This window comes from Proteus sp. PR00224, assembly GCF_016238105.1.
Lineage (GTDB): Bacteria > Pseudomonadota > Gammaproteobacteria > Enterobacterales > Enterobacteriaceae > Proteus.
Map to the genome: position 1 here is coordinate 1 of NZ_JAEHQU010000003.1, position 115343 is coordinate 115343.

General features: G+C 39.6%; 112 protein-coding genes (1 of these 112 running past the window's edge). 55 read left to right on the forward strand and 57 right to left on the reverse strand.

The window, feature by feature from the left end:
• Nucleotides 1–139: 139 nt before the first annotated feature.
• Nucleotides 140–799, reverse strand: coding sequence for a GntR family transcriptional regulator (locus JEP71_RS06025; protein ID WP_198619228.1), 660 nt, complete (start codon nucleotides 797–799; stop codon nucleotides 140–142).
• A gap of 468 nt (nucleotides 800–1267) precedes the next feature.
• Here JEP71_RS06025 and JEP71_RS06030 point away from each other — a divergent pair, with 468 nt between their 5' ends.
• From JEP71_RS06030 to JEP71_RS06060, 7 genes are all read left to right on the forward strand, one after another.
• Nucleotides 1268–2518, forward strand: a complete 1251-nt coding sequence (locus tag JEP71_RS06030) for an NRAMP family divalent metal transporter (RefSeq protein WP_160229930.1) — start codon at nucleotides 1268–1270, stop codon at nucleotides 2516–2518.
• Nucleotides 2519–2531: 13 nt separating this feature from the next.
• Nucleotides 2532–3317 (forward strand): LamB/YcsF family protein, encoded by a 786-nt coding sequence (locus JEP71_RS06035; RefSeq protein ID WP_198619229.1) that lies wholly within the window; start codon nucleotides 2532–2534, stop codon nucleotides 3315–3317.
• A gap of 2 nt (nucleotides 3318–3319) precedes the next feature.
• Nucleotides 3320–4126 (forward strand): putative hydro-lyase, encoded by an 807-nt coding sequence (locus JEP71_RS06040; protein WP_198619230.1) that lies wholly within the window; start codon nucleotides 3320–3322, stop codon nucleotides 4124–4126.
• A 14-nt stretch (nucleotides 4127–4140) separates the two neighbouring features.
• Nucleotides 4141–5718, forward strand: a complete 1578-nt coding sequence (locus JEP71_RS06045) for a 5-oxoprolinase/urea amidolyase family protein (RefSeq protein ID WP_198619231.1) — start codon at nucleotides 4141–4143, stop codon at nucleotides 5716–5718.
• A 16-nt stretch (nucleotides 5719–5734) separates the two neighbouring features.
• Nucleotides 5735–7480, forward strand: a complete 1746-nt coding sequence (locus JEP71_RS06050; RefSeq protein ID WP_198625921.1) for an acetyl/propionyl/methylcrotonyl-CoA carboxylase subunit alpha — start codon at nucleotides 5735–5737, stop codon at nucleotides 7478–7480.
• Between the two features lie 183 nt (nucleotides 7481–7663).
• Nucleotides 7664–8461, forward strand: a complete 798-nt coding sequence (locus JEP71_RS06055) for a sulfite exporter TauE/SafE family protein (protein ID WP_160229933.1) — start codon at nucleotides 7664–7666, stop codon at nucleotides 8459–8461.
• Nucleotides 8462–8565: 104 nt separating this feature from the next.
• Nucleotides 8566–8796 carry a hypothetical protein gene (locus JEP71_RS06060; RefSeq protein ID WP_100159878.1) on the forward strand — a complete coding sequence of 77 codons (231 nt, stop codon included), beginning with the start codon at nucleotides 8566–8568 and terminating at the stop codon, nucleotides 8794–8796.
• A gap of 38 nt (nucleotides 8797–8834) precedes the next feature.
• Here the strand turns inward: JEP71_RS06060 and JEP71_RS06065 are convergent, their stop codons facing one another.
• On the reverse strand, nucleotides 8835–9275 hold the full coding sequence (locus tag JEP71_RS06065) for a PACE efflux transporter (protein ID WP_193017046.1): 441 nt from the start codon (nucleotides 9273–9275) through the stop codon (nucleotides 8835–8837).
• A 110-nt stretch (nucleotides 9276–9385) separates the two neighbouring features.
• On the opposite strand from JEP71_RS06065, the gene JEP71_RS06070 reads away from it, so the two are divergent.
• The gene (locus tag JEP71_RS06070; protein WP_198619233.1) at nucleotides 9386–10288 is read left to right on the forward strand and encodes a LysR family transcriptional regulator; all 903 of its coding nucleotides are present in this window, start codon (nucleotides 9386–9388) and stop codon (nucleotides 10286–10288) included.
• Here JEP71_RS06070 and narL read toward each other — a convergent pair.
• Both narL and narX read right to left on the reverse strand, forming a co-directional pair.
• On the reverse strand, nucleotides 10285–10938 hold the full coding sequence (gene narL / locus JEP71_RS06075) for a two-component system response regulator NarL (RefSeq protein ID WP_109374313.1): 654 nt from the start codon (nucleotides 10936–10938) through the stop codon (nucleotides 10285–10287). The genes JEP71_RS06070 and narL overlap by 4 nt on opposite strands.
• 25 nt (nucleotides 10939–10963) lie before the next feature.
• Nucleotides 10964–12769 (reverse strand): nitrate/nitrite two-component system sensor histidine kinase NarX, encoded by a 1806-nt coding sequence (gene narX / locus JEP71_RS06080; RefSeq protein WP_198625922.1) that lies wholly within the window; start codon nucleotides 12767–12769, stop codon nucleotides 10964–10966.
• Between the two features lie 297 nt (nucleotides 12770–13066).
• Here narX and JEP71_RS06085 point away from each other — a divergent pair, with 297 nt between their 5' ends.
• The 7 genes from JEP71_RS06085 (at nucleotide 13067) to JEP71_RS06115 (ending at nucleotide 23532) form a co-directional block, all read left to right on the forward strand.
• Nucleotides 13067–14461: a NarK family nitrate/nitrite MFS transporter gene (locus JEP71_RS06085; RefSeq protein WP_198625923.1), complete on the forward strand. Its 1395-nt coding sequence runs from the start codon at nucleotides 13067–13069 to the stop codon at nucleotides 14459–14461.
• A 52-nt stretch (nucleotides 14462–14513) separates the two neighbouring features.
• Nucleotides 14514–18275, forward strand: coding sequence for a nitrate reductase subunit alpha (locus JEP71_RS06090; RefSeq protein ID WP_198625924.1), 3762 nt, complete (start codon nucleotides 14514–14516; stop codon nucleotides 18273–18275).
• Nucleotides 18275–19828 carry a nitrate reductase subunit beta gene (narH, locus tag JEP71_RS06095; RefSeq protein WP_198625925.1) on the forward strand — a complete coding sequence of 518 codons (1554 nt, stop codon included), beginning with the start codon at nucleotides 18275–18277 and terminating at the stop codon, nucleotides 19826–19828. Before JEP71_RS06090 ends, narH begins: the two co-directional genes overlap by 1 nt.
• Nucleotides 19828–20553: a nitrate reductase molybdenum cofactor assembly chaperone gene (gene narJ, locus JEP71_RS06100; RefSeq protein ID WP_167392502.1), complete on the forward strand. Its 726-nt coding sequence runs from the start codon at nucleotides 19828–19830 to the stop codon at nucleotides 20551–20553. Before narH ends, narJ begins: the two co-directional genes overlap by 1 nt.
• Nucleotides 20550–21227, forward strand: a complete 678-nt coding sequence (gene narI, locus JEP71_RS06105; RefSeq protein WP_196532428.1) for a respiratory nitrate reductase subunit gamma — start codon at nucleotides 20550–20552, stop codon at nucleotides 21225–21227. The genes narJ and narI overlap by 4 nt, the downstream gene beginning before the upstream one ends.
• A 363-nt stretch (nucleotides 21228–21590) precedes the next feature.
• Entirely contained in the window at nucleotides 21591–22214 is a 624-nt protein-coding gene (gene ycaC, locus JEP71_RS06110; protein WP_023583682.1) for an isochorismate family cysteine hydrolase YcaC, read from the forward strand.
• Nucleotides 22215–22335: 121 nt separating this feature from the next.
• Nucleotides 22336–23532 (forward strand): lactate oxidase, encoded by a 1197-nt coding sequence (locus tag JEP71_RS06115; protein WP_196569896.1) that lies wholly within the window; start codon nucleotides 22336–22338, stop codon nucleotides 23530–23532.
• Nucleotides 23533–23643: 111 nt separating this feature from the next.
• Here the strand turns inward: JEP71_RS06115 and eptB are convergent, their stop codons facing one another.
• Nucleotides 23644–25335, reverse strand: a complete 1692-nt coding sequence (gene eptB / locus JEP71_RS06120) for a kdo(2)-lipid A phosphoethanolamine 7''-transferase (protein ID WP_198625926.1) — start codon at nucleotides 25333–25335, stop codon at nucleotides 23644–23646.
• Between the two features lie 531 nt (nucleotides 25336–25866).
• On the opposite strand from eptB, the gene fdhF reads away from it, so the two are divergent.
• Nucleotides 25867–28011: a formate dehydrogenase subunit alpha gene (gene fdhF / locus JEP71_RS06125; RefSeq protein WP_198619238.1), complete on the forward strand. Its 2145-nt coding sequence runs from the start codon at nucleotides 25867–25869 to the stop codon at nucleotides 28009–28011.
• Nucleotides 28012–28111: 100 nt separating this feature from the next.
• On the opposite strand, the gene JEP71_RS06130 is transcribed toward fdhF, so the two are convergent.
• Both JEP71_RS06130 and JEP71_RS06135 read right to left on the reverse strand, forming a co-directional pair.
• Complete coding sequence (locus JEP71_RS06130) at nucleotides 28112–28999, reverse strand: 2OG-Fe dioxygenase family protein (RefSeq protein WP_198619239.1); 888 nt, start codon at nucleotides 28997–28999, stop codon at nucleotides 28112–28114.
• 170 nt (nucleotides 29000–29169) lie between these two features.
• Entirely contained in the window at nucleotides 29170–30783 is a 1614-nt protein-coding gene (locus JEP71_RS06135) for a sigma 54-interacting transcriptional regulator (protein WP_198625927.1), read from the reverse strand.
• A 404-nt stretch (nucleotides 30784–31187) separates the two neighbouring features.
• On the opposite strand from JEP71_RS06135, the gene hydN reads away from it, so the two are divergent.
• From hydN to JEP71_RS06165, 6 genes are all read left to right on the forward strand, one after another.
• Nucleotides 31188–31745: an electron transport protein HydN gene (gene hydN, locus JEP71_RS06140; protein WP_198619240.1), complete on the forward strand. Its 558-nt coding sequence runs from the start codon at nucleotides 31188–31190 to the stop codon at nucleotides 31743–31745.
• A 72-nt stretch (nucleotides 31746–31817) separates the two neighbouring features.
• Complete coding sequence (gene hypA, locus JEP71_RS06145; RefSeq protein WP_198619241.1) at nucleotides 31818–32159, forward strand: hydrogenase maturation nickel metallochaperone HypA; 342 nt, start codon at nucleotides 31818–31820, stop codon at nucleotides 32157–32159.
• Between the two features lie 8 nt (nucleotides 32160–32167).
• A complete protein-coding gene (gene hybG / locus JEP71_RS06150) occupies nucleotides 32168–32458 on the forward strand; it encodes a hydrogenase maturation factor HybG (protein ID WP_198619242.1) in 291 nt (96 codons plus the stop codon).
• A gap of 137 nt (nucleotides 32459–32595) precedes the next feature.
• Nucleotides 32596–32910, forward strand: coding sequence for a quaternary ammonium compound efflux SMR transporter SugE (gene sugE / locus JEP71_RS06155; protein ID WP_064718792.1), 315 nt, complete (start codon nucleotides 32596–32598; stop codon nucleotides 32908–32910).
• 400 nt (nucleotides 32911–33310) lie between these two features.
• Nucleotides 33311–33697 (forward strand): type II toxin-antitoxin system RelE/ParE family toxin, encoded by a 387-nt coding sequence (locus tag JEP71_RS06160; protein WP_198619243.1) that lies wholly within the window; start codon nucleotides 33311–33313, stop codon nucleotides 33695–33697.
• Complete coding sequence (locus JEP71_RS06165) at nucleotides 33690–34019, forward strand: helix-turn-helix domain-containing protein (RefSeq protein ID WP_198619244.1); 330 nt, start codon at nucleotides 33690–33692, stop codon at nucleotides 34017–34019. Before JEP71_RS06160 ends, JEP71_RS06165 begins: the two co-directional genes overlap by 8 nt.
• 138 nt (nucleotides 34020–34157) lie before the next feature.
• Here the strand turns inward: JEP71_RS06165 and frdD are convergent, their stop codons facing one another.
• The 4 genes from frdD to frdA are packed head-to-tail and all read right to left on the reverse strand — an operon-like array spanning nucleotide 34158 to nucleotide 37465.
• Nucleotides 34158–34517, reverse strand: a complete 360-nt coding sequence (frdD, locus tag JEP71_RS06170; protein WP_006535438.1) for a fumarate reductase subunit FrdD — start codon at nucleotides 34515–34517, stop codon at nucleotides 34158–34160.
• 14 nt (nucleotides 34518–34531) lie between these two features.
• Nucleotides 34532–34924, reverse strand: a complete 393-nt coding sequence (gene frdC, locus JEP71_RS06175; protein WP_088493866.1) for a fumarate reductase subunit FrdC — start codon at nucleotides 34922–34924, stop codon at nucleotides 34532–34534.
• A gap of 14 nt (nucleotides 34925–34938) precedes the next feature.
• The gene (locus JEP71_RS06180) at nucleotides 34939–35676 is read right to left on the reverse strand and encodes a succinate dehydrogenase/fumarate reductase iron-sulfur subunit (RefSeq protein ID WP_023583701.1); all 738 of its coding nucleotides are present in this window, start codon (nucleotides 35674–35676) and stop codon (nucleotides 34939–34941) included.
• A complete protein-coding gene (gene frdA / locus JEP71_RS06185; RefSeq protein WP_109374308.1) occupies nucleotides 35669–37465 on the reverse strand; it encodes a fumarate reductase (quinol) flavoprotein subunit in 1797 nt (598 codons plus the stop codon). The genes JEP71_RS06180 and frdA overlap by 8 nt, the downstream gene beginning before the upstream one ends.
• A 944-nt stretch (nucleotides 37466–38409) precedes the next feature.
• Here frdA and epmA point away from each other — a divergent pair.
• Complete coding sequence (gene epmA, locus JEP71_RS06190; protein WP_023583702.1) at nucleotides 38410–39387, forward strand: elongation factor P--(R)-beta-lysine ligase; 978 nt, start codon at nucleotides 38410–38412, stop codon at nucleotides 39385–39387.
• A 45-nt stretch (nucleotides 39388–39432) separates the two neighbouring features.
• On the opposite strand, the gene JEP71_RS06195 is transcribed toward epmA, so the two are convergent.
• The 6 genes from JEP71_RS06195 to glpT form a co-directional block, all read right to left on the reverse strand.
• Entirely contained in the window at nucleotides 39433–39846 is a 414-nt protein-coding gene (locus JEP71_RS06195; protein ID WP_198625928.1) for a hypothetical protein, read from the reverse strand.
• The gene (locus JEP71_RS06200; RefSeq protein ID WP_232797541.1) at nucleotides 39843–40304 is read right to left on the reverse strand and encodes a LemA family protein; all 462 of its coding nucleotides are present in this window, start codon (nucleotides 40302–40304) and stop codon (nucleotides 39843–39845) included. The genes JEP71_RS06195 and JEP71_RS06200 overlap by 4 nt, the downstream gene beginning before the upstream one ends.
• A 90-nt stretch (nucleotides 40305–40394) precedes the next feature.
• Complete coding sequence (locus tag JEP71_RS06205; RefSeq protein WP_198625930.1) at nucleotides 40395–41468, reverse strand: hypothetical protein; 1074 nt, start codon at nucleotides 41466–41468, stop codon at nucleotides 40395–40397.
• 21 nt (nucleotides 41469–41489) lie between these two features.
• Nucleotides 41490–42047, reverse strand: coding sequence for a LemA family protein (locus JEP71_RS06210; RefSeq protein ID WP_160229943.1), 558 nt, complete (start codon nucleotides 42045–42047; stop codon nucleotides 41490–41492).
• Nucleotides 42048–42413: 366 nt separating this feature from the next.
• Nucleotides 42414–43493, reverse strand: coding sequence for a glycerophosphodiester phosphodiesterase (gene glpQ, locus JEP71_RS06215; RefSeq protein ID WP_196532415.1), 1080 nt, complete (start codon nucleotides 43491–43493; stop codon nucleotides 42414–42416).
• A 135-nt stretch (nucleotides 43494–43628) separates the two neighbouring features.
• The gene (gene glpT, locus JEP71_RS06220) at nucleotides 43629–44981 is read right to left on the reverse strand and encodes a glycerol-3-phosphate transporter (RefSeq protein WP_072063819.1); all 1353 of its coding nucleotides are present in this window, start codon (nucleotides 44979–44981) and stop codon (nucleotides 43629–43631) included.
• Between the two features lie 380 nt (nucleotides 44982–45361).
• On the opposite strand from glpT, the gene glpA reads away from it, so the two are divergent.
• The 3 genes from glpA to glpC are packed head-to-tail and all read left to right on the forward strand — an operon-like array spanning nucleotide 45362 to nucleotide 49507.
• On the forward strand, nucleotides 45362–47020 hold the full coding sequence (gene glpA / locus JEP71_RS06225; RefSeq protein ID WP_171455253.1) for an anaerobic glycerol-3-phosphate dehydrogenase subunit A: 1659 nt from the start codon (nucleotides 45362–45364) through the stop codon (nucleotides 47018–47020).
• Nucleotides 47010–48317: a glycerol-3-phosphate dehydrogenase subunit GlpB gene (glpB, locus tag JEP71_RS06230; RefSeq protein WP_198625931.1), complete on the forward strand. Its 1308-nt coding sequence runs from the start codon at nucleotides 47010–47012 to the stop codon at nucleotides 48315–48317. Before glpA ends, glpB begins: the two co-directional genes overlap by 11 nt.
• Entirely contained in the window at nucleotides 48314–49507 is a 1194-nt protein-coding gene (gene glpC / locus JEP71_RS06235) for an anaerobic glycerol-3-phosphate dehydrogenase subunit GlpC (RefSeq protein WP_088493856.1), read from the forward strand. Before glpB ends, glpC begins: the two co-directional genes overlap by 4 nt.
• 180 nt (nucleotides 49508–49687) lie before the next feature.
• On the opposite strand, the gene JEP71_RS06240 is transcribed toward glpC, so the two are convergent.
• The 3 genes from JEP71_RS06240 to JEP71_RS06250 all read right to left on the reverse strand — a co-directional run bounded on the left by JEP71_RS06240 (nucleotide 49688) and on the right by JEP71_RS06250 (nucleotide 53035).
• Nucleotides 49688–50833, reverse strand: a complete 1146-nt coding sequence (locus tag JEP71_RS06240) for a phosphoenolpyruvate-utilizing N-terminal domain-containing protein (RefSeq protein WP_196532413.1) — start codon at nucleotides 50831–50833, stop codon at nucleotides 49688–49690.
• Nucleotides 50834–50892: 59 nt separating this feature from the next.
• The gene (locus JEP71_RS06245) at nucleotides 50893–51996 is read right to left on the reverse strand and encodes a glycerol dehydrogenase (protein ID WP_198619251.1); all 1104 of its coding nucleotides are present in this window, start codon (nucleotides 51994–51996) and stop codon (nucleotides 50893–50895) included.
• Nucleotides 51997–52360: 364 nt separating this feature from the next.
• Nucleotides 52361–53035, reverse strand: coding sequence for a 7-cyano-7-deazaguanine/7-aminomethyl-7-deazaguanine transporter (locus JEP71_RS06250; RefSeq protein ID WP_196532411.1), 675 nt, complete (start codon nucleotides 53033–53035; stop codon nucleotides 52361–52363).
• A gap of 205 nt (nucleotides 53036–53240) precedes the next feature.
• Here JEP71_RS06250 and tusA point away from each other — a divergent pair, with 205 nt between their 5' ends.
• Nucleotides 53241–53495 (forward strand): sulfurtransferase TusA, encoded by a 255-nt coding sequence (gene tusA, locus JEP71_RS06255; protein WP_109372081.1) that lies wholly within the window; start codon nucleotides 53241–53243, stop codon nucleotides 53493–53495.
• A gap of 59 nt (nucleotides 53496–53554) precedes the next feature.
• Here the strand turns inward: tusA and JEP71_RS06260 are convergent, their stop codons facing one another.
• Together JEP71_RS06260 and JEP71_RS06265 are read right to left on the reverse strand one after the other, a co-directional pair.
• Nucleotides 53555–55936, reverse strand: a complete 2382-nt coding sequence (locus JEP71_RS06260; RefSeq protein WP_198625932.1) for a zinc/cadmium/mercury/lead-transporting ATPase — start codon at nucleotides 55934–55936, stop codon at nucleotides 53555–53557.
• Nucleotides 55937–56114: 178 nt separating this feature from the next.
• On the reverse strand, nucleotides 56115–56741 hold the full coding sequence (locus JEP71_RS06265; RefSeq protein WP_198625933.1) for a lysoplasmalogenase: 627 nt from the start codon (nucleotides 56739–56741) through the stop codon (nucleotides 56115–56117).
• Between the two features lie 147 nt (nucleotides 56742–56888).
• On the opposite strand from JEP71_RS06265, the gene JEP71_RS06270 reads away from it, so the two are divergent.
• A complete protein-coding gene (locus tag JEP71_RS06270) occupies nucleotides 56889–57275 on the forward strand; it encodes a DUF2500 domain-containing protein (protein WP_198619253.1) in 387 nt (128 codons plus the stop codon).
• Nucleotides 57276–57355: 80 nt separating this feature from the next.
• Here the strand turns inward: JEP71_RS06270 and JEP71_RS06275 are convergent, their stop codons facing one another.
• Nucleotides 57356–57652, reverse strand: a complete 297-nt coding sequence (locus JEP71_RS06275) for a DUF1145 family protein (protein WP_109372044.1) — start codon at nucleotides 57650–57652, stop codon at nucleotides 57356–57358.
• A gap of 17 nt (nucleotides 57653–57669) precedes the next feature.
• On the reverse strand, nucleotides 57670–58254 hold the full coding sequence (gene rsmD, locus JEP71_RS06280) for a 16S rRNA (guanine(966)-N(2))-methyltransferase (RefSeq protein WP_198619254.1): 585 nt from the start codon (nucleotides 58252–58254) through the stop codon (nucleotides 57670–57672).
• Nucleotides 58255–58482: 228 nt separating this feature from the next.
• Here rsmD and ftsY point away from each other — a divergent pair, with 228 nt between their 5' ends.
• From ftsY to JEP71_RS06305, 5 genes are all read left to right on the forward strand, one after another.
• Entirely contained in the window at nucleotides 58483–60138 is a 1656-nt protein-coding gene (gene ftsY, locus JEP71_RS06285; RefSeq protein ID WP_198625934.1) for a signal recognition particle-docking protein FtsY, read from the forward strand.
• 5 nt (nucleotides 60139–60143) lie between these two features.
• Nucleotides 60144–60809 carry a cell division ATP-binding protein FtsE gene (ftsE, locus tag JEP71_RS06290; protein ID WP_023583735.1) on the forward strand — a complete coding sequence of 222 codons (666 nt, stop codon included), beginning with the start codon at nucleotides 60144–60146 and terminating at the stop codon, nucleotides 60807–60809.
• Entirely contained in the window at nucleotides 60802–61779 is a 978-nt protein-coding gene (gene ftsX, locus JEP71_RS06295; RefSeq protein WP_109372037.1) for a permease-like cell division protein FtsX, read from the forward strand. The genes ftsE and ftsX overlap by 8 nt, the downstream gene beginning before the upstream one ends.
• Before the next feature lie 367 nt (nucleotides 61780–62146).
• Complete coding sequence (gene rpoH / locus JEP71_RS06300) at nucleotides 62147–63001, forward strand: RNA polymerase sigma factor RpoH (RefSeq protein WP_023583733.1); 855 nt, start codon at nucleotides 62147–62149, stop codon at nucleotides 62999–63001.
• A 94-nt stretch (nucleotides 63002–63095) separates the two neighbouring features.
• Nucleotides 63096–64238, forward strand: a complete 1143-nt coding sequence (locus JEP71_RS06305) for a glycerate kinase (RefSeq protein WP_198625935.1) — start codon at nucleotides 63096–63098, stop codon at nucleotides 64236–64238.
• A gap of 62 nt (nucleotides 64239–64300) precedes the next feature.
• Here the strand turns inward: JEP71_RS06305 and panM are convergent, their stop codons facing one another.
• Together panM and JEP71_RS06315 are read right to left on the reverse strand one after the other, a co-directional pair.
• Nucleotides 64301–64708: an aspartate 1-decarboxylase autocleavage activator PanM gene (gene panM / locus JEP71_RS06310; RefSeq protein WP_198619257.1), complete on the reverse strand. Its 408-nt coding sequence runs from the start codon at nucleotides 64706–64708 to the stop codon at nucleotides 64301–64303.
• Between the two features lie 11 nt (nucleotides 64709–64719).
• Nucleotides 64720–65907, reverse strand: a complete 1188-nt coding sequence (locus tag JEP71_RS06315; protein ID WP_198625936.1) for an MFS transporter — start codon at nucleotides 65905–65907, stop codon at nucleotides 64720–64722.
• A 115-nt stretch (nucleotides 65908–66022) separates the two neighbouring features.
• Between JEP71_RS06315 and JEP71_RS06320 the strand changes: the two genes are divergently transcribed.
• On the forward strand, nucleotides 66023–66490 hold the full coding sequence (locus JEP71_RS06320; RefSeq protein ID WP_198625937.1) for a MarR family transcriptional regulator: 468 nt from the start codon (nucleotides 66023–66025) through the stop codon (nucleotides 66488–66490).
• Nucleotides 66491–66545: 55 nt separating this feature from the next.
• Here JEP71_RS06320 and JEP71_RS06325 read toward each other — a convergent pair whose 3' ends face one another.
• The 5 genes from JEP71_RS06325 to ugpB form a co-directional block, all read right to left on the reverse strand.
• Nucleotides 66546–67298, reverse strand: coding sequence for a M48 family metallopeptidase (locus JEP71_RS06325; protein ID WP_109372027.1), 753 nt, complete (start codon nucleotides 67296–67298; stop codon nucleotides 66546–66548).
• A 494-nt stretch (nucleotides 67299–67792) separates the two neighbouring features.
• Nucleotides 67793–68893, reverse strand: a complete 1101-nt coding sequence (gene ugpC / locus JEP71_RS06330; RefSeq protein ID WP_198625938.1) for a sn-glycerol-3-phosphate ABC transporter ATP-binding protein UgpC — start codon at nucleotides 68891–68893, stop codon at nucleotides 67793–67795.
• Between the two features lies 1 nt (nucleotide 68894).
• Complete coding sequence (gene ugpE, locus JEP71_RS06335; RefSeq protein ID WP_198625939.1) at nucleotides 68895–69743, reverse strand: sn-glycerol-3-phosphate ABC transporter permease UgpE; 849 nt, start codon at nucleotides 69741–69743, stop codon at nucleotides 68895–68897.
• Nucleotides 69743–70627, reverse strand: a complete 885-nt coding sequence (ugpA, locus tag JEP71_RS06340; protein ID WP_109372020.1) for a sn-glycerol-3-phosphate ABC transporter permease UgpA — start codon at nucleotides 70625–70627, stop codon at nucleotides 69743–69745. Before ugpA ends, ugpE begins: the two co-directional genes overlap by 1 nt.
• A gap of 62 nt (nucleotides 70628–70689) precedes the next feature.
• The gene (gene ugpB, locus JEP71_RS06345) at nucleotides 70690–71997 is read right to left on the reverse strand and encodes a sn-glycerol-3-phosphate ABC transporter substrate-binding protein UgpB (RefSeq protein WP_198625940.1); all 1308 of its coding nucleotides are present in this window, start codon (nucleotides 71995–71997) and stop codon (nucleotides 70690–70692) included.
• A gap of 174 nt (nucleotides 71998–72171) precedes the next feature.
• Here ugpB and JEP71_RS06350 point away from each other — a divergent pair, with 174 nt between their 5' ends.
• Complete coding sequence (locus JEP71_RS06350) at nucleotides 72172–72906, forward strand: glycerophosphoryl diester phosphodiesterase (RefSeq protein WP_109372016.1); 735 nt, start codon at nucleotides 72172–72174, stop codon at nucleotides 72904–72906.
• Between the two features lie 323 nt (nucleotides 72907–73229).
• Complete coding sequence (locus JEP71_RS06355; RefSeq protein WP_198625941.1) at nucleotides 73230–74177, forward strand: carbamate kinase family protein; 948 nt, start codon at nucleotides 73230–73232, stop codon at nucleotides 74175–74177.
• A 100-nt stretch (nucleotides 74178–74277) separates the two neighbouring features.
• Here JEP71_RS06355 and JEP71_RS06360 read toward each other — a convergent pair whose 3' ends face one another.
• Both JEP71_RS06360 and JEP71_RS06365 read right to left on the reverse strand, forming a co-directional pair.
• Nucleotides 74278–75468, reverse strand: a complete 1191-nt coding sequence (locus tag JEP71_RS06360) for a cyanate transporter (protein ID WP_198619264.1) — start codon at nucleotides 75466–75468, stop codon at nucleotides 74278–74280.
• A gap of 119 nt (nucleotides 75469–75587) precedes the next feature.
• Entirely contained in the window at nucleotides 75588–76334 is a 747-nt protein-coding gene (locus JEP71_RS06365; protein ID WP_198625942.1) for a hypothetical protein, read from the reverse strand.
• A 140-nt stretch (nucleotides 76335–76474) separates the two neighbouring features.
• On the opposite strand from JEP71_RS06365, the gene JEP71_RS06370 reads away from it, so the two are divergent.
• Nucleotides 76475–77002, forward strand: coding sequence for an SMI1/KNR4 family protein (locus JEP71_RS06370; protein WP_232797542.1), 528 nt, complete (start codon nucleotides 76475–76477; stop codon nucleotides 77000–77002).
• 4 nt (nucleotides 77003–77006) lie between these two features.
• Here the strand turns inward: JEP71_RS06370 and JEP71_RS06375 are convergent, their stop codons facing one another.
• The 11 genes from JEP71_RS06375 to acuI all read right to left on the reverse strand — a co-directional run bounded on the left by JEP71_RS06375 (nucleotide 77007) and on the right by acuI (nucleotide 86892).
• Entirely contained in the window at nucleotides 77007–77759 is a 753-nt protein-coding gene (locus tag JEP71_RS06375; RefSeq protein WP_198625944.1) for a DUF3307 domain-containing protein, read from the reverse strand.
• 1 nt (nucleotide 77760) lies between these two features.
• The gene (locus JEP71_RS06380) at nucleotides 77761–78393 is read right to left on the reverse strand and encodes a hypothetical protein (RefSeq protein WP_198625945.1); all 633 of its coding nucleotides are present in this window, start codon (nucleotides 78391–78393) and stop codon (nucleotides 77761–77763) included.
• 265 nt (nucleotides 78394–78658) lie between these two features.
• The gene (gene fis / locus JEP71_RS06385; RefSeq protein ID WP_004245342.1) at nucleotides 78659–78955 is read right to left on the reverse strand and encodes a DNA-binding transcriptional regulator Fis; all 297 of its coding nucleotides are present in this window, start codon (nucleotides 78953–78955) and stop codon (nucleotides 78659–78661) included.
• A gap of 20 nt (nucleotides 78956–78975) precedes the next feature.
• Entirely contained in the window at nucleotides 78976–79947 is a 972-nt protein-coding gene (gene dusB / locus JEP71_RS06390) for a tRNA dihydrouridine synthase DusB (protein ID WP_023582903.1), read from the reverse strand.
• 321 nt (nucleotides 79948–80268) lie between these two features.
• Nucleotides 80269–81150 (reverse strand): 50S ribosomal protein L11 methyltransferase, encoded by an 882-nt coding sequence (gene prmA, locus JEP71_RS06395; RefSeq protein ID WP_198619269.1) that lies wholly within the window; start codon nucleotides 81148–81150, stop codon nucleotides 80269–80271.
• A 23-nt stretch (nucleotides 81151–81173) separates the two neighbouring features.
• Nucleotides 81174–82619, reverse strand: a complete 1446-nt coding sequence (gene panF / locus JEP71_RS06400; protein WP_198626091.1) for a sodium/pantothenate symporter — start codon at nucleotides 82617–82619, stop codon at nucleotides 81174–81176.
• A complete protein-coding gene (locus JEP71_RS06405; RefSeq protein WP_023582900.1) occupies nucleotides 82609–82857 on the reverse strand; it encodes a YhdT family protein in 249 nt (82 codons plus the stop codon). Before JEP71_RS06405 ends, panF begins: the two co-directional genes overlap by 11 nt.
• 272 nt (nucleotides 82858–83129) lie before the next feature.
• On the reverse strand, nucleotides 83130–84479 hold the full coding sequence (gene accC, locus JEP71_RS06410; RefSeq protein WP_109371980.1) for an acetyl-CoA carboxylase biotin carboxylase subunit: 1350 nt from the start codon (nucleotides 84477–84479) through the stop codon (nucleotides 83130–83132).
• Between the two features lie 12 nt (nucleotides 84480–84491).
• Nucleotides 84492–84962, reverse strand: a complete 471-nt coding sequence (accB, locus tag JEP71_RS06415; protein WP_023582895.1) for an acetyl-CoA carboxylase biotin carboxyl carrier protein — start codon at nucleotides 84960–84962, stop codon at nucleotides 84492–84494.
• A gap of 33 nt (nucleotides 84963–84995) precedes the next feature.
• Nucleotides 84996–85439: a type II 3-dehydroquinate dehydratase gene (aroQ, locus tag JEP71_RS06420; RefSeq protein WP_006535378.1), complete on the reverse strand. Its 444-nt coding sequence runs from the start codon at nucleotides 85437–85439 to the stop codon at nucleotides 84996–84998.
• Between the two features lie 478 nt (nucleotides 85440–85917).
• Nucleotides 85918–86892 (reverse strand): acrylyl-CoA reductase (NADPH), encoded by a 975-nt coding sequence (acuI, locus tag JEP71_RS06425; protein ID WP_198619271.1) that lies wholly within the window; start codon nucleotides 86890–86892, stop codon nucleotides 85918–85920.
• Between the two features lie 687 nt (nucleotides 86893–87579).
• Here acuI and mreB point away from each other — a divergent pair.
• The 10 genes from mreB to JEP71_RS06475 all read left to right on the forward strand — a co-directional run bounded on the left by mreB (nucleotide 87580) and on the right by JEP71_RS06475 (nucleotide 99380).
• Nucleotides 87580–88623: a rod shape-determining protein MreB gene (mreB, locus tag JEP71_RS06430; RefSeq protein ID WP_023582893.1), complete on the forward strand. Its 1044-nt coding sequence runs from the start codon at nucleotides 87580–87582 to the stop codon at nucleotides 88621–88623.
• Nucleotides 88624–88714: 91 nt separating this feature from the next.
• Nucleotides 88715–89767 carry a rod shape-determining protein MreC gene (gene mreC, locus JEP71_RS06435; RefSeq protein ID WP_109371976.1) on the forward strand — a complete coding sequence of 351 codons (1053 nt, stop codon included), beginning with the start codon at nucleotides 88715–88717 and terminating at the stop codon, nucleotides 89765–89767.
• 5 nt (nucleotides 89768–89772) lie between these two features.
• Nucleotides 89773–90261 carry a rod shape-determining protein MreD gene (mreD, locus tag JEP71_RS06440; protein WP_100159963.1) on the forward strand — a complete coding sequence of 163 codons (489 nt, stop codon included), beginning with the start codon at nucleotides 89773–89775 and terminating at the stop codon, nucleotides 90259–90261.
• Between the two features lie 52 nt (nucleotides 90262–90313).
• Entirely contained in the window at nucleotides 90314–90901 is a 588-nt protein-coding gene (locus JEP71_RS06445; RefSeq protein ID WP_196532389.1) for a Maf family protein, read from the forward strand.
• The gene (gene rng / locus JEP71_RS06450) at nucleotides 90898–92367 is read left to right on the forward strand and encodes a ribonuclease G (RefSeq protein WP_109371972.1); all 1470 of its coding nucleotides are present in this window, start codon (nucleotides 90898–90900) and stop codon (nucleotides 92365–92367) included. The genes JEP71_RS06445 and rng overlap by 4 nt, the downstream gene beginning before the upstream one ends.
• Before the next feature lie 45 nt (nucleotides 92368–92412).
• Nucleotides 92413–96213, forward strand: coding sequence for an AsmA2 domain-containing protein YhdP (gene yhdP, locus JEP71_RS06455; protein WP_198625946.1), 3801 nt, complete (start codon nucleotides 92413–92415; stop codon nucleotides 96211–96213).
• Nucleotides 96210–97070, forward strand: a complete 861-nt coding sequence (gene nit1, locus JEP71_RS06460; protein ID WP_151434176.1) for a deaminated glutathione amidase — start codon at nucleotides 96210–96212, stop codon at nucleotides 97068–97070. The genes yhdP and nit1 overlap by 4 nt, the downstream gene beginning before the upstream one ends.
• Nucleotides 97067–98512: a metalloprotease TldD gene (tldD, locus tag JEP71_RS06465; RefSeq protein ID WP_109371966.1), complete on the forward strand. Its 1446-nt coding sequence runs from the start codon at nucleotides 97067–97069 to the stop codon at nucleotides 98510–98512. The genes nit1 and tldD overlap by 4 nt, the downstream gene beginning before the upstream one ends.
• Before the next feature lie 86 nt (nucleotides 98513–98598).
• Complete coding sequence (locus JEP71_RS06470; RefSeq protein WP_198625947.1) at nucleotides 98599–99099, forward strand: ribonuclease; 501 nt, start codon at nucleotides 98599–98601, stop codon at nucleotides 99097–99099.
• Nucleotides 99099–99380, forward strand: a complete 282-nt coding sequence (locus JEP71_RS06475; protein ID WP_198619275.1) for a barstar family protein — start codon at nucleotides 99099–99101, stop codon at nucleotides 99378–99380. Before JEP71_RS06470 ends, JEP71_RS06475 begins: the two co-directional genes overlap by 1 nt.
• Before the next feature lie 73 nt (nucleotides 99381–99453).
• On the opposite strand, the gene yjgA is transcribed toward JEP71_RS06475, so the two are convergent.
• Nucleotides 99454–100014, reverse strand: coding sequence for a ribosome biogenesis factor YjgA (gene yjgA, locus JEP71_RS06480; RefSeq protein ID WP_088495963.1), 561 nt, complete (start codon nucleotides 100012–100014; stop codon nucleotides 99454–99456).
• 187 nt (nucleotides 100015–100201) lie between these two features.
• On the opposite strand from yjgA, the gene pmbA reads away from it, so the two are divergent.
• Nucleotides 100202–101530, forward strand: a complete 1329-nt coding sequence (gene pmbA, locus JEP71_RS06485) for a metalloprotease PmbA (protein ID WP_109371960.1) — start codon at nucleotides 100202–100204, stop codon at nucleotides 101528–101530.
• A gap of 116 nt (nucleotides 101531–101646) precedes the next feature.
• Here pmbA and rnk read toward each other — a convergent pair whose 3' ends face one another.
• From rnk to JEP71_RS06545, 12 genes are all read right to left on the reverse strand, one after another.
• Entirely contained in the window at nucleotides 101647–102057 is a 411-nt protein-coding gene (rnk, locus tag JEP71_RS06490) for a nucleoside diphosphate kinase regulator (RefSeq protein ID WP_075671465.1), read from the reverse strand.
• A 175-nt stretch (nucleotides 102058–102232) separates the two neighbouring features.
• Nucleotides 102233–102505, reverse strand: coding sequence for a PTS phosphocarrier protein NPr (gene npr / locus JEP71_RS06495; RefSeq protein ID WP_006535359.1), 273 nt, complete (start codon nucleotides 102503–102505; stop codon nucleotides 102233–102235).
• Entirely contained in the window at nucleotides 102502–103356 is an 855-nt protein-coding gene (gene rapZ, locus JEP71_RS06500) for an RNase adapter RapZ (protein ID WP_023582880.1), read from the reverse strand. Before rapZ ends, npr begins: the two co-directional genes overlap by 4 nt.
• A 79-nt stretch (nucleotides 103357–103435) precedes the next feature.
• Nucleotides 103436–103903, reverse strand: a complete 468-nt coding sequence (ptsN, locus tag JEP71_RS06505) for a PTS IIA-like nitrogen regulatory protein PtsN (protein WP_023582879.1) — start codon at nucleotides 103901–103903, stop codon at nucleotides 103436–103438.
• A gap of 149 nt (nucleotides 103904–104052) precedes the next feature.
• The gene (gene hpf, locus JEP71_RS06510; protein WP_036913954.1) at nucleotides 104053–104340 is read right to left on the reverse strand and encodes a ribosome hibernation promoting factor; all 288 of its coding nucleotides are present in this window, start codon (nucleotides 104338–104340) and stop codon (nucleotides 104053–104055) included.
• Between the two features lie 23 nt (nucleotides 104341–104363).
• A complete protein-coding gene (gene rpoN / locus JEP71_RS06515; RefSeq protein ID WP_109371958.1) occupies nucleotides 104364–105845 on the reverse strand; it encodes an RNA polymerase factor sigma-54 in 1482 nt (493 codons plus the stop codon).
• 59 nt (nucleotides 105846–105904) lie between these two features.
• Nucleotides 105905–106630 (reverse strand): LPS export ABC transporter ATP-binding protein, encoded by a 726-nt coding sequence (lptB, locus tag JEP71_RS06520; RefSeq protein ID WP_006535352.1) that lies wholly within the window; start codon nucleotides 106628–106630, stop codon nucleotides 105905–105907.
• A gap of 6 nt (nucleotides 106631–106636) precedes the next feature.
• Nucleotides 106637–107170, reverse strand: a complete 534-nt coding sequence (lptA, locus tag JEP71_RS06525; RefSeq protein WP_198625948.1) for a lipopolysaccharide ABC transporter substrate-binding protein LptA — start codon at nucleotides 107168–107170, stop codon at nucleotides 106637–106639.
• On the reverse strand, nucleotides 107151–107729 hold the full coding sequence (gene lptC / locus JEP71_RS06530) for an LPS export ABC transporter periplasmic protein LptC (RefSeq protein ID WP_198625949.1): 579 nt from the start codon (nucleotides 107727–107729) through the stop codon (nucleotides 107151–107153). The genes lptA and lptC overlap by 20 nt, the downstream gene beginning before the upstream one ends.
• Before the next feature lie 16 nt (nucleotides 107730–107745).
• Nucleotides 107746–108303 (reverse strand): 3-deoxy-manno-octulosonate-8-phosphatase KdsC, encoded by a 558-nt coding sequence (kdsC, locus tag JEP71_RS06535; RefSeq protein WP_198619276.1) that lies wholly within the window; start codon nucleotides 108301–108303, stop codon nucleotides 107746–107748.
• Between the two features lie 27 nt (nucleotides 108304–108330).
• Nucleotides 108331–109305 (reverse strand): arabinose-5-phosphate isomerase KdsD, encoded by a 975-nt coding sequence (gene kdsD, locus JEP71_RS06540; protein ID WP_075671453.1) that lies wholly within the window; start codon nucleotides 109303–109305, stop codon nucleotides 108331–108333.
• Nucleotides 109306–109323: 18 nt separating this feature from the next.
• The gene (locus JEP71_RS06545) at nucleotides 109324–110304 is read right to left on the reverse strand and encodes a calcium/sodium antiporter (protein ID WP_198619277.1); all 981 of its coding nucleotides are present in this window, start codon (nucleotides 110302–110304) and stop codon (nucleotides 109324–109326) included.
• Between the two features lie 239 nt (nucleotides 110305–110543).
• On the opposite strand from JEP71_RS06545, the gene mlaF reads away from it, so the two are divergent.
• The 7 genes from mlaF to murA all read left to right on the forward strand — a co-directional run.
• Nucleotides 110544–111356: a phospholipid ABC transporter ATP-binding protein MlaF gene (gene mlaF / locus JEP71_RS06550; protein ID WP_100159974.1), complete on the forward strand. Its 813-nt coding sequence runs from the start codon at nucleotides 110544–110546 to the stop codon at nucleotides 111354–111356.
• A gap of 3 nt (nucleotides 111357–111359) precedes the next feature.
• Entirely contained in the window at nucleotides 111360–112139 is a 780-nt protein-coding gene (mlaE, locus tag JEP71_RS06555) for a lipid asymmetry maintenance ABC transporter permease subunit MlaE (RefSeq protein ID WP_109371950.1), read from the forward strand.
• Between the two features lie 3 nt (nucleotides 112140–112142).
• Nucleotides 112143–112679 carry an outer membrane lipid asymmetry maintenance protein MlaD gene (gene mlaD / locus JEP71_RS06560; protein ID WP_099074096.1) on the forward strand — a complete coding sequence of 179 codons (537 nt, stop codon included), beginning with the start codon at nucleotides 112143–112145 and terminating at the stop codon, nucleotides 112677–112679.
• Between the two features lie 96 nt (nucleotides 112680–112775).
• Nucleotides 112776–113405: a phospholipid-binding protein MlaC gene (gene mlaC / locus JEP71_RS06565; RefSeq protein ID WP_109371945.1), complete on the forward strand. Its 630-nt coding sequence runs from the start codon at nucleotides 112776–112778 to the stop codon at nucleotides 113403–113405.
• A 1-nt stretch (nucleotide 113406) separates the two neighbouring features.
• Entirely contained in the window at nucleotides 113407–113700 is a 294-nt protein-coding gene (mlaB, locus tag JEP71_RS06570) for a lipid asymmetry maintenance protein MlaB (protein WP_098941205.1), read from the forward strand.
• A 141-nt stretch (nucleotides 113701–113841) separates the two neighbouring features.
• Nucleotides 113842–114096, forward strand: coding sequence for a BolA family iron metabolism protein IbaG (gene ibaG, locus JEP71_RS06575; RefSeq protein WP_006535338.1), 255 nt, complete (start codon nucleotides 113842–113844; stop codon nucleotides 114094–114096).
• Nucleotides 114097–114143: 47 nt separating this feature from the next.
• A protein-coding gene (murA, locus tag JEP71_RS06580) for a UDP-N-acetylglucosamine 1-carboxyvinyltransferase (protein ID WP_088493805.1) crosses the window boundary here: on the forward strand, nucleotides 114144–115343 show its 5' portion. Its footprint extends 63 nt past the window's final position; only the first 1200 of its 1263 coding nucleotides appear in the window; the start codon lies at nucleotides 114144–114146; its stop codon lies off the right edge, out of view.

Below are 115343 nucleotides of genomic sequence, written 5' to 3' on the forward strand. Positions count from 1 at the left end.
ATAAGACGAAAAAGCCAACCCAATGGGTTGGCTTTTTTGCGTTTGGGGTTTTTAAAAGATCAAAAATGAGTGAATTTTAAATATTATTCTAAATTCTGAATATAAAAATGCCCTAAATTAGGGCATTTTTTATGATCTTTTAACAAAAGTTATGACGAGAAAATGCAGCGAGTACTGTTCTTTCTGAAATTTCTAAATAGTCTTCCATTGCTGTTGCGGCTTCTTGTGCTTTTCCATCCATCAACAGCATTAAAATCTGTTCATTTTTTTCAATATAAGGTGCGTGTAGTAATTGAGGATCATTGAGTAAGCCAAATGCTAAACGTAATTCAGCTAGAATAAGTTGGTATTGTTTAAACAGTCTAGGGCTATCTGAAAGCTCAACAATCGCGGTATGAAAGTGCATATTGCAGGTTCCTACACCGTTCCAATCTTGTTGTTCTTGAAAAATTTTTGCTTGATTAACACTATCTTGCATTCTAACAATAGCGGGATGCATGGGATAAGAATGTCGTAGAGCATCACATTCAATTAATCGTCTTACACGATAAATATCCATGATACTTGCCATATCTGGTACAGAAACAAAAACACCACGATTAGGTTTATAAGTCAAAAGCCCTTCTTGGGTAAGAACGCGGAAAACCTCTCTTAAAGTATTACGCGATATTTCTAGCGTTTCACTTAATGCAGTTTCTGACAATCTTTCGCCAGGAGGTAATTCTCCAATAGTGATTTTTTGCCGAATAATATTTGCAACTTTTTGAGAAAGAATTTGTGGAGATGTTTTTTTCTGCATTATCTTCTGCTATTAGCTTAATAGAAGCGTCTATTCTATCAGTGTGTTTTGTAATATATAACCTCTATTATGCCACTCTGTCGTACTTCTCACTGTATCGAATATAACTTTCTATTTATTTCCATCAAAAAAATTAATTTTTCCTTACGATATTTTAGTGATTAAACATATTTTTCCTTCTATATTAGCGCACTATTTTTGTGCATTTGATCTTTTTATGCCTCATTTAAGTGCATATTCATGACTAATTAACGAGTCATAATTGTCAATAAAATGTTAAAAATGCGATCTTGTTTGCACTTTTATCATCCCATATTTAAATCTATTTGCTTATTTATTCATCTATTATTATTAATTGTTCAACAATCTAATATCAGGTGATTAACAATTACGTATTCATGCTCAACAATGGCACGCTAATTGCCTTAGTAATAATAATTAAAATAATGATGATAAAGGGGGTAGCTCATGGCTACACAAGACACTGCAAATACAACATCAAATACGTTTATAAAAAATAGACGTTCTTCTCTGATAGCTGCCATTTTTTTAATGGCAACGTCAGCAATTGGGCCAGGTTTTATTACTCAAACTGCAACCTTTACTGCCACTATGGGAGCCGCATTTGCGTTTGGTATTTTGGCATCAATCATCATCGACTATGTTGTTCAGCAAAGTATCTGGCGAGTGATCACGGTTACCAACATGCGAGCTTCAGATATTGCTAACAAAGCAATACCTGGCAGTGGCTACTTACTTGCTGTATTAGTTATTTTTGGCGGCTTAGTATTTAACGTGGGTAACATTGCAGGTGCTGGCTTAGGGCTTAATGCAATGGTTGGTCTTGATCCTAAATGGGGCGGGATCTTAAGTGCTTTACTTGCGATCTATATTTTCTCATCACGCAAAGCCAGTAACTTTATTGATCGTATGATCATTGTTCTTGGTATCGTTATGATCTTACTGACGGTTTTTGTCATGATTGCGTCTAATCCTCCAGTAGGTGAAGCATTAAGACAAACTGTTTTACCTGATGCAATTAACTTCGCTACGATCACTACAATTGTTGGTGGGACCGTAGGCGGTTATATCTGTTATGCGGGGGCTCACCGTCTCCTTGATAAAGGAACAACGGGGATTGAGAACATTGATGCGGTATCAAGCGCTGCAACCAAGGGAATTTTAGTCGTTGGATTAATGCGCTATATCCTGTTCCTTGCCATTTTAGGTGTGGTTGCCAGTGGCGTAACATTAGATATTTCTAGCCATGCAGCAAATCCAGCTTCTCAAGCATTTCAACATGCAGCGGGTTTAACTGGATTACGCATCTTTGGTCTTATTTTATGGGCTGCTGCATTAACGAGTGTGATTGGTGCTGCTTATACCTCAATGTCATTTATTACTGTATTTAAAGAAGGTGTTACTGAGCGTCAACGTAATATCGCAACCATTATTTTCATCGCTATTTCACTCGCCATTTATATGGTAATGGGAACTGCACCGGCTGCATTATTAGTCTTTGCCGGTGGTTTTAATGGACTCATTTTACCTATTGGTATGACACTTTTCATTTTTGTTGCATGGCGCCGCCAAGATCTCATGAATGGTTATAAATATCCTGCATGGCTACTGTGGTCAGGTATTTTTGTCTGTGCGCTGACTTGGTATATGGGCATTATGTCCGTGGGTGCTATTTTCAACTACCTCAACATTGCTTAAGAGAATAATAACGATGATAAAAGCAGTCGATTTAAACAGTGATTTAGGTGAAAGCTTCGGTCAATGGACAATGGGCAATGATGATGCAGTGCTTGAAATTGTCAGTAGTGCAAATATTGCTTGTGGCTTTCATGCAGGTTCACCAGATGGAATTTTAAAAACATTAAAAGCAGCGAAACAACACAATGTCGCGATAGGGGCACACGTCGCTTATCCTGATTTAGTGGGTTTTGGTCGCCGTAATATGGATATCGCCAGTGATGAATTAACCGCAGATGTGATTTATCAAATAGGTGCATTACAAGGATTAGCTAAAGCGGTTGGAATGAGTGTGACTTATGTTAAGCCCCATGGTGCGCTTTATAACACTATTGCTCATGATAAACGTCAAGCACTTGCAGTTATTGATGCGATCCTCTCCATCGATCCACAACTGATATTAGTTGCTTTAGCCGGATCACCCCTTATTGAACTTGCAAAGGAAAAAGGGCTTCGTGTGATTGCTGAAGCCTTTGCAGATAGAGCTTATCATTCTGATGGCACATTAGTTTCTCGCAAAAAAGAGGGGGCCGTTTTACATGATCCCAAACTTGTTGCACAACGCATGTTACGCCTTGTGCAAGAAGGTGGAATTGAATCTATAGAAGGTATTTTTACCACGATACAGGCTGATTCTATTTGTGTTCATGGTGATAGCCCAGATGCTGTAGCTCTTGCCAAAAGTGTAAAAGAAATTTTAATTAATCATGGTGTTAGCATTAAGCCTTTTGCCCCTTCTTCACTGAACAATGAGGTGTAAAAATGACTTATTTAATGAAGGCAACACCTGAGGCAATCACAAAAGCACAAGAAGCTCGACTTGCCATTCGCAATGGTTTGGATATTCCAACAGCGGGTATGGCAAAAGGAATGACACAAGCTAATATGATTAGTTTGCCGCGTGATTGGGCATTTGATTTTCTGCTTTATGCTCAACGTAATCCAAAAAGTTGCCCTATTTTAGATGTGTGTGAATCAGGAAGTTATCGCACTGTTTTAGCAAAAGACGCTGATCTACGCACTGATATTCCCCGTTACTGTGTTTGGGAAGATGGCAAATTAGTTGATGAAATTACGGATGCCACTGAGATTTGGGCACAGCATCCGGATCTAGTCACTTTCCTTATTGGCTGTAGTTTCACATTTGAAACGCCAATGTTAGAAGCGGGCATTGAAATCCGCCATATCACAGATAACAGCAATGTTCCGATGTATAAAACGAATCGCTTATGTCGCCCTGCTGGGCGATTAGAAGGCGAGTTAGTGGTTTCGATGCGTCCTATTCCTGCTGACCGAGTTGCTGATGCAGTAATGATCAGTGGTCGATTTCCTTCTGTACATGGTGCTCCGGTTCATATCGGTTCACCAGAAGCGCTGGGTATTAAAGATATTATGTCACCCGATTTTGGTTCTCCAGTAAGAATTGAACAAGGTGAAATTCCTGTATTTTGGGCTTGCGGTGTAACTCCACAAGCGGCAGTTATGCGTTCAGGTGTACCTTTCGCCTTAAGTCATTCTCCGGGACATATGTTTATTACGGATGTGCCTGATGCGGCTTATCACGTATAAAGGAGGAAGATACTTTGCGCTTTTTACCCGTTAATTTATCTCACTTATTAGTTGAGCTTTCTTCTTTGAAAGAGACGCTCGCATTGTATGAATCTGTCAAACAAGCGAATATTGCTGCTATTCAAGATATTGTACCCGCGGCAAAAACACTATTAATTCACTATACGCCGTGGCTAATCACGGCTGAAGAACTTGTGTGTCAGCTTCGACAATTAGAAGTCAAAGCGATATCAGCTCGTCAAACACAATCATTAACGATCCCTGTTCATTATCAAGGTGAAGATCTTAATGAGGTCGCTGAATTATTAGGGATCGCTACCAATGAGGTGATCCGCAGGCACACAGAACAAACCTATCAGGTTGCATTCACTGGTTTCGCCCCAGGTTTTGCTTATTTGATTGCCGATGAAACGCAGCTCTATGTGCCTCGCCGTAAAACACCTCGCACACGAATTCCTGCTGGATCTGTCGGATTAGCCGGTGAGTTTAGTGGTGTTTATCCACAACAAAGCCCAGGTGGTTGGCAATTAATTGGCACCACAGAAATAAAAATGTGGGATCTTTCTCGTGAACAACCTGCCTTTTTATTACCAGGTAATGAAGTGCATTTTGTTGATGCCCAAAAATCCCCAGTAACAGTTTCATTACCTGAGAAAAAATCAGCAGTAGCTTCCCAGCTCTCGTTAAATGATAAAGGGTTATATGTCATTTCAGCGGGGCTACAAACTTTATTTCAAGATGAAGGGCGTATTGGTGCGGCATCAATGGGCGTATCTGCTTCAGGTGCACTCGATAAGCCAGCCTTACATGCAGCTAATCGTCTAGTGGGTAATCCTATCTCATTTGTGGCGCTTGAAATAACGCAAGGTGGATTGACGCTTAAAGCACGACAAGACTGTGTGATTGCATTAACCGGTGCAGATTGTTCTATTTTATTAAAACATGAATCGGGTGAGGGCGAATATTTATCAGGTTATCAGCCTATAGATGTTCGTTGTGGCGATGAAATTATTTTAGGTATGCCAAAAGCGGGTGTACGTAGTTATCTAGCCGTTAGAGGTGGTTTTGAATTACCAGCGGTTTTAGGCAGTCATGCGTTTGATACTTTAGCGCAAATTGGTCCTAATGCTTTACAAGAAGGTGACGTGCTTCATCTTAATCACGAAAGTACGCTAAATGGGATTATTGCTGAGGAACAACCTACATCAACACTGCCAAAACAAGGCGATATCGTTACGCTGGATGTTGTTCTAGGCCCTCGTACAGACTGGTTTACAACGGATGCGATAAAGACGTTAACGTCTCAATTATGGCAAGTGACACCACAGTCTAATCGTATTGGGTTACGTCTGTTGGGCGAAATACCTCTGGCACGAGAGCAACAACAAGAGCTATCGAGCGAAGGCACTTGCATTGGTGCAATTCAAGTTCCGATTAATGGGCAACCTGTTTTGTTCCTTAACGATCACCCTTTAACAGGAGGATACCCTGTTATCGGCGCTGTTGCTGAATATCACTTACCACTCGCAGGGCAGATCCCTGTTAACGCTAAAATTCGTTTTAATCCAATTACCGAATTTCAAGAATATTGATAGGAGAATGCCACTCATGACAACAATTAACCAAAAACAACGAGTGAAGCATAGAGTACTGATTGCCAACAGAGGCGAAATCGCTGTTCGTATTATTCGAGCTTGTCAGGACTATGGCGCGACTTCCATCGCTATTTATGCCAATGATGATATTGATGCACTGCACGTTCGTCTTGCTGATGAAGCTTATGGGCTCAATGGTAATTTGCCGAAAGAGAGCTATCTAGATATTAATAAAATTATTGATATTGCCCATAAAGCCAATGCCACGATGATCCATCCCGGTTACGGTTTTCTTTCTGAACGAGCTGACTTTGCAAAAGCGGTACAAGACGCGGGATTTATTTGGATCGGCCCTAACCCAGAAACGATAGAAGTACTTGGCGACAAAGTGAAAGCTCGCAAAATTGCACAATCTGTTGGTGCTCCTCTTGTAAATGGTACGGCTGATCCTGTTAATGATGCCAAAGAGGTTCTAGATTTTGCTAAACAATATGGTCTACCCGTTGCCATTAAAGCTGCTTTTGGTGGTGGAGGTCGAGGTTTAAAAATCGCCCATAAAATGGAAGAGATTGAAGAGCTTTATCATTCAGCAGTACGAGAAGCTGTAACAGCTTTTGGACGTGGTGAATGTTATGTCGAACAATTCTTAGATAAACCTCGCCATATCGAAGCGCAAATTATTGCAGATAAACTGGGTAACGTTGTGGTTGTAGGAACGCGAGACTGTTCATTACAACGTCGTAATCAGAAGTTAATTGAAGAAGCACCAGCACCTTACTTAACAGATGAACAACGTGAACGTATTCACCAATCAGCTAAAGATATTTGCGCTAAAGCGGGCTATGTGGGCGCAGGTACAGTTGAATTTTTATTAAGTGCTAATGGGACTATCTCTTTTCTTGAAGTGAATACGCGTTTACAAGTTGAGCACCCAGTTACCGAAGAAACCGCAGGTATTGATTTAGTGATTGAGCAATTACGTATTGCGGAAGGTTTACCACTAAGTATTGATAAAACCCCCGTTCCACGCGGTCACTCTTTTGAATTTAGGATCAATGCAGAAGATCCCGCCAAAGGCTTTTTGCCAACACCGGGTTTAATTACGTATTTCTCTCAGCCTTCAGGTCCAGGTGTTCGTGTAGATAGTGGTGTTGCTGAAAATAATCAGGTTTCACGTCAATTTGATTCCATGATGGCGAAATTAATCGTCACTGGGGCAACGCGTGAACAAGCTATTTCTCGTGCTCGTCGAGCATTAGCTGAATTTAAAATTGAAGGCGTGGCAAGTGTATTGCCTTTCCATTGTGAAATGATGGGGTATACTGATTTTACTGAAAACTTTAAAGTGCATACCCGTTGGATTGAAACTGATTTTCAGGCAAAAAATACCCATTTCCCTCGTAGCACACAGGCAAAAAATGAAGAGCTAGTACGTACTTTTATTGAATTTGATGGTCGTCGTCACGAATTAGCTTTACCTGCTCAATTACTTTCTCTCTCTGCGGTAATACCGACAGCAATCGGTGCGAGCCATGAGAAAGAAGAGAATGAAAAAGCCGTCACTGCACCTATTTCTGGTGTATTACATAGCTGGGTTTTATCTGATGGCGACAAAGTCAAAGAAGGCGATGTCATTGCTATTATGGAAGCCATGAAAATGGAAGTTCAGGTTGTGGCTTCTCGTAATGGTGTGTTACTGCAAAAAGCGAAAACAGGTGATTATTTTTCAGCAGAAACCATTTTGGCTGAAATTAACTAACTGATTAATCAATAAAATATCTTTTTTCAAAGTTAGCTCTTTAATATGAATAAACCTCATATTAAGGAGCTTTTTTATAACAATGAAATTTATATTCCTATTTGTTATATCTAATTCCTTTTGGTTATAAGTTATTTTGCCTATAATCGAAGCTTGTGAAATTTTGAGCAAAAAGGAAATAAGATGTTGCTTGTAACACAACTGCTTATTGGCGCTACGATAGGGTTAGTTATTACAACAACGGGTGTTGGCGGTGGTGTTATTTTATTGCCAGTTCTTATTTATCTTTTTGGTATGAATGCACTAGCGGCAGTTGCGACAGCAAATTTACTTTCTATGCTAATGAAACTCTCATCTTCTTATATCCATTTTCGTTTAGGCAATATTCCATTAAAACCTGCACTATTGATTTTGGGGATCATGTTTCCTGCGACATTTTTAGCGAGTTATGGCGTGACATGGTTGGGATCACAACCTCAATATTATGCTCGTGTTGAATCTGCAATTAATATCTTAATGATTGTGGCTATTGTATTTTCGCTGATCTTATTTTTACAGCGAATGATAAGAAAATCATCACTTTCAGCTCCTTTGAGCCCTTTATCGGCACCTTCTTCTGTTACTTTTTCTTCCTTATTTGTGCCGGGAGTAAGTGCTGGGTTTGTACTTGGTGCAACTGGCGTAGGAGGGGGATTAGTGGTGTTGCCTGTGTTAATGCGTTTTGCACAAATGGGGATTAAAGAGGCAATCGGCACTTCTATTTTTATTACTACGATCCTTTCTGGTGGATCAGCTATCGCTTATAGTGCTGGTGGTTATACCGATGTTCACACGGCACTTATTCTTTGCTTAGGCTCATTACTCTCTATTCCATTAGCACGCTATTTACTTGTGTATTTATCAGAGCGTTTTTTCCAATATTTAACACTGTCTTTTATTCTGATCAGCATCATTATGATGAGTTGGAAATTAATAAATTAACTTAATGTAATATCGAGTGAGTCAATCTTTCTCTTATTACCTTTAGTTAGACTAAACTTATTCTATCATCATTAGATTAACTATTAAGAGTAAGTAAAAACGAGATGAACATTAAAACAGGTGATGAGTTTTTAGTTTATATGGCGCTGGGTGAAGAGAGTTATATGAAAGAGTATTACCGTGTGATTGAAATTGATCCAACGCTTTCCCAAGTGACAGGTAAATTACTAAGAAGAACGACAGCTGATGACAAAAATATTGGTTTAGGTCGTTGCGAGTTAGAGGGTGGTATTGAACAATTTGCGTTAGAAGATATCTATCCTGTTAAAGAGTGATCCGTTATTGGGATCACTCTCTTTACTTAATTTGTCGCTTAGGCAACGGGCGCATTTTCAGGTAATGCAGATTTTGGTAAGCCAAACACTTTGTCAAATACCCAGTTATAAACGAAGGTATAACAAGGGATGATGATGATCAGTGCAAAGTCCATCACTAACGCTTGCCATAACGAAACATTAAGCCACCATGCTATTAACGGAATTAAATAGAGCACCAGTGTTAGCTGAAACCCAATCGCATGTACTAGGCGACGTCTAAATGTTCGAATTCTTGAAACCTGCCGACTCTCCCAAAATTCAAATAGACAGTTATAAATAAAATTCCAACTCACCGCGATTGTTGTGATCACAAGCGCTAATGGGCCAGTTACTGCTGTTGAGCTATCAGCCAAAAGTGCAAGCCCGACTGATGAAATAACCCAGCCAAAAATTTCATAAGCTGTCACGTAGACAATTTTTCGTTTGATACCTTGCATTGTGCTCTCTTTTTCTGTGGATCTGTGTCGTTAAGCATCGTAAGATAAATCAGTAAGAATGATAGAAAAAGTTAGCTAGTATCAATTTGACTGAAACATCAGGAGTGAACATGCAGTTCTCAAGTGAACATATTGCGATATTTTTAGCCGTGATGGATAAGGGATCTTTCTCTGCGGCTGCACGTTCATTAAAACGCGTTCCATCAGCAGTCAGTATGGCAATTGCGAATATGGAAGCTGAATTAGGTTATGCACTTTTTGAGCGTTCATCACGAGAGCCACAGCCCACAGAAAAAGCCAAAGCACTTGAACCCCATGCCCGAATGATTGCAGAGCAATTAAAATTATTACAAGTGCATGCACAAGAGCTTTCGATGGATCTCGAAAGTGTCTTAAATATTGGTGTTGCGGCTGATATTAATCCTGATTATTTATTACCTGCGTTATCTGAATTAACGCAACGTTATCCGTTACTTAATGTGAATGTGATAACAGCTGCACAAGATGACATAATTGAAATGCTACATGCGCGTAAAATACAGCTCTGCTTAGTTTATGGTGGAATGTATGTTAATGGTGATGAGCAATTTCAATATTTAGGTTCTGAATCACTTGTTGCAACAATATCAGCCAGCCATATAGCTCTTGCTCACCCCGCAGGTGTATTTATTGAAGATTTAGTGAATGTTCGCCAAATCATTATTGCCAGTCATACTCAGGAATTACGTGATGTACGCTCTTTAGTGGCAACGAATTATTGGCAAACTGATAGTTTTCAAATGGCATTAGGTATGGTTGAAGCGGGAATGGGCTGGGGGAATTTACCGTATTCACTGATTTATACCCAATTACAAAAAGGTAAGCTCAAGCAGCTTCAGTTTAAAAATACCAAAAATGAGTTGCGATTACCTATTCATGCTATGTGGCTAAAAGGGGAGTCGTTACAAAAAGGGGCAAAAGAGTTAGTTGAGCTGATGAATACTCACCAGCCCATCGTACCTAATTTTGATTAATCTACACGTTGTTGATGAACCCAAACGGCAACTTCAACACGAGATTTTAGCTTCATTTTTTTCAGTAGATGTTTGACGTGTACTTTGACCGTACTTTCAGTGATATCAAGCTTACGTGCGATCATTTTATTTGATAGCCCTTGCGCGATCAGCTTTAAAATATCGCGTTCACGCGGGGTGAGTTGTTCAATATCTCGCTCACCTTCAGAACGATCTTCACGTAATGACTCGGCCAAAATAGGGGTTAACGTAGGGCTGACGACCATTTTCCCTGCGGCAGCTTGTTTAAGAGCCGCAAGTAATTCTTCCGGCTCCATATCTTTTAAAAGATAACCATCAGCACCACGTTTTAAGGCGGTGACTAAATCATCACTGTAGTTTGATACACTAAACACGACGATCCGACCTGATAACGACTTTAATCGCAGTTGATCAAGTGTTTCAAAACCATTCATTCCTGGCATATTCAGATCGAGTAAGATTAAGTCAGGATCTAACTCTTCAGCTAGTTTCACACCTTGAATACCATCTCCCGCTTCCCCAACGACAGTTAGTGTTGTATCAAGACTTAAAAGTTGTTTTACACCATTGCGTAGCATCGGGTGATCATCAATGAGTAAAATTGTCGCTTTTTCTGTGGAGGATCCCATATTATTCATTACGACTTGCTCCAATTTAGACAGGGTCTTTATGAGTAGTTATTAATGGAAATTTAACAAACACTTGAGTACCGCCCTGTTCGCGTACTTTTATAGTATAAGAACCATTTAGGCTATTTGCGCGTTCACGCATAATAATAAGACCATAATGATTTAATTTTTCAGGGTTAGGGCTAATTCCTTCACCATTATCATTAATTTTTAGCTCAACCATGCCATTATCAAGAGATAAAGAGACTTCCGCCCAGTTGGCATTGGCATGTTGTAAAATATTATTTAACGCTTCACGCACAATTTGAACCACATGAATGCCTTGATGTGAATTTACGCATTTTGCAGGTAATTGATAGTCAAAATTAATAGCAAAACCAAGGCGTTGATTAAATTCAGTTAATGTACTTTCTAACGCAGCAAGTAATCCTGGTTCAGTCAGTTTTAAGCGAAACGTGGTTAACAGTTCTCTTAATTGGCGATAAGCCACATTAAGCTCTTCACGCATTTCTTTGAGTAGTTTTTGGCAATTATCGGGTAAGGTTTCTGACTGCATTTGCAAATAGCTGACTTGCATTTTTAAACAGGAAAGTGATTGGGCAATAGAGTCATGTAATTCGCGAGCAATTGCCGAACGCTCATCCATTAATAGAAGCTGTTGCTGTTGCTCGTTTTGTTGTTCCATTGCCAGCATGGCTGAAATTTGTTTTGTCAGTAATAGCATTAAATTATTTTGTTCATCCGTTAAAATCGTATTTTCAGGTAACTGCATAACAAACAAGCCATAACGATGGATTTGATCGGCTAATTCCCAATGTAATAACTCACTATTTAGCAAAGTTGCTATTGGCGTATTATCTTCACAACGTTCACATTGCTGATCAGGGCAATGATGCGGGCGTGATTGAGGCGCTAAACTAATTTCATTAAACAGTGTGTGATGATTATCTTCATATAAGCGTATCTGCAAATACGCATTAGGAATAATTTGTTGAAGCTCAAATAATATCTGTCTTAATCGAGCACACAGCGGTGCGGGGGAGTGTAACTGCTGGCTTGAATGATAGAGGTAAGAGAGCACTTTATTTTTCTGTTGTAAGTCGTGCGTTTTTTCGACCACTCTTTTTTCTAATTCACTATACAGCGTAGAAAGCTCTTCTGACATGGTATTGAGTGCGATACCCAAAGTGGCAATTTCATCATGGTGTGCGCGCTGATGAAAACGTGCTGAAAAATCACCATGACCAATCGAATTTGCCATCGCCATTAATTGTTGCCAAGGATGTAATAAACGACGGCGAAAATGCCAAACAGAGCCAAACAGTAATAACAAAGTGAGCGCAGTAAAAATAAGCTGGGTATAAGCCACCATCCTTATTTTTTGCTCTGTTAGTTGGTCTATACTTAACACTAACTTATCGAGTTGAGAAACAAAAAAGACAACTTCTTCTTTTGCATCATCACGTTGTTTTGCATAGAGCAATGTTGGTTTTAAGGTATCTTTCCAGTAAGTATTTAATTGAGCATATTGTGATTGTAGCGATTCATTGCTTAAGACTTGAAGTAATTCACTACTGTCTAAGTCGGTTTCTAATTCGTGAAGATAATAACGATGTTGTTCATCTAGGGGTAAAGCAGATAACAAGCGATAGCTCTGCATACGCAAAGAGCCTGATTTATTAATCGCATGGGCATTACCTTGCACACTTAAAATAATATGGTTAGAAACCGCCATACCCACAACACCCAATAGGGTGAAAAGTAACATTAATATTGCGATTTGATTAATAATTGAAAAACGGTAATGCCATTGGATTTTATGAGTACTCATCGCTATTTTTCCAAATTTATTCAGGCACTATCTTGCCTTAAAAAGGCATCAAATGTCATATACTACTAAAGTATTACCCCTAAATATCTTATGGAGGTAATTTCACTTGTAAATTATAGCGGTTTTAATTTAACTTATTAATTTAAAATGAAAAATAAAGGATAACCCTATTAATACTTAGGTGTAAAGAACGATTTTAGCTTAAAAATCAAACAAATCTTTGCTTGATGCAGATCATGACTAATTAACAATTCTAATCGTAAAAAGGTGCCAATCTAACCGTTAATCGAGGTTGTTATGGCACTCACTCAACACCCAGAAAAAATGAGAAAAGGGGTGATCAAAGATTGGCATCCTGAAGATAAAGCTTTTTGGGAAAAAACTGGTCAAAAGATCGCTTCACGCAATTTATGGATTTCTGTTCCTTGTTTACTCTTATCATTCTGCGTATGGATGCTTTTTAGTGCAGTTGCAGTAAATTTGAACAAAGTCGGTTTTAACTTTACCACAGATCAGCTATTTATGCTGACGGCGCTACCTTCTGTTTCTGGCGCTATTTTACGCGTTCCTTATTCATTTGTTATTCCTATCTTTGGTGGCCGTCGTTGGACTGCGATCAGTACCGTATTTCTGATCATTCCTTGTATTTGGCTTGGTTTTGCAGTGCAAGACACCACAACGTCTTACTCAACCTTTATTGTGATTTCACTATTATGTGGTTTCGCAGGTGCAAACTTTGCATCAAGTATGGCAAACATCAGCTTTTTCTTCCCTAAAGCACGTCAAGGCGGTGCATTAGGATTAAATGGTGGATTAGGTAATCTTGGCGTAAGCGTTATGCAATTAATTGCCCCATTAGTGATTGGTGTGGGTGTTTTTGCAATGTTTAGTGGTCCCGGTGTTGTTCAACCTGATGGTTCGCACTTATGGCTAGAAAATGCGGCGTGGGTTTGGGTGCCTTTCTTATTGTTTTTTACCTTTGCTGCTTGGTTTGGTATGAATGATCTTGCCGCTAATAAAGCCTCTTTAAGTCAGCAATTACCTGTTTTAAAACGGGGTCATCTCTGGTTATTAAGTATTTTATACCTGTGCTCTTTTGGTTCATTTATTGGTTTCTCTGCGGGTTTTGCCATGTTATCAAAAACCCAATTCCCAGATATTGTCATTCTGCATTATGCCTTCTTTGGACCTTTATTAGGGGCTTTAGCACGTCCTGTCGGTGGTGCGCTTTCTGATAAATTTGGTGGTATTCGAGTTACGCTGATTAACTTTATCATCATGGCAATATTCTCTGCATTACTCTTTTTAACGTTACCTGAAAACGGTGCTGGTGGTTCGTTTATCGCGTTCTACGGTGTCTTTATGGTGCTGTTTTTAACCGCCGGTTTAGGCAGTGGTTCTACATTCCAAATGATTGCAGTGGTGTTTAGAAAAATCACTGTTGATCGCATGAAAGCCCAAGGCGCCACAGATGAAGCGGCTCAAAAAGAAGCGGTAACAGAAAGTGCCGCAGCGCTTGGTTTTATCTCTGCCATTGGTGCAATTGGTGGATTCTTTATTCCTAAAGCCTTTGGTACATCATTGGCTATGACTGGCTCTCCTGCCGGTGCCATGAAAATCTTTGTTCTATTTTATATCGCCTGCGTCTTGATCACTTGGTTGGTCTATGGACGTAAACACAATAAACAATAATGACGAATTATACGCAATGTGAGAGCGCTCGCGCGCATTGGGAGAGTATCTGATGAGTAAGTTTCTCGATAGATTCCGCTATTTCAAACAACTTGGCGATACCTTTTCAAAGGATCATGGCCAAGAGCTAAATGTTAATCGTGACTGGGAAGATGGTTATCGCAGTCGTTGGCAACATGACAAAATTGTACGTTCTACTCATGGGGTAAACTGTACAGGTTCATGTAGTTGGAAAATCTACGTCAAAAATGGGTTAGTCACATGGGAAACCCAACAAACTGACTATCCGCGTACACGTCCTGATTTGCCTGATCATGAGCCTCGTGGCTGTCCTCGTGGTGCAAGCTATTCATGGTATTTATATAGCGCGAACCGCGTTAAATACCCAATGGTACGTAAACGCCTCGTTAAATTATGGCGTGAAGCAAAAGCACAACATAGCGATCCCGTTGATGCATGGGCTTCTATTGTTAACTCGCCAGAAAAAACCAAAAGCTATAAGCAAGCGCGTGGTCGTGGTGGTTTTGTTCGCTCTTCATGGTCAGAAGTGAATGAAATCATTGCAGCTTCTAACGTGTTTACAGCAAAAGAGTTTGGTCCTGATCGTATTATCGGTTTCTCGCCAATTCCTGCTATGTCGATGGTGTCATATGCGGCGGGTGCGCGTTATTTATCGCTTATTGGTGGCGCGTGCTTAAGTTTCTATGATTGGTATTGTGACTTACCACCTGCTTCGCCAATGACTTGGGGTGAGCAAACAGACGTACCAGAATCAGCCGACTGGTATAACTCTTCTTATCTGATTGCGTGGGGTTCTAACGTACCTCAAACCCGTACTCCTGATGCGCACTTCTTTACCGAAGTTCGTTATAAAGGCACTAAAACAGTTGCCGTAACGCCTGATTATGCTGAAATCGCTAAACTGTGTGACCAATGGTTAAACCCAAAACAAGGTACAGACAGCGCAATGGCAATGGCGATGGGACACGTTATTCTTAGCGAATTCCACGTTAAGCGCCAAACAGAATATTTCCGCAACTATGTGCGCACTTACACTGATATGCCAATGTTGGTGATGTTAGATAAACACGACTCAGGCAAATTAGTTGCAGGTCGAATGTTACGTGCCTCTGATTTAGTGAACAATCTAGATCAGGAGAAAAACCCAGAATGGAAAACTGTTGCCATTGATGAGCAAACCCAACAATTGGTTGCTCCTCAAGGTTCTATGGGCTTTCGTTGGGAAGGAGCGGCTAAATGGAATCTTGAGCCTAAAGACGGTAAAAGTGGCGAAAATGTCACATTACAATTAGGTCTTTTAGATAATCATGATGATATTGTTGATGTGGCATTCCCTTATTTTGGTGGCATTAAAAGCGAATATTTTGAAGGTGTTGCGCTTGATGATGTGCTTGTTCACAAGCTACCGGCTAAGCGTATTACACTTGCGAATGGTGAAGAGAAATACATCACAACAGTCTATGACTTATTATTAGCCAACTACGGTGTTGATCGCGGTTTAAATGATGAAAACTGTGCGTCAAACTACGATGAAATCAAAGCATATTCACCCGCATGGGCTGAAAAAGTCACAGGTGTAAGCCGCCAAGATATCACCCGTATAGCGCGTGAATTTGCGGATAACGCAGAAAAAACACATGGTCGTTCAATGGTGATTGTCGGTGCAGGTATTAACCACTGGTATCACATGGATATGACTTATCGTGGCATTATCAATATGCTGATTTTCTGTGGTTGTGTCGGTCAAAGTGGTGGTGGTTGGGCACACTATGTTGGACAAGAAAAACTGCGCCCGCAAACTGGTTGGTTGCCATTAGCCTTTGGTCTTGACTGGCAGCGTCCGCCTCGTCATATGAACAGCACCTCGTTTTTCTATAACCACTCAAGTCAGTGGCGTTATGAAACCGTATCGCCAACAGAGTTATTATCGCCATTAGCGGATAAATCTCGCTTTAGCGGTAGTTTAGTCGATATGAACGTGCGTTCAGAACGTATGGGCTGGTTACCTTCCGCACCTCAATTAAACTTAAACCCATTGTCTATTGCGAAAAAAGCACAAGAAGCGGGTGTGAGTGCGACTGACTATACCGTTAATGCATTGAAGTCAGGTGAGATTCGTTTTGCATCAGAACAGCCTGATAACCCACAAAATTTCCCGCGTAATTTATTTATCTGGCGCTCTAACTTGTTAGGTTCGGCGGGTAAAGGGCATGAATATTTACTGAAATACTTGCTGGGAACTGAAAACGGATTACAAGGTAAAGATTTAGGCGAACAAGGCCAAGTTAAGCCACAAGAAGTGGAATGGCAAGATAAAGGCGGTGAAGGTAAAGTTGATTTAGTGGTGACGTTAGACTTCCGTATGTCGAGCACCTGCCTATTCTCAGATATCGTTTTACCAACCGCAACGTGGTATGAAAAAGATGATATGAATACGTCGGATATGCATCCGTTTATTCATCCATTAACAGCCGCGGTTGATCCTGCTTGGGAATCTAAAACAGACTGGGAAATCTATAAAGGCATCGCTAAAACCTTCTCTAAATTATGTGTGGGTCATTTAGGTGTTGAAACTGATTTAGTGACATTACCTATTCAGCATGACTCAGCCGCTGAAATGGCACAGCCTTTCGATGTGAAAGATTGGAAAAAAGGCGAATGTGACCTTATTCCGGGTAAAACCGCACCACATCTTATTCCTGTAGAGCGTGATTATCCTAATACCTATGCTCGCTTTACGTCATTAGGCCCTCTAATGGATAAATTGGGTAATGGCGGTAAAGGGATCAGTTGGAATACACAAACAGAAGTCGATTTCCTGAAAAAACTGAACCGTGTTCGTCATGAAGGTGCTGCAAAAGGGCGTCCAGCGATTGAAACAGCAATTGATGCAGCTGAAGTTATCCTCTCTTTAGCCCCTGAAACTAATGGTCAAGTAGCGGTAAAAGCGTGGGATGCACTGAGTAAAGTGACAGGACGCGATCACACTCATTTAGCTAAAGTAAAAGAAGACGAAAAAATTCGTTTCCGCGATATTGTTGCTCAACCTCGTAAGATTATTTCAAGCCCGACATGGTCTGGTCTTGAAGATGAGCACGTCTCTTATAACGCCTGTTATACCAACGTTCACGAGATGATCCCTTGGCGTACGTTAAGTGGTCGTCAGCAATTGTATCAAGATCATGAGTGGATGCGTGCTTATGGTGAAAGTTTAGTGGTTTATCGTCCACCAATTGATACCAAAGCCATTGATGCAGTTAAAGGCAAAAAACCAAATGGTTTCCCTGAAAAAGCGCTGAACTTCCTGACGCCTCACCAGAAATGGGGTATTCACTCAACATATAGCGATAACTTACTGATGTTAACGCTTGGTCGTGGTGGCCCTGTGGTTTGGCTGAGTGAAGATGATGCTAAAGAGATGGGAATTAGTGATAACGATTGGGTTGAAGCATACAACAGTAATGGTGCGCTAACGGCGAGAGCGATTGTCAGCCAACGTATTCCTGATGGCATGATTTATATGTATCACGCACAAGAACGCCAAATAAATCTGCCAGGATCTGAAATAACAGGAATGCGTGGTGGTATTCACAACTCTGTGACGCGTGTTTGCCCTAAACCAACCCATATGATTGGTGGATATGCTCAGTTGGCTTATAGCTTTAACTATTACGGCACTGTGGGCTCTAACCGTGATGAGTTTGTTGTGGTGCGTAAAATGAAACAGATTGATTGGCTTGATGGTGAAGGTGATGCTTATCAACAGACCCTGAATGGACAGGAGAAGGCATAATGAAAATTCGTTCACAAGTCGGTATGGTACTGAACCTCGACAAATGTATCGGTTGCCATACCTGTTCAGTAACCTGTAAAAATGTTTGGACGAGCCGTGAAGGTGTTGAATACGCATGGTTCAATAACGTTGAAACAAAACCAGGTACAGGGTATCCACAAAATTGGGAAGACCAAGAGAAATGGAAAGGCGGTTGGATCAAAAATATCAAAGGTAAATTGGTACCAAGAATGGGCAACCGTGTTGGTCTATTATCGAAAATTTTTGCCAACCCAGATGTCCCAGCATTGGATGATTACTATGAGCCATTTGATTATGACTATGAGCATTTAAAAAATGCACCAGAAGGCTCTTTACCGACAGCACGACCTCGTTCGCTGATCACCGGTCAGCGCATGACCAAAATCGAAAAAGGCCCAAACTGGGAAGACGATTTAGGTGGCGAATTTAGCAAACGTGCTGCGGATAAAAACTTCGCCAATATGCAAAAAGAGATGTATGGGCAGTTTGAAAATACATTCATGATGTATTTACCACGTTTATGTGAACACTGCTTAAATCCTGCTTGTGTTGCAACATGTCCAAGTGGTGCGATTTATAAACGTGCTGAAGATGGCATTGTGCTTATCGACCAAGATAAATGCCGTGGATGGCGCATGTGTTTAACCGGATGCCCATACAAAAAAATCTACTTCAACTGGAAAAGTGGTAAGTCAGAAAAATGTATTTTCTGTTATCCACGAATTGAAACCGGTCAGCCAACACTGTGCTCAGAAACTTGTGTAGGACGTATTCGTTATCTGGGTGTGATGCTGTATGACGCAGATAAAATTTCACAAGCCGCCAGTGCGGATAATGAAAAAGATTTATACCAAAGCCAATTAGATATCTTCTTGGATCCATTTGATCCTGAAGTGATCAAAGCCGCTGAAGAGCAAGGTATTCCATTAAGTGTGATTGATGCAGCGCAGCGTTCACCTGTTTACAAAATGGCGGTGGATTGGAAGCTGGCATTACCACTGCACCCTGAATATCGCACCTTACCAATGGTTTGGTATGTACCACCTTTGTCACCTATTCAGTCTGCTGCTGATGCGGGCGTGCTACCACATACAGGCGTTCTGCCTGATGTAGAAAGCTTACGTATTCCAGTTCAGTATTTAGCAAACTTACTGACAGCTGGGGATACTGCACCTGTGTTATTAGCATTAAAACGCATGTTAGCGATGCGTCATTATAAACGTGCTGAAACCGTAGAAGGCAAAACAGACTTAAGTGCATTAGAGCAAGTAGGTTTGACTGAAGCGCAAGCACAAGAGATGTATCGTTATCTAGCTATTGCAAATTATGAAGATCGCTTTGTTATTCCATCAAGCCATCGTGAACTTGCAAGAGAAGCTTTCCCAGAACGTAATGGTTGTGGTTTTAGCTTTGGTGATGGTTGTCATGGCAGTGATAGCAAATTTAATTTGTTTAATAGCCATCGTATTGACGCGATTGATATCACATCAAGAACACCTCAAGATGAACGCCGATCAGAGGAGAAAATATAATGATCTCTCTGAAAGTCATTTCACATCTCTTAGATTATCCCACACAAGAATTGTGGGATAACCGAGGCGAACTTATCGATGCATTACAGGAAGCTGATGAGCTTCCTGTGACTCAAGTTGCGAAATTAATGGCATTTATTCATACCTTAACGCAACAAGAGTTGTTAGATGCGCAAGCCAATTACAGCGAGCTTTTTGATAGAGGGCGGGCGCGATCACTACTGTTATTTGAACACGTTCATGGTGAGTCTCGTGATCGTGGTCAAGCAATGGTTGATCTGCTCAATCAATATCAACAAGCAGGGATCACATTAAGTAGTCGTGAACTTCCTGACTATTTGCCTACTTATCTTGAGTATTTAACGCTCCTGCCAACGACAGACTGTATTGAAGGGCTAAATAACATTGCGCCTATTTTGGCGCTGTTAGGTGAGCGTTTGAAACAACGAGGCAGTGATTATCACGCGCTCTTTGATGTGTTGCTTTGCCTCTCACAAAGTGGATTGGAAGCATCACAACTGACTGCTCAAGTAGAAAAAGAGCCTTTAGATGATACACCTGCTGCATTAGATGCTGTGTGGGAAGAAGAGCAAGTAACGTTTCTTGGCGAAGGTACGCAATGTGGCAGTGGCAAAATCAGCCAACATCAGCGCCGTTTTGCTCAAGAGACGACAGTTCAATATCTCAACGTGGGGAATTCGTTGGATACGGGAGCACAAAAATGAATTACATCAATATGTTATTTTTTGATATCTATCCCTATATTGCTGGTGCCGTTTTTATTATCGGTAGCTGGTTACGTTACGACTATGGTCAATATACATGGCGAGCCGGCTCTAGCCAGATGTTAGACAAGAAAAATATGCGATTGGCTTCTAACTTGTTCCATATCGGGATCATCGGTATTTTTGCTGGTCATTTTCTGGGAATGCTAACACCTCACTGGATGTATGAATCTTTCCTGCCTATTGAATACAAACAAATTATGGCAATGGTTGGTGGCGGTACTTGTGGTGTATTAATGCTGGTGGGGGGCGTGATGTTATTAAAACGCCGTTTAACCAATCCACGGGTTAGAGCTACATCTTCATTTGGTGACATCATGATCTTAACGCTTTTGGTTATTCAAGTAGCGCTAGGTTTACTGACTATTCCATTCTCAGCACAACATATGGATGGTAGCGAAATGATGAAGCTGGTGGCTTGGGCACAATCCATAGTGACTTTCCACGGCGGTGCTTCGGCTCATCTTGAAGGTGTCGCGTTCGTGTTTAAATTGCACATTTTCTTAGGTATGACGATTTTCTTATTGTTCCCATTCTGTCGATTAGTTCATATTTGGAGCGTGCCAGTTGAGTACTTAACTCGTCGCTATCAAATTGTGCGTAATCGTCATTAATGAATACCCATCTCCTGATAGTAAATTAGAGACCTTTTAATTGCGCTTATCTCACCCCCGCCCGCGGGGGTTTTTTTTATCTTTTTTCTCCCTTAAAACTTGAACAAAAAATTTGAATGGTTAAAGCAATAATCTTTAGATTCATTTAAGAATAGTTGCACTTATAATTCTTTTTAACGAAATGAATTTATATAAGGCAATAAATAGTTAATTAAATATCGTGATATTTAATTAAATTTAAATATTTATAATTGGTTGTTTATTATAAATAAACTCAAATTTAAATTAATCTGAATATTGTCATGTAAATTTGGTGCTATGATTTAATTGAGTCTTACCTCTATTATGCTATCGGAGATTATTATGAGCTTTAAATATCATCGTATTGATAAAAATAATGCCGCTGTTCTGTTGGTAGACCATCAAGCTGGATTACTCTCTTTAGTCAGAGATATCGAGCCTGATAAATTCAATAATAATGTACTAGCATTAGCCAATGCTGCTAAATACTTTAATTTACCTACCATTTTAACGACTTCTTTTGAAGATGGTCCTAATGGTCCTCTAATGCCTCAGCTCGTTGAAATGTTCCCAGATGCTCCTTATATCGCTCGCCCAGGTCAAATCAATGCATGGGATAATGAAGACTTCGTCAAAGCAGTTAAAGCAACGGGTAAAAAACAACTGATTATTGCGGGTGTTGTGACTGAAGTTTGTGTTGCATTCCCTGCATTATCAGCACTTGAAGAAGGTTTTGAAGTCTTTGTTGTCACTGATGCTTCAGGTACTTTCAATGCCATTTCTCGCGACTCTGCATGGGATAGAATGTCAAAAGCAGGGGCTCAATTAATTAACTGGTTTGGTTTAGCTTGTGAGTTACACCGTGATTGGCGTAATGATGTCGAAGGATTAGGTACACTGTTTGCTAACCATATTCCAGATTATCGTAATCTGATGACAAGCTATAATACTTTAACAAAAAAGTAAGCGGTTAATTTAAGTTTTACCTAAAAATAGGGCTTATATTATTTTTTGAAAAATATAATTTAATTGAATTTTAATTTTATTAAATTATAGATGTAAGCCCTTAATTAAAAATGGAATAGAAATGAAAAGTCAAATATTAAAAGCTACCGCTGTTGCTATGGCATTAAGTGTAGGTGTTGCACAGGCTGCTGAATATAAAGCAAGTACTGCTGAAGGTCCAATAAAAATAGTAAACCTAAAAGCAATGGAAGCTCAAGTTCAAGCAAATATGGAAAAAGGCGCCTTCGGTTATATTCGCGGTGGTGCTGAAGATGAAAATAACTTACGCTCTAATACAAGTGCATTTGATAAAAAATATATTATGCCTCGTTCATTACAAGGCATCGAATTTTCTGACTTAGATTTAAAAACAGAATTTTTGGGTATTAAATTAGATACGCCTATTATTCAGGCACCGATGGCAGCTCAAGGGCTTGCACATCAACAAGGCGAAGTTGCCACAGCAAAAGGTATGGCGAAAGCCGGCTCTATTTTTTCATTAAGCACTTATGGTAATAAAACCATTAAAGAAGTGGCGGACGCCCAACCCGGTTACCCATTTTTCTTTCAGTTGTACATGAGTAAAAATGATGCCTTTAATGAGTATATTTTATCTCAAGCAAAACAGTATGGCGCTAAAGGTATCATTATGACTATCGACTCTTCAGTGGGTGGTTATCGTGAAGATGATGTGAAAAATAACTTCCAATTCCCATTAGGTTTTGCCAACTTAGAAGCGTTTGCAAAAATCAGTGATGATAAATCTAAAACAGGTAAAGGTGCGGGTATTAGCGAAATTTATGCTCAAGCCAAACAAGCATTTACACCCGCAGATATTCAGTATGTGAAAAAAATGTCTGGTTTACCTGTGATTGTAAAAGGTATCGAATCACCTGAAGATGCAGATACTGCAATTAAAGCCGGCGCAGATGCAATTTGGGTTTCTAATCACGGTGGTCGTCAATTAGATAGCGCACCAGCAACAATTGATGTCTTACCTGCGATTGCCAAAGTGGTGAATAAACGTGTACCTATCGTGTTTGACAGTGGTGTGCGTCGTGGTTCACATGTCTTTAAAGCATTAGCAAGTGGTGCAGATGTTGTTGCCGTCGGTCGCCCAATTCTTTATGGATTAAATTTAGGGGGTGCTGAAGGTGTTAATTCAGTTATCCAACATTTAAATAAAGAATTAAAAATTAATATGATGTTAGGTGGCGCAAAAACAGTAAAAGATATTCAAGCCACTCCACTTTATACCGACGCAAGTTTTAATCAATAATTAGTTTATAAAGTTAAAAGTAATAAAACCCACGCTCAATATTGAACGTGGGTTTTTTCTATTAACTTATTTTTTCTATCAACTTAAAAGAATATTGTTAGTTTAAAAAAATTATTCTTGGGTTGATAGTGTATCACTAAAACAGAGGTTATTTTGATTATTAATACCACCATCTGACGATGAATAACCTAGACAACCTAACATTGAATCAAAAATATTGTGATGATAGAACGTGCGTTCTGCATCTTGATTGCGCTTTAAGTTATCAAATAGCTGTTTATTTTCAGGCTCTGCTAAATAGCTATCTGACATCCAAACTAAGAATGGTACTTTAAATTGTTCTGGTGGGGCAATTTCTTTTGGTGTGCCATGTAAGCCACCTTTTTCTGAAATAGATTCACCGTGATCGGAGGTATAAAACACAATGGCTTTTTTATCGCGCAATGTGTCGAGTATGCTATCAATAAAATAGTCGGTATAAAGAATAGAGTTATCATAAGCATTCACTAACTGCTCTTTAGTACACTCATCATCCACATTTAAACATTCAGGTTGGTATTTTTTGAATGATTCAGGGTAACGCTGTGAATACATAAAGTGAGAGCCTTTAGTGTGTAAAATTACTAAATGATTTCCCTTTGGATGTTGGGCAACCGTATTTGCCGTTTCAGTAATTAATAAGGTGTCATCAAGTTCTTTACCAAAATTGCTATTTTTTGCAGTCATCATCTCTTTCATTGCGTAGTTATTTAAATCAAGTTTATTGTAAAACCATAATTCACTTTGCATGGAGAACAACTCTGATGACATACCTAATTGGCTTAATACTGAAAAAATATTGTTCTCTTTTAATGTCCGCTGATCGTTACTTTCTGTTCCGTTTTCTCGTACAAACATACATTTTAAAGAGAGCTTGGTTGCGGTATCACAAGAAATACCTTTAAAGGCAACAAGATTTTTCTCTTGGCTTAATAGAGGATTTGTTTGACGTTCATATCCTAACAATCCCATATGATCCCATCTTGCTGTTTCACCAATAATAAAAACAACATACACATCTTCATTTGCCTTTGAAGGCTCATAAGTGAAGTGATCGGCAGGATTAAAAATATTTTGGTTATTAAACGTATCGTCATACTGCGTTATTGCATATTGAAATAATGGGATAATCCAATTTGTAGGTAAATACGCATAACTTAAGCCACCACTATAGCTTGGCAGATCCAAGTTATTTTTTATTTCATAGGCTTTTTGTTTTGAATCAAGTGTTTTCAAATAGGCAAAAACAGCCAGTGCAATCACAAGCATTTTGACGGTATTTTTTATCCAGATTTTTTTCTTTTGTTGTGTAGTTAGATTTTTCTCTGGTTTTTTACCTAGCCAAATAAGAGCTAATGGCAAAATAGATAAGCCAATAATCCAAATAATCACATTTGGGCTAACCAGCTCTTTAGATAAATCCGTATCCGTGGTTAGTGTTGAAATAATAATGCCGTATCCAATGACGACATCATAAAAAGAAATATAGTAACTCGCACAAACACTCACGACGAGAATAAAAGAGGCGACGATTTTAAAGAATAGAGAGCCGAAAAAAGAGAGTAGCCGTAATAGAAAGAAGGTAAAGGCAATGTTAACAGCAATTTCACCTAGAATATATAATGCATCAATGAGGGGGTTGTTTGTATTTTGTGTGCCGTATCGGCCAATGTAAACGGAAAGATTAAGAAAGAAACCAAGGTAGACAGCTAAAAAAAGGGCAATGTTCTCTTTAGAAAAACGTAAAAACTTTAATTTTTGCATGTTCAGTTATTATCAATTTATATGGTGTAGAGGTCTTTAAGACCGCGAGGTTGTTTTCAGGTTCAGTATTATGTTCTTTTTTTTATTGAAGTTTAAAAATTTTTTATTTGATTTACATAAATATCAAAATTATTAATTTTAAATAGTTTTAGTAGATAGGAATATTGATAGAGATATTAGAAGGTTGTCATCATTATATACGGCAAGATCCCGATAAAGGCAGATAAGAAAGCGTATTTATTATTTTGATTTCGCAGATGAAATAAATAAGTATTATTACGTTATAAATATTAATGTATAACGAATTTTGATAGAAATACAAATCGACATAAATATCGTCATTAGTGTCGAGCACTTCCTACTACTTTAGCTGTCATTGTTTTCTTGCTCATTCAACGGATTTTATTTCTCTTTATTTTTCATTGTGTTGCGGAAAAGTGAAAAAGCGTGCTTATTTGGCACACTCTCTGCATAGATAGAGGAGAAGATCAGGTAATAACCTGAAAGTTGATGAACACAGGAGCAATGTTGATGAAAAAAGTCATCACGGTCTGTCCGTATTGCGCCTCAGGATGCAAAATCTACCTGAAGGTGGAAAACGGTAAAATTATTGGCGCTGAAGGAGCCAATGGTTTAACAAACCAAGGTGAGCTGTGTCTGAAAGGGTATTATGGATGGGATTTTATCCATGATACTAAGATACTGACTCCACGTCTTAAAACACCAATGATCCGTCGTGAAAGAGGCGGAAAATTAGAATCGGTTTCTTGGGATGAAGCGATTGAGTTTGCAAGTAGCAAGCTTCTTGCTATCAAAGAGAAATACGGTGCTAAATCTATTATGACAACCGGCTCTTCACGAGGCCCGGGTAACGAAGCTAACTTCGTTATGCAGAAATTCGCTCGTGCGGTTATCGGAAATAATAATATAGACTGCTGTGCTCGTGTCTGACACGGCCCTTCGGTTGCAGGTCTGCAGCGTTCGGTCGGTAATGGTGCTATGAGCAACTCAATCGTTGAGATTGAGGATACCAAATGTCTATTTGTCTTCGGCTATAACGCCGCAGACTCGCATCCTATTGTTGCTCGCCGTATTGTTAAGGCGAAAGAAAAGGGTGCCAAAATTATTGTATGTGACCCTCGTTACATCGAAACAGCACGTTTAGCCGATTTACACTTAGGCTTAAAAAATGGCTCTAACATTGCGCTATTAAATGCGATTGCGCATGTGATTATTGAAGAAGGATTGCATGATAAATCCTTTATCGAAAATCACACCGAGCAATTTGACGAGTATTGTAAATTAGTTGAAAGCTATACACCTGAATCTGTTGAAGAAATAACAGGTTTAAGTGCTCAAATTATTCGTGAAGCTGCACGTATGTACGCGAAAGCAGAAACAGCGACAATTCTTTGGGGTATGGGGGTAACTCAATTCTACCAAGGTGTTGAAACGGTACGTTCACTGACTAGTTTAGCTTTATTAACGGGTAATTTAGGTAAAAAATATGTCGGGGTTGGCCCAGTTCGTGGTCAAAATAACGTACAAGGTGCGTGTGATATGGGAGCATTGCCTAACACACTACCAGGTTATCAATACGTTACTGACGAAAAAGCGCGTGAGAAATTTGCTAAATTCTGGGGCATTGAGTCAATGCCTGAAGAAGTGGGCTATGCGTTAAGTGAAGTTCCTCATAATATCGATCACGGCTTATTAAAAGCTCACTATGTAATGGGTGAAGATCCACTGCAAACTGAGCCTGATTTAGCAACAATCCGTAGAACGTTTGAAAAACTGGATCTACTGATAGTGCAAGATATCTTTATGACCAAAACGGCGTCTATTGCTGATGTTATTTTCCCTGCAACATCATGGGGTGAGCATGAAGGTGTTTATACTGCGGCAGACCGTGGTTTCCAACGCTTCTATAAAGCTGTTGAACCTGTTGGTGATGTGAAAACAGACTGGCAAATTATCAGTCTGATGGCAACAGCAATGGGTTATCCAATGCATTACAACAATACCAAAGAAATTTGGGATGAGTTGCGTGAGTTATGCCCAATTTATTATGGTGCGACTTACGAAAAAATGGCGGACTTGGCTTATATCCAATGGCCTTGCCCAACAGAAGATAGCCCAGGTACACAATATCTGTACGATGGTGGTAAATTCGATACTCCTAACGGTAAAGGTCAATTCTTTACTTGTGAGTGGGCTCCACCAATTGACAAACTCTCTGATGAGTTTCCAATGGTATTGGCAACCGTCCGTGAAGTTGGACACTACTCTTGCCGTTCAATGACAGGTAACTGTAAAGCATTGGCGGCGTTGGCTGATGAACCGGGTTATGTTCAATTAAACACAGAAGATGCCAAACAGTTGGGTATCAAAGATCAAGAGTTAGTTTGGATACGCTCTCGTCAAGGTAAAGTCATTACGCGTGCTGCGGTCAGTGATAGACCGAATAAAGGTGCTGTATATATGACTTATCAATGGTGGATTGGTGCTTGTAACGAACTGGTTGCAGAGAATTTAAGCCCAATTACCAAAACACCTGAGTATAAATATTGTGCAGTATGTGTTGAGCCAATCAAGGAACAGGCTCAGGCAGAACACTATGTGAAAACGGAATATAGCAATATTAAACGTCGTTTAAGAGAAGCCGCCGAGGGTTGATCTTCGTCTGATTAATATTGTCTTTCTGCCTTAGAACCGAGTTTATTGACCTTAGCGTCAGTAAGCTCGGTTTTTTATTAGATTATTATTTTGTGCACAACTAAGCGGCGGACTGATTTAAATAAAGTGTTAAAGGTAAGTCAGGATGCGGATCCATCGAATCAAATTTATGTGATGGGTGAGAATCAACCGTTGGATAGCGAGATAGTAAAACAATAAAGTCTTGGTAAGCCTGTTTTTTATTATCATGCGTAAAAATAGGTGTACCGCTATGATTTAATTCATTATCTGCAATGAGTAAAATATCAAGATATTGCGCATTATTGTGTTCATAAAGTACATTTTTAGGATCAATTTTTTGCCAAGCTGTTCCTATCGCCTCTTTTGGTGAATGAACACGTAAAGCGCCAGTATTATCCTTAACGTTATTCTTATTCATCATCACAATCATGGTGTGATCAACGCCATCTTTATGAACCCCTTCAATTGAAAGTTCACTTAAAGAATCTGGTTGGGCAATTAATCTTAAATGAAAAACAGTTGATATTGATTTAGGCGAATTTTGATCGGTTAAGTGACGAGATGTAAATTTATTACCTTGAATTAATAGCATTTTTAATTTTAATAACGCTTGATAAGCCGTATTGCTCTGCCAGCGATCATCAAGTGCTCTAAAATGCCTTTGTGTGCCACTGTCTTCACGAATAAATCCATCTTCTTCAGTGAGAACAAAAGGTTGATATTCTAGTCTGGAGATCGTTTCTATATCATTATCAAAAAGGTAGCGTCCTGTTCGAGAATGACGAAATGAAAGAGTCGGATCTTGTGCTAAATAGTCACCATATTCCATGAGTGCATTAATATCTTTTTCTTCAGCACCTAATTGTTTTATTAAATCAATGACAATACTTTGGGGAATAAAGACATATTTATTATTCTTGTATTCTTTTTTTATTTCACTAATTCTATTTATAAGCAGGCTATTCATATATAATATGCTCCATTGATGGTTTATATTATTAATAGTTAATAAAGTGAGTAATTAATAAAATATAATCATTTAGATTATAGATAGAGATTAATAAGTTTCAAATGTACAAAAAAAGAGTGTAATAAAATAATTACACTCTTTTAGATAAGTAAGAAACTATTTTAGGGTTAAAGTATTTCTGGAATTGAAATACCGAGACGTTGCATCCGCGATAATAACGTTGTTCTTTTTAATCCTAGTTTTAAAGCAGCGCCTCTAGCGCCAGCAACTACACCATTGGTTTCTCTTAATGCTTGAATTATCCTTTCTCGCTCTTCATCATCGCTTTCTGGCGCATTCGTCTGCATGCGCTTTTCAATGGATGAAGGTTGCGTCAGTACCTGCTTTAAACGAGAGGGCTTGTTAATATGAAGCTCTTTTAACTGAAGGTTTAATGTTGATCCTCGCGTTAAAATAACGGCACGCTCAATAATATTTTCAAGTTCACGAACATTACCCGGCCATGGATAAAGTGTTAACTGCTCCAATGCGTTGGCAGGTATACAATCTATTTTTCTATCCATTCTACGCGCAATTTTTTGCGTAAAATGTTTAGCTAAAAGCGGAATATCTTCAGGTCGCTCTCTTAGTGGTGGAATAATAATAGGAAAAACATTAAGACGATAATAAAGATCTTCTCGAAATTCACCTTCATCTGTTAATTCATGCAGATCTTTATTGGTCGCTGCAATTAGCCTAACATCAACTGGGATCACTTTATTACCACCCAACCTTTCTATTTCTCGCTCTTGAAGAACGCGAAGCAATTTGGGTTGTAAGTCAATTGGCATATCACCAATTTCATCAAGAAATAGCGTGCTTTTATCTGCCATCTCAAATCGGCCAATATGTGTATTGGTTGCGCCTGTAAATGCGCCTTTATCATGGCCAAAGAGATCACTTTCTAAAAGGCCAGAAGGTACTGCGGCACAGTTCATTTTTATCATCGACTTATTTTTTCGCAGACTTAGACGATGAATAGCGCGCGCAATTAATTCTTTACCCGTACCTGTTTCACCTAATATAAGTACAGTACTATCACTTTTTGCCACTAATTCAATTTGTTCTAGCACATTATGCATAGCGTCACTTTGATAAATAATCTCACTGAAGCATGCATTGTTATCTATTTGCTCATTAAGCCAAATATTCTCATTCTTTAAACTGTCTTTTAAATGTGTTATTTCTTCATAAGCAGCTGCATTTTCAATGGCGATACCAATACGAGCTGCAATTTGTTGTAGCAATTGGCAAGTATCGTTAGTAAAAACGCTTCCTACTTCGTGTGCTAAAATTAATAAGCCTAGCGGTTTATGATTAAAAGCCAGTGGCAATAACAAAGCCGTCTGCATATTTTGCTTAACTAGACGCTTAATCAAAACATCTTCTTGATCTTCTTTATTAATATCAATTAAGACAGGTTTATTCTGATTAATAATTTCTTCTGCTTTGTTATTCGCGCTACTAAACTTACGTTGTTGGCGAATGACTGATTTCCCAGTCTGATAACGACTAGAGTAAAGAATACCTTCACCACTATTTTGTGATGAGGTACGGCATAACATAAGACTAATATGGTTCAATCCAAAAAAACGATGTATTTCTTTAGAGACTTCAGAAATAAGACCATCCATGTCTAGATGAGCTAATACAGAATTTGTGATATCAACCAATATTCGATATTGGTTGCGCTCATTACGAAGGCTCTCCATAGTTTCAGCATTGTTACTGCTTAATTTCATGACACCACCGATTGCCCTAAAAAATTAGCTATATTGTAGTAGGTTTATAATAAATTTATATCAATGACTGAATCATTTTTGATCCAACCCGCTATTTTTGTATATGTAGTGAAACTTAAGAATATAAATTTATCAAATCACTATATAATCAAATATATATCGATTTATTTTATCGTCAATATTGTCGAATAATTTGACGAAGTGACTTGTTTGTTAATTAATAATCATTTTTATTTGAAAATTATTTAATTGAAAAATAAGGAATAGTTATATCAAAAATATATTGGCATGAACCGTGCTAGATTCATTCTATTGATACTCTAATTATTACTCTTAATTAGAATAACTCGTTGAATTTATCGCCATATATAACGGCTATATATAACAAAGATCAGGAGAATATGATGAACCGTTTCATCATTGCAGACCCTAAAAAATGTATTGGTTGCCATACTTGTGAAGTGGCTTGTGTCGTGTCACATCAGCAAGTAGACCAAGATAATTTAGCCATTGAGCAAATTAGTGAGCAGAATTTCCAACCCCGAATTCATGTGGTCAAAGGATTTTCAATCAGTACGGCAGTTGTTTGTCATCAATGTGAAGATGCCCCTTGTGCTAATGTGTGTCCGAATGGCGCTATCATTCATAACAAAGATTATTACTATGTTGATCAGGAAAAATGTATAGGTTGTAAAACCTGTGTACTGGCTTGCCCTTATGGCACGATGGAAGTGGTTTCTCGTCCAGTTATGCGCACATCAACCGCGCTCAATGCGATTGAGGCATTTAAAGCGGAAGCCAACAAATGCGACTTATGCCACCATCGTGAAGCGGGTCCCGCATGTATTGAAGTCTGCCCAACTCATGCTTTAGTGTGTATTGATAGAGATGCACTTGAAGAGATGGTTAAAGAGCGTCGTCGCAGAGCAGCTTTTGAAACCGGTGCTGAATTGTTGTTCTAAGATCAATAATAAAGCAACTATGTACTGGTACTATAGTTGCTATTATTTATCCTGCTTCAATAAGGTATCGACATGCATGAAATTACGCTTTGCCAGAGCGCATTTGAGATAATAGATTCTCAAGCTAAATTAAATAATGCAAAAAAAGTAAAAAGTGTATGGATGGAATTGGGCGCATTATCTTGTGTTGAAGTCAGTGCACTTGAATTTTGCTTTGATATTGTTTGCAGAGACACCCTTGCCCAAGGTTGTGAATTACATATTGAGGTTATCCCCGCGAAAGCATGGTGTTGGGATTGTCATCAAGTTGTCACTGTTTCAACCTTTAATGCAGGTTGTCCGTCTTGTGGTAGCCAAAATTTGCGCGTTGAAAATGATGATGCAATGCGAATAAAGCAAATAGAGATCGAATAGGGGTTGTTATGTGTCTTGGTATTCCAGGTCAGGTTGTTGAAGTCGGAAAAACAATCACTGAAAATGCAATGGTCGATGTTTGTGGCGTTAAACGAGAAGTGAATATTGCGTTAGTCTGCGAGGGTGAGCCTCATACGATGATCGGTAAGTGGGTGTTAGTGCATGTTGGTTTCGCCATGAGTATTGTCAATGAAGAAGAAGCAAAAGAGACGCTGGATGCTCTGATGGCAATGGGAGAAGTTGAAGATGATGTCTCTGCTTTTCTTTATGGCGAAGAGGGCGCACCTAAGCAAGTTTGAATAAATTTCAAGCTATTGCATGCTTTATTACTTTTTCTTATAATTCAATCTCATTTCTCTGAAGCTGGGACGACCCAGCTTTCTGTTGTTCATTCAGGGGACGACCCCAAATATGTTTTATATAAAAGGGGTAATTTATGTCCTGGGCAATTCTATTTGTTGCTGGTTTACTTGAGATAGTTTGGGCTGTTGGCTTGAAATACACTCATGGATTTACGCGACTAACACCAAGCATTATTACGATAACGGCCATGATTGTGAGCATGGGCATGTTATCTTATGCCATGAAAGGCTTACCAGCAGGCACCGCTTATGCGATTTGGACAGGTATTGGTGCTGTCGGTACTGCAATTTTTGGTATTTTAGTTTTTGGTGAGTCTGCCAATATTTATCGTTTATTGAGTTTAGCGATGATAATTTTTGGCATTATCGGGCTGAAATTGGCGAGTTAATTGTGATAGGTTTGATTTATTAAAAAATTTTCTAATAAGATTAGCGTAATTAAAATCTTTTTACTTATGTTATTGTTCTAATGAAAATCATCAAAAATCAATTAGATAATGATAATTAAAAGATCTGCGTTAAAATTTTGATAGTCAATAAGCGGTAACATTTAACCATAGAGCCCCCCAAAATAAGTGTCCTATTTTGGGGAGAATTTAGAGACTTTGATTTTGCTCTAATCAATTGGGTACGATATTTTCTAGCTTCTCCCATATCCTTTTTGCAGAATAAAAAATGCAATCACCTAACTTTTTTTGTTTCTTGGTTTTTAATCTAAGTGGTTAAAGAAACATTGATTGAAAAAGTGGTACTGGTTACTATAGTACTCATTACTGCAGAGGGAGTGGCATGGGAATATATAAAATATCTTCTTTTAAGAGAAGTGTGAAGAAAACACCCATAACGGATAAGCAGTTATCTGTAGCTGCAAAAGAAGTTCAGCAAGGAAAATATGAAGCTGACTTGGGTGGTGGAGTAATAAAAAAACGTCTAGCAATACAAGGACAAGGTAAAAGCGGAAGTGTTAGAGTCATCATATTTTTTAAGATCAACAATCATCTTTTTTTCGCTGATGGCTGGACGAAAAATGCCGTTAATGCAAAGGGAAAAAAAGAAATAGAAGATGACGAATTGCAGGCCTATAAACATTTAGCAAATGAGTTTTTAAATTATGATGAAAGTACTATTAATCATTTAATTTCTTGCAGAATTTTAGAGGAAATAACTGATGAGTAACAAGCTAAATAACATGCTTGAATTGGCTAAAGAGCTAAATGCCGCAGGTACATCACCCGATAGCTTGGTTCAAGAAATTGAAAGTATTGTTCACACTCGTGAAATTAATGACAAAATACAATGCGTATCGGCGATGAGTGGTGCAGAGATTAAAACTTTGCGCACTAAATTTGGAATGTCACAGGCTGTTCTTGCCCGAGCTTTAGGTATGTCAAAAGAGAGCGTATCTAAATGGGAAAGAGGTGAAAAGAAGCCAAGTGGACCAGCGCTAAGAATGTTACGTATTTTAGAACGTCAGGGACCTGAAGTCCTAATAATTTAAGTGAGAGACGATAAGCCGGTAAGTGCTTTTTGTTTACTGTGGAGATATAGTTCAAATATAAAAAAGTTAATTATAGAAAATTTTTTTCATAAAAAAAGCCACTCAATGAGTGGCTTTTAATTCTTACGTATTAATCAATTACAGTGTAAATACACCAATGATAGCGATAACGCTGATAATTGCTGCACCACCATAAAATACCCATTTGCTTGCAGGTACATGCACTTTAAAATCGTGCAGAGTATGGTGAATACGGTGTAATGCACACCAAACTGGCAGAATAATCATTAGCAGTAAGAACAGACGGCCAATGATGCTTTGGCTAAATGCCATAATACGTTCATAAGTAAATGCTTCTGGCGCAATACCCATAGGGATTAGGATACCGAGCAGGATGATGATTGCTGGAGAAACAATCGCACTCCACATACCACCTGCACCAAATAATCCCCAGAAAATAGGTTCATCAGAGCGCTTAGGAAGTTGATTCTGATTCATTATTTCCTCCTGGGTTAAATTAACGCCACTGCCAGAATAGCGGCAGTAACAACGATAGTGACACCCCAGAAACCACGAACGATGGGTTCTTGTGGCATTTTTTCATCTTTAACAACGATAACCACTGCTTTTGGTGCAAGTTTGAACCAAGTTGCAGAGTGGAATACCGTCGCAATTAGGGTCACAATGTTAATTAGCATTACAATTGGGTTGCTCAGGAATCCAACGAAACCTGCCCAACTTTCTGGTCCATTTTTCAGTGCGAATACACCAAACAGTACAACCAGACTGAACCAAAGTTGTGGAAGACAAGTCCCTTCACGGGTGATATAGAAACGATAGAATCCAAGTTTCGTCCACCAGTTTGGTTGCATGCCACGAACATAAGGCTTACGTTTTGTTGTCATGTCTTGTTTCCTCCTTAACGTGGTTTCAGCATCGCAATGACAAAGTCTTGCGCACTGGCTGCTTTACCTTGCTGAATAGCGGCAGCAGGATCCACATGTTTTGGACAGACTTCAGAACAGTAGCCAACAAAGGTACAAGACCAGACACCGTTCTCACCATTTAACTGAGGCATACGCTCTTTTGCCCCATGGTCGCGACTATCTGTGTTGTAACGTTGAGCTAATGTAATCGCTGCTGGGCCAATAAACTCTGGGTTTAGACCAAACTGCGGGCATGCTGCATAGCAAAGACCGCAGTTGATACAACCAGAGAATTGGTGGTATTTTGCCATTTGAGCAGGAGTCTGTTTATTCGTCCCTTCTGAAGGCTTACGATCATTACCGATGATATAAGGTTTAATCGCTTCTAAGCTTTCAATAAAGTGAGTCATATCGACAACAAGGTCACGCTCAACTGGGAAGTTACCTAACGCTTCAACTCTTATACCGTCTGGATATTCACGAATAAACGTTTTACAAGCCAATTTAGGCACTTTGTTGACCATCATGCCGCAAGAGCCACAAATCGCCATACGGCAAGACCAACGATAAGAAAGATCAGGCGCTAAATTGTCTTTAATATAACCCAATGCGTCCAGTAATGAGGTTTGCTCATCATAAGGAACATCATAAGTGACGAAATGAGGCGCTTCGTCTGTTTCTGGGTTATAGCGCATGACTTCCATTTTAATGTGCTTCATGTCATCAGCCATTCGCTTTCTCCTTATTCTGCTTGTCTTGTGCAGTCGCTTCACCACCATAGACACGTTTAGCAGGAGCAGATTTCGTGATCTTCACATCGCTATATTCTAAACGAGGGGCACCTTCTGGGTTATAGAACGCCAGAGTATGTTTCAGGAAGTTCACGTCATCACGCTCAGTACAACCTTCGTCAAGACGTTGGTGTGCACCACGAGACTCTTTACGATTGATTGCGGAATGAGCCATACATTCAGCGACATCTAAACCAAAGCCAAGCTCAATTTTGTACAGTAAATCTGTATTAAAGACGCTGCTCGTGTCTTTAATTTCAACGCGTTTGAAACGTTCTTTTAATTCAGCCAGTTTATCAATGGTTTTTTGCATTAATTCAGGTGTACGATAGATACCGCAACCTTCTTCCATTGATTCACCCATTTCGTCTCGAATTTGTGACCAGCTTTCAGAACCTTTTTGGTTCATCAGATTTTTCAGGCCATCTTCGATATCACGAGTACGAGCATCTAATGCTGATGCGTTAGCTGGTGCTGCTTCTTGTGCACAACGAACCGCTTCTTCACCAGCAAGACGACCGAATACAACCAGCTCTGCCAGTGAGTTAGAACCTAAACGGTTAGCGCCGTGTAAGCCAACAGATGAACATTCACCCACCGCAAACAGACCTTTAATACGAGTCTCAGTTTGTTGGTTAGTTTCGATACCACCCATAGTGTAGTGAGCAGTAGGACGAACAGGGATTGGTTCATTAACTGGGTCAACACCCACATACGCTTTTGCCAGTTCACAAATAAATGGCAGACGTTCATGAAGTTTTTTCGCACCCAGATGACGTAAGTCAAGATAAACAACGTCACCACGGTGAGTTTTGATGGTACGGCCTGCGCGCCACTCATGCCAGAAAGCTTGAGAAACTTTATCGCGAGGACCTAATTCCATGTATTTATTTTCTGGTTTACCTAATGGTGTTTCTGGTCCTAGGCCGTAATCTTGCAGATAACGATAGCCATCTTTATTGACCAGAATACCACCTTCACCACGACAACCTTCGGTCATCAGGATACCTGAACCTGGTAGGCCAGTTGGGTGATATTGAACAAATTCCATATCACGCAGTGGAACGCCATGACGTAAAGCGATACCCATACCATCACCAGTAACAATACCGCCATTGGTATTGAAACGATAAACACGTCCCGCACCACCGGTTGCCATAATGACTGCGTTAGCACGAATTTGAACTTTCGTACCTTCCATCATATTAATAGCAACAAGACCACGAGCGTGACCTTCATCAACAAGAATATCGAGAACAAAGTGTTCGTCGAAACGTTGAATTTGTGGGTATTTTAAGGATGTTTGGAACAGGGTATGTAGCATATGGAAGCCGGTTTTATCGGCTGCGAACCAGGTCCGTTCGATCTTCATCCCACCAAAACGTCGGACGTTGACTGACCCGTCTTCTTTCCGGCTCCAAGGACAGCCCCAGAGTTCTAGTTGAGTCATCTCTGTTGGACAATGCTCAACGAAGTAATCGACGACATCCTGTTCACACAACCAGTCACCGCCTGAAACGGTATCATTGAAGTGGAAATCATAGGAGTCGTGAGCCTGAGTCACTGCTGCTGATCCGCCTTCTGCTGCCACGGTGTGGCTACGCATTGGGTAAACTTTTGAGATCAGAGCAATTTTCAGTTGAGGATTAGCTTCCGCTGCAGCTATTGCTGCTCGTAAGCCTGCGCCCCCGGCTCCGATTATCGCTATATCGGCATTAAAGGTTTGCACTGCGCTTCTCCATTGTTCAAGTGAAAATTGGAATAATTGTCTAGAATTCAATTCACTGACATTATTAATTTGTAATGCTATTTTTTTACGCTATCCGTAACGAAATTGTTTCACTACCTTGTGACTGCGCTTGATAACATCTTTATTATCATTGACTGTAATTTTAGTATAACGAAATGTAGGGCACCGAAATTTGATATGAATGATGGTTTTCCCGTATTTCGCAAAAAAAGTGTGATCTATGCCAAGAATTCTGGGTTTAACTAATAAGCCACCAGAGAAACTTGAAGATTAAATAGAATATATTTTTCTAAATTGAAAATTTATAAATAGTAATGAATAACCTATTTTGAAAGTATAGATAACTTTAATTGGAAATGACAATGATTTTTTATTAAATGTTGATTTTAAAGGGTAAATGCTTTTATCTTTCTTAAGTCTAATTTTAATTAATAAAATTCCATTTTAAAAACTAAAATAAATTTTTTACTATTTATCTAAAACAAATCGGTTTGTCTTGTTAATTGTTAATAAAATATTAATAATATTTCTAAAGGTTTTTAATATTCATCAAAATACGTAGATTTAAATAGAAAGTTAACTTTGAAGTTTAGATGAGTTTGGCTATTTAAATATAAGCATAGTGTTAGTTTATTGTTATTTGTAATTGAGAAAAAGAATTATTCTAATTAACTTTTTTTATAAAAATAGCGAAAAAGCACTGAGTTTCTTACTTTAAATTGGTGTTTATTTAAACGATAAAAAGTGCCCAAAAGTAGATGTTTTGTAGAATTATATTTATTTATCTTATGTGTTTTTACTTAATAAAAGAAAAGATCAGTGAAAAAATATAAAATGAAACCTCTCTTTATTAGGAGAAATTTGTCTGTTGAAGAGGATGCGAGTAAACTGCACGCTTTGTTTTCTGTTGGAGTTTTTCGTTCATGAGTGAAATCGCGGATTGGCAGCCAAGCGCCTCAATCGCCAACTTATTAAAAAAGGCGAAAATAGTCAGTAATATTAGGCGTTTTTTCACTGATCGTGGTGTGTTAGAAGTTGAAACACCGATGATGAGTCAGGCTACCGTTACCGATGTTCATCTTTACCCATTTGAAACCCAATTTGTGGGGCCTGGTGCTTCTCAAGGGCTAAAACTTTATTTGATGACAAGCCCTGAATACCACATGAAGCGTTTATTGGCTGCAAACAGTGGGCCGATTTATCAAATGGGGCGTTGCTTCCGTAATGAGGAAGCCGGTAGATATCATAATCCGGAATTTACGATGCTTGAGTGGTATCGCCCTTGTTTTGATATGTACCGGTTGATGAATGAAGTCGATGATCTACTGCAAGAAGTGTTAGATTGTGAAGCATCAGAGTCACTCTCTTATCAGCAAGCATTTTTGCGTTATCTCGATATTGACCCTTTATCTGTTGATAAAGAAAAATTGCGTGAAGTGGCGGCAAAACTGGATTTATCAAATATTGCAGATACTGAAGAAGATAAAGATACGCTACTTCAGTTGCTATTTGTTTCTGGAGTTGAACCTCATATCGGTTTAGAAAAGCCAACCTTTATCTATCATTTCCCTGCGTCACAAGCGTCATTGGCTGAAATCAGCTCTGAAGATCATCGTGTAGCAGAGCGTTTTGAAGTCTATTTTAAAGGTGTTGAGTTAGCGAACGGATTCCGTGAGCTGACGGATGCACAAGAGCAACGTCATCGCTTTGAACGTGATAATCGTCAGCGAGTGGCAATGGGATTACCAGAGCAACCTATTGATGAGCGCTTTTTAGCTGCTCTTGAAGCGGGACTACCTGAGTGTTCGGGTGTAGCTTTAGGCGTTGATCGCCTTATTATGCTAGCACTGGGTGTTGAACGCCTTAGTGATGTTATTGCATTCCCTGTTTACAGGGCATAAGTGCGATATCAATAGTGCTAAAAAAGAGAGCCGAGGCTCTCTTTTTTATTTTTTGGATTTTCGGCTTTGTCTTCGTTTTTCTTCTGCTTCAAGGGCTTTTTCTTGAAACTTCGCAAACTTATTCCCTGTTACGTCTTTCATATAGCGATAATTAATAAACCAAAACGTAATACATGAAAATAAAATAACCCACCAAATTAACAGTAGCTTTAATGCAGAATTAACACCCAGCATTAAATTAAAGCTAATTAAGACCATTAAGCTGACAAATATCGAGCTAAATAATCCTCCTGCAATTTGCAACATATATTTTTTTAAAGGTGTGATACTGATTAATGGCAAGATAATTGCCATAGAGAACAGTACGCCAAATGTGGCAAACATAATAATCGAGATAGGTTCATCAAAGCTTAGAAACCAATCCGTTATACCAAAAAAAGAAAAGGGAATTTCTATCATGATATTGCCTCCCTACTAGGGTAAAAAAGAGGGATATCTTTAAATTTAAAAATAAACATAAACACTATATTAGGAAAAATACGTATTTCAGTATTATAGAGAGTCACGGATTGATTGAAGAATTCTCGCCTGTCAGCTATGCATTCTTCTAATTCTTTCGCTTGTATTTGTAATAGGTGCAAATTTTTCCCGCTGATAAGTTCAGGATATTTTTCAGCAATAATGAGTGATTTTTTTATTTGTGGTAATAACTGATTAGCTAAATTAACTTTTTCATCTAATACATCTGCATGTAAATAGTGATCTCTATTTTCAGCCAATTTTTCAAATAAGGCTTTCTCATGATCCATTGCTTTTTGTGTAATCACTATCAGCATGAGGATCAAGTCAGCTTGTTTTTTTAATAAAACATCAATGTTTGCAAAGGCTTTATAGCAATTATTTTTTAGCATCACCATGTTGTTATAAATCATCACTAATTGGCGTATTAAAAAATACACTAAGGTGAGAATAAAAATAATGAAAATAAGCCATTCCATAATAATTAATTACCAAGGTGAAGAGGTGTTATTAAAATAAAGCGTTAAGATGCCGTCTTGATATTCCATCGGTATTACTAAAATGGAAAAGATAACAAAAAGAGCAAGGATAACGATGATAGTCGCGTTACGACGTAAAGGACGCGCTTTGTTCCAACTAACAATATAATCTTGTGGCGATAAACCCAGTAGGTAATGAGGCGCTTTACGTGTGATAACCACTTCGCTATTGACGGACTCTGCATCACCAATTAATAAATATGTTGTATTTTTGTCTAAAATGTACTCTTTAAAACGTTTACTGTTGGATTCAAAATCTTGATGAGGTTTGATACCAAAGTGTATAAAAGGAGTATCAGCCGCAAGAACTTGAATTGATCCTGTATCATCTGTCATCGTGAAATTATTGATTTCTTTTTCGCAAAGCGTTTGCTGATAGCTTTTTTTACCTTCTTTGTCTGTGGATATGTCGTATTCATAATAGAAATAGCCATAACACTCTTTTTTACCTAATCGACTATTTAAGATTTTCCCCGCAGTTATCTTGCCTTCAATTTCAACAAGCCCAATGGCTAAAGAGCGAATTTTAGATGTCGCTAGAATTTTTTGAAAACGTAAAAAACGTTTTTCAGGTGTTCTTCTGACGATTTGGTAAACGAACATTAAAACGAAACTTAAAAAGAACAATCTTTGGTCGATAAATAAGCTGAAGCTTAAACTCAGCAATAAAAGGCTAACAAATACAGTGTTGATAAGTGCTGAAAATTTAGAGGTTCCTTCATTTTGTAATTGATGGTAATTCTTTATCGCTTTCTCTCCAATATTCGCAATATGGGTTGAAATACCATATGCAAATAGCAAAATAACAGCGAATGCAATTCCGGAGATAAGATTAACAACAGAGTCTTCACCACTAGGATAAACGTCCGTTTCTCTCGAAAAAAACAGATAATTTCCAGCAGCAAAAGCGATCCCTAAAAAGGGAACAATACTCAAGCTATTCTTCTTTTTTTGAGGACGTTTGCTGCGTAAAAAATAGATTAATGCACCCACAGCACAGCCGATAAAAAAATAAATTAACACTGCAATTTATCCTTAATGCGGTTATTTAAAGTGAATTCCTTCAAATTTCATTTCTTCTTTTGGTATTTCAAGTAATTGCATACGTTCAAAGCGAAAAAGGCCAGCAATTAAGCTATCAGGAAACATCTCTATTGCAGTGTTGTAGTTAGTTGTTGCATCATTAAAGCCTTCACGACGTTGAGCAATTTTATTTTCTACATCACTAACACCTGTTTGAAGTAGTGCTAATTGCTCACCTGAAATTAACGTCGGATAATTTTCAGCAAGGGCAATCATACCTCGCAGTGCTGTATTCATCTCATTTGTTGCGCTAATTTTTTCATTAATATTTTGTGCTTTAAAATAGCGTTGTCTTGCGTCACTTAATGCAATAAATACACCTTTTTCGTGCTCCATGGCTTTTTCAGCTATAGCCATTAATTGAGGAATTTGGTCAGCTCTTTGTTTTAAAATAACGTCAATATTCGCAAACTGATTACTTACTTGATTGCGTGTTGCAATAAGACGGTTGTAAATGGAAATTCCCCAACCAATAAAAAGAACGATAAGAACAAGTAAAATAATCGCCATTATTGTCATCGTGATCCCTTCCTCTAAATATTTAATAAATAATGATAGCTAAATTAAAAAGTGATTATGATTTTTAATTAAATTATTAGAATAAGTTAGAGAAAGATTAAGGAATATACAATCAGAAAGGGCGCAAATATCTAGGATACTCGTCATACTTCAAGTTGCAGCGTTGTTGACTACATTCATTCGTACTAGTCACATACTTATGTATGCTCCTAGCATCTCATTCATTTGTCGCCTAGCTGCACCTTGAATTATTTAGAGTATCGACTTGTTATACTTCAAGTTGTACCTTGAATTATTTAGAGTATCGACTTGTTATACTTCAAGTTGCACCTTGAGTTATTTAAGGTGCAACTAAAATGTGATAAGTTATTTAGCTTGTTTTTGTAAGAATTTAACTCCTAAATCAGGGAAGTCTGTAAAGACACCCTCAGCACCTGCTTGGTTATAAATGATGTCGTAAAGCTGATCACCATCTTTTGCGTATTTAGGCAGTTTATCAATACGAACAGTAAACGGATGAATGGTTAGTTTATTAGCATGCGCATCAGCAGCCATTCCCGTTAAGGTGATTTTTTCTGGTGTTGAATTTTCTTCGACTAACATATGGTAGTCAGGGCCAATACCATCGGCATAAGTGGCAATTTCTTTCATTGCACCTGGCTTAAACATCCACTCATAGCTGTAGTTTGTCCATGTTCCATCAGGTTGTTTTTCATAAGTCTCATTCCAGTCTGTATAGGCAATTAACTGAACGAGTTTTAAATCCATACCCATTTTAGGCATCAATTCTGTTTTGATGCGTTTTAGGTCGTTAGCATCGAAAGATTGCAGATAAACATTGTCGGTTTTTTTCGTGTAACCATACTGTTTAAGTACTTCGAGCACTTTAGAGGTAATGTCTTTGCCTTCTTGTTCATGGAACCAAGGCGCTTTAATTTCAGGGTAAATACCAATATCTTGCCCTGTTGATTTGTTTAAACCTTGAACAAATTCAATCTCTTCTTGGAATGTGTGTACACGGAAATCGGATTTGCCCATAGGGAAACGGTTTGGATAACTTTGGACTTTTTTACCGTCAACAATGTCAAAACCTTCGGTAAATTTTAGCCCTTTGATCTCTTCAAGCGTAAAGTCGATAGCGTAATAACGACCATCTTTTCTTGCTCTATTTGGATAACGTTCAGCCACATCTGTTACACGATCAAGATAGTGATCATGTAAGACAACCAGTTCGTTATCTTTTGTCATCACTAAGTCTTGTTCTAGATAATCTGCGCCTTGAGCATAAGCTAATGCTTTGGCAGGAAGCGTATGTTCAGGCAAATAACCACTTGCACCTCGGTGAGCGATAACGACCTTATCACTTGCCGCTTGTGCGATTGCACTTAAAGATAGAGTTAAAAGAACGCCTGCAACTAACGGTTTTATTTTAAAAGATGTACTCATAAAGCTGCTCCATTTTAATTCTATGTACAACAAAGTTATGTACAGTTGGCAATAAAAAAGCCACATCAAAACAGTTGATGTGGCTTGGTTTTTAGAGATGAGATTTAACTAATTTCATAAATAATCAGTTAGCGATTATTCGTACTTCTGAAGCATTTCACGTTTGTGTTTGGTTTCAGTAACCATCACGATAAGTAATAACACAACAGATAGCGCACTACCGCCGATCATGACCATAAAGCCGCCATCCCAGCCGAAGTAGTCAACGGTGTAACCTACGATAGCACTTGCTGCAACAGAACCACCTAAGTAACCGAATAGACCGGTAAAGCCTGCTGCTGTACCTGCTGCTTTTTTCGGTGCAAGCTCTAGCGCATGCAGACCAATCAACATAACAGGACCGTAGATTAAGAAACCGATGATTAACATACACGCCATATCAACATTCGGGTTACCCGCTGGGTTCATCCAGAATACGATAGTTGCGATAGTTACCAAGGTCATGAAGAACACGCCTGTTGCACCACGGTTACCTCTGAATACTTTATCTGACATCCAACCACACAGCAGTGTGCCTGGGATACCAGCGTATTCATATAAGAAGTAAGCCCATGATGATTTATCCATTGCGAAGTCTTTTACTTCACGCAGATAAGTCGGTGACCAGTCCAGTACGCCATAACGCAGTAAGTAAACAAACACGTTAGCAATCGCAATCATCCACAGAAGTTTGTTAGGGAACACATACTTCATAAAGATTTCTTTTGCAGTCAGCTCTTGTTCGTCAGTTTCTTTATAATCAGGTGGATAGTCGTTTTTGTATTCTTCAATTGGTGGAAGACCACAAGATTGTGGGGTATCACGCATTAATGCGAATGCAATCATAGCAACTAAGATTGCTGCAAATGCTGGCATATATAACGCTGCTTTCCAGTCGTTAAACCATGCCATACCTAATAAGAACAGTAATGGAGGTAAGCCACCACCAACGTTATGCGCACAGTTCCAGATAGAAACGATACCGCCACGTTCTTTTTGTGACCACCAGTGCACCATTGTACGTCCACAAGGAGGCCAGCCCATACCTTGGAACCAACCACAAAGGAACAACAGAACGAACATTACCATAATGCTCGAAGTTGCCCATGGTACAAAGCCCATAAATAGCATCACTGCGGATGCTAAAATAAGACCTGCTGGTAAGAAATAACGAGGGTTAGCACGGTCAGAGAATGAGCCCATGATAAACTTAGAGAAACCGTAAGCAATCGAGATCCCTGATAAAGCAAAACCTAGGTCACCTTTAGAAAACCCTTCTTCTACAAGATAAGGCATTGCTAACGCAAAGTTTTTTCTTACTAAATAATAAGCAGCATAACCGAAGAAAATCCCCATAAAGATCTGCCAACGCAGACGACGATAGACAGGATCTATCTGCTCTTTTGGCAAACGCGCTTTATGTGGCGCAGGTCTAAACAGACTTAACATATTAGCCTCCGATGGCTTTTATTTTAATATGTTGATATTAAATAATGACAAAACGAACAGTGAAGTTATCAAAAAATTTTCTTTAACGAACTTAATAGTAAACTTATACAATCAAATTTACTGTGAGGTATTACTCAGTTGTCGAATAATTTTTCAAGATGTGCAATTTTGAGTGATATGTTAACTTTATCAAATACTTTTTGTTAAATAATTTGTGATTAGTATCACACTTGTGGTTTTAATTTTTCACTCGTGAGCGTTTCTCTTTCGTTTTTGCTCATTATCAAACATTAACCACATTTTTTGTGTATCTTATACACTATAATTAACGCTAAAGAATAATTAAGCGTTTGCTGAATGTAATGTGAGAGGGCATCTCTATGATGAGCGGTTCACCAGTGACAGAAACTGATGTCATTATTATTGGCGGGGGAGCAACCGGTGCAGGCATGGCAAGAGACTGTGCACGCCGTGGATTACGTTGTGTCCTGCTAGAAAGACATGATATTGCAACCGGTGCAACCGGTCGAAATCATGGATTGTTACACAGTGGTGCGCGTTATGCAGTAACAGACCCTGAGTCAGCGCGTGAGTGTATTGAAGAAAACATGATTTTAAAACGGGTCGCTCGTCATTGTGTTGAAAAAACGGATGGCCTTTTTATTACCCTTCCTGAAGATTCTTTAGAGTTTCAACAGACCTTTATTCAATCTTGCCAAGCAGCAGGTATTGATGCTCAAGCGATTTCACCCGAAGAAGCTATTCGCTTAGAGCCATCTGTTAACCCAAATTTAATCGGCGCGGTTAAAGTGCCAGATGGTACTGTCGATCCTTTCCGTTTAACTGCCGCAAATATGTTAGATGCCCGCGAACATGGCGCCCAAGTACTGACTTACCATGAAGTTGTTGGACTTATTCGTGAAGGCGACCGTGTTAAAGGTGTGAAAGTTTACGATCATCAAGCGAAAAAACTGTATGAAATTCGCGCGCAAATAGTGGCAAATGCAGGGGGAATTTGGGGGCAAAAAATCGCTGAATATGGCGAGTTAAAAGTTCGTATGTTCCCAGCCAAAGGTGCGTTGTTGATTTTGGGTCATCGTATTAACAATATGGTGATCAACCGCTGTCGTAAACCTGCGGATGCCGATATTTTAGTGCCTGGCGATACCATTTCATTAATTGGTACAACATCAACACGAGTACCTTACGATGAAATCGACAATATGTATGTCACCCCTGAAGAAGTCGATATTCTTATTCGTGAAGGTTCAATGCTAGCGCCAAAACTGGCTCAAACTCGAATTTTACGTGCTTATGCAGGTGTGCGTCCTTTAGTTGCAAGTGATGATGATCCATCTGGTCGTAATGTTAGCCGTGGTATTGTTTTACTCGACCATGCGCAACGTGATGGATTAGAAGGATTTATTACTATTACTGGCGGTAAATTAATGACTTACCGTTTAATGGCTGAATGGGCAACAGATAAAATCTGCGAAAAATTAAATGTCTCTGCTAAATGTACAACCGCAGAAGAAGCCTTACCGGGCTCTCGCCAATCAGCAGAGCAAGCATTACGTAGCGTTGTTTCATTACCTGCGCCAATTCGTGGTTCTGCGGTTTATCGCCACGGTGATTTAGCTAATAAATTATTGAGTAATGAACGTAGCGATAAGAGTTTAGTCTGTGAATGTGAAGCCGTTACGGCAGGGGAAGTTCGCTATGCGGTTAACTCTTTAACTGTCAATAACTTACTTGATTTACGCCGCCGTACTCGCGTGGGTATGGGAACATGCCAAGGTGAACTTTGTGCTTGTCGTGCAGCGGGTTTATTAAACCGTTTACAAGTCACTACTCCTCACGAATCAGAACAGCAGCTTGCCCATTTCTTAAATGAGCGTTGGAAAGGTATTCGACCAATTGCTTGGGGTAATGCGTTACGTGAGAGTGAATTCACCAGTTGGGTTTACCAAGGTTTATGTGGTTTAGATGCTGATATGATTGAAAAAACAGCTTCAGCGGAGGCAGATAATGAAATTTGACGTCATCATTATAGGTAGCGGGCTTGCAGGATTAACCGCAGGTATTCGTCTTGCTGAAGCCGGTAAGTCTTGTGCAATCATCAGTAATGGTCAAAGTGCGCTACACTTTTCATCAGGTTCATTGGATTTATTAACTCATCTTCCTGATGGTTCGTTAGTGACTCAACCTAAAAAAGCATTGGCAACATTAGCTGAATTAGCCCCTAAGCATCCTTATAGCCGTATTGGTGAAATTCAGGTTTCAACTTTCATTGAACAGGCTCAAGCACTATTAGCAAATACGAGTGGTCTTGAATATCAAGGTAATGGTGATGAAAACCATTATCGTATTACACCCGTTGGGCGTTCACGTATGAGTTGGATGAGCCCAAAACGTGTGCCAACGCATGGTGTTGATCAAGCGTTGCCATGGAAAAAGCTGGCTGTTGTTGGAATCGAAGGCTTCTTAGATTTTCAGCCACAATTTGCAAGCAATACGCTTAATGAGCAAGGTGTTGAGTCTATTCCTTATCATATTCACTTACCGCTATTAGACAGATTACGTGATAATCCAAGTGAATTTAGAGCAGTCAATATTGCGCGCTATTTAGATAAACCTGAAAACACTAAAGCGTTAGCGGAAGAGCTGAAAAAGCATATCGATGATAGTGTTGAAGCAATTATTTTACCTGCATGTATTGGACTGGATGCTGAAGAGCCAGTGATGCTACTTCAACAACTTGTCGGTAAACCTATCTGTTTATTACCGACATTGCCACCATCACTATTAGGTATTCGTTTACATCAAGCATTAAAACTGCGTTTCCAAAAAGCTGGCGGTTTAATAATGCCGGGCGATCGTGCAGAACAAGTTGATTTAGTAGGGAATAAAGTTACCGGTATTCATACTCGAAACCATACTGACATTCCGATTCGCAGTGAGCATGTTGTATTGGCGACGGGCAGCTTCTTCAATAATGGGTTAATTGCAGAGTTTGATCGTGTCTATGAACCTTTGATGGAACTTGATTTGCTAGAAACATTACCTCGCAATGAGTGGACAAAAGAGAATGTCTTTGCGAAACAGCCTTATATGCGATTTGGTGTTGATACAGATAGTCAATTAAGACCGATGAAATATGGCGAAGTCTTAGAGAATGTTTACGCCGTAGGTGCTGTATTAGGTGGGTTTGACCCACTTAATGAAGGTTGTGGCGCAGGTGTTTCAATGATCAGCGCACTTTATGCAGCTCAGCAAATTTTACAGCACAATAAATCAAAACAAACCACATCTGCGGTTGTGGAGGCAGCACAATGAGTTTACATGATAACAGTTTTGAAGCGTGCATTAAGTGTACTGTTTGTACGACTTACTGCCCTGTTGCAAAAGTGAATCCACTTTATCCGGGCCCTAAACAAGCGGGTCCTGATGGTGAGCGTTTACGCTTAAAAGATCCGATGCTTTATGATGAAGCATTGAAATATTGCACCAATTGTAAGCGTTGTGAAGTTGCTTGTCCGTCAGATGTGAAGATTGGTGACATCATTTCGCGTGCGAAACTGAACTACAATACAAAAACACCAAAACTTCGTGATGCTATTTTAAGTCATACGGATCTAATGGGTACATTATCAACGCCAATGGCGCCGATAGTAAATACCATTACAGGATTAAAACCTGTACGCAAGATCTTGGATAAAGCACTTAAAATCGACCATCGTCGCGAATTACCAAAATACTCTTTTGGTACATTTAGAACATGGATGAAAAAACAAGTTGAAGAGCAGGCGCGTTTTAAAGATCAAGTTGCCTTCTTTCATGGTTGTTATGCTAACTATAACCACCCACAATTAGGGAAAGATTTAGTTAAAGTATTCAACAAAATGGAGATTGGTGTTCAGTTATTAAAACGTGAAAAATGCTGTGGTGTTGCATTAATTGCGAATGGCTTTGTTAAACAAGCTAAAAAACAAGCCGCGGTAAACCTTGAATCTCTGACAGAAAAAATTGTTGAAAACAATATTCCTGTTGTTGCAACATCATCAACCTGTACTTTCACTATTCGTGATGAGTATGAACATATCCTTGATGTTGATACATCAAAAGTACGTGAAAACATTGAATTAGCGACACGTTATATTTATCGCTTATTAGAAGAAGGTCGTGAATTACCACTGAAGCACACTCCGTTAAAAGTGGCGTATCACACACCTTGTCATATGGAAAAAATGGGATGGACAGCGTATTCCATTGATTTAATTAAGCGTATCCCTGGTGTTGAAGTCATTGTTTTAGATTCTCAATGCTGTGGTATTGCTGGAACTTACGGTTTTAAATCTGAAAACTATGATGTTGCTCAAGGCATTGGTGCGGGCTTATTCCGCCAGATTGAAGAGAGTGGCTGTGATTTGGTAATTACAGACTGTGAAACCTGTAAATGGCAAATTGAGATGTCAACGACGAAAAAATGTGAACACCCTATTAGTTTATTAGCAAGAGCATTATAAGTACTACCTATTCGATAATAAAAAGTAATTGATTACTAAGATAACAAGCAGCTAGGGAATAAAAGAGGATCTTTTATTCCCTTTTTTTATTTTTAGTAAAAACAGTTGTGAAATATAAAAGAATAAGAAAATGAAATAACCTGATACGGTGGAACTCAGGTTATTTAAATACTCTTATTTTTAATGTGAGATATAGGTATTTTGATAAAGCCAAATATTTTGGACTTTTTTGAGCGTTATATTTTGCCCGTCGGTCAGCGAGAGCGCTTGTTTTCCGGCTTCATTAATAATTGGAATATCTAGTGCATTAGCCAATACGGTTGTATTAGACAGAGGATTGCCGTGGCTTAATAAAATTCCTTTAATCTTATTGGTATCAAGAGCCATTAATGTGGAGGGATGAAGCTGTTTTGTCACCAGAATTGCGTTTGTATAAGGAGGATGCGTGATTGGCGGAGGTGCTGAAGTTAAATAGCGTAGTAATCGAGATAAAATATCATCTAAATCACTTTCACGAGCACGCATATTATCATCATCCATTTGCGCATAAGTATCTATTAAATCAATGAATGTCTGCTGTAAGGCAAATTCAGCATTACAGTGATGTTTGCTTATCATGCTACATACAGTCAGTTGTAATTCGGTATTTTCTAATAAGAAGCGGTGACTAGAAAAAATATGGGCATATTGTTCTCCAATCGTGCGGTACGCTTCTTCTGTTAACCAGTCTATATCTTTTTTGGATCGCTCAATGGCTTTTACGAGACGTTTTTGCTCTTCAAGTAATAAGTGAGAGGATATTTTTTTACGAGGGATCACAAAACGATGATAAGGGTATAACCAAACAGGTGCGGTGATAATTCTGACAGGTTCGTAATTTGTGTTTTTAGGGTGAATATTAAAATTAGGCAGATTTTCACCTAATTGCAGTTTTTTAATTGTAATGGTTTTATGCGCCGCTTTTTCTGCTTCTTCAAGCGAAGCGCCTAACGCAATACTATTGGCGGCAGCCAAGGTGCCTTCAACAATTGGTGCTGAACTTAACGCGACGTTAGTGGCTACGTTATGCTCCAGATTAGCGATAGCGAGTGCTGCATTTTGTGCTGAATGATAAGTATCGAGTAAAACGAGTACACCTTGTTTGCTATAACACTTTTTAATTGCTGTGAGTATCGTTTCTGGTGACACTTCATTAGCAAGATCAGAGGGTGTTTGATAGTTGGTCGCAATGGCAATTTTTACTTGGCGATCTACAGTCTGATTAACGAGCTCTTTAATACCATTGGCGAGCGTAAGGCTCTTTGAAACTAATACGATACTGACCATAAATCACCCTTTTTTGTAAATGCAAACAGGGAGATAAACACTCCCTGTTTACTCAGGCTTTAATAAAGCCATTCCCGTCCTAATTGGTCGGCAGTTAAAATAGCGGCATAAACCTTATCGGAATCGATATCAAATGGCATGTTGTAAATTGTCTCACCTTCAGCACAACTTAACTCAGCAACCGCCATGATTTTTTCATTTAATTCATCGCCTGTTGCATTGATACCCAACTCTTCTAAAGTGACCGGTAGCCCGACTAAAATACAGAAATCGAGGAACTCTTCTAACTCTTCTAATGGACTGTTTTCTAACACTAATTGGACTAATGTACCAAAGGCGACTTTTTCACCATGGTACATATTGTGACACTCTTCTAATGCCGTAAACCCATTATGAATAGCATGGGCAGCTGCAAGACCCGCACTTTCAAAACCGATACCACTTAAGAAGGTATTAGCTTCGATAATATTTTCTACTGCAGTTGTACAAACACCTCGGCTGACTGCGAGTTTTGCTTTATAACCATCTTCTAAAAGAGTGTTATAGCAAAGTTCAGCCAGAGCTAGAGCTGCTAGTGTTGATTTGCCTCCTGCCATAGTCTGTTTTTGGGCATGACTACAGGCTCTTGCTTCGAAGTAGGTTGCTAAAGCATCTCCCATTCCAGACACTAATAAACGAGCTGGCGCAGAAGCGATGATATTGGTGTCCATCACGACAACATCAGGATTTGTTGGGTAGAAAAGGTAACTATCAAACGCGCCTAATTCTGTATAAATGACAGAAAGTGCGCTTGTTGGTGCATCAGTGGAAGCAATGGTTGGAGAGATGACGACAGGAAGCTGACATTTATAAGCAACAGCTTTGGCAGTATCAAGTGTTTTACCTCCACCAACGCCGATGATCACAAGAGAGGCTTGTGCTTTTGCGAGTTCAGATAACCGATTGATTTCCTTGTGTGTGCATTCACCATTAAACAGTTCAAAGTGCCCATTCACTTCATATTGAGACATGCTGTCTTTGACGGTACTTCCGACGAGATCCATAACAAATTTATCAGCAATAATCAGTGCTCTATCGCCAAAAGGTTTTGCGTATTTACCAATATGGTATAGCGCATCTGGTCCTTGAATATATTTAGCGGGGGATTGAATAACTTTTAACATAATAGACTCCTACTATTCGCAAAAGAGAGTAAAAAATCCTTATGGTGGGGCTTGTCATCCCAATTGACACAGAATTCTATGGAGATGAACTTAAATACATTAACAGTTTAATAGACGAATAAAATATTTCATTGTAAACAATTAATCATTTTTATATTAGCATGCAAAAAACATCATAATAATGATATTTAAGTAATATTCTGTACGTTGTTTGACTAATCATGCTAATTAATTACTATAAGAAATATTTACGTAAAATAATAAATTATTTCAGGCAGAATAAAGCTTCATAAAATTGACTTATGAAGCTTTATTATTTGAATTATGACATTTATGTCATTATTTTTTTGCGAGGTGAGACAGATTATGAGCGAATTTCAGCATAATCTTGTTTTTGATTTTCTTGTGCGAAAAAGTGACGCAAAATAAAATTCAACAAAACACCATATGCAGGCAAGAAAAACAGCATACAGATGGTCAATTTAAACACGTAGTCAACCAATGCAATTTCAACCCAATTCTCCGCCATAAATGCGTCAGTACTACGATAAAATGCAATAAAGAAGAAGGCGAGTGTGTCGAGTAAATTACCAAAGAACATCGCTGCACTTGGTGCTACCCACCATTTTTGTTGTTGTCTTAAACGATTAAAGACAGACACATCCATGATTTGACCTAACACATAAGCCATAAAGCTTGCTGTCGCAATTCTTGCCACCATGATATTAAAATCAGTTAATGAGGCAAAACCTTGCCAACTTCCTTGGAAAAAGAGCGTTGAGATTAGGTAAGAAATCGCTAATGCAGGGATCATGACGGCAGTAATAATGCGTCGAGCCAAAGGCGCACCATAAATACGAACCGTTAAATCTGTTGCCAGAAAAATAAACGGAAAAGTAAAGGCACCCCAAGTGGTATGGAAACCAAAAATGGAGATAGGCAATTGCACAAGATAGTTACTAGATGTAATTATCAGAATGTGGAACAAAGAAAGCCATAACAGCGCCACCGCTTTTTGGCGGGGAGTAAACGTATACATAAATTGTACCTTTTTAGTGATTGGGGTGAGGGAACCCAATAAAACAGTGATTTCTCTCTTAAATGAGAGGATGCGCATAATACGCCTGTTGCGCAACAAAAGCAAAGGTTAGCGGGAATACCTTTGTGCTTAATGTGCCGTGATGTGAACACGAAAGCGAGATATAATGACACAATCTGTCAGTGTAAGAAGAATGGTTAATAGAATGAATGCTCAATTTGATGATGCAACTAAGACATTAGATACGCTAGGCCTACGTTGCCCTGAGCCTGTGATGTTAGTGCGTAAAACCATAAGAAATATGGCATTAGGTGATACGCTTTTAGTCATTGCGGATGATCCTGCCACAGTGCGTGATATTCCCGGCTTTTGCCGTTTTATGGAACATGATTTATTAAATCAAGAGACTGAATCTGCACCTTATCGTTATCTTATCCGTAAAAAAGAGAGCAATCTGTAATTTATCATCGCGCTAAAAAATAACCCAAACCTCAATTATTGAAGTTTGGGTTTTTTAGTTTATTCTTTGCTAGATGATTTAAGTTTTACTCTTAACAATCTTACGGCATTGGCGGTGACAAGGGCTGTTGCACCAGAGTCAGCCAATACTGCAACCCAAAGCCCTGTTATTCCTAATAAACTGGTCACTAAGAACACGGCTTTTAAGCCTAGCGCGATAGTGATGTTTTCACGAATGATTTTGCGTGTTGCACGAGATAACTGAATAATTTCAGGTAAACCTGTTAAACGGTTATGTGTTAATGCTGCATCTGCGGTTTCCAGTGCGACATCAGTTCCGCTTCCCATTGCAACACCAATAGTCGCTGCTTTCATTGCTGGCGCATCGTTAATACCATCACCGACCATCATGGTGTTATGCGTTTTACTGATTTCCATCACTGAAGTCACTTTATCTTCAGGGAGTAATCCTGCACGGAAATCCATGCCAAGTTTTTTCGCAATCGCCGCTGCGGCTCTTGGGTTATCGCCCGTTAGCATTACGGCATTAATGTTCATCTCTTTCAATAATTTCATTGATTCAATGGCATCACTGCGTAAGGTATCTTGCATAGCAATAACACCGATTAGCTGACTCTCTTTTAATACAACAACAACGGTTTTACCTTCATCTTCAAGGCGTGCAACCTCTTGTTGCCATTGAGGCGATAATGTTGTTGTTTCTGATAATTGAGACGGCGCACTCACTAGAATGTGTTGGCTATTTAAATAACCTTCAATACCTTTACCCGCTAAGGCTTTACGATCTTCCGCTTCAACAACAAGCACGCCTTGTTCTTGTGCTTTATTGATAATGGCTTTTGCTAATGGGTGATGTGATCCGACTTCTACGGATGAAGCAAAAGTCAGGACTTCTTTTTCATTAAACCCCGTTTCAGCAACAACATCCGTAACTTGAGGTTTCCCTTCAGTCAATGTACCTGTTTTATCAAGTGCGATGGTATTAACGGTGCCTAATTGCTCTAACGCTGCACCTCCTTTAATTAACGCACCACGTTTTGTAGCAGCAGCTAATGCTGAGGTAATTGCTGCTGGTGTTGAGATAACCAACGCACAAGGACAACCAATCAATAACAGCGTTAAACCGCGATAGAACCATGTTTCCCAAGGCTGAGCAAAGAACAGTGGTGGCACAATAATCACTAATGCAGAGAACAGCATAATAGCAGGGGTATAGTAGCGGCTAAAGCGGTCCACAAAACGCTCAATCGGCGCTCTACGCTCTTCAGCTTCTTCAATCAATTGCAAAATACGGTCGATAGCATTTTGTCCTTGTTCAGATACCACTTTCATCTGTACAGATCTATCCACAGATAAACAACCTGCTGCTACTTTTTCGCCTTGTAGACGCTCTACTGGTACGGATTCACCCGTTAATGCACTTTCATCAAAGCTTGCAAATGCACTGACTAATTCCGCATCTGTGGGTAAGCGTGAACCTGGTGCAATTTCGATGATGTCGCCTGGACGTAATTGCGCAACAGGCACAGTTTGTTTTTTACCATCTTTGATTAATGTCGCTTCTTCTGGCACTAATGCCATTAATGCACTGACACCACGACGAGCGCGTCCTGCGGCATAAGACTCCAGCATTTCACCAATCATAAACAGCAAAATAACCATTGCTGCTTCTTCGGTAGCATTAATAAAGAGCGCACCAATTGCGGCAACACTCATCAACGTTTCTATGGCGAAAGGTGTACCACTGCGAATAAGTTGCAAAGACTTTTTCACAATGGGGAATAGGCCAATTAAGGTTGTTGCAAGAAAAGCGGCACGTCCTGCTTGAGGATCAATAAACTCAGCACCCCAGCTAATCGCCATTAAAATCGCAAGTACAATGACAAACGAGCTCTCTTTTAATAGGCTTTGCTTAGCCACTTTTTTAGATTGAGGAGATGAAAGATCAAAAAGCTCAAATCCTGCACTGTTAATTGCGGCAATGACATCTGCGCGTAGATCGCTATCCGCATCAACGACCAATTTTTCGGTGGCAAAAAGAACTTTTGCTTGTTTTACACCAGCCACTTTAAGTGCTGCGGTTTCAATTTTTTGTGCACAACTTGGGCAGTCCATACCTTGCACTTTCCAGCTAAAGCGTTGTTGTGCAATCTTTTCTGGCTCAATGTTAGAAACAGGGGCGTTGATATCACAGCTTCCATGAGCATGACTATGCCCATCATGGCTATGATCGTGACCATCATGATCATGGTGATGCTCATCCTCGGATTCAGGATCACTTTTATCTATCTTGGTATGAGAATGTTCGCTTTCAGTATGTGAGTGCGTACTATTCTCTGAGTGACCTGAACAGCATTGAGAGCTTGAGCAGCAAGCATCGGTATGTTTATGATTATCGTGTTGATGAGCATGTTTAGTCATAACTGGCTCTCCTTGTTCAACAAAGTAAAGTTTAAATTCATTTATCTGATAAGTACTTTACAGCTTGGAGTAGAGTCCAGAGTCAAGATATCGAAGGCATATTCATTGGCAAAAAGTGCGAATTAGGTCAAAAAATTAACCCCTCATTCTATTTTGTAAAAACGAGGGTTAATGGATGCTAAATGAATAAGGCTCTGACGATAAAGAAATGCCCAATAAAATAACAGGCGCTGACAAGCCCTTTAGAAGCCGAGAATGAGAAGCGGAAGCGGTTGATAAGCCATATGGAGTAAGCAATTACTAACAACAATGAGCCAATCATAATAGATAGGTTGTAATCGTTACTTAAGTAGAAGAATTTTTCTCCAGCAATCCAAAACATAGCAAATGCAGCTAATAAAGTAAGAGATGCTGGGATAGCTAATTTATCGAGCTTGCTCCAAACAATCACTAAAATGATAATGAAAGCAAGAATGACGAATCCAAGTAAAGGAAGATAGAAAGAGAGTTGCAGTGGTAATAAAAAGCTGACCATATAAAGAATGTAGCTTAAGAAAACCAAGGAAAAGGAGGGTAGTAAATACTTACTATCAAACATTCTTAATATGTCAGAAAGCAAAGTAGCTAATAATGCACCTACAATAAGGTAGCTATTGATACTGTGTTCAGGAACTTGCCATGCCCAAAGTAATAAAAGAAGTAGCGTGATAGGACGGAATAACCATCGTTGCCAATTAGGGCCTCGATATGCTGCATCGATATAAAGCCACCCAGAGAATAATACGGCGAGAAAAGGCCAACTCATAATATCTTCCTTATATTTAGAACTGTTTTATTATTGATAACAGAAAGTTTAATTTAAGAATAGCGGTTAATGACGAAACTGACGGACTTATTAAAATAATATAAAGCACCTTACTTTTTAATCCATATAACGATAGGAATTAATGTAATGAATAAAGCGGCTATTTTAGGAATTGCGGTACTGATCGTTATTATAGCGTCAGCAACTTATCGTTTTTTTGAACAAAGAAAGCAGCGAATAAGTGATGATAATTCACCTGTTACACTCTATATGGTCGAAGTGATTGATAAAAAAGAAGTTGCTGCAAATGAACGGCGCTCAAGAGAAAATGATGTGAATGGCCCTGAAACAACACATTATTATCAAGTGACTTTTCGTTTAACCACTGACTCGCGTAAAGATTTAGTGTTAAAGATTGATAAATCGTCTTATCAAGATATCGAGCCTAAAATGAAAGGGCGTTTATTTATGCAAGGCAGTCGTTTTGTGAAATTTGAAACTGATATGCCAAATGATGAATCAAACAAGAAATAAGAGAATTTGTTGATAAGGTTGGCAACCTCTGGGGTTGGTTGACCACCCCAGATAATTGCGAGGATATAACGATATTACGGTTATTGTTTCGTTTTATTCTTTTGTTTTTCTTCGTATTCTTTTCGTAGTTCTTTTTGTATTTTTAATAGCTCAAAAATACCAAAAAAGAAAATACGAAATTGTAATGCCGTTGACGGTTTTTGATCTTTAGGCTGTCCTGCTTTATACATGACAATTTGTAAACCATGCATAATCACCATAAAAATCATGGCGATATCCATAAAATATTTTAAAGGCTTAGGAAACGGGGAAATAATATTTAAAAATAGAAAGCCCCAAACACCGACCATTAAAAATCGGCCAAAAAAGATTAACATAGCAGCTCCATAAAAAATTAAGCAGATAGATTGCGAATATAAAGACGATACGCAACTTGTCCTGCGATCTTCTCTCTATGCAATGTCCAAGTGGTAGGAAGCGTATAAGTCTGTGCTTTAATTTCTTCCTCGATATAAATATAGCAATCTTGCGCTAACCAGCCGTTATTTTCTAATAATTGGATAGTGTCTGACAACATGCCTTTATGAAAAGGAGGATCTAAAAAAACGACATTATAAGGTGAACCTTGTTTAGCGAGATATGACAATGCACTGTCTTGAATGACATGCCCATTTTCTGCATTTAGTAAGGTTAAGTTTGCGGTAATTTGTTGGGCAACGGCACGTTCATATTCGATAAACGTGGTTTCACGAGCATAGCGAGAAAGAGCTTCAATTCCTAAACCACCGCTTCCTGCAAAACAGTCGAGGCAACGGGCATCTTGGATAACAGGCATTAGCCAATTAAAGAGCGTTTCTTTCACTCTATCCGTTGTTGGTCGTAATCCTTGGCTATCGAGAACAGGAAGTTTACGACCACGCCATTTTCCCCCAATTATTCTGATTTGTCCCATTGGGGCTTTTTGTGGTTTTTTGGCCATATTATTTTGATTTATATCGTTTAAATGTGAGTTTTGGAGTGTCTTTGGGAATAAGGAATTCGTGTCTGTTGTTATCTCGATGACTTCCCTTGATTTAATCCGCAATAATTTACCATAAAATTCGTATAAAAGATGCGTTTATCTATGATCAAATGATAGACTTCATTATTATTTTCAATATCGTCAATGTAATCGCGCCATGATTTAGTGCGAGGAGTTTAGTAGCTAATGGCAAAAGAAAAAAAAGGTTTTTTCTCGTGGCTCGGTTTTGGGCGTAACAAAGAAGAAAATATTGAGCAAGAGAAAGAACAGCAACGCTTAGAAGAAGAGCGTTTAGAACAAGAACGTTTGGCAAAAGAGGCGCAAGAAGAAGCGGCTCGCCAAGCGCAATTAGAAGCGGAACAAGAACGTTTAGAAGTAGAGCGCCAAGAAGCGCAACGTGTTGTGCAAGATAGATTGGCACAAGAAGCTGAAAAACAACGTTTAGAACAAGAGAAAGCCCAGCGCCAAGCAGAAATAGATGCAGAGCAAGCGCGTTTAGAGGCCGAGCATGCAGAACAAGCCCGTCTGGCTCAAGAAGCACAAGCTCAACGTTTAGCGCAAGAGGAAGCGCAACGTCAAGCTGAACTAAAAGCGGAACAAGAACGTTTAGAAGCACAGCGTCAAGAAGTGGCGCGTTTAGAGCAAGAGCGTTTGGCTCAAGAAGCTGAAACTCAACGTTTAGCGCAAGAGGAAGCGCAACGCCAAGCTGAACTAAAAGCGGAACAAGAACGTTTAGAAGCACAGCGTCAAGAAGCGGCGCGTTTAGAGCAAGAGCGTTTGGCTCAAGAAGCTGAAGCTCAACGTTTAGCGCAAGAAGAAGAAAACGAACGTCTTGCTATTGCGCAAGCGGAAGCTGAAGATATTGAATCTTTACGCGAAGAAGTACTAGCAGATAAAGTTGTTGAACAAGAGAAACCTAAGAAAGAAGGCTTTTTTAGCCGACTGAAAAAAGGTTTACTGAAAACTCGCCAGAACTTAGGTTCAGGGTTCCTTAGCCTATTTCGTGGTAAGAAAATTGATGATGAGCTTTTTGAAGAGTTAGAAGAGCAACTCTTAATTGCTGATGTGGGTATGGAAACCACCACTAAAATCATCACTAGCCTGACCAAACACGCCACTCATAAAGATCTTAAAGATGCTGAAGCCCTTTACGGAAAATTACGTGAAGAGATGGGCGATATTTTAAGTAAGGTTGATAAACCATTAAATATTGAAGGTAAAAAACCTTTTGTTATTTTAATGGTTGGCGTTAATGGTGTTGGTAAAACAACCACAATCGGAAAATTAGCACGACAATACCAAGCTGAAGGTAAATCTGTCATGTTAGCTGCCGGTGATACATTCCGAGCTGCGGCTGTTGAACAGTTACAAGTTTGGGGCGAGCGTAATAATATCCCTGTTGTGGCACAACATACTGGCGCTGATCCTGCATCTGTTATTTTTGATGCAATTCAATCAGCCCAAGCAAAAGGTGTCGATGTTCTTATTGCTGATACCGCAGGACGATTGCAGAATAAATCCCATTTAATGGAAGAGCTGAAAAAAATCGTTCGTGTTATGAAGAAATTAGACGAAGAAGCACCACACGAAGTGATGCTGACGTTAGATGCAAGTACTGGACAAAATGCAGTTAGTCAGGCAAAACTCTTTAATGAAACAGTTGGGCTAACTGGATTAACATTGACTAAACTCGATGGTACAGCAAAAGGGGGCGTTATCTTCTCCATTGCTGATCAGTTTAGTATTCCTATCCGTTATATCGGGGTAGGTGAAGGTATTGAAGATCTACGTCCGTTTAAGGCCGACGATTTTATTGAGGCTCTGTTTGCCCGCGAGGAGTAGTTTTAATGATCCGCTTCGAACACGTCAGCAAGGCTTATTTAGGTGGAAGACAAGCATTACAGGGAGTTGATTTTCATCTTCGCCCTGGTGAAATGGCTTTTTTAACGGGTCACTCTGGCGCCGGTAAAAGTACATTGCTTAAGTTAATTTGTGGAATAGAACGACCAAGTGATGGTGCTATTTGGTTTGCTGGTCATGATATCAGTAGACTAAAAAATAGTGAGATCCCTTTTCTGCGTCGTCAAATTGGGATGATCTTCCAAGATCACCACTTATTGATGGATCGAACGGTTTATGACAACGTATCTCTTCCCCTGATTATTGCTGGCGCGAGTGAAGAGGATATTCGGCGAAGAGTTTCAGCCGCTTTAGATAAAGTAGGACTATTGGATAAAGCTAAAAATTATCCTATTCAACTCTCTGGTGGTGAACAACAGCGTGTCGGTATTGCGCGCGCTGTTGTGAATAAACCGACAGTTTTACTCGCAGATGAACCAACAGGTAATCTTGATGGTGAGCTTTCAGAAGGTATCATGCGCCTTTTTGAAGAGTTCAACCGTGTTGGTGTAACGGTGTTAATGGCGACGCACGATATGTCTCTGATAGAGCGTAGAAATTATCGTATTCTTACATTAGGGCAAGGCAGAATGGTGGGAGGACAAAATGGCTAAAGCAAAAAGTTCCCGTAAATCAATGCCAACGCCAGGTGCAAAAACCAAGGCGCTAAAAGGGGGAAGACGAGAACAATGGCGTTACGCATGGCGTAATACTATGGCTGATTTTTTACGCCAGCCGCTCTCCTCTTTTTTAACGGTAATGGTTGTCGCTATATCACTCACCTTACCTAGCATCTTCTATATTGTCTGGAAGAATGTCTCAACTGCGTCAGAACAATGGTATCCAACACCACAATTAACTGTTTATCTTGATAAATCTCTTGATGATTCATTAGCTGAAGCCACGATCAAAAAAATAGAAGCCTTAGAAAAAGTCGAAGATGTTAACTATCTTTCACGACAAGATTCGCTAGTAGAATTTCGTTCTTGGGCTGGCTTTAGCAGTGCGTTAGATATGTTAGAAGAGAATCCATTACCTGCGGTTGCGATTGTGACACCTGTTATGGAGCCTAGCGATCAACAATTAATGACGAATTTGCGTGATACAGTAGCGAAAATACCCGGTGTTGACGAAGTAAGAATGGATGATAGTTGGTTTACTCGGCTTTCAACGTTAACTTCATTAGTCGGGCAAATTGCTTTGGTGATTGGCACATTGATGGTTGTTGCCCTGTTATTGGTAATTGGTAACAGTGTGCGCCTCAATATTTTCAGTCGCCGTGACACCATTAATGTGATGAAGCTAATTGGTGCAACCGATGGCTTTATTATGCGTCCTTTCCTTAATTGGGGATTGATCCTCGGCTTTATTGGTGCCGTATTTGCCCTGATCTTTTCAGCTTTACTGGTGTGGAAACTCTCTGATGTAGTGACTCAAGCTGCGATCGTGTTTGGGACTTCATTTTCCATTTCAGGACTAGGTTTTGATGAATCTATCATTCTTATTCTAGTTGCTATGACAATTGGTTGGCTTGCTGCATGGTTGACAACAATGCAACATTTGCGTCAATTCACACCAGAATAATGAATTAGAGCATTTTTATACTTATCCTCATAAATAATGAGAAGATATTTTTTTATCAGGCTGGGTTACGTTAATATCGTCACCCAGCCATTTTATCGACGCCCCGTCTCTGGCATAATAATGCACGCACTCTTTTCTACGATAAGGCAACAGTCATATTTGCTTCTGTGATAGAAAAGTACAAAGATATGTAAACATAGATGCGAGATGAACCTTTAGTCTTTATGCTGGTCAAATAGTCGTTATGATAAAAACACATCGTAAAAAACCTTAACAGACTTCCTATTTAAGCTATATTTATAAGGCTCATCTATTTTCCCTTACAGCGATAATTTTAATTATTTATTTGATTTTCATGAGGATTTGAATGACAAAAGAAATGCAATCCTTAGCATTGGTTCCGCAAGGCAGCATCGAAGCGTATATACGTGCAGCCAATTCCTATCCGATGTTAACCGCAGAGGAAGAAAAGGAACTCGCTGAACGGCTGCATTACGATGGTGACTTGGATGCAGCAAGAACGCTTATCCTTTCACATCTACGCTTCGTTATTCATGTTGCTCGCAGCTATTCAGGTTACGGCTTACCACAAGCTGATCTTATCCAAGAAGGTAATATTGGTTTGATGAAAGCGGTTCGTCGTTTTAACCCAGAAGTGGGTGTTCGACTAGTCTCTTTTGCTGTGCATTGGATCAAAGCTGAAATTCACGAATATGTGCTACGCAACTGGCGTATCGTGAAAGTCGCGACCACAAAATCACAACGTAAACTATTTTTTAATCTGCGAAAAAATAAAAAGCGTTTAGGTTGGTTTAATCAAGATGAAGTGGAGCTTGTTGCAAGAGAATTAGGTGTATCAGAAAGTGATGTCCGAGAAATGGAATCACGGATGTCAGCACAAGATATGGCATTTGATATGACCGCTGACGATAGTGATGACTCACATCCTATTGCTCCTGTACTCTTCCTAGAAGATAAGTCTTCTGATTTTGCCGACGGCATTGAAGAAGATAACTGGGATAATCATGCGACAGATAAACTGACGTCAGCAATTGAAACTCTTGATGAACGTAGCCAAGACATTATTCGTGCTCGTTGGTTAGATGATGATAACAAATCGACATTGCAAGACTTGGCGACAAAATACGGTGTTTCTGCCGAGCGTGTTCGTCAATTGGAAAAAAATGCGATGAAGAAATTGCGTTTAGCGATTGAAGATTAATCACATTTCAGACCAAGCACACGCTCCCATAAAGTAGAGTATGTTATAAAAGCGATATGAAAATATCGCTTTTTTATTGCTTGGAGAAAATAACGTGAAAATAGTTATCGCCCCTGATTCTTTTAAAGAAAGTTTAAGTGCGAAAGAAGTTGCAACAGCAATAAAACAGGGTTTTTCACGTTATTTACCCGATGCTCAGTATTGTTGTATTCCTATGGCGGATGGTGGTGAAGGCACGGTGACATCGCTGGTGGATGCAACGCAAGGCCGTTTTATCTCTACACAAGTGTGTTCGCCTTTAGGTAAACAAGTGACCGCAACGTGGGGACTTTTAGGTGATAACACCACCGCTGTGATTGAAATGGCACAAGCTTCTGGTCTTCATCTTATTCCTTCATCTCAACGTGATCCCAAATTAACGACCAGTTATGGTACGGGTGAATTAATTAATGCCGCACTTGAAATGGGCGTTAAAAAAATTATTTTAGGATTAGGTGGCAGTGCTACAAATGACGCTGGTGCAGGGATGATGCAAGCACTCGGTCTTGGTCTTAAAGATAAGTTTGGGGCATCTTTACCTTTTGGAGGGCTATCATTAGCCCAACTTCATTCTATTGATATCACCAAACTCAATCCCAAACTAAAACATATTGAAATTGAGATTGCTTGCGATGTCACTAATCCATTGTGTGGCGAAAAAGGAGCATCCGCTATTTTTGGTCCACAAAAAGGAGCAACCAAAGACGATATTGCGCAACTTGATAACGCATTACACCATTTTGGTACTTATCTTGAGAAAATGACGCAACGCACTCTTATCCATATAGCAGGAAGTGGTGCTGCGGGAGGATTGGCTCTGCCTTTGCTTGCATTTACGCAAGCAAGACTTTCGCAAGGTGTCGAATTGGTAGCTAAAGCTGTTGAATTAGAAAAATATTTTATTGATGCAGATTTGGTGATCACGGGCGAGGGGAGAATGGATAGCCAATCGGCGCAAGGTAAAACACCAACAGGCGTTGCTAAGTTGGCAAAAAAATACCACCTTCCTGTTATTGCGTTGGTCGGTGGTTATTTACCAGATTACGATGTAGTTCATCAGCAGGGTATTGATGCGGTTTTTTCTATTGTTCCTGGTGTTTCTACACTTTCTGATGCGTTAAGTAATGCGCAAAAAAATCTTAATGAGACGGCTTATAATGTGGCGAGGCTTTATTATTCGTCATATATCAAGTTGTAGAATTATTTAGAGTATATGTTGCATATATTCAAGTTGTAGAATTGTTTAGAGTAAGAACATTGTCAAATATTGAGAACATAGAGATCAGATTGTGGTGATGGATTAAATTGATGGTGTGTTAAAAAAGCATGTGCAACATCATATCCATTTTCTTCGTTGGATAAGCTTATTGCTTGCCAATGGGGAATATCAGGATATGCAGATAAACATTGTGTCAGTAAATAATGCCCAACACCACGGCGACGTGTTACTTCTCTGACCATAAAATCGGTGATTATCGCTTTATTACCCGATAATTGAATACGGCAAGCCGCCAGTAATCGCTCATTAAAACGTGCCACAAAGAGAGTGTTATCTTCGGTAATTTCGGTTGTTAGTGCATGTTGATAACAAGGCTCTTGCCAAATTTTACCTAAATCGATACGGTCTTGTGTTGAAAGCTGTGTCAGTTTTTCAATGGTCAGTTTCATCAAATTTCCTGTTAGTTTGCAGTGTGCCTTTTTTCTTTTAATGATGACATTAATGTTTTGAATGTGAAACACAATGCCAAACTCGTGAAGATCACACAAGAATAAAAGACATACTCATAACTATTACCAGTGACAAAATAGGTCGCCACCATAGGACCCGCAGCCATTCCACAATAACGAATAAAGTTATAAATCCCCATTGCGGTTGCTCTCATTGTACTGAAATAACTCGCTAATAATGTGGTATGTGTTGGCATGGTTAATCCGAGAGAAAGCCCATATAACACAGTTAAACCCAACATCATAGGAAGTGATATTTGCCAAAAGAGTGCAAATAGCGTCAGCATAATCAGGTTAATACAGGAGGTTATAATTACACCAAACTCAATGCTAAATAAATGGCAAATCCTACGGTAAAGATAGCTACCTGAAATCAGTGCAATAGACATAGGGACATACAATCCACCGATTTCGGTACTGTTAAGCTGATAGAGATGAAAGGCTATTAAGGGTAAAAATACTAAGAGACAAAAATAGTTATAAAACACCATAAAACTGATGACAAATACAGATTTACCCGCAGGAGCCATAAGTACTTGTTGCATTGCAGACATGCTTTTAAAAGCTTCTTTCTGTTCTGGACGTGTTTCAGGTAAATAAAAGAGATGCGTAATAAGTAATATGACACCGACTATGGCCAAGAAAATAAAAATACCTTGATATTGATAATGTTGCGCTAAATACCCGCCTAATAAAGGACCACAAGCAGGAGCTAGTGCTAATAACATTTGATATGATCCCATTGCTTTAGCACGCTCGTTTCCTTGATAAAGATCCCCAAGAATAGTGGCAGCAACCACAGGAATAGCCGCGATACCGATGGCTTGGATCACCCGCCAAAAAATCAATACGCCAATAGAGTCAGACCAAACACAACCCAAAGCTCCCACGATTGAAATGGCTAATCCGCCAAGCAAAATAGGTTTTCTTCCCCATTTATCAATCAATGAGCCGTAAAATAGTTGCATAACAGCCATAGCAAAAGTAAATGCAGATACCGTTAAATTAACCAATGATAGCGTGGTATTAAATAGCTGTTGGATCAAGGGAAGTACAGGTGTATAGATATTTTGTGCTAAAGAGCCCAGCAGCGCGCTAAAGCAAATGAGATAAAATAGACTGCGGATTGATAGTTTCATAATATTGCCCTTTGTTATTTTGTTTCCGCGGAAACAAAATAGATAATAGCGATATTTTGATTGTTGTAAATACTTTTGATACTATTTTTAATATTATTTTTTCCAAGGAAACAAAATGGCAAAAGAGAATGTGACAACAGAAAACTTGTTAAAAGGGTTAAGTGATTTTTTGCATCTTAAAGATGAACAAGCCGATAGCGATCATAAAAAAGTATTAGAAGAGAATGGATTAGATAATTACTCACTCACAGAACTGCATGTGATCCATTGTATTGGTGAAGAGAGTATGAGAAATCTCACAACTATCAGTGAATATATGGCAATGACACGAGGTGCTGTCTCAAAGATATGTAGTCGATTACAAAAGAAAGGCGCGATTGAAAAAATAAAATTAGTAGATAATCAGAAAGAAATATTTTTTATCTTAACAGAAGAAGGTGAGCGGCTTTTTCACGCGCATGAGGTGTTGCATCAACAATCTCAAGCAAAATGGTCTGCGTTATTTGAACAATATAATCAGAGTGAAAAACAAGCGATCCAACGCTTTTTTGCTGATGTGACAAACACTTTTCGCCATTCGTAAAAAGGATAAACCTGAAAAGAAAACCCCCATATCATGAGATACAGGGGCAAGGTAATTATTTTTTATCTTCAGCAATGCGATTACGGATATTATCTGCACGCTCTTTTGATGGTGGGTGAGAATCAAACATACTTGAATCACCGCCACCTAGTTTAGCTAATTTCTCAAAACCTGTGACTAAACCTGCGGTGCTTACCCCACGTTTTTTCAGCAGATCGTAAGAGAAATTATCTGCTTCTGACTCTTGGTGTTGAGAGAACTGAGCATTAACCAGTTTCTGTCCCATTTCAGCCAACTGAGAGCTACTTAATTGCGCTGCTACACCCCCTGCGGATGCTGCCGCAGTACGTGCTGCAACTGTTGCGTGTGCAACTTGAATTGCTTTACGAGTATGACCTAAAGCAACGTGACCCATTTCATGACCTAACACGCCTTCAACTTCGTTATCTGTCATCATGTCCATTAAACCGCTATAAACACGAACACAGCCATTCGCCATAGCCCACGCATTCACATCTTTAGTCATATAAACTTTGTAGTTTACTGGCGTGCCATTAACTTCATTACCTAACGCTTTAGCGATATTATTTAAACGTTTAGTGTAGGTGCTATTTGCGGGTGCAACTTTATTTTGAGCATCCATTTCTTTACAAGCATCATTCGTTAGCGCTTTGATATCGTTATCGCTTAATGTTGCAGCTTGGAATAGTTGAGTACCTGATTTGGTCAACATATCGGTATTAAGATTTTGACAACCAGAGAGTAGTGCTGCTGATACCATCACTGTAGCAAGTAATTTGATTTTCATTTTGAGTTAAGTCCTTTTCTGCTGCGCAGTTTTATATAATTGCGTATTAAATACGAGCGGAAGAATAACAGTGCTTATCTATCGGTGCAATATAAGCATTTTATGTAATAAATATTATCTCCATATATATTTCTATTTTTTCATCTAAAAAATATTATTTTTTATTCTTAAAATGATGATGGAAAAACATATTGGTTATTTTAACTTCTTTAAATTTAAGAAGATTAATATAGTGTCTAATAGGGAGAAGATAAATTTCTCTTAGTAATATCTATGTAGATCATTGATTATACTTACTCTGAGTGTACGTTATGCTGTTTTGAATTTGCTTGGAATAATATCAAAGGAACGTTGTATTTAGATGTGGGTTTTATTTGTTTAATTCTGACAAATTTTATATTTTTAATATTTATTGCTTAGTGATAAATAAATAACGATGCTTAAAGCATCGCTATTAAGATTAAACCGAAAATGAATAAATTGATATTGATGTATCAGGAAACCATTAATTCATTGATGAGCATAAAAGGGCGGTTAATACGTTTTCCTGTTTGCTCATTAAAGAAATGAAGGTTTTCAGGATGAATGGTTAGACCAATTTTATTACCAATATTCACACCATGATTGTTAGGTGCGCGAATAACAATAGACTGTTTTTGTTTATTGCAAGTTGTGGCATAAATTAAAACATCAGCGCCTAGTGCTTCAATAAATTCCACTTCAACATGAAAAAGGGAATGTTGATGGCTAATGATCAAATGTTCAGGGCGTAAACCTAATTTAATGGCTTGATAAGGAAGATGCTGAGATGAAACGGCAATATGCCCATCAGCGATTTCAATTACACCATGATTAATTGGGACATCTAAGATATTCATTGCGGGAGAGCCCATAAACGTTGCCACAAACACGGAAGCTGGACTTTCATAAATCTCTAAAGGCGTCCCCACTTGCTCTATATTTCCTTGATTTAAAACCACCAGCTTATCGGCTAATGTCATCGCTTCCACCTGATCGTGCGTCACATAAATCGAGGTTGTGGAGAGTTTTCGCTGTAATTTTTTGATCTCCAGACGCATCTGAACACGTAATTTTGCATCAAGGTTAGAGAGTGGTTCATCAAATAAAAACACTTTGGGTTTACGCACAATGGCTCTTCCCATTGCGACACGTTGACGTTGTCCACCGGAAAGCTCTTTGGGTTTTCTATCCAATAAATGACTGATTTCCAGCATGTTAGCCGCATTTGTGACAAGTTCTTCTATTTGGGCTTTGGGTGTTTTTCGATTACGTAAACCATATGCCATGTTGTTATAGACAGACATATGAGGATAAAGCGCATAGTTTTGAAATACCATTGCGATATCTCGCTCACTCGGTTCATGTTCATTAACACGTAAATTATCAATGAGTAAATCACCTTGTGTGATGGTTTCTAATCCTGCAATCATTCGCAGTAATGTTGATTTGCCACAACCACTTGGGCCAACTAACACCACCATTTCACCTTGCTCAATAGAAAGGTTCAATTTCGAAATAGCTTGGTGTCCATTAGGATAGCGTTTTTCTAAATCAGTGAGCGTTACGGTTGTCATATTATTTCTCCGTATCAATAAAGCCTTTTACAAAGGCTCTTTGCATCAGAATGACGATAAGGACTGGCGGCAACATGGCGATCAACGTGGTTGCCATAATTTTATTCCATTCAACGACACCATCAGAAACCGCAACCATCTGTTTAATTCCCATCACAATGGTGTAGTAGTGGGTATCAGTTGTGATAAGCATTGGCCAAAGATATTGATTCCACCCATAAATAAAGGTGATAACAAAAAGGGCAGCGATATTGGTGCGAGAAAGAGGAAGCAAGATAGTGAAAAAGAATTTAATCGGCCCAGCGCCATCAATTTTTGCGGCTTCAATTAATTCAGGGGTGATGGTCAGGAAAAATTGACGAAACAAAAAAGTAGCTGTGGCGCTAGCAATTAATGGAATAGTTAATCCAGCATAAGAGTTCAACATATTAAGATCAGTGACGACTTCAAATGTCGGCATAATGCGAACTTCAACGGGTAACATTAAGGTAAAAAAGATAGTCCAAAAGGCAAGCATCCGTCCCGGAAAGCGAAAGAAAACCACGGCATAGGCCGATAAAATCGATATAGCTAATTTCCCTATGGTGATCACTAACGCCATAACTAACGAATTCAATAACATGCTGTTAATTGAAATCGCACTATTTTGCGTTGTACCTGCCTGTGAAAATATCGTTTTAAAAATATTGAAGCCTTCAGTACCAAACCAAAGAGGAGAGCCTGTGGCAAACTCGGTGTTTTGATGGGTTGTTGCCACTAGTGCAATCCACATAGGGAATGCCACAGAAAGAATGCCGACAATAAGAATAAAGTGGCAGAAAGCATGAAATAAAGGTCTACGTTCAACCATCAGTAAGCCACCTTTTTCTCAACATAACGAAATTGAATAATGGTTAATATCGCGACAATAAACATCAAAATAACGGATTGTGCGGCGGAGGAGCCTAAATCTAATCCCACAAAACCATCGTTATAGACCTTATAAACCAGTGTTGAGGTGCTACTACCAGGGCCACCTTGCGTCATCGCGTGGATAATGGCGAAAGTATCAAAAAAGGCGTAAGCAAAATTAACCACAAGTAAGAAAAAGGTTGTGGGAGAAATTAAAGGAAAACTGATAGTAATAAAGCGTTTAATGGGACCACTACCATCAATAGCCGCAGCTTCTAAAAGAGATTTAGGTACAGATTGCAAGGCGGCGAGGAAAAACAGAAAGTTATAACTCACTTGTTTCCATGTCGCTGTTAAAATCACCATCCACATAGCGTGATGTGTATTAAGTACGGGATCCCAATTAATACCTATTTTCTTTAATTGTTGGCTTAATACACCAATTGTGGGATCAAGCATAAATAACCACAGAAAGCCTGCAATAACTGGCGCAATGGCATAGGGTGAAATTAAAATAGTGCGATAAAACAGTTTGCCACGTAAGACTTGCTCTGCAATACCCGCCAAAATAAGCGCTGACAGCATAGAGAGAAACACGACACTGATACTGAAAATTAATGTCGTGATTAAACTGTCAAAATAATAGCGATTACTAAAAAGTCGCTGAAAATTTTCAAAACCAACAAATTCTCGACTAAGTCCAAACGCATCTTCTAATTGAAATGACTGAAAGAAAGCTTGCCCCGCAGGCCAAATGAAAAAGATAAGCGTGATAGCTAATTGAGGAAAAATTAGCGCGAGAGGTAACCATTTTTGTTTAAAATAAATGGATTGAGAAGCCATACAATGTCCAGTAAATCGATAAAAACAGAAGGCGAGCGACTTTGCTCGCCTAATATAAGTGACTATTGTTGAGTTCGTTCAAAACGGCGTAACTGCTCATTCCCACGCGCAACCGCATTATCTAACGCAGCCTGAGCGGTCTGTTTTCCTGACCACACTTTTTCTAACTCTTCATCAACGATTTCTCGAGTTTGCAGGAAATTACCAAAACGTAATCCTTTGGAATTGGCGGTAGGTTCAGAGGTTGTCATTTGTAATATTGCCGTATCTGCGCCCGGATTTTGTTGATAAAAGCCTTGCTGTTGTGTTAACGCATAAGCGGCTTTAGTCACCGGTAAATAACCTGTTGCTTGGTGCCAATCGGCTTGTACTTCAGGGCTTGAAAGATAGGTAAAGAATTTGGCAACACCGTTATATTCGGCATCTGGACGTCCCGACATAACCCATAAAGACGCTCCGCCAATAATGGTATTCGCAGGTTTTTGTACAAGAGAATCGTCATAAGGTAATTGGCTAACACCAATATCAATCCCTTTCATATTCTCTTTAATGCCTGCAAATCCTGCTGATGATTCCATCACCATGGCGCATTCTTGAGTATAAAACAGTGGCATTGCATCCGATTGACGTCCGCCATATTTGAAAATACCGGATTTCGACCAATCTGCCATTTGTTGAATATGATCCACGAAAGGTGCTTTATTAAAAAGGAAGGTAGTGTCAAAACCATCGAAACCGTTATTTTTTGTCGCAATAGGTAAATTATTACGCGCGCCAAAATTTTCGATTTGTGTCCATGATTGCCATGTGGTGGTAAATCCACATTTCACTCCAGAATCGAGCAGTTTCTGAGAAACAGCTTCCATCTCTTTCCATGTCTTTGGTGGTTGCTCTATGCCTGCTTTTTTAAAGAGGGCTTTGTTGTAATAAAGTACAGGCGTAGAACTATTAAACGGCAGTGACATCATTTTTCCATCGCTGGTGGTGTAATAGCCCGTGACAGTTGATAAATAACTATTAGGATCAAAAGGCTCGTTAGTTTTTTCCATTAATTGATAAACAGGAAAAACGGCTTTTTTTGCCCCCATCATGCTCGCTGTGCCCACTTCAAAGACTTGCACAATAGCGGGTTGGTTTTTAGCACGAAATGAAGCCACTGCACTGGTCATCGTTTCAGCGTAAGTGCCTTTATAAACGGGTTTTATCTCATATTCAGATTGACTGGCGTTAAAATCAGAGGCGATTTGATTTACTTTTTGACCGAGCGCACCTCCCATTGCATGCCACCATTCAATTTGTGTTTTTGCGTGTGTAGGAGAAGTAAATAACGCCATTGCAACAGCAAGACCTGTTATTGATTTTATCGACATGCAGAATTTCCTTTTTAATCGAAAGTTAAAGGTGCAATCTAATCTGCGAATTACCCTAAATGTTGTTTATGACAAATGGGTGACAATTAAATGAAGATATATTGATGGTATGACTGTCAAATTGCTGTCATAAATGGTTGTCATGATGTCGGCACAAATGAAAAGGAGAGAGAAATGAAGATAGCTGCTCACCGAGGTTTTTCTGGAAAAGCGCCTGAAAATACATTGGCTGCGTTTAAAATGGCGATTGATTTCGGGTGCGAATGGATTGAAACGGATGTGCAATTAACCGCGGATCATGTTCCTGTGCTTATTCATGATAAAACAGTTAATCGTTGCACGAATGGGCAAGGTGCTGTGCGTTTTCATACCTTAGATGATTTACATCGCCTTGATGCGGGAAGTTGGTTTAGTTCACTCTATCAAGGTGAGAAAGTTCCTTCTTTAAGACAAGGATTGCAGCTTATTAAGCGTTCAGGAACAAAGCTCAATATTGAACTGAAAACATGGCCTGATGATGATGTTGAACGTTTATGTTTAGCGGTTTCTGACATGATAAAAAGTGCAGATATTCCGAATGAGCAAATTTTATTTTCTTCTTTTGATACACATGCACTGATCGTTATGAAACGATACCTACCTTTTATTCGCAGAGGCCAATTGTGGGATGAAATTCCTGATAATGCGTTAGAAACACTAAAAGCGATCGATGGTTTTAGTGTGCATTGTAATTACAAATATCTCACACAAGAACAAGCTCAAATGTTGAAACAAGCGGGTTATGAAATTTATTGTTATACCCCGAATAATCCTGAAGAAGTGAAAGATTTTGAGCAATGGGGTGTTGATATGCTGATCACTGATATGCCTGATGTTTATCTACCCAATGTTGATCAAATAGCAAAGTGAAAAAGCACTAACAATCCTGCTTACTTGTATTGAATAAGGCGTTATTGATGTGTTTGATGACGCCTTTTATCCTTTTCTTTCCGTATTTTAATTACAGAAATTAAATAAGAGAAACGTTGAGTAATAGATGTTTTCTTTACATTCTCTGCTATTATCCTGCGCAATTAATGAATAGATATTATTCAACTTGGTAATGTTTATCTCATTAAAAATAAAAATGGGGAAAATGGTTAGTGAATATGGCGACCTTATCAACCCAACCTCTAAGAGTAGAGGTGCGTTATTTCTACTTTAATTGCCAATAATATAATTGAGAGTGAAATATGAAAGAACTCGTTGTTGTTGCCATTGGAGGCAACAGTATTATTAAAGACAATGCTAGCCAGTCTATCGCTCATCAAGAACAAGCAGTACAAGAGGTTGCAGCCCATATTAGTGATATGGTGGCTGAAGGGTATAATATTGTTTTAACCCATGGTAATGGACCACAAGTAGGGCTTGATTTACGTCGCGCTGAAGTGGCGCATGTGCAAGAAGGTTTACCATTAACACCTTTAGCTAACTGTGTTGCAGATACACAAGGCGGTATTGGCTATTTAATACAACAAGCGTTAACGAATAAGCTTCGTGTTCAACAAAATAAACAAGCAATTACCCTTATCACACAAGTTGAAGTAGATAAAAACGATCCTAATTTTGTTTCTCCAACAAAACCTATTGGTGCATTTTTCTCTGAACAAGAGATGGTGCAATTAAAGCAAGAAAATCCTCAATGGCATTTTGTTGAAGACTCTGGTCGTGGTTATCGTCGTGTTGTTGCCTCCCCAATTCCACAACATGTTATTGAATCTAGTGCAATTAAGTCACTATCAGAATGCGGCTATGTTGTTATTGCTGTGGGTGGCGGTGGTATTCCTGTGATTAAAAATGAACAGGGAAATTACCAAAGTGTCGATGCCGTTATTGATAAAGACTTGTCATCAACATTGCTCGCAAAAGAATTACATGCAGATATTCTTATCATCACCACGGGTGTTGAAAAAGTCTGTATTCATTTTGGTCAGCCAGAACAAAAAGCATTGGGTGAAACATCGGTTGAGGAAATGACACAATATATGCATGAAGGGCATTTCCCTCAGGGCAGTATGCTTCCAAAAATCGAAGCCAGCCTCTCATTTTTAGCCGCGGGTGGAAAAAGAGTGATTATCACAACGCCAGAAAAACTAGCTTCTGCCTTAAAAGGTGAAACCGGAACGCATATTGTTGCTTAATTTTCGCAATCAAAAGTACTCCGTTATTTAATTGATAAACGCCTTATTTATAAAAGAATAAGGCGCTTATTTTATGCAGAGTTTCTTAATATATCGATGATTAAATAGTATGATTAGCGGGATAGGCTTTCGCGTAATGGCGCGGATTTAATCGTGAAAATAATCCTATCGTGATAATCACTAAAACCGCATGAAATGCCCATGCATAAGTAAAGCTTCCGTCTGGCTGACGCAATATCACTGCCACTAACGGTCCAAAGGCAGCAATGATAAATCCTCCACCTTGCATTAATGCCGACAGCGCGCCCGCTTGTGCTGGATCAGGAATATGATCGAGCGCGACAATCATCATCATGGAAAAACATCCACCTAAGCCACAGCCTAAGAAAATACTCCACAGATAAGGCGCACTCATCGGAATAGTCATTATTGCAATAAAACCGATAAATTGACTTAGTAATGTCAGCATAAGCCAAAAACGTCGGTCGTGATTTTTAGCCGCTAAGAAAGGAATAATTAAAGCAGCAGAGGCTTGGAAAAGCGAAAGGATAGCGACAAGAGAGCCACTTTGTGCACTTGGCATTCCTAACGATTGGTAGAAAGGTGCCAACCATGTCACAACTGAAGCGTAACCTGCATTAACGCAACCAAAACCTAAAATAAGCAATCCTGTTCTGGGGCGCCAAATTAAGGTATTGAGTGATATTTTATTAGCAGATATGGCACTGTTTTTAATAGAAAAAAGAATAGCGACAAATGCCAATCCTGCTGGAAGTGCAAACCACGCTAAAGCATTTTGCCAATGACCATTAGATACCGTAATAATCGGGGATAATTGAGCACCTAATGCGCCTCCCCCCATTAGCATGGCGGAATACAGCCCCATCATAATAGGCGTTCGATGTCCAAACCATCCTTTAATAATGCCAGGAAATACCGCTTGAATATAAGCCACGCTCAAACCGCAAAAGAGGGCAGTCAGTAATAACTGATTACCATCAGAAACATAAGCTCGAGAAAATGAGCCTATAAGAAGCAACAACATTGCGACTAAAAGCCCTTTCCGAACTTGAATATAAGGCTGTAAGAAAGGAACGATTAGTGCGCCTATACCCATTAAAAACATGGGTAATAGCGTGAGTAATGAGACTTGGCTATAACTCATTCCTGTTGATGCAATAATATTATCAATAACAGGGCCGGGGCCAGTTAAGAAAGGGCGTAAATTTATCCCGACTAAAATAATCGTCAGGACAATCTGCCATGTTTTTTTTCTTGGTAAGGCAGTCATTATAATTCCCTGATAAACAATAAATATTGCCTGCTTTATGGACAGTGTTGATATAAACAGATGAGGGATTTTATATCAACATAAATATCATTAGGTATTTTAATTAATCATCACGCTATTTAAGCGATGTATTTTAATTTCCACTGTTTAATCTGACTCTTGGGATTAATTAATACAAACTCATAATGTTCAAAATGAGAAAGTACCTTTTTAAATTCCAGTGCTGCTTTATCTAAATCCCACGATTTAGGGAAATAAAAGCCATCAAAAGGGATGTTTTCAAGTTGTGCACTAAATTGATGAATAAATTCATCAAACCCAGCATAAAAGAGTGCGATTTTTCCAGACCAATTAATGTGATAAGTATTATCTTGTTGGCGCTGGAAGTGAATTTGATGATTTTTACATGCATCATGACCTAATAAGTAAATACTGAAAGCAGGGACTTCTGCTCTTTCTTCATATTCATCTGTATCACTATCGATTTGAGGGGCAATATCAACATTAAATTGATGAGTAATAAAGTTATCAAAATCGAACGGCGTATTTCCTGTGCTGAGCAAAATACCTTGGTCGTCAGACCAATAAGTTGAGGAGAGTGTACAACAGTGATAATTATCCCAAACAATGGGAGCTTGCCAGTGAGCTAGGCTGGTATATTCTTCTTCGTCATCTGATTCATCTTCGTCGATATCATCCAGATAATCCTCCCCTTCACTTAAATAGTAATCGGCACTTCTAAGATGAAGATCAAACCAAAGTTGACCATGTTTATCTAATCGACCTGACCAGACAAATTCTGTAATTTTATGGGATTTCGGATAGGCACTATCAATAAAAGTAATGGTACGTACTGGTGTGGTCATGGTCTGTTTTCTTTTAAATATAGGTTTGTTTACTAGGGTAATAGAGTGATAACTATCAGCATGATTATGATAAAAGTGATGCTCACTCTAAAATATCATACATTACACGGTGTAATAGAACTCAAATAAGTGAGATAGTGATGTTAATGGCATTAAATCAGCAACTACCTATTCCTTCTGCAATACATGAAAATGGAAAAGAAGAGAGATGGCCATTAATTGATAACAAATATGCCTTTCCCAAAGATTATATTGCGTTTATCACCCAATATGGATCAGGTCAGGTAGCTGATTTTATAACGTTATTTAATCCCTTTAGCCAAAATGAGTACATTAATTTTTTCCAGCAAAAAGAGCAGATCCTTGAAGATTTCAGCTCATTAATCAATGATGATCCTAATTACTATCGTTTTGTTCTATATCCAAAATGTAATGGGCTTTTACCCATTGGTGTCACGGATAATGGAGATACGCTTTTTTGGGTTGTTTTATCAGAAAATAGTGAGCTTTGGACAATGGCAATTATTCCATCTAGAGGATCAGAGGTAGAATTTATTGCAGAGAGTCTGACAGGGTTTTTAGAGGGAGTTTTATCAAAACGAATACGTTGCCAATCATTCCCTGAGGGATTTCCATCAGAAAAAATGATATTTAGCCCAGAAGTTTGATGAGTTATCCCCCTATGGGGAGTTGAGTCACAAAATAGGAAGTAGCAAGTCCAATAAAGATAGAAATGCTAAAGCTAATCAGTGTACCTAACATAACATATTCTGTTAGCTTTTTATCTTGATCATTTTGTAATTCACCAAATCTAAATATTGATTTAGCTGCTAATAAAAAGCCAATTGCTGCAAATTGATTTAAAAGAATAAAAGTTAAGATTAGTGTTCTTTCTAAATAACCAATAGATTGACCCGCAGAAACGAGTGTTGAGCCTTCTACTGCAACAGGTGTCCATTTCTTTAGTAACATATAAATAAGGCTCGAAATAGGCTTTAAAATAATGATGTAGGCAAGAACAACAATAAGATATTTGTAGTTAATATTTTTAAAACTAAGATCATGGAATATTTGAGTATTTTGATCAACAAGCACTATCCATAAAAAGGTAATCACGAATAAATGAAGAGCTTGATCAGTAATAAACCACCTTAAAGAGTTATCAGTATAAGATTTACCAAGATCAAAAAAATAATGTGTTATTAATATAATTACACTATAAATGAAAATAAAACTAAAACTTATCTCAGACATTAAAACTAGAATAATAAAGGTTATTCCAGCGTGCAGTAGTGAGTGTAAGTAAAGCTCTTTAGATTTGTAATGTAGAGCATTTCGCGCTTCTATCCATGCTTTAGGTTGTAAATAAAAATCAAAAGTAATATGAGCAATATAGAGAGAAATAAGAAGCGTAAAATTATACATATCAATAAGCCTTGTTAATTAAATAATTAAAGTATTGAATATATTCATCTATTAACTGGTAGTGGCTAGCGTTCAATAATCGTGTAATATTACTTCTCGATTTTTTTAATTCATTGGCAATAGCATAATGAGATTTATCTTCATTAACCATATATTTAAGTAAAACTTGCGCTTGTACTCGAGTTATTTCTTTAAGTTGTATATCTAAGTATTTAGTCACTAAAGTAATATTTTTTTGAAATTCTTTATCTGATGTAGATATTGTTAATATTTCACTTTTCATCTTATCTAATCCTTCGCCCGATAAGATAAAGGCTTCCCCCATTGATGTTCTAATATCATTACGCAATGAATTAATTTGACCGATACCAATACTTTGACGAGCGCCGATGTTTAATTCTGACGTTTTCAATGCTAATTGAATAACGATAGCAACTTTAATGGCATCACAAGCGTGCAAGCAAACAAGTTGGAAGGAGTCACCGCGATATCTGTCATATTTAAGTGGTAACTGTTCTGAGAGTAATTGAACCGTTTGCTCCAAGGTATAGAGCATAACATCATAGTTTTCAGGTGTGATGTTTCTAGAGTCTATGATATCACCTGTAACCACACTTACGATGTCTTTATTCATTAGCTTGCTCTTATTATTTTGTGAGAGAAATAGAATGAGTATAGTGATCTTTTACTCAGTTATTTAATTGAAATACAAAAGAAGATGTTACCATATTTGGTAACGTACTCAAATGTTACCATATTTGGTAACGTACTCAAATGTTACCATATTGGGTAACTTAATGATTTATGTTATAGAGCAAGCGTGAAAAATAGGCAACAAAAAAGCCTTTTCTGGAAAACCAGAAAAGGCTTTTTATAAAAATAGACCTAACTGACTAGGATCAGTTCATGCCGTATTTTTTCAGTTTCTTACGCAGTGTGCCGCGGTTAATGCCCATCATTTGCGCTGCACGCGTTTGGTTGCCACGGGTGTACTGCATTACCATGTCCAACAATGGCTGTTCAACTTCCGCCAATACTAGCTCATATAAGTCATTAACATCTTGACCATTTAATTGAGCAAAATAGTTCTTCAGTGCTTGTTTAACTGAGTCACGTAAAGGTTTTTGGGTCACCTGATCTTGTGAATTTACGGTGGCAACTGTTAGTACGTCTGAATTTACGCGTTGTTCGAACATAGTTCTGTCAGCTCTTTTATTTATTTACGCAAAAAATTTTCGAAATATGCTTCCAACGCCTCCAGCTGTTCGCTGGCATCCTCTATGGCGTTGAAGGAGCGCCGAAACTGGTCATCAGGGGCATGTTCCTTGAGATACCAAGAGACATGCTTGCGTGCAATGCGAGTTCCTTTGCCTTGACCGTAAAAGTCGTGCAACTCACGCACATGCTTTTGCATTATTTGTTGTACCTCTGCAATCGGCAGAGGGGGCAACAGTTCACCTGTGTCCAGATAGTGCTGGATTTCCCGAAAGATCCAGGGTCTTCCCTGAGCAGCGCGACCGATCATCAAAGCATCGGCTCCAGTGTAGTCTAATACTGCTCTGGCTTTTAGCGGGTCTGTTATGTCTCCATTCGCAATAATGGGAATAGAAACACTCTGCTTAACTGTCCGAATACTGTCGTATTCGGCTTCCCCTTTGAACAAACACTCGCGTGTACGTCCATGAATAGTGAGAGCCTGAATACCACAACGTTCAGCCAATTTGGCAATCTCTACACAGTTACGTTCATCAGGTGACCAGCCAGTACGGATCTTGAGAGTAACAGGAACATCTACCGCGTTAACCACAGCAGAGAGGATCTCTGCGACAAGGTCGGGATGACGAAGTAGTGCTGAACCGGCTAGCTTTTTATTCACCTTTTTTGCAGGGCAACCCATGTTAATGTCGATAATTTGAGCGCCACTATCTGCGTTTATTTTCGCAGCTGTCGCCATATCAACGGGATCACTTCCTGCAATTTGTACGGAGCGGATCCCCAATTCATCACTATGTACCATTCGTAATCGAGACTTGTCTGTCTGCCAAACCTGAGGATTGGAAGAAAGCATTTCAGAAACTGTCATACCCGCACCCATATCATAGCAAAGTGACCGAAAAGGTCGGTCTGTAACGCCAGCCATGGGAGCCGCGATAAGGCAATTTTTTAACTGATACTGTCCGATTCGCATAGATGAAAAGAGGGCCAAACTGTGACTGCAAGGGCGCGTATATTACGCATTTTTTGCCAGATATGAAAGGACAAAGTTTAACCAAATTGCGAAAAAAAGTTACTTTTTTACACTTGATTTTTTATGAATTGATTATTTAATCAATAAAAACATAATGTTATCTGTTTTTAAAAAATTAAAAATTGATGATATAGAATTGATAAACAAGTGGAACTAAGTAGAGTTTATCAGGCAAAAATGTGATTAATGCCTGATAAACAATAATTAAGTGAAATTTTAACGTAATGAGATTATCTCATTTTGGTTGATATTTGTTCGATGTTATTTTTTCACACCGGTAATACGGCACCACTCTTCTTTTTCGGCAACAGGATCTAAGTTAAATAGTCCTTCATAGGCGGCTGCTACACCTTCTGCTTGTGTCGCTAACACACCAGAAAGGCCTAGGTGTCCACCTTGACGTGGCAGTGTACTGATAACAGGTGCAAGTTCACGCAATGGACCTGCTAAAATATTGGCGACGACAACATCGGCACTGAGGTTATCAGGCTGGTCTTTTGCAAGATACAGTGTGAGTGCGTCAGAAACGCCATTACGCTGTGCATTATCACGGCTTGCTTGGATGGCTTGAGGATCGATATCAATACCAATTGCTTTAGCTGCACCCAGCTTTAATGCCGCAATAGCTAAAATGCCAGAGCCACAACCGAAGTCGATAACGGTTTTACCCTCTAGATCTAATCCATCAAGCCACTGAAGGCATAATGAGGTAGTAGGGTGGGTACCTGTACCAAACGCAAGGCCAGGGTCTAGCATGACGTTTACGGCGTTAGGATCAGGTACTTCACGCCAGCTTGGGCAAATCCATAAACGCTCGCCAAAACGCATCGGGTGGAAGTTATCCATCCATTCACGTTCCCAATCTTTATCTTCGAGTTGTTCAACTTTGTGCAGGAAGCCTTTACCGAGTAGTGGCGTATTTTCTAACATCGCCACAACGATTTTCATGTCAGTTTCTGCATCATATAAACCGATAACGTCAGTATCACCCCAAAGGCGAGTTTCACCCGGTAACGGTTCAAAAATAGGGGTATCGTGACTATCTTGGAAAGTCACTGAAACGGCACCGCTTTCAACCAATTCATCACCAATAGCTTCTGCATTAGCGGCGGTTGCATTAAGTCTTAATTGTATCCAAGGCATAATTAGTCTCTTTAAAAACGAATTCACTGTAATGATGCTGATTGAGGCAGAGTATGCTCTCCAAATCGATTAGCCACAAGAAACGCGACTAAGCTCAATAACAGTGATGGAACAATGGGGTGAAATCCAGCGATCTGGATGTTAAATGTCGCAAGGGTGGCATAGAGTGTGGCACCTGTGATCATGCCCGCAATAGCACCATAACGGTTAGCTTTTTCCCAATAAAGCCCAAGAACTAAAGGCCATAAGAAAACAGCTTGTAGGCCACCAAAAGCAAGTAAGTTAAGCCAAATAATCATTGATGGTGGGTTCCATGCTGCAAATAGCAGTAACACACCTAAAATCAAGGTCGAAAGGCTCGATAAACGAGAGATGCGTTTCTCGTTAGTTATCGCATGCGGAGCGATATTGAGATAGAGATCTTTGACCAAAGTTGCTGACGATTGTAACAGTTGCGCATTTATCGTCGACATAATGGCGGCCATAGGAGCAGCAAGGAAAATACCGGCTGCAATAGGCGGTAATGCTTCAACCATTAATGTTGGAATAACTTGATCAGGAACCGTGAGATCAGGAATGATCGCCCGACCTAATGCGCCAGCAAAGTGCATACCAAACATCAATAATGACATCACGATTGTGCCAATAATGATCCCTTTATGCATGGCTTTACTGTCTTTGTAAGAGATGCAACGTACCGCAGTATGTGGCAAGCCAATAACACCAAAACAGACAAGTACCCAGAATGATGCCATAAACGGGCCACTTAAAATCCCATCAGCCCCTTGAGGAGAGGTTAATGCAGGATCGATGGTATTGAGTTTTTGTATCGCAATATCTAATCCACCTGCTTTATAGATAATGGCAAACAGGAGAATAAATGTACCAAGTAGCATCACAAGGCCTTGTAAGGCATCGTTTAATACGCTGGCTCTAAATCCGCCAATCGCAGTATACAGCGCAATGGAGATCCCAAAGATCAGCAAGCCGAATTCATAAGGAATGCCTGCTGCAGTTTCTAATAAGCGTGCTCCACCAATAAATTGAACAGTCATCGCGCCGACAAAAGCGACTAACAGGCTTAAACTGGCAAACCAGACGAGGAAACGACTTTTGTAACGAGCATAAAGCATGTCATTTAAGGTAACAGCATTATAACGGCGCGCTAAAATGGCAAACTTTTTCCCTAAAACACCCAAAGAGAGCCAAATAGCGGGAAGTTGGATCATTGAAAGTAATACCCAACCAATACCGTATTTATAGGCAGCACCCGGCCCACCAATAAAGGAGCTTGCACTGACATAAGTTGCAGTGATAGTCATGGCTAGCACGAAGCCACCCATTGAGCGGTTACCAAGAAAATATTCGTTAAGAAATTCGCCTTTTTCGCGCTTACGATAAGCATAAGCTGACAGCAGAAAAACTAACAGAAGGTAGCCAATCAGTGGCACTATGACCTCAGTTTGCATCGTCATGCTCATCTCCTAACGGCATATCTTTGAAAAAGTAGCGCACCATCAGATAGCACAACAGAAAAAACAAAACAGGTAGGAATAAGCATGAAAGCTCAAACCAAAGAGGTAAACCAGTAATGCCTAGTGTGTTATCAGGTAAATAGGCGGTAATTAACCAACCCAACAAATACATAAAAGTTAAAATTAGGGCCCAAAGGGCTTCTTTGTGGGCCTGAACAAAACGTTTGTCCATCTGTTCTCCCAATCTTAATAGGGTTAAAAATGAATGGGAGGATTGTACGGGAAAGTGAGTATTGATTCAGTGAAAATTAATCACAAAGTCATGAGGGAATATTAAAAATAGATTATCTTATTGTTTTTAAATATAAATATGAAAGAAAACAGTACAGGTTTTAATTAAGAAATGTGTTTAATTTGTCCTCTATGGATCTGTTTATGGCGGGTCATCAGCAATAAAAAAGGCATAGTAAATAAACTATGCCTTCTTTTGTTAAGCGAGAAAGATTATTTCTCAGCTAAACCTAAACGTTTTTCAAGGTAGTGAATGTTTGTACCACCTTTTTGGAAATTCTCATCATTCATAATGAACTGGTGCAGTTCAATATTGGTTTTAATACCATCAATGATAAGTTCCGCCAACGCATTTTTCATACGAGAGATCGCGATTTCGCGTGTTTCACCGTAAGTGATCAATTTACCAATCATTGAATCATAGTGAGGTGGAACAGTATAACCTGCGTAAATATGCGATTCCCAACGCACACCAAATCCACCTGGTGAGTGGAAGCGAGTAATTGTACCCGGGCTTGGCATGAAGGTTTTTGGATCTTCTGCGTTGATACGACATTCAATTGCATGACCATGAACGTTAACTTGATCTTGCGTTACTGATAAAGGTAAGCCAGAAGCAATGCGTAACTGTTCTTTGATTAAGTCGATGCCTGTGATCATTTCTGTTACTGGATGTTCAACCTGAATACGGGTGTTCATCTCAATAAAGTAGAATTCGCCATTTTCATACAGGAATTCGAATGTACCTGCACCACGATAGCCGATTTCAATACATGCGTTCGCACAGCGTTCGCCGATATTTTTACGGATTTCAGGGGTAATACCTGGTGCTGGAGCTTCTTCAACAACTTTTTGGTGACGACGTTGCATTGAGCAATCACGTTCAGCCAAATAGATTGCATTACCTTGACCATCAGCCATAACTTGAATTTCAACATGGCGTGGGTTTTCAAGGTATTTTTCCATGTATACCATGTCGTTGCTAAATGCCGCTTTTGCTTCTGCACGCGTCATTGTAATGGATTGTTCTAGATCTTTTTCAGCACGAACAACACGCATACCGCGTCCACCACCGCCACCAGAGGCTTTGATGATAACTGGGTAGCCAATACGTTTAGCAATTTCAATATTTTTCGCAGTGTCGTTACCCAAAGGACCGTCCGATCCTGGTACACAAGGAACACCCGCTTTTTTCATCGCTTCAATAGCAGAAACTTTATCACCCATTAGACGGATGGTTTCAGCTTTCGGGCCGATAAAAATAAAGCCAGAGCGTTCAACTTGCTCTGCGAAATCAGCATTTTCAGACAGGAAACCGTATCCTGGATGAATGGCTTGTGCGCCACTGATCTCAGCCGCTGCGATAATTGCAGGGATATTTAGGTAACTTTTTGCTGAAGCAGCGGGACCAATACAGATAGTCTCGTCTGCCAGCAGAACGTGTTTTAAATCACGGTCTGCCGTGGAGTGAACAGCAACTGCTTTGATCCCAAGCTCTTTACATGCTCTTAGGATACGCAGTGCAATCTCACCACGGTTGGCAATGAGGATTTTTTCTAGCATGGACCTGCCTCGTTATTCGATAACAAAGAGTGGAGCGTCAAACTCAACGTTGTCGCCATCTTGGCAAAGGATAGATTTAACAACACCCGCTTTGTCAGATTCAATCTGGTTCATCATTTTCATTGCTTCAACGATGCACAGAGTATCGCCTACATTGACTTGCTGACCGACTTCAACAAATTTCTTAGCTTCAGGGCTTGGTGAGCGGTAGAACGTTCCGACCATTGGTGAACGAACAACGTGACCGCTGATTTCTTGCGTTGGTGTAGCCGCTGGTGTTTCTGGCGCTACAGGCGCAACTGCATTTGCTAATGCAGGTTGAGGTGCCACTGGTGCCGCAAAATATTGCTGAGGAGCCATTTGACCCTGAAGACCAGAGTTACGACTAATACGTACTGACTCTTCACCTTCAGAGATTTCCAGTTCAGAAATGCCAGACTCTTCGACTAGCTCGATCAGTTTTTTAATTTTACGAATATCCATGAGTTGATTCCGTACTCTTTTTGATGTTTTTTATTAAGACAAGCGGCTGACCGCTGCCTGTAAAGCAAATCGATAACCTTCTGCACCTAATCCACAGATTACGCCTGTTGCGATATCAGAGAGATATGAATGGTGACGGAAAGGCTCCCGACTGTAGACATTGGACAGGTGAATTTCAATAAATGGAATATTCACCCCTAATAATGCATCACGCAGTGCAACACTGGTATGCGTGAAAGCTGCAGGATTGATTAATATATAATCGACATTACCCCGAGCTGCATGAATTTTATTTATCAGCTCAAATTCAGCGTTAGACTGAAAATGACTGAGTTTCACATTTAATGCCTGAGCATCTGCTGACAAACTTTGAACGATATCATCCAGAGTTAAGTGTCCGTAGGTTTCCGGCTCTCTTGTTCCAAGCAGGTTTAAATTCGGACCATTCAGGAGCAAAATATGAAAATTTTCCGACATTATGCTTCTATCTCCGTCAATTCGTCAACGAAATGACAAAATAACCTGTGCTTTTCGTTTTGTCATCTTTTATTGTATCCATTGCTACGATACATATCACAAAGTCCGACATTATAGACATTTCACAGAAGATAACAGCAAAATACTGGTCTAATCAGGGAATGAAGGGTTTATTTTGATGAAAAGTTAAAAGTTTTTACAAGATTGTAAACGCGAGAAAGCAAAATAAACAGGTGTCTAAAAAATAATCATAACACCACGTTATTTATTGATGTCACTGGAAATCTGAACTTCTTTGAGAACAATCATCAATATATATCATAAATGTGATCTGAATCACAATTTCATATTCGTTTCACACACAAAGAAGCTTATTCTGGCACTAAATAAGGTGAATTAATGCCAGAAATAAGCAGATAAAAACCGAGAATTAGCAAAAAAATGCCGTAAACCCTCGCCTAATGCGGGTGGGGAGCAGTTACAGTTTTACTAAGGTTCTACCTGTCACTTGATTATCCATAATCATCTGAGCATAACGAGGAACTTCATCAAGTGTAATTTCTGTCATCGCTTGCTGATAGAACGTTTCTGGTAGTAATTTTAATAAACGTTGCCAAACCTGAGCGCGTTTTTCTGCTGGGAAATAAACAGAATCGACGCCTTGTAAGCGAACATTACGTAAAATAAAAGGCATGACAGTTGTTGGTAAAGAGAAACCGCCAGCTAATCCACAAGCCGCTACTGTTCCGTTATAGTTTGTCTGTGACAGAATATTGGCAAGAATTTGCCCACCTACGGTATCAATTGCACCCGCCCAGCGTTGTTTATCTAAAGCTCTGCCCGCAGGCTCAAACTCTTCACGAGTGATAATATTTTTGGCGCCAAGTTTGCGTAAATAGTCATGGTTACTCGCTCTGCCACTTAATGCGGTAACTTGATAGCCTAATGCTGTTAGCAAACTAATAGCGGTACTTCCGACACCACCACTGGCTCCAGTGACTAAAATATCACCACTTTCAGGTGTAATGCCGCCTTGTTCTAATGCCATCACACAAAGCATGGCAGTAAAACCCGCAGTCCCAATTATCATGGCATTTTTTAAAGAGAGTCCTTCTGGCACAACGGTTAACCAATCACCTTTTACACCTGCTTTTTGTGCAAGGCCGCCCCAGTGATTTTCACCTACTCCCCAGCCGGTTAATAAGACATGTTGACCAATGTGGAAGCGAGGATCTTCGGTGTGATGAACAACACCCGAAAAATCGATACCCGGTACCATTGGAAATTGGCGCAGTATTTTTCCCTTGCCCGTGATAGCGAGCCCATCTTTATAGTTAAGCGTTGAGTAATGAATATCGACAATAACCTCATGAATAGGCAGTATTTTTTCATCAATGTTTTGTACGTTGGTACTGAGTTTGTTGTCATTTTGTTCTACTAATAATGCTTTCATCTTGACCCCTCATCGATTTCTATTTGTGTCATGATAGGTGATTTTTTAGATCTCGTCGTGATTGTGCACAATATCTATTGTAATAATGAGACAAATAATCCTTTTTTAGTGTATAAACGGGGGTTCTACGTTTATTGGTGCAGAGATTATTCTGAGTTTTATATCTTGGTAATTAGATAACACCGTTAATGGGTTACGATTGGATAAAAATTAGCATTTCTCTTTATGCTCGAAATAAAGATAATGTGTTGTCTTAGAAGTATTCGAGGTGGGTACTTTGGTTGTTATCTCAGTCAAATTTTGCCAGTGAAACACCATTTAATATCAATAGAATAATTGTGCTTATTCAAATGAATAAATTTTATTTGAACTTGCAATGAGACTTTTGAGTCACAGTGTGGCAACTAAGTAAGATTTTTCTTTATTGATGTGAACGTTGTTTGTATTGTTACATAAGTCAAATATAAACAGCGTAGGATCGAAATTATGCGTTAATCGTTCTAATTAGCCCATTTTTATGCAGTTTTTTTCTGCTCCAATTGGGAAAAGTAACGTAGAATATTGTGCCTTTATGATTATTTACGTGTCCACTTTAATCTAAGTAGTGAATCGCGCCTTGTCGCTGCTTATTGTGGTTGATAGAGTAGACGGATTTTTCCGTCCCGGCTTGCAGGATTATCCTTTCGTATGTTTAAAAAATTTCGTGGCATGTTTTCCAACGATTTGTCTATTGACTTGGGTACCGCCAATACCCTTATTTATGTCAAAGGACAGGGTATTGTTCTCGATGAACCCTCCGTTGTCGCTATTCGCCAAGATCGCGCTGGCACATCAAAAAGTGTTGCAGCTGTAGGGCATGAAGCCAAACAGATGTTAGGGCGTACACCTGGGAATATCGCTGCTATCCGTCCAATGAAAGACGGTGTGATTGCTGATTTTTATGTAACCGAAAAAATGCTTCAGCACTTCATAAAACAGGTTCATAACAATAGCTTTATGCGTCCAAGTCCTCGTGTATTAGTTTGTGTACCAGTAGGAGCCACTCAAGTAGAACGCAGAGCTATCCGTGAATCAGCATTAAGTGCGGGTGCTCGTGAAGTGTTCTTAATTGAAGAACCTATGTCTGCGGCAATCGGTGCAGGCTTACCTGTTTCTGAAGCAACAGGCTCAATGGTGGTCGATATTGGTGGTGGTACAACAGAAGTTGCCGTGATTTCATTAAACGGTGTCGTTTACTCTTCTTCTGTTCGTATCGGTGGTGACCGTTTTGATGAAGCTATCATTAACTATGTGCGTCGTAACTACGGCTCACTGATTGGTGAAGCAACCGCAGAACGTATCAAACACGATATCGGTTCAGCTTATCCTTCTGATGAAGTCAATGAGATTGAAGTTCGCGGTCGTAACCTTGCAGAAGGTGTACCTCGTAGCTTTACTTTAAACTCTAATGAAATTCTTGAAGCATTACAGGAACCATTAACGGGTATCGTTAGTGCAGTGATGGTTGCATTAGAACAATGTCCACCAGAATTGGCCTCTGATATTTCAGAGCGCGGCATGGTATTAACTGGTGGTGGTGCATTATTACGTAACCTAGACCGTTTATTAATGGAAGAGACAGGTATTCCTGTGATTGTTGCTGAAGATCCTCTGACTTGTGTCGCTCGTGGTGGTGGTAAAGCATTAGAAATGATCGATATGCACGGTGGCGATCTGTTTAGCGAAGATTGAGATTAATTCTAACAAGGGAGAATGGATTCCCCCTTGATGAGAATATTAACACCTGTTCTTTTACTTCTCCGTGTGAGTGATCTTAGAGTTTATGAAGCCAATTTTTAGTCGGGGTCCTTCCCTGCAACTAAGATTAATAATCGCCGTGGTTGTTGCTATCTCTTTATTGATTGCTGATAACCGTATTGGTGCATTTTCTAAAGTCCGCCAGTATCTTGATACTGCTGTTAGTCCCTTCTATTTTCTTGCAAATGGTCCACGCCGTTTCCTTGATCAAATTTCAGAAACATTTGCCACGCGTGAGCGTTTACAATTTGAGAATCAAGCGTTAAGAAAAGAGTTATTAGTCCGTAGCGGAGAAAGCCAATTACTGGAGCAATTTAAGCAAGAGAATGCCCGTTTACGAGAATTACTTGGTTCACCACTGCGCCAAAATGAACAAATGACAGTAACGCAAGTTTTGTCTGGGAATAGCACGCCTTATCGAGATCAAGTGGTTATTGATAAAGGAACCAACGATGGCGTCTATGAAGGACAACCTGTTATTAGTGATAAAGGCGTTGTGGGACAAGTTATTGCCGTAAGTGAGCTTACGAGTCGTGTACTATTAATATGCGACACTTCTCATGCATTACCTGTACAAGTTTTACGTAACGATATTCGTGTTATAGCTTCTGGTGCGGGCTGTGCCGATGATTTATTGTTAGAAGCATTACCTGCCAATATTGATATTCGTGTAGGCGATGTTTTAGTGACATCAGGATTGGGCGGCCGTTTCCCAGAAGGGTATCCTGTTGGTGTGGTATCTTCAGTTAAAGTGGATAATCAACGGGCTTATTCCGTGATTAATGTTCGACCTTCAGCAGAGCTACAACGTTTACGCTATTTGCTTTTATTATGGAATGCATCAGACAAAATGGGAGAGCCTCCTCTACCTTCAGAGGTTTATCACGCGGCTAATGAGCGTTTAATGCAACTGATGCCTCAAGTTTTACCTAATTATGAACAAGCAGGGCCACCGCTTCCTCGTTCTATGTCTCAAGAGCCGTTAGACAGTACGACAGAAGAAACTAACGGAACCACGACACCAGCAACAACACCTGCTGCAACAAATACACCTACTAGTACAAATAGAAGTAGGTAGACACGATGAATCCATATCAAAGTCGTGGGCGTTGGGTTGTTTGGCTCTCTTTTCTTGTCGCATTAGTTTTACAAATTATGCCGTGGCCAGAACAGTTAGAAGTGTATCGACCTATTTGGCCGATGTTATTTCTTATTTATTGGATAACAGCAATACCTCATCGTGTTAGTGTCGGAACCGCATTTGTCTTAGGTATGATTATGGATCTAGTCCAAGGAACTACCCTAGGTGTCAATGCATTGGCCTATACTTTAGTGAGTTATGTCATCGCCTTTAAATATCAGCTTTTTTGTAATTTAGCGTTATGGCAACAAGCCTTAGTGGTAATGTTAAGTGTTGTCGTTGTTGATCTTGCTGTATTTTGGGCAGAATTTTTACTTTCACCTGTGACTTTTCACCCTCAAGTATTCTGGAATAGCCCAGTCAGTGGTATTCTTTGGCCATGGCTTTATTTTTTACTTCGCAAAATCCGTCACCAGTTTTTAGTTCACTAAGTTATTGGATCATGGCGGTCACTTTTGCGTTACCGTCATGAGGACATTATTTGTGACCACACTTTACCTTGCTTCCAGCTCACCAAGAAGACGTGAACTTCTCGCGTTATTAGATGTTGAATTTAGTATTATCACGCCAGCAATTGATGAAATTTGGCAACAAGGTGAAAAACCAGAAGAGTATGTTCTTCGTTTAGCAAAAGAAAAATCACAAGAAGGTGTAAGACAAGCACCTCAAGATTATCCCGTTTTGGGCTCTGATACTATTGTGGTTTATGATGGTCATATTCTTGAAAAACCTCGTGATAAAACCCATGCCGCGCAAATTCTACGTTCACTCTCAGGCGCAACACATCAAGTGATGACAGCAATTGCTATCTCTAATAGAACACACACATTGAGTCAATTAGTCGTCACACACGTCACTTTTAGAGTGATGACAGAGAGTGAGATTAGCGCGTATATTGAGTCAGGAGAGCCAATGGATAAAGCTGGCGCTTACGGTATTCAAGGAAAAGGAGGCCGTTTTGTTCAACGGATTGAGGGGAGTTATCATGCTGTTGTCGGATTGCCTCTTGTTGAAACCGAAGCATTGATAGCTCAATTTTCGTCTCTAGCTAATGAGAAGGAGATTTCATGACAGCAGAGTTATTAGTGAATGTGACGCCTTCTGAAACCCGTGTCGCCTATATTCGCGGAGGCATACTTCAAGAAATCCATGTTGAAAGAGAAGCTAAACGAGGTATCGTCGGAAACATCTACAAAGGTCGGGTAAGTCGCGTATTACCCGGGATGCAAGCTGCATTTATTGACATCGGGCTGGATAAAGCCGCTTTTCTACATGCTTCTGATATTATGCCTCACACGGAATGTATTGCTGGAGAAGAGCAGAAGAAATTTAATGTTCGTGATATCGCGCAACTGGTGCATCAAGGGCAAGATTTAATTGTACAAGTGGTTAAAGATCCTTTAGGAACAAAAGGCGCTCGCCTTACCACGGATATTACATTGCCTTCTCGCTATTTAGTGTTTATGCCTGGTGCGTCTCATGTAGGCGTTTCTCAGCGAATTGACAGTGAAGAAGAGCGCGAGCGCTTAAAACAATTGGTTGAAGAGTATTGCGATGAAAATGGCGGCTTTATTATTCGTACCGCTGCCGAAGGTGTTGGTGAACACGAAATTAAGCAAGATGCTGCCTTTCTTAAACGCCTATGGAATAAAATCATTGAGCGTAAGAAAAGAAATAAAACCCGTATTCAAATTTATGGCGAATTAGCGTTAGCCCAGCGTATTTTACGTGATTTTGCAGGCTCTGAATTAGATAGCATACGAGTTGATTCTAAATTGACCTACAATCAACTACAGGAATTTATTGGTGAATATATTCCTGAATTAACCGCTAAACTTGAATTACACCAAGGTAATCAGCCTATTTTTGATCTCTATGGTGTAGAAAGTGAAATTCAGCGGGCTTTAGAGCGCAAAGTTGAATTGAAATCAGGAGGTTACCTGATTATCGATCAAACTGAAGCAATGACCACTATTGATATCAATACAGGGGCATTTGTTGGTCATCGAAATTTAGAAGAAACTATTTTTAATACTAATATTGAAGCAAGCCAAGCCATTGCCCGTCAATTACGGTTACGTAATTTAGGCGGTATTATCATCATTGACTTTATTGATATGAATAATGATGAACATAAACGCAGAGTATTGGCATCACTTGAACAAGCGCTAAGTAAAGATAGAGTGAAAACAACGATTAATGGCTTCTCTCAACTTGGCTTAGTAGAAATGACACGTAAAAGAACGCGGGAAAGCCTTGAACATGTGCTTTGTGATGACTGCCCAACTTGCCAAGGGCGAGGTACGGTAAAATCAGTTGAAACAGTTTGTTATGAGATTTTACGTGAAATAGTGCGCGTGCATAAAACGATTGATGCAGATCGCTTCTTAGTTTACGCCTCCTCAGCAGTTGCAGAAGCATTAAAAGGCGATGAATCACATGCATTAGCAGAGGTTGAAATTTTTGTCGGTAAACAAGTGAAAGTGCAAACTGAGCTACTCTATAGTCAGGAGCAATTTGATGTGGTGATGATGTAATGGATTCGCCTTCCTAATGAATATGATGGCAGAAAGGAGACAAAAATGAAGCGGCTGCCTAAATACCTGTTAGTGATAACAGTTTTTTGCCTCATCGTTTTTGCCTTGGTATTAAGCGGATTTCGCTACTTTCTGCCACGCTTAGATAGTTATCGCCCTGAAATAGAAACGTATCTTACGAAGCAACTCAATAGCCCTGTCTCAATGACAAAGATCACGGGGGAGTGGCAAAATTTTGGTCCTGATATTCAAGTGGAAGGACTGAATATTACCAATAAAGATGTGAACGTTACGGCAGAAAAAGTCACTTTTTCTTTTGACGTGTGGCGTTCATTATTCGCTTTTCGTCTTCATTTTCGTGAACTGACCTTTGAACAGTTATATGTTAATTACCAACAGCCAATTTTTACGGGGCAAAGTGGTGATATTACCTTAACCGAACCTGATGATATTTCTTCACTTTTTCTCGAACAGTTTGATCGTTTTAAACTGATTGAAAGCCGTTTTATTTTTTTAACCCCTTCAGGAGATACCAGTACATTACATGTGCCTGAATTAATGTGGTTGAATCAGAAAAATCGTCACCGAGCTCAAGGTGAAGTCACTCTTGATACACCCATTAATCATTATGGGGGGTTAAAGGTACGCCTTGATCTCTATACCAAAGAGAACGGTTTGATCGATAACGGTAAAGTATTTCTTACCGCAGATGACATCGATATTTCACCTTGGCTTAGTCAGTGGGTCAAAAATAATAGTGGCGTAGGTGAAGCTAAAGCCAGTTTGTCTAACTGGATTGAAATTACTCAAGGGCGTATTACTGGAAGTCAGTTGCAAATTCATCAAGGTGAAATGGATTGGAGTAGTGATGGAACCTCGCACGTATTAAATGTTGAAGACTTAATTTTACGTATGAGAAGGCAAGAAAATGGCTGGCTTGCGGATGTTCCTTATACTCGAAAAATTACAATGGATGGTGAAGAGTGGCCTGACGGTTATTTAGCGGTGCTTTATCAACCAAAAGAAAAACAGCATGATGAAGCATGGCGCATTCGCGCCAAGAATATTGAGTTAGATAGGTTATATGCTGTATTGCCATTATTCTCTTTTTTAACACCTGATTTTGTTCGCCAGTGGCAGTATCGCCAATTTTCTGGTGTGGTTAATGACTTTGCATTAGATCTCACTCCAGAAAACTTCGAGCAAAGCGCTATTAATCTCTCTTGGGAAAATGTGAGTTGGAAGCGTTGGCAAGAGATCCCCTCAGTACAGCATTTCAGCGGGCAATTAAAAGGGAGTATGCAACGTGGTGAGCTTAACTTTGCCCTAGCAGATAGTGAAATAGACACGGGCGAATTATTTAAAGCACCGTTGAATATTGAAAAAGGGAAAGGAACGGTTTATTGGCAACATTCAGGGGATAACCTGTCTCTTTGGAGCCAAGGGCTCGATGTTAAAGCTACATCAGCATGGGTTGCGGGCGATTTTCGTTATGAGAAACAAGGTGAAGATCAGCGTCTTTCCATTTTATCAGGCGTTAGAGTTACAAATGCGGGTGATACATGGCGTTATTTGCCTGAGGAGTATGTCGGGAAGGCACTGACTCAATATCTCTCAGATGCGATTATTGCGGGTAATATCGATAATGGAACCTTTATTTTTGATGGCGATCCCGCTGATTTTCCTTTTGATAACCACAAAGGATGGTTCCAAGTTTATGCGCCCGTCAAACACGCGACCTTTAAATTTGATAGTGAATGGCCTGCGTTATTTGATCTCGATATTAATCTAGACTTTAAAAATGACGGCTTATGGATGTCTTCTGCACAAGCAAAAGTGGGTAAAGCGACAGCCACGAATTTAAGTGCAGTCATTGAAAGCTATCGACAAGAAAAAATCTTAATTAATGCGGATATTCAAGCCACAGGCGACGAGCTGAAAGAGTATTTCTTAGATTCTCAAATGGCGAGTATTGGTCATACACTTGAAGAGCTAAAAGTAGCGGGAAAAATTGACGGTACATTGAAACTTGATATCCCCTTTGGTGGTGATGAGGTTGTGGCTTCTGGTGAGGTTAATTTAAAAAATAATGATGTCACTTTGAACTTCATGGATACCACATTGAAAGGCGTGAGTGGGCAGTTTCGTTACCATAATGACAAACTTGAAAGTGATACATTAACGGCTAATTGGTTTGGGCAGCCGCTTGCTTTCTCATTTACAAGTCACAATGATACGGATAATTATCAGGTTGATGTCGGCTTAAAAGGCCAATGGGATATTCAAAAAATTCAAGGGTTACCTAGCGATATTCAACATAAGTTTAGTGGTGTATTTCCATGGCATGGCAACGTTAATGTTAAGATCCCCGAAAAAGGTGATGTTGATTATCAAGTCGATTTAACCGGAAATATCAATGCATTAAGCAGCAAGTTAACAGCGCCTGAAACACAGGATTTAAAAAATTCACCACCTATTGTGATTTCTGCCAAGGGTAACAGTGAAACCTTAACCGTGAATGCCAGTGCTGAGAAACAGTGGAAACTTAATAGCCAGTGGGCATTAGGAAAACAGCTACGTTTATTACAAGGCCATGTTGTTTCTTCTTCTATTAAATTACCTGAATTAAATTCACAACAACGCTTAACTATCGCTCTTAAAGGATTAGAGGGGGATAAATGGTTGCCGACATTAATGGCTTTTTCGTCTTTAACGCCGTCTGAAAATGAAGTCACTTTTCCTGATAATGTGCATATCAGTTTGCCTGATTTAAATTTTGCAGGGCAAAAATGGCGTAATCCTCAAACTGAGATTATGCGCGTTAGTGAAGGGGTAAAATTTGCCTTTTCAGGAAGTGAATTACGAGGCGATGTGTTTATTCCTGAAGCATCGACACCTTGGCAAGTGAATATTAATTATCTCTATTTTAATGGTGCAACCCTATCTCAAGAAGAAAAACCGTTAAAAATGGCAAACACTTCTGATGTGAATGCATTGAAGTTTTCAGTTAAAAACATTCCTTCTATTGATTTTGAGTGCCGAGAATGTTGGGTAAATGGCTTGCTTTTAGGGAAAATTGAAGGTTCGTTAAAACAAAATCAGGGTGCTTTATTTCTAACTGACGGTAAGTTGGAAAATAGCAGCGGTGAATTGTCTGTTAATGGTGTGTGGTCTGAAGATAATGCAGGTAATAATACGACGAAGTTAATAGGTAAATTAAAAGCGGAAGAAATTGATGAAATGGCCGCTTATTTCGGTTTTATTATTCCTATTATCCAGTCCCCACTTTCTGCTGATTTTTCATTACAATGGCGTGATACGCCGTGGAATTTTAATCTGGCGACCTTAAATGGTGATATTAAATCTGTCTTAGGGAAAGGGCGTATCGAAAAAGTGAATGTTGGACAAGCGGGTAAATTACTGCGCCTTGTGAGTTTTGATGCGCTTTTACGTAAATTACAGTTTGATTTTAGGGATACTTTCAGCGAGCATTTTGAGTATGACTCGATTAAGAGTGAAATTACGATCAATCAAGGTATTATGAATGCTGAGAGTGTCCGAGTTGATGGTGTTATTGCTGATATTGCGATAAGTGGGAAAGTTGATTTACTTGAACGTAAAATGGACCTACAAGTTGTGGTAACGCCAGAGATTTCAGCAACTGTCGGTGTTGCTACGGCTTTCGCGATAAACCCAATTGCAGGCGCCGCAGTGTTTGCGGCATCAAAGGTTCTGGGGCCACTTTGGAGTAAGATTTCAGTTATCCGTTATCATGTGACCGGAACTATGGAACAACCCAAAATTGACGAAGTACTGCGTCAGCTTAAGGAGAATCAGGCGTTATGAAAAAAGTTAATGTCGCACTTTTGCAACTTTGTAGCGGTAAAAACACAAAAAATAATCTGGCGCAAATTGAGCAACAGATTAAGCAATTACCCGATTCAGTGAAGCTTGTATTAACACCTGAAAATGCGTTACTTTTTTCGAACTCTAAAGATTATCATAAACATGCTGAAGTTCAGGGCGATGGGCCTTTACAAAATGCTATCGCTAAAATGGCTCAGCGCTATAAAGTGTGGATCTTAGTCGGTTCTATGCCATTGATTAGTCGAGACTCCCCAGACCAAATTACCAGCAGTAGTTTGGTGTTTGATGATGAAGGTGTTATTCGAGCTCGTTATGACAAAATCCATATGTTTGATGTCAGTATTGATGATGAGCAAGGCGAATATAACGAATCTTCTATTTATCAACGCGGTGAGCGCCTAACAGTCGTTGATACTCCGGTTGGGAAATTAGGTTTAACAATCTGTTATGACTTACGCTTCCCAGGTATTTTCCAAGCATTAAGAGAAAAAGGGGCAGAGATAATCTCTGTACCTGCGGCTTTTACCCGTTTAACAGGTAAAGCGCACTGGGAGCCTTTATTACGTGCTCGTGCCATTGAAAATCAGTGTATTATCTTAGCGCCAGCACAAGTGGGTACACATGATACGCGCCGGACTTGGGGTCATACGATGGCGATTGATGGTTGGGGTAAAGTCTTGAAAAAGAACCCTGATGCTGTTAGTGCGCTAACGCTGAATGTTGGTGTCGAAAGTCTACACGGTATGCGTGAACAGATACGGGTTGTAAAACATAACCGCTTTCGCCCGAAACTGACCCACTTAATCAAAAAAGTTAAGGATAAAGAAGAATTATGAGTTTAGCTGTTGTCAGCGAAAGTCTGTTGGAAGCAAACAAACTTAGTTTAGATGATTTAGCATCAACACTAGAGCAGCTTGCACAGCGTCAAATTGATTATGGTGATCTTTATTTTCAGTCAAGTTATCACGAGGCTTGGATCCTAGACGATCAGATTATTAAAGATGGCTCTTACAATATTGATCAAGGTGTTGGTGTTAGAGCAATTTACGGTGAAAAAACCGGCTTTGCTTATGCAGACCAACTAACGCTTAATGCACTTAACCAAAGTGCTCATGCTGCACGAAGTATTGTTCAGGCTAAAGGTAATGGTCGCATCCATACTTTAGGTGCTATTCAACATTCTCCGCTATACAGCTTAAACGATCCTCTGCAAAGCCTCTCTCGTGAAGAGAAAATTGCGCTATTGCATGAGGTAGATAAAGCGGCTCGCGCTGAAGATAAACGCGTTAAACAAGTTAATGCGTCATTAACAGGTGTTTATGAGCATGTGCTTGTTGCAGCAACCGATGGCACGTTAGCCGCCGATGTGCGTCCTTTAGTTCGTCTTTCAGTGAGTGTGCTGGTGGAAGAAGATGGCAAACGTGAGCGTGGCGCAAGTGGTGGCGGTGGTCGTTTTGGTTATGATTATTTCCTAACTAAAGTCGATGGTGAAAGCCACGCTATCACTTATGCGCGTGAAGCTGTGCGTATGGCATTAGTGAATTTATCTGCAATTGCGGCACCTGCGGGAACGATGCCTGTTGTATTGGGCGCAGGATGGCCAGGTGTGTTATTGCATGAAGCAGTCGGTCATGGATTAGAGGGGGATTTCAATCGCCGTGAAACCTCTGTATTTTCGGGACGCATTGGCGAGAGAGTAACTTCTGAGCTTTGTACTATTGTTGATGATGGCACAATTGAAGGTCGTCGTGGCTCTGTGGCTATTGATGACGAAGGTGTACCAGGTCAATACAATGTTTTAATCGAAAACGGCATCTTAAAAGGCTATATGCAAGATAAGATGAACGCGCGTTTAATGGGTGTTGCGCCAACGGGAAATGGTCGTCGTGAATCTTACGCGCATCTTCCTATGCCTCGTATGACAAACACTTACATGTTAGCAGGTAAGTCTTCACCAGAAGAGATTATTGCCAGTGTTGATCGCGGTATTTACGCACCAAACTTTGGTGGCGGTCAGGTTGATATTACATCGGGCAAATTTGTTTTCTCAACCTCAGAAGCTTATTTAATCGAGAATGGAAAAATAACCAAACCAATTAAAGGGGCAACTCTAATTGGTTCAGGTATTGAAGCTATGCAACAAGTTTCTATGGTAGGTAATGATCTTGCTTTAGATAAAGGGGTTGGCGTTTGTGGTAAAGAAGGACAAAGTCTCCCTGTTGGTGTGGGTCAACCAACGTTGAAGCTTGATAAAATCACGGTTGGCGGTACAGCTTAATTATCGCTATCGTTATTTGTCAGTATCTATTGAACTCCATCTTTTGATGGAGTTTTTTATCCTAGCAACAGTAAGGGGGTTAACTTATGGGTAAACGTTTATTACCAGTTATTATTGTTATTGCGGTTTTATTTGGTGTTCTTTATAAAGGTTTATTGTCTGAAACCAAAGCGCCAATGCCTTCATCCTCAGCTCCTATTCCGACATCATCAAGCAATAACACCAATAAACCAGCACAAATCCCACTATCTATTGATGAGAAAACACAAGCCAATGTGGTAGCTAACTATTTGCAACGTCATCAACAATTGCCAGATTTTTATCTCACTAAAAAAGAGGCGAGAGAAAAAGGCTGGAATGCGAAAGCGGGCAATTTATGTGAAGTCTTACCGGGAAGAGCAATCGGAGGCGATCGCTTTATGAACCGCGAAAAACAGTTGCCAGAAGAAACTGGACGCCAGTGGTATGAAGCGGATGTAAATTATCAGTGTGGTCATCGTGGCAGTGACAGATTGCTCTATTCGAATGATGGGCTGATTTATGTTACCACTGATCATTATCGTACAATGACAAAGGTCGCACCTTAATGAAACAGGTTATCTTCAATTTTAAGACACTGGCAGATAGAGAAGCCTTTTATCACGATTTTGCACTGCAATTTCAGTTAGATGATAAATTTGGCGATAATCTAGATGCACTATGGGATGCGTTAGTGGGTGGAATAGAATTGCCAGTCAGTATTGTTTTCAGGCATTTGCCTCATCATTCCTGTGATTTTCAACCTTTGGTGGAATTGATGCAAGAAGCACAAAATGAGCTTGGTAAAGACGTTTTAAGCTTTCATTGTGAGCATAAAACACAAAAGTAATTCAGAATAGAAAATACGCCCTGAAAATCGCAGTGAGGCTGAATTTACACTGCGTTTTCAGGATGATCAGGTTTTATGCTGATTCTGATAAATCTTTTAGATATTGAAATAGTAAGCGGAATGATTTTGGCGGTTTATTCGCTTCTTTTTCTTTTTTCGCATTACGGATAAGTGTGCGTAATTGTTGGCGATCAGCCATTGGATAAAGCGCAACGACTTCTTCAATCACTTCATTGCCACCTTCAACAAGGCGAATTCGCAGATCTTCAAGTTTATGTAACACTAAGATCTGTTGATTGTGGCGGTTTTTGAGTTTATCAAGCGCTTGACGGATCGGATCTTCGTCTACATTGCGCAGTAGTTTTCCAATATATTGAATTTGGCGGCGGCGTGCTTCACGCTGTACTTTTTGTGCTAATTGAATAGAGGCTAATAATTTCTCATCTAATGGCACACGTTCTAATTCTTGTGCACTTAATTCAACTAATTCAGTACCCAGTTTTTTGAGTGCTTCAGCATCACGTTTAATTTCGCTTTTGCTGACCCAGATGATTTCGTCCTCTTCTTCCTCTTCTGACGAGGTATCGTCAAATTCAGGATTGAGGTAATGCCACTCTTCAGGCTGCTTTGCCATAATAAAAATTCCTGTTGCAGAGTAAGCCGGGAGTGTGATTTGGTGAATGACCAAAAGCCCGACGGGTGATAACATTCATATATCTTCTATTGTAACTGGGAAAATCGCTTGTTGACCACCTGTCAATTGATTTACTTTGCTAAAAATAAGTAAAAAGTGGTGTTCTCCTTAGGAAAAATGGTTCTCAATGAATAATTCAGATCAGGTAAAACAGCTTGAAGACGCCGTCTCTCTCGCATTAGAGCTGGCTGCAAAACAGTGTGATGGTGCTGAAGTCGCTATTAATAAATCGACGGGTATTAGTGTAAGTACGCGTTATGGTGAAGTTGAAAATGTTGAATTTAACAGTGATGGCGCTTTAGGCATCACTGTTTATCAACAACAACGCAAAGGTAGTGCATCTTCAACAGATTTAAGTCCTGATGCGATTAAGCGAGCTGTACAAGCTGCTGTGGATATTGCACGCTACACTTCAGTTGACCCATATGCAGGGCCTGCTGATCAAGAGCTATTAGCGTTTGATGCACCTTTCCTTGATCTTTACCATCCTACCGAAGTCACAGCAGATAAAGCGATTGAATTAGCATCGAGAGCAGAAAAAGCCGCTTTAGATAGCGATAGCCGTATTATCAACACCGAGGGTGGCAGTTTTAATAGTCACAGTGGAACCCGTGTATTTGGTAATAGCCTTGGCTTATTAAAAAGCTATTCATCTTCACGCTATTCGATGTCGAGTTGTGTTATTGCTCGTGATGGTGAAGATATGGAGCGCGACTATGCTTACACTATTAGTCGTCGCTTTGATGATCTAGAATCACCTGAATGGGTTGGTCAAGAGTGCGCTCGCCGTACTTTATCTCGCCTTGCACCTCGTAAACTACCAACCATGAAAGCCCCCGTTATTTTTGCGGCAGATGTGGCGACAGGTATTTTTGGTCATTTGGTTGCAGCAATCAGTGGTAGCATGATTTATCGTGAATCATCTTGTTTACTCGATAGCTTAGGTAAGCAAATTTTCCCTCAGTGGTTAAATATTCAAGAGCGTCCTCACTTAATGAGAGGTCTGGCATCAACACCGTTTGATAGTGAAGGTGTGCGTACCACAGATGCTGAAATTATCAAAGATGGCGTATTACAAGAGTGGTTGTTAACCACATATTCAGCAAGAAAGCTGGGCTTAAAGAGTAATGGTCATGCTGGTGGTATTCATAACTGGTATATCCCTGGGCAAGGTTTATCGTTTGATGCACTGTTAAAAGAGATGGGAACAGGTCTTGTTGTTACGGAATTGATGGGACAAGGTGTCAGTACAGTAACAGGTGATTACTCTCGTGGTGCGAGCGGTTTTTGGGTTGAGAATGGCGAAATTCAATATCCTGTAAGCGAAGTGACTATTGCAGGTAACTTAAAAGATATGTGGGCAAATATTGCCACGATGGGTGATGATATTGAGACGCGCAGTAATGTTCAGTGTGGATCGTTGTTGTTACCAGAAATGAGCATTGCAGGTGAGTAAATTTTAGATACTCATCACAACCTTTAATCTCAGCCCGCAATGGGCTGAGATATCGCGTTTATCAGTGTGCTTTTCAAACGATAAGATAAAAATAAGACGCGAACCTTCAGCTCTGCTTAACGGTGTAATTCACCCGCAGCTTCCGGTTGGTATAGAATTTCTAATACTTTAACCTTGGTTTCAAGGCCATTAGGCAGCTTCCAACTAATTTCATCATCAATGGCTAAACCCAATAGCGCAGCACCCATTGGTGCCATGACGGAGAGTTCAGTAGTGCTGTCTTTTAATGAAGCGGGATACACTAAAGTACGAGTGCGCTCTTCATTATTTTTTAAGTCCATAAAACGGACTTTGCTGTTCATTGTGACAATATTAGCAGGGATATCAGCTGGTGTAACAATGTCAGCACGATCTAATTCTTCATTCAATGCTTCAGCAATCGGACTATCTGCAAATGCCGGTTGTTCAAGTAATGAATCTAAACGTTCTGCATCAAGTTCGTTGATGATAATTGTTGGCTTTGTCATACCACACTCCAATTTATTCCAATGCAAAACAACACCCCCACGGGTGAGGTGGGGGTGTTGTTAAACTCATATAAGAGATAATAGGCGGTTCTGTATAAAAAAGAAAGAGACAGTGATCACAGTCTCTTTCGGGTTATTTAGTTAAGAAATGCTAATCTATTGTTTTCTATTGCGATTATTCTTCATCAAACCCCGATTCAAATAATGCGATAATAGCATCAATAGCTTCATTTTCATCACTACCAGTAACTTCTATATCAATTTGACTGCCTTGCTCTGAATCTAACATTAGCATAGCAATCACACTATCCGCTTGTGCTTCAACCCCTTCGTTGTTGCGTAAAATGACGGTTGATTGAAATGTTTTTACTAAATCAAACAACTTCATTGCAGGTCTTGCATGCATACCGAGTCGATTTTTAATCGCAACTTGTCGATATTGGGTCATTTGCGTTTTTCTAGTGTTCTGTGGCGTGATTGTACGTTTTTCCCTCTAGAGCGGAAATAATCTGCGAGTTGCTCAGCAACATAAACAGAACGGTGTTTACCTCCCGTACAACCAATCGCAACCGTTAAATAACTACGGTTATTGGTTTCTAACATCGGCAACCAAAGTTCAAGATAGCTTCTAGTTTGATAAATAAAGTTATGAACTTCGGTGTGTCTATCTAAAAATGCCGCGACAGGGCGATCTAAACCTGTCATTGGACGCAGTTTAGGATCCCAATGTGGATTTGGTAAGAATCGCACATCAAAAACATAATCCGCATCAATAGGAATACCATGCTTAAAGCCAAAGGATTCAAAAACCATCGTTAGCTCACGTTCACGCTTGCCTAATAAGCGAGTACGCAGCATTTCTGCAAGCTCATGAACTGACATTTCAGAGGTGTCAATGATGAGATCAGCTCGTGATCGTAATGGCTCAAGCAGATCACTCTCTGTATCAATCGCCATTTCTAATGAAAGATTTTTAGTTGAGAGAGGGTGCAGACGTCGTGTATCACTATAACGACGAATTAAGGTATTTCTATCTGCGTCTAAAAATAAGAGTTGTGGAGAATATTCAGCGGGTAAACTTTCCAGCGCTTTTTCGAAGATCTCCGGCGACTCTGGCATATTTCGGACATCAATACTGACTGCGGCAGCAGAAGCATCACGTTCAGCCAGTGTTTTTGCGAGCTCAGGTAAAAGATCAACAGGTAAGTTATCAACACAATAAAATCCCATGTCTTCAAGCGCACGCAAAGCGACCGACTTACCTGAACCAGAGCGTCCGCTGACTATCATCAGCACCATGAGGTAGCTCCCCTATAATTTCCCAGTGATGAATATCATTCCACTGTATGCTATTCGCGTCCTACTAAACCCGTAGGGGTTATTCAGTGATAATCTGATAAAGCTCTTCATCACTTTGTGCGGAGCGTAGTCGGCGACATAAATTTTTGTCTGCCAACTGTTTTGCAATCAAAGACAGTGTGTGTAAATGTTCCTTACATTGTGTTGCAGGAACGAGTAATGCGAACAACAAGTCGACAGGTTGATTATCAATAGCGTCGAAGGCAATAGGTTCGCTTAGGTGAAGAAACACACCAACTACTTTTTCTGTTTCATCACTTTCAATACGTCCATGAGGGATAGCCAAGCCACCCCCAATCCCTGTTGTACCGACTTTTTCACGCGTCAATAAGGCTTCAAATATCAGTGTTTCGGGTAAATTAAGTGCTTTTGCTGCATTTTCACTGATAATTTCTAACGCGCGCTTTTTACTCGTGCAATGTACATCATTATGCGTACATGCCAGAGAAAGTACGTCGCTAATATTCATCTTTGTATCGTTGTTCATTGTCTTATTCACTTAGACCAGCAAACCAGATGCCACAAAGTGACATCTGGTTTTTCGTTACTGATATTGATTAGGCGTTGGTTTAAACCGAGTCATAAACAACGCAGTAACTTCGCCGATTGTATCTCCATTTCACAATGGGAAATGAATTAATGTTGTCTCAGTTTATCTTTGTGTTTGGTTAATTGACGAGCCAGTTTATCCATTAATCCATCAATTGCTGCGTACATATCTTCTGCTTCTGCAGAGGCATGCAATTCACCGCCATTAACTTGAATGGTCGCTTCCGCGATTTTATTAACTTTCTCGACTTTCAGGATAACCTGAACGTTATTAATTTTGTCAAAGAACTGAGGTAATTTCGCGCTTTTTGCTTTGACGGTATCACGCAGAGCATCGGTTAATTCAATATTATGACCAGTGATTTGAAGTTCCATAGTGTCTTCCTTCTCAATTATGCTCAAACCAACTCTTTGCGTTGATTTGAAGGCGGGATGGATAATGACTCTCTATACTTCGCAACAGTACGTCGAGCAACTTGTATTCCAAGTTCTGCGAGCATATCAGCCAGTTTACTATCACTAAGTGGTTTCGCTGGATTTTCTGCTGCGATTAGTTTCTTCACTAAAGCCCTGATTGCTGTTGAAGAGGCTTCGCCTCCGCTATCAGTATTCACATGGCTAGAGAAAAAATACTTCAATTCGAAAATTCCTCTCGGGCAATGCAAAAATTTTTGCGTTGTCACGCGAGAAATGGTGGATTCGTGCATTTCAACCTGTTCAGCAATATCGGCTAACACTAGGGGTTTCATATGCTCTTCACCCAATTCGAAAAATGCCTGCTGTGTGTCAACAATGCAATGAGCGACTTTTAATAATGTCTCATTACGGCTTTCTAAACTTTTTATCAGCCATTTGGCTTCTTGTAAATTGTCACGAATAAATTTTCCATCGCTTTCATTTTGAGTCGATTGACCCAAAGCTGCATAAGTCTCATTTATTCGTAGGCGAGGAATGCTATCTGTATTTAACTCAACTTGCCAGCGTTCACCTGATTTTTTTACCAGTATATCTGGAATAACATACTCTGACTCGCCTGTATCAATACTTAATCCGGGCTTAGGATCAAGAGACTGGATCATCTCAATAACAGATTTTAGTGTCTCTTCGCGTAACTTCGTTTGACGCATCAATTGACGAAAATCACGGTTACCTAGCAACTCTAAATATTGGCTAATAACTAACTGCGTTTCTTTAAGATAGGGTGTTTCTGTTGAAAAAGCGGATAGCTGAATCAAAAGACACTCTTTTAAATCACGAGCAGCAACACCAATAGGATCAAAGCGTTGAATACGTTTTAATACGGCTTCGACTTCATCAAGCTCTAATTCATCATCGCCCATTCCAGAAAGGATGTCATCTGTTGTGACCGTTAAATATCCTGTTTCATCAACAGCATCGATAATACTTATCGCAATCGCTCTGTCTGTTTCTGAAAATGGAGTGAGATCAGCCTGCCATGTTAGGTAATCTTGCAATGAGGCAGTTGTTTCACCTTGATACAATGGAAGCTCATCATCAGTATAGTCATTACTGGTGCCAGAAGGCGTGCCTGCGGTGTAGATCTCTTCCCATTGAGTATCCAAAGGGAGATCATCAGGCATCTCTTTTTGCTCTAAAGCATCCAGCGTGTCGAACTCTTCAACTCCGTTTTCAGTTGTTGTTTCTGTTGTAGAGTCTGACTGATTCTCTGTATGAGAGGTCTCATCTGAAACGGGATCTTGTTGATCGTCGTCTTGTTCTAGAAGTGGATTAGACTCAAGCGCTTGCTGAATTTCTTGTTGTAATTCAAGCGTCGAAAGTTGCAACAAACGAATAGCCTGTTGTAGCTGTGGCGTCATTGCCAGTTGCTGACTAAGACGAAGTTGCAGACTTTGTTTCATAATAATGCGATGAGTCCTTTGCTGTTGTCATCCATGACAGAGTAAAAGTGAATCAAAGATTACAGGCGGAAGCCTTCACCTAAGTAAACACGTTTAACTTGCTCATTTTCAAGAATTTCTTCTGGTGAACCATGAGCGATAAGGTGACCTTGGCTGACGATATAAGCACGTTCACACACATCTAATGTTTCACGAACGTTATGGTCAGTAATCAGTACACCTAATCCATAATCACGTAGATGCTGGATAATTTTTTTAATATCTAATACCGAAATAGGGTCAACACCCGCAAAAGGTTCATCTAATAAAATGAATTTAGGGTTTGCTGCCAATGCCCGCGCGATTTCAACGCGGCGGCGTTCCCCCCCTGATAATGATTGCCCTAAGCTGTTACGTAAGTGGCTGACATTAAACTCTTCTAGCAGTTCTTCTGCTCGATCTTTTCGTTCTTCAGGCGTTAAATCATGGCGGATTTCTAAGATCCCCATAATGTTGTCATAAACGCTTAAGCGTCTAAAAATAGACGCCTCTTGAGGAAGATAGCCAATGCCTTTACGTGCTCGTTCATGTAATGGTAACAGCGTAATGTCTTCATCATCAATTGTGATACTACCTGCATCACGAGCGACAATGCCAACAACCATATAGAATGTGGTTGTTTTACCTGCACCATTTGGTCCAAGTAAGCCGACAATCTCACCTGAATTAACGTTCAGGCTTACATCACCGACAACGGTGCGCCCTTTGTATGCTTTCGCTAAATTTTCAGCTTTTAACAGCGCCATAAAGTGTTACTTACCTTTGTTGTTAACACCAGGGCCTTTCTCTTGCAACTGGGAAGGCAGTAAAACAGTAGTCACTTGTTTACCTTTACCGCTAAAAGCTTCCATTTGCTGAGTTGGGACGAGATAAGTGATCTTATCACCGGTGATATTACTGTCTAATTGTTCAAGATAGGCTTTACCCGTTAAGGTCATTAACTCTTTATCCATTTCATAGGTCATTTTCTCGCCACGACCTTTGATAGGTTTACCATCATCTTGTAACTGATAAAAAGTCACTGGGTTACCAAAAGCTTCTATGACGATCCTTTTGGAGTCACCACCTGGGCGTGTGACAACAACTTTATCAGCACGAATATCGATAGATCCTTGTTTGATCACAACATTTTGTGTAAAGGTTGTGACGTTTTTTTCTAGATCAAGCGACTGTTTCTCTGAGTTCACAACAATAGGTTGTTGTGTGTCATCTTTAAGCGCCATCACAGGTACACTTATCGCTAAAAGTGTACCGATAATCAGTGTATTACGGATTTTTTGATTCATTAGGGATCTCATAATAGGTGTTTACCTTTTCAATCAGCTCTGCACGTTTCTCGCGCAGATTGCCTTGCATTTTTAAGCCGACTGATTTCAGTCCGACGCCGATAATAGTCACTTCATCATCAGAGGAAACATCCTGTGTATCTAAATTTGCGATAGCGTTGTCTGTGCTTATTCTCTGTAGTTGAGAATCATCGGTTAAGCTATCAATTTGAACATCGCCATAAAGATAGAGCATTTTACTGTTTGTCAGCTTGGCTTTATTCGCGCGTACTGTCCATGTTGCATCCCCTGTCGGTGAATAGGTAGTTAAGACAGGGTTAGTAAACCATGTAAACTTCTGTTGAGCATAATTTTTGACATCATCAGCAACAAGTTTATATCCGAGTATACCCGTTGGCTCGTAAACAAAAGATATCGATGATTTGGATTGATAAGTTGGCTGACCATCATCAACAATCTCACCATCACCGAATTCAGTGTTATTAGTGTAGTTCCAGCCAATCAGCGCAAGGGCGATAATGGCAAGAATTAAGGTAAACCAGGATTTTAATTTATTCATTCTGTATCGTTATACGTTAAATCGAAAGACCTTTAGCTTCTTCAAGCCGACCTTGCGCTAAAAGGATTAAATCACACAACTCTCGTACTGCACCACGCCCTCCCGCAATGCGGGTTACATAATTAGCATGAGGTGTAAGTAATGGATGAGCATCAGCCACGGCAACGGAAAGTCCTACTTTTTCCATTACAGGTAAATCAATCAGGTCGTCACCAATATAGGCTGTTTGTTCAGGTTTAAGGTTTAGTGTATCTAACAGTTGTTGATACGCCAAAAGCTTATTATGCTGACCTTGGTAAAGATATGTAATGCCAAGGGTCTTAGCACGACCTTCTAACAGTTTAGACTGACGACCTGTAATGATAGCAACCTCAATGCCGGATGTAAGCAAACAACGGATGCCATACCCATCACGGACATTAAAAGCTTTTAATTCTTCGCCATTATTGCCCATGTAAATGAGTCCGTCTGACATCACACCATCAACATCACAAATCAGCAATTGGATTTTTTCTGCTTTTTTGATGATTTGTTCGCTTACTGCACCATAACAAGTTTCTATCATTGTATTCATTTTTATCCTTCGAACGTTATGACTATCTTATACAACACCAGCCTGTAATAAATCATGCATATGCAAAACACCTAACAGGATATCACTATCTTGTTCCGTCACTAATAGCGAGGTGATATGTTTTGCTTGCATTAAATTCAGTGCTTCAACCGCTAAACAATCTGGGCGAATACGAATACCGCCTCTTGTCATCACATCTGAGATTTTGGCATTATTTAGATCTATCCCTAAATCAAATATTCTTCGTAAGTCACCGTCAGTAAATATACCGTTGATCAGCATACTATCATCGCAAATGACGGTCATTCCTAATTTTTTACGGGTTATCTCGACAAGAGCTTCACGTAAAGTGGCATCTTTGGTGACGCGCGGAATATCTGCCTCTTTATTCATTAAATCACTGACATGAAGGAGTAATTTACGACCTAGTGCACCACCAGGATGAGAAAGCGCAAAATCTTCAGCGGTAAAACCACGGGCACGTAAAAGTGCGATCGCTAGCGCATCCCCCATGACTAAGGTTGCCGTTGTACTGGTTGTTGGGGCAAGCCCTAAAGGACAGGCTTCTTTAGGTACTTTGATACAAAGATGAATATCAGACGCTTTCCCCATTGTACTTTGAGGAGTGCGTGTCATACAAATCAGTGTTATCTGTTTACGTTTCAGTACTGGAATAAGCGCAAGGATCTCGCTGGCTTCCCCTGAGTTTGAAATCGCTAAAACGATATCTTTTTCTGTCACCATTCCTAAGTCACCGTGGCTGGCTTCACCAGGATGAACAAAGAAAGAAGGTGTTCCTGTACTGGCGAATGTTGCAGCAATTTTATGCCCAATATGGCCTGATTTACCCATACCCATCACAATCACTCGACCTTGGCAGTGAAAAATTTTTTCACAGGCAAGCGTAAAATCATCGTTGATATATTGTTCTAGTTCAGCTAACCCATCACGCTCAATATGAAGGACTTTTTTACCCGCTTGCTGAAAATCAAACTCGGTCATTTTTTTGTACCATTTATTTTAGGTTAAGAGAGAATGTGCGACGCACAACACCGTAATATAAACAATAAAGCAAACTAACAAGAATATCCCTTTTCCTCGATTAAGACGCTGTTTGCGCCCTAATGAAAAGAGAGAAAACAGTAAACTGGCGACACCAAGTACAGCAAAACTAAAATAAAATGTATTGATATTAAATGTGCTTGGTGAGAGTAATGCTGGCATGCCCAAGACAAAAGTTAGATTGAAAATATTAGCACCTATAATATTCCCTAATGCTAACTCATTCTCGCGTCTTAGTGCTGCCACAATGGTTGTTGCTAACTCAGGTAGGCTTGTTCCAATAGATAGCAAGGTTAAACCAACAAAAAATCCACTAAGATGATACTGTTGCATTAAAATAAAGACATTATCTAATATCATTTGGGTCGCAACTGGAATAATCAGTAAAGCAATAACGACCCAAAAAAGTGCAACAGAATTACGGGGATTTGTCTGTAATTCAAAACGGGTTAAGGTTTCTAAAGGTAATACGTGGCGCTCTTGTGTTAGTGTTTTATGCATTGTTTTTATCATTAGAAAAATGGATGCAAAACCAATAAAAAAGAGCAGTGAGCCTTCTCTAAGCCCTAAGTTTCCGCTAGAAACAATAATGCCAACGAGCATGATGACTATAATCATCAAGGGAAGCTCTTTTTTTAGCACTGCGGACTGAATGTTCATGGGGTAAATCATCGCGCCAATACCTGCGATGAGGAGAAGGTTGGTGAGTGTCGAGCCAATGGCTGTCCCGATAGCGATATCAGGCAAATTATGAACTGCGGCATCAGTTGAAACAAAAAGCTCAGGCAGTGAAGTACCAGTACCTACAATTAAGATACCGATAACGGCTGGCGGAATTTTTAACGATTGCGCAAAAACGCTCGCACCATAAACTAATCGGTCTGATGCATAAACAAGTAACATCAACCCAAAAATTAAAAGAGACAAAGTAATCAACATGCCATCAGTTTTCCAACAATGAGCGAATAAAGAAAAAACCAATAAGACAGGGCTGATAAAAAAACATATTGTCAAAAGGTTTTGCTAATTAACCATATTTTGACTAGCCAAGCACGAAAAGTAAAATTAACCATGCAATAAATTGCTAAATAGTGGTGATTTCTTTGTAACATGGCGAATGACCTGCCAAAATAGCGTAAAAATTCGTTTATGCAGACAGGCTTGAGGATGTTTTATTCATGAACGCACAATCTGACAATCTAATTGAAGTGCGCAATATGAACTTCACTCGCGGTAGCAGAAAGATCTTCTCTGAGATCAATCTTGTTGTACCGAGAGGGAAAGTGACTGCGATTATGGGCCCTTCAGGGATTGGTAAAACAACCTTGTTACGCCTAATGGGAGGACAAATCCTTCCAGATAGTGGTGAAATTTGGTTTGATGGCGACAATATTCCTGCGCTATCACGTTCTGCGTTGTATCAGGCAAGAAAAAAAATGAGTATGCTTTTTCAATCAGGCGCACTGTTCACAGACATGAATGTGTTTGAAAATGTGGCGTTTCCACTAAGAGAGCATACAAATTTACCTGAAGCATTGATCCGTACAACGGTGATGATGAAACTTGAAGCCGTGGGATTACGTGGTGCGGCAAGTTTAATGCCTTCTGAATTATCAGGAGGAATGGCGAGAAGGGCGGCATTAGCAAGAGCTATCGCGCTTGATCCTGAACTGATTATGTTTGATGAGCCTTTTGTTGGGCAAGATCCTATCACAATGGGTGTGCTGGTTAAGCTAATTGATGAGTTAAATCATGCGCTTGGTGTGACTTGTGTTGTGGTTTCCCATGATGTACCCGAAGTGTTGAGTATCGCAGATTACGCCTATATTGTTGCGGAGCAGAAAGTGATTGCTCAAGGCAGTGCACAAGAATTACAGGATAATCCAGATAGGCAAGTAAGGCAGTTTTTAGATGGTATTGCTGATGGCCCTGTGCCTTTCCGTTTTCCTGCGGGAGATTATCAGGACGACCTATTAGGACGAGGAAATTAGTACGTGGTAAATTTATTATCTCGCATTGGCACTAGAGCATTAGCGATTTTTGCAACCTTCGGGAGAGCTGGCATTATGCTCTTTCGAGCATTAGTCGGTAAGCCCGAATTTCGTAAACAGTGGCCTCTGTTAATGAAGCAACTGTATAACGTTGGTGTTCAATCCTTATTAATTATCATGGTGTCTGGGCTGTTTATTGGCATGGTGTTGGGATTACAAGGCTATCTTGTTTTAACCACTTTTAGTGCTGAAGCTAGTCTTGGCATGATGGTCGCACTCTCATTGTTAAGAGAATTAGGTCCTGTGGTGACTGCATTATTATTTGCAGGTCGAGCAGGTTCAGCCTTAACCGCTGAAATCGGCTTAATGAAAGCCACAGAACAAATTTCTAGTTTAGAAATGATGGCAGTCGATCCTTTAAGACGAGTCGTTGCCCCTCGCTTTTGGGCGGGGCTTATTAGTATGCCATTACTTTCACTTATTTTTGTTGCCATCGGTATTTGGGGCGGTGCAATTGTGGGGGTGGATTGGAAAGGGATCGATGAAGGCTTTTTCTGGGCATCTATGCAGGGTGCCGTTGAATGGCGACTCGATTTAGTGAACTGCTTTATTAAAAGTGTCGTTTTTGCCATTACCGTCACTTGGATAGCGCTCTTTAACGGGTATGACGCAATCCCAACATCAGAAGGGATTAGCAGAGCAACAACACGTACTGTTGTTCATTCATCGTTAGCCGTATTGGGTTTAGATTTTGTGCTAACAGCACTGATGTTTGGGAACTAAGTCATGCAAAGTAAAAAAATTGAAGTTTGGGTTGGTCTATTTGTTCTGATTGCGTTAGCTGCTGTGATTTTCTTATGTCTTAAAGTCGCTGATATTAAAGAAATGGGTAACCAACCGACTTATCGCGTTTATGCCAGCTTCGGTAATATTGGTGGGTTAAAAGAGCGCTCTCCAGTTAAGATTGGTGGTGTGGTGATTGGTCGTGTTTCTTCTATTACCTTAAAAGAAGAAGATGAAGGAAACTATCGCCCTGAAGTCGCGCTCGATATTCTGAGCATTTATGACCACATTCCAGAAAGTAGCTCACTGTCTATTCGTACATCTGGTTTATTAGGTGAGCAGTTCCTTGCATTGAATTTAGGTTTTTATGATGAAGCGTTAGATTCTACTCTGTTAAAAGACGGGGGACGGATCACAAACACTAATTCAGCAATGGTGCTAGAAGATCTTATTGGTCAATTCCTTTATAAAACGGGTGATGGTGATGATTCAGCTAAATCTGAATCTAAACCAACAGAAGAACACTCTGCATTACCTTAATCATGAATTCCTATACGATGCACTTATACATTTAGCTAGATTTAGCGTAATAAATGCATCGTATTATTGAAACCCTATTTGAGGAGAAGCGAACGTATGTTTAAACGCTTATTGATGGTCGCACTATTAGTGATAACGCCTTTTGCTATGGCGGTAGATAAAACCAATCCTTACGCATTGATGGAAGATGCGGCACAAAAGACCTTTAGTAAATTAAAAAATGAACAGCCTGAAATTCGTAAAAATCCTGAACTTTTACGTCAAATTGTTCAGCAAGAATTACTGCCTTATGTACATATTAAATATGCAGGTGCATTAGTGTTAGGCCCACATTATCGTAATGCAACACCAGCGCAACGTGATGCTTATTTCACTGCATTTGAAGCGTATCTTGCTCAAGTCTATGGTCAAGCATTAGCCATGTATGAAGGTCAAGAATACCGTATTGAGCCAGCAAAACCTTTCGCAGATAAGTCAACGCTAACTATTCGCGTCACCATTATCGATACAAATGGCCGCCCACCTGTTCGCCTTGATTTCCAATGGCGTAAAAACAGTAAAACAGGTGAATGGCAAGCTTATGATATGATTGCTGAAGGTGTAAGCATGATCACAACAAAACAGAATGAGTGGTCAGATATTTTAAATTCTAAAGGTGTTGATGGTTTAACAAAACAGTTAGAAATCAGTGCTAAAACACCAATCACACTGGATGAGAAAAAATAACATGTCAGCTTCGTTAAATTGGGAAAAAAAGGAGGGTGTCCTCTATTTCCAAGGAACGCTAGATCGTGAAACGTTATTGCCTGCTTGGCAGCAGCGTAAAGCATTATTAGCTGATATTAATATCATTGATATTTCTGCCTTAGGACATATTGATTCAACAGGGTTGGCACTTTTTGTTCACTTAAAAGCAGAAATGGAAGAGCAAAATCGTCAATTTATTATTCAAGGTGTAAGTGAGCGTTTTCAAACATTAATTACACTCTATGATCTTGATGAAATTATGAATATTGCCTAATACAGATTTTTGAGTAAAGGTATTAAAAAGCCCCCTTCGTGATACTTTTATCATTAAGGGGGTTTTTGATGGTTTAAGAGTAGAGCGGATTCCATTAGGATAGACGACTGATTATTATTTTAACGTTGAGATTGAGCAATTATGGATACAAATGAAATCAAACAAGTATTAATGGACAGCCTGTCGTTAGATGAAGTCATCGTCAATGGTGATGGTAGTCATTTTCAAGTTGTCGTTGTTGGCGCAATGTTTGAGGGAATGAGCAGAGTAAAACAACAACAAACCATTTATGCCCCTTTGATGGAATATATCGCAGATAACCGTATTCACGCTTTGTCTATTAAAGCCTACACACCTGAAGAGTGGAAGAGAGATCGTAAACTTAACGGGCTTTAATCCAGTAGGTATACAGCGTACAGCAAAATAAAAAGAGAGTTCTACAGATGGATAAATTTAGAGTACAAGGACCAACCTGTTTATCAGGTGAGGTCACTATTTCAGGCGCAAAAAATGCCGCACTACCAATCCTGTTCGCTGCGATCCTTGCCGAAGAGCCAGTAGAATTAACCAATGTTCCTAAATTAAAAGATATCGATACAACGATTAAGTTACTTAATCGCTTGGGAACTAATGTTGAACGTAATGGCTCTGTTTTTGTTGATGCTCGTAACATTAATGAATTTTGCGCTCCTTACGAGTTAGTAAAAACCATGCGTGCTTCTATTTGGGCTTTAGGTCCGCTGGTGGCTCGTTTTGGTCAAGGTCAGGTTTCTTTACCGGGTGGCTGTGCCATTGGTGCTCGTCCTGTTGATCTTCATATCACAGGTTTAGAGCAATTAGGCGCTGAAATTACACTGGATGAAGGTTATGTGAAAGCACGCGTTGATGGGCGTTTAAAAGGCGCACATATTGTCATGGATAAAGTGAGCGTGGGCGCCACTATCACTATTATGACGGCTGCGGTATTAGCTGAAGGCAAAACCATCATTGAGAATGCGGCAAGAGAGCCTGAAATTGAAGATACCGCAAACTTCCTCAATACATTAGGTGCCAAAATTAGTGGTGCAGGTACAGACAGCATTACTATTGAAGGTGTAGAACGCCTTGGTGGCGGTACTTATCAAATTCTACCTGATCGTATTGAAACAGGGACTTTCTTAGTTGCTGCTGCTATTTCGCGTGGTCGCGTTGTTTGTCGTAATGCAAAACCTGATACGTTAGATGCTGTGTTAGCAAAATTACGTGAAGCTGGTGCAGATATTGAAGTGGGTGAAGATTGGATAAGCCTTGATATGCATGGTAAACGCCCTAAAGCGGTAACATTGCGTACTGCGCCACATCCGGGTTTTCCAACCGATATGCAAGCACAATTTAGCCTTTTAAATTTAGTTGCTGAAGGCGCGGGCATGATCACTGAAACTATTTTTGAAAATCGTTTTATGCACATTCCTGAGCTTATCCGTATGGGCGCTCACGCTGAAATTGAAAGCAATACTGTGTTATGCCACGGTGTTGAAAAACTGTCAGGCGCACAAGTGATGGCAACCGATTTACGTGCTTCTGCAAGTCTAGTACTTGCAGGCTGTATTGCTGAAGGCACAACCATTGTTGATCGTATTTATCATATCGACCGTGGTTATGAA

Excerpts from the sequence above, each read along its gene's own strand:
- JEP71_RS06200 (WP_232797541.1), bottom strand. The coding sequence starts at position 40,304 with ATGGTGATGCTAAAAAATAATTGCTATAAAGCCTTTGCAAACATTGAT.
- ycaC (WP_023583682.1), top strand. The coding sequence starts at position 21,591 with ATGAGCTTTAAATATCATCGTATTGATAAAAATAATGCCGCTGTTCTG.
- lptA (WP_198625948.1), bottom strand. The coding sequence starts at position 107,170 with ATGAATCAAAAAATCCGTAATACACTGATTATCGGTACACTTTTAGCG.
- panF (WP_198626091.1), bottom strand. The coding sequence starts at position 82,619 with ATGCAAACTGAGGTCATAGTGCCACTGATTGGCTACCTTCTGTTAGTT.
- JEP71_RS06025 (WP_198619228.1), bottom strand. The coding sequence starts at position 799 with ATGCAGAAAAAAACATCTCCACAAATTCTTTCTCAAAAAGTTGCAAAT.
- rng (WP_109371972.1), top strand. The coding sequence starts at position 90,898 with ATGACAGCAGAGTTATTAGTGAATGTGACGCCTTCTGAAACCCGTGTC.
- tusA (WP_109372081.1), top strand. The coding sequence starts at position 53,241 with ATGAATGCTCAATTTGATGATGCAACTAAGACATTAGATACGCTAGGC.
- JEP71_RS06380 (WP_198625945.1), bottom strand. The coding sequence starts at position 78,393 with ATGAATAAAGACATCGTAAGTGTGGTTACAGGTGATATCATAGACTCT.
- acuI (WP_198619271.1), bottom strand. The coding sequence starts at position 86,892 with ATGAAAGCATTATTAGTAGAACAAAATGACAACAAACTCAGTACCAAC.
- JEP71_RS06070 (WP_198619233.1), top strand. The coding sequence starts at position 9,386 with ATGCAGTTCTCAAGTGAACATATTGCGATATTTTTAGCCGTGATGGAT.
- JEP71_RS06035 (WP_198619229.1), top strand. The coding sequence starts at position 2,532 with ATGATAAAAGCAGTCGATTTAAACAGTGATTTAGGTGAAAGCTTCGGT.
- hpf (WP_036913954.1), bottom strand. The coding sequence starts at position 104,340 with ATGGAACTTCAAATCACTGGTCATAATATTGAATTAACCGATGCTCTG.
- glpA (WP_171455253.1), top strand. The coding sequence starts at position 45,362 with ATGATGAGCGGTTCACCAGTGACAGAAACTGATGTCATTATTATTGGC.
- narH (WP_198625925.1), top strand. The coding sequence starts at position 18,275 with ATGAAAATTCGTTCACAAGTCGGTATGGTACTGAACCTCGACAAATGT.
- JEP71_RS06115 (WP_196569896.1), top strand. The coding sequence starts at position 22,336 with ATGAAAAGTCAAATATTAAAAGCTACCGCTGTTGCTATGGCATTAAGT.
- ugpE (WP_198625939.1), bottom strand. The coding sequence starts at position 69,743 with ATGGTTGAACGTAGACCTTTATTTCATGCTTTCTGCCACTTTATTCTT.
- JEP71_RS06405 (WP_023582900.1), bottom strand. The coding sequence starts at position 82,857 with ATGGACAAACGTTTTGTTCAGGCCCACAAAGAAGCCCTTTGGGCCCTA.
- JEP71_RS06260 (WP_198625932.1), bottom strand. The coding sequence starts at position 55,936 with ATGACTAAACATGCTCATCAACACGATAATCATAAACATACCGATGCT.
- JEP71_RS06245 (WP_198619251.1), bottom strand. The coding sequence starts at position 51,996 with ATGTTAAAAGTTATTCAATCCCCCGCTAAATATATTCAAGGACCAGAT.
- rpoH (WP_023583733.1), top strand. The coding sequence starts at position 62,147 with ATGACAAAAGAAATGCAATCCTTAGCATTGGTTCCGCAAGGCAGCATC.
- JEP71_RS06355 (WP_198625941.1), top strand. The coding sequence starts at position 73,230 with ATGAAAGAACTCGTTGTTGTTGCCATTGGAGGCAACAGTATTATTAAA.
- eptB (WP_198625926.1), bottom strand. The coding sequence starts at position 25,335 with ATGCAAAAATTAAAGTTTTTACGTTTTTCTAAAGAGAACATTGCCCTT.
- hybG (WP_198619242.1), top strand. The coding sequence starts at position 32,168 with ATGTGTCTTGGTATTCCAGGTCAGGTTGTTGAAGTCGGAAAAACAATC.
- JEP71_RS06320 (WP_198625937.1), top strand. The coding sequence starts at position 66,023 with ATGGCAAAAGAGAATGTGACAACAGAAAACTTGTTAAAAGGGTTAAGT.
- JEP71_RS06270 (WP_198619253.1), top strand. The coding sequence starts at position 56,889 with ATGAATAAAGCGGCTATTTTAGGAATTGCGGTACTGATCGTTATTATA.
- narX (WP_198625922.1), bottom strand. The coding sequence starts at position 12,769 with ATGAGTACTCATAAAATCCAATGGCATTACCGTTTTTCAATTATTAAT.
- JEP71_RS06365 (WP_198625942.1), bottom strand. The coding sequence starts at position 76,334 with ATGACCACACCAGTACGTACCATTACTTTTATTGATAGTGCCTATCCG.
- yhdP (WP_198625946.1), top strand. The coding sequence starts at position 92,413 with ATGAAGCGGCTGCCTAAATACCTGTTAGTGATAACAGTTTTTTGCCTC.
- JEP71_RS06315 (WP_198625936.1), bottom strand. The coding sequence starts at position 65,907 with ATGAAACTATCAATCCGCAGTCTATTTTATCTCATTTGCTTTAGCGCG.
- dusB (WP_023582903.1), bottom strand. The coding sequence starts at position 79,947 with ATGCGAATCGGACAGTATCAGTTAAAAAATTGCCTTATCGCGGCTCCC.
- JEP71_RS06130 (WP_198619239.1), bottom strand. The coding sequence starts at position 28,999 with ATGAATAGCCTGCTTATAAATAGAATTAGTGAAATAAAAAAAGAATAC.
- mreC (WP_109371976.1), top strand. The coding sequence starts at position 88,715 with ATGAAGCCAATTTTTAGTCGGGGTCCTTCCCTGCAACTAAGATTAATA.
- JEP71_RS06360 (WP_198619264.1), bottom strand. The coding sequence starts at position 75,468 with ATGACTGCCTTACCAAGAAAAAAAACATGGCAGATTGTCCTGACGATT.
- npr (WP_006535359.1), bottom strand. The coding sequence starts at position 102,505 with ATGACCCAATATCGACAAGTTGCGATTAAAAATCGACTCGGTATGCAT.
- JEP71_RS06050 (WP_198625921.1), top strand. The coding sequence starts at position 5,735 with ATGACAACAATTAACCAAAAACAACGAGTGAAGCATAGAGTACTGATT.
- JEP71_RS06085 (WP_198625923.1), top strand. The coding sequence starts at position 13,067 with ATGGCACTCACTCAACACCCAGAAAAAATGAGAAAAGGGGTGATCAAA.
- JEP71_RS06135 (WP_198625927.1), bottom strand. The coding sequence starts at position 30,783 with ATGAAATTAAGCAGTAACAATGCTGAAACTATGGAGAGCCTTCGTAAT.
- rapZ (WP_023582880.1), bottom strand. The coding sequence starts at position 103,356 with ATGGTGCTGATGATAGTCAGCGGACGCTCTGGTTCAGGTAAGTCGGTC.
- rnk (WP_075671465.1), bottom strand. The coding sequence starts at position 102,057 with ATGACAAAGCCAACAATTATCATCAACGAACTTGATGCAGAACGTTTA.
- JEP71_RS06030 (WP_160229930.1), top strand. The coding sequence starts at position 1,268 with ATGGCTACACAAGACACTGCAAATACAACATCAAATACGTTTATAAAA.
- JEP71_RS06165 (WP_198619244.1), top strand. The coding sequence starts at position 33,690 with ATGAGTAACAAGCTAAATAACATGCTTGAATTGGCTAAAGAGCTAAAT.
- glpQ (WP_196532415.1), bottom strand. The coding sequence starts at position 43,493 with ATGAGTACATCTTTTAAAATAAAACCGTTAGTTGCAGGCGTTCTTTTA.
- frdC (WP_088493866.1), bottom strand. The coding sequence starts at position 34,924 with ATGACAACAAAACGTAAGCCTTATGTTCGTGGCATGCAACCAAACTGG.
- prmA (WP_198619269.1), bottom strand. The coding sequence starts at position 81,150 with ATGCCTTGGATACAATTAAGACTTAATGCAACCGCCGCTAATGCAGAA.
- JEP71_RS06545 (WP_198619277.1), bottom strand. The coding sequence starts at position 110,304 with ATGTTGATTACTTTGTCTCTTTTAATTTTTGGGTTGATGTTACTTGTT.
- JEP71_RS06325 (WP_109372027.1), bottom strand. The coding sequence starts at position 67,298 with ATGAAAATCAAATTACTTGCTACAGTGATGGTATCAGCAGCACTACTC.
- fis (WP_004245342.1), bottom strand. The coding sequence starts at position 78,955 with ATGTTCGAACAACGCGTAAATTCAGACGTACTAACAGTTGCCACCGTA.
- JEP71_RS06240 (WP_196532413.1), bottom strand. The coding sequence starts at position 50,833 with ATGGTCAGTATCGTATTAGTTTCAAAGAGCCTTACGCTCGCCAATGGT.
- JEP71_RS06055 (WP_160229933.1), top strand. The coding sequence starts at position 7,664 with ATGTTGCTTGTAACACAACTGCTTATTGGCGCTACGATAGGGTTAGTT.
- ugpA (WP_109372020.1), bottom strand. The coding sequence starts at position 70,627 with ATGGCTTCTCAATCCATTTATTTTAAACAAAAATGGTTACCTCTCGCG.
- kdsC (WP_198619276.1), bottom strand. The coding sequence starts at position 108,303 with ATGAATACAATGATAGAAACTTGTTATGGTGCAGTAAGCGAACAAATC.
- yjgA (WP_088495963.1), bottom strand. The coding sequence starts at position 100,014 with ATGGCAAAGCAGCCTGAAGAGTGGCATTACCTCAATCCTGAATTTGAC.
- accC (WP_109371980.1), bottom strand. The coding sequence starts at position 84,479 with ATGCTAGAAAAAATCCTCATTGCCAACCGTGGTGAGATTGCACTGCGT.
- JEP71_RS06180 (WP_023583701.1), bottom strand. The coding sequence starts at position 35,676 with ATGGCTGATGACATGAAGCACATTAAAATGGAAGTCATGCGCTATAAC.
- narI (WP_196532428.1), top strand. The coding sequence starts at position 20,550 with ATGAATTACATCAATATGTTATTTTTTGATATCTATCCCTATATTGCT.
- kdsD (WP_075671453.1), bottom strand. The coding sequence starts at position 109,305 with ATGACCGAGTTTGATTTTCAGCAAGCGGGTAAAAAAGTCCTTCATATT.
- lptB (WP_006535352.1), bottom strand. The coding sequence starts at position 106,630 with ATGGCGCTGTTAAAAGCTGAAAATTTAGCGAAAGCATACAAAGGGCGC.
- accB (WP_023582895.1), bottom strand. The coding sequence starts at position 84,962 with ATGGATATTCGTAAAATTAAAAAACTGATCGAGCTAGTCGAAGAGTCT.
- panM (WP_198619257.1), bottom strand. The coding sequence starts at position 64,708 with ATGAAACTGACCATTGAAAAACTGACACAGCTTTCAACACAAGACCGT.
- narL (WP_109374313.1), bottom strand. The coding sequence starts at position 10,938 with ATGGGATCCTCCACAGAAAAAGCGACAATTTTACTCATTGATGATCAC.
- ugpC (WP_198625938.1), bottom strand. The coding sequence starts at position 68,893 with ATGACAACCGTAACGCTCACTGATTTAGAAAAACGCTATCCTAATGGA.
- sugE (WP_064718792.1), top strand. The coding sequence starts at position 32,596 with ATGTCCTGGGCAATTCTATTTGTTGCTGGTTTACTTGAGATAGTTTGG.
- aroQ (WP_006535378.1), bottom strand. The coding sequence starts at position 85,439 with ATGTCGGAAAATTTTCATATTTTGCTCCTGAATGGTCCGAATTTAAAC.
- mlaB (WP_098941205.1), top strand. The coding sequence starts at position 113,407 with ATGTCAGCTTCGTTAAATTGGGAAAAAAAGGAGGGTGTCCTCTATTTC.
- JEP71_RS06475 (WP_198619275.1), top strand. The coding sequence starts at position 99,099 with ATGAAACAGGTTATCTTCAATTTTAAGACACTGGCAGATAGAGAAGCC.
- JEP71_RS06275 (WP_109372044.1), bottom strand. The coding sequence starts at position 57,652 with ATGTTAATCTTTTTTGGCCGATTTTTAATGGTCGGTGTTTGGGGCTTT.
- JEP71_RS06350 (WP_109372016.1), top strand. The coding sequence starts at position 72,172 with ATGAAGATAGCTGCTCACCGAGGTTTTTCTGGAAAAGCGCCTGAAAAT.
- JEP71_RS06060 (WP_100159878.1), top strand. The coding sequence starts at position 8,566 with ATGAACATTAAAACAGGTGATGAGTTTTTAGTTTATATGGCGCTGGGT.
- ftsX (WP_109372037.1), top strand. The coding sequence starts at position 60,802 with ATGGCTAAAGCAAAAAGTTCCCGTAAATCAATGCCAACGCCAGGTGCA.
- mlaC (WP_109371945.1), top strand. The coding sequence starts at position 112,776 with ATGTTTAAACGCTTATTGATGGTCGCACTATTAGTGATAACGCCTTTT.
- JEP71_RS06470 (WP_198625947.1), top strand. The coding sequence starts at position 98,599 with ATGGGTAAACGTTTATTACCAGTTATTATTGTTATTGCGGTTTTATTT.
- JEP71_RS06160 (WP_198619243.1), top strand. The coding sequence starts at position 33,311 with ATGGGAATATATAAAATATCTTCTTTTAAGAGAAGTGTGAAGAAAACA.
- pmbA (WP_109371960.1), top strand. The coding sequence starts at position 100,202 with ATGAATAATTCAGATCAGGTAAAACAGCTTGAAGACGCCGTCTCTCTC.
- JEP71_RS06195 (WP_198625928.1), bottom strand. The coding sequence starts at position 39,846 with ATGATAGAAATTCCCTTTTCTTTTTTTGGTATAACGGATTGGTTTCTA.
- ibaG (WP_006535338.1), top strand. The coding sequence starts at position 113,842 with ATGGATACAAATGAAATCAAACAAGTATTAATGGACAGCCTGTCGTTA.
- JEP71_RS06090 (WP_198625924.1), top strand. The coding sequence starts at position 14,514 with ATGAGTAAGTTTCTCGATAGATTCCGCTATTTCAAACAACTTGGCGAT.
- frdD (WP_006535438.1), bottom strand. The coding sequence starts at position 34,517 with ATGAATCAGAATCAACTTCCTAAGCGCTCTGATGAACCTATTTTCTGG.
- JEP71_RS06250 (WP_196532411.1), bottom strand. The coding sequence starts at position 53,035 with ATGTATACGTTTACTCCCCGCCAAAAAGCGGTGGCGCTGTTATGGCTT.
- hydN (WP_198619240.1), top strand. The coding sequence starts at position 31,188 with ATGAACCGTTTCATCATTGCAGACCCTAAAAAATGTATTGGTTGCCAT.
- JEP71_RS06375 (WP_198625944.1), bottom strand. The coding sequence starts at position 77,759 with ATGTATAATTTTACGCTTCTTATTTCTCTCTATATTGCTCATATTACT.
- mreB (WP_023582893.1), top strand. The coding sequence starts at position 87,580 with ATGTTTAAAAAATTTCGTGGCATGTTTTCCAACGATTTGTCTATTGAC.
- rsmD (WP_198619254.1), bottom strand. The coding sequence starts at position 58,254 with ATGGCCAAAAAACCACAAAAAGCCCCAATGGGACAAATCAGAATAATT.
- rpoN (WP_109371958.1), bottom strand. The coding sequence starts at position 105,845 with ATGAAACAAAGTCTGCAACTTCGTCTTAGTCAGCAACTGGCAATGACG.
- mlaF (WP_100159974.1), top strand. The coding sequence starts at position 110,544 with ATGAACGCACAATCTGACAATCTAATTGAAGTGCGCAATATGAACTTC.
- JEP71_RS06265 (WP_198625933.1), bottom strand. The coding sequence starts at position 56,741 with ATGAGTTGGCCTTTTCTCGCCGTATTATTCTCTGGGTGGCTTTATATC.
- JEP71_RS06040 (WP_198619230.1), top strand. The coding sequence starts at position 3,320 with ATGACTTATTTAATGAAGGCAACACCTGAGGCAATCACAAAAGCACAA.
- hypA (WP_198619241.1), top strand. The coding sequence starts at position 31,818 with ATGCATGAAATTACGCTTTGCCAGAGCGCATTTGAGATAATAGATTCT.
- ftsE (WP_023583735.1), top strand. The coding sequence starts at position 60,144 with ATGATCCGCTTCGAACACGTCAGCAAGGCTTATTTAGGTGGAAGACAA.
- JEP71_RS06370 (WP_232797542.1), top strand. The coding sequence starts at position 76,475 with ATGTTAATGGCATTAAATCAGCAACTACCTATTCCTTCTGCAATACAT.
- ftsY (WP_198625934.1), top strand. The coding sequence starts at position 58,483 with ATGGCAAAAGAAAAAAAAGGTTTTTTCTCGTGGCTCGGTTTTGGGCGT.
- tldD (WP_109371966.1), top strand. The coding sequence starts at position 97,067 with ATGAGTTTAGCTGTTGTCAGCGAAAGTCTGTTGGAAGCAAACAAACTT.
- glpT (WP_072063819.1), bottom strand. The coding sequence starts at position 44,981 with ATGTTAAGTCTGTTTAGACCTGCGCCACATAAAGCGCGTTTGCCAAAA.
- lptC (WP_198625949.1), bottom strand. The coding sequence starts at position 107,729 with ATGAATAAATTAAAATCCTGGTTTACCTTAATTCTTGCCATTATCGCC.
- JEP71_RS06210 (WP_160229943.1), bottom strand. The coding sequence starts at position 42,047 with ATGACAATAATGGCGATTATTTTACTTGTTCTTATCGTTCTTTTTATT.
- epmA (WP_023583702.1), top strand. The coding sequence starts at position 38,410 with ATGAGTGAAATCGCGGATTGGCAGCCAAGCGCCTCAATCGCCAACTTA.
- glpC (WP_088493856.1), top strand. The coding sequence starts at position 48,314 with ATGAGTTTACATGATAACAGTTTTGAAGCGTGCATTAAGTGTACTGTT.
- mreD (WP_100159963.1), top strand. The coding sequence starts at position 89,773 with ATGAATCCATATCAAAGTCGTGGGCGTTGGGTTGTTTGGCTCTCTTTT.
- ugpB (WP_198625940.1), bottom strand. The coding sequence starts at position 71,997 with ATGTCGATAAAATCAATAACAGGTCTTGCTGTTGCAATGGCGTTATTT.
- mlaD (WP_099074096.1), top strand. The coding sequence starts at position 112,143 with ATGCAAAGTAAAAAAATTGAAGTTTGGGTTGGTCTATTTGTTCTGATT.
- nit1 (WP_151434176.1), top strand. The coding sequence starts at position 96,210 with ATGAAAAAAGTTAATGTCGCACTTTTGCAACTTTGTAGCGGTAAAAAC.
- JEP71_RS06065 (WP_193017046.1), bottom strand. The coding sequence starts at position 9,275 with ATGCAAGGTATCAAACGAAAAATTGTCTACGTGACAGCTTATGAAATT.
- narJ (WP_167392502.1), top strand. The coding sequence starts at position 19,828 with ATGATCTCTCTGAAAGTCATTTCACATCTCTTAGATTATCCCACACAA.
- ptsN (WP_023582879.1), bottom strand. The coding sequence starts at position 103,903 with ATGAACAACGATACAAAGATGAATATTAGCGACGTACTTTCTCTGGCA.
- glpB (WP_198625931.1), top strand. The coding sequence starts at position 47,010 with ATGAAATTTGACGTCATCATTATAGGTAGCGGGCTTGCAGGATTAACC.